The organism is Pseudomonas alliivorans, from assembly GCF_017826695.1.
Taxonomy (GTDB): Bacteria; Pseudomonadota; Gammaproteobacteria; order Pseudomonadales; family Pseudomonadaceae; genus Aquipseudomonas; species Aquipseudomonas alliivorans.
Genome location: NZ_JAFFZW010000003.1, coordinates 57672 through 169992, shown reverse-complemented (window position 1 = coordinate 169992; position 112321 = coordinate 57672). Strand labels below are relative to the sequence as shown.

Below are 112321 nucleotides of genomic sequence, written 5' to 3'. Positions count from 1 at the left end.
CTCATGACGTCGCCAAAGCCAAGGCGCTGTTGGCCAAGGCCGGTTTGAAGGATGGCTTCAAGACCACCCTCTGGACACGTCCGTCCGGGAGTCTGCTGAACCCGAACCCGAGCCTGGGCGCACAAATGCTTCAGGCTGATCTGAAGCAGATCGGCATTGATGCAGAAATCAGGGTCATCGAGTGGGGCGAGCTGATTCGCCGCGCCAAGGCGGGTGAGCACGACCTGCTGTTCATGGGCTGGGCGGGCGACAATGGCGACCCGGATAACTTCCTGACGCCTCAGTTCTCCTGCGCGGCCGTGCAGTCGGGCACCAACTTCGCCCGTTACTGCGACAAGACGCTGGACAAGCTGATCAGCGACGGCAAGTCCATCAGCGATCAGGCCGCACGCAGCAAGCTCTACCACCAGGCACAGACGCAGATCCAGCAACAGGCCCTGTGGATACCCCTCGCCCACCCGACCGCCGCTGCACTGGTGCGCAAGGACGTGACCGGCTATCAGGTCAGCCCGTTCGGCCGGCAGGACTTCTACAAGGTGCAGGTGAAGTAAAGCTCTCAAGCTAATCGTTTGATCGTGCCCATGCTCTGCGTGGGCCACGCTCAACGCGGCATGAACGCCGTTTCCGACGGGAGCCGGCCTGCCGGCGCTGCGGTTTCTGCAGCGCCATATCCGGGACTGCGCTCAAGCTATCGCCGGCAAGCCGCCTCCCACAACGGTGTGAACTATTGCCCATTGGCGCAACGTCAAAGACCGGCATAAACCCGCACGGCGGGAACGAGCGTGTTCGCTACATCAACCCCCGCTCCACCATCGACAGCGGCTCGCCATCACCCACAATCACGTGGTCGAGCACCTGAACATCCACCAGCAACAAGGCTTCCTTGAGACGCCTTGTCAGGTCGATGTCTGACCGACTGGGGTCGGTAATGCCCGAAGGGTGGTTGTGGCACAGGATCAGACTGGCGGCGTTGTGGGCCATGGCGCGCTTCACCACCTGCCGCGGGTGCACGTACGCCGAGTTGATCGTGCCGCGAAACAGCACTTCGAAGGTCATGACCCGATGCTTGTTATCCAGAAACAGGCAGCCAAACACTTCATGCGGCTCATGGCGCAGCAACGCCTTCAGGTAACTGCGAACCTGAAGAGGACTTTCCAGCACCGAATCACGACGCAACGATTCGGCCATGTGCCGACGCGCCATTTCCATGACCGCCTGTAACTGAGCGAACTTTGCAGGTCCCAGCCCCAGTTGCCCGGTGAATTCGTCCAGACTTGCATCCAGTAACGGTCTCAGTCCGCCAAACTGATTCAACAAATGACGGGCCAGGTCTACAGCGCTTTTTCCGGCCACTCCCGTGCGCAAAAAGATCGCCAGCAACTCGGCGTCTGACAGGCTGCCTGCCCCCAGTTCCAGCAAACGTTCCCGTGGGCGTTCGGCCGTGGGCCAACTGCGAATACTCATAGCACTTCCCTGTGGTTGAGCACCTGTTCCGGTGCGGTCGCTGTGCTATCTTAGCCCATCTTTTTTACGCGACGATCTGGCCTGGGGAGGCGTCCTGGCCGTCGCGTCAACACTTGACCAAAAAGGCAGGCCTATGCAGCGGCTGTATCGAAAACGCATCGTTCTGGGCGTCGGCGGCGGCATTGCCGCGTACAAGAGCGCCGAACTGGTTCGCCGGTTGCGCGACCAGGGTGCGGAAGTCCGGGTCGTCATGACCCGGGGCGGAGCCGAGTTCATAACACCCCTGACCATGCAGGCCCTTTCCGGCCACCCCGTGCACCTGGACCTTCTGGACCCTGCCGCTGAAGCGGCGATGGGGCATATCGAGCTGGCCAAATGGGCAGACCTGATCCTCATCGCCCCGGCGACAGCCGACCTGATCGCACGGCTGGCACAGGGCATCGCCAACGACCTGCTGACCACCATTGTGCTTGCGACAGATGCCACCGTGGCCATCGCCCCTGCGATGAACCAGGCCATGTGGCGCGATGCGTCGGTACAGGCCAATACCCGCTTGCTGGAAGACCGTGATTTCCGTGTATTCGGCCCGGCCTCCGGCAGCCAGGCCTGCGGCGACGTGGGCTTCGGGCGTATGCTTGAGCCCAACGATCTGGCGCAGTGCGCGGCCGATTGCTTTCAGCGCCTGAGCCTGACCGGCAAGCATGTGGTGATCACCGCGGGCCCGACTCAGGAAAACATCGATCCGGTGCGCTACATCACCAACCACAGCTCCGGCAAAATGGGGTTCGCCCTCGCTGAAGCGGCTGTGGAAGCGGGCGCGCGCGTCACGCTGATCACCGGCCCCGTGAACCTGCCGACACCGGATCGCGTCTCGCGCATCGACGTAGTCAGTGCCCGCGACATGCTGGCGGCCTGCGAGGCGGCGATTCCCTGCGACCTGTTCATCGCCTCGGCTGCGGTTGCGGATTACCGCCCGGAAGTCATCGCGCCTCACAAACTCAAGAAAGATCCCACAAACGGTGACGGCCTGTTGCTGCAGATGGTCCGCAACCCGGACATTCTGGCCACTATCGCCACCCGCCCGGATCGCCCGTTCAGTGTCGGTTTTGCCGCCGAGACCGAGCATCTTCTCGACTATGCTGCACGCAAGCTCAAGGACAAGAACCTCGACCTGATCGTCGCCAATGACGTGGCCAATCCCAGCATTGGCTTCAACAGTGAAGAGAACGCCTGCAGCGTGATCGACCGAGCGTTGCACGCAACGCTTTTCGCCCAGACCAGCAAGGCCAAGATTGCCCGCCAGCTGATCACTTTTATCGCCGACCGCATGAATCAGGTTTAACTACGAATGCACGCTCTACAAGCCAAGATCCTCGACCCTCGCATTGGCAACGAATTTCCGCTTCCGGCCTATGCCACTGTCGGCTCCGCCGGCCTGGACCTGCGCGCCATGCTCAAGGAGGACACCGTCCTCGAACCGGACCAGACCTTGCTGATCCCCACCGGCCTGTCGATCTACATTGGCGACCCCGGCCTTGCCGCGATGATCCTGCCGCGCTCGGGCCTTGGCCACAAACACGGCATTGTGCTGGGCAATCTGGTGGGTCTGATCGACTCCGATTACCAGGGCGAACTGATGGTGTCCTGCTGGAACCGTGGCCAGACTGCATTCACCATTTCGATTGGCGAGCGTATTGCGCAACTGGTGCTGGTGCCTGTGGTACAGGCGCACTTCGAACTGGTTGAAGAGTTCGATGAAAGCCAGCGTGGCGCAGGCGGTTTCGGGCACTCCGGCAGTCACTGATCGCCTGTTGAACGTCGCACCGGCTCAGGGAATGAAGCGTGGGGAGAGGTCGTTGAAAGGCATTCAGAATAATCCGTCAAAACACCCTGTATCGGCCGCCTACCCGCTGCCCGCCGCGAGCATGCAGTCGCTTTCCCCCGGCCTGATTCCCGCTGCTGCGGGGCTGGTTATCGCGCTGGTCGTCGCATGGCTGGGCGTCTCGAACAGCCCGCAGGAGCAGGACCGTGTCACCCAGGCCTGGGGCAATAGTCAGGCGCAGGCAGTCAACCTGGCCCTCAGGCAGATCAGCGCCGACACCCAGGCGGCTGCCTCCGGCCCGCTTCTGGTCCAGGCCCTGCAAGGCAACGACGCCGCTGCGTTGATCGCGGCGCAGGATCACCTGACGCGCTGGGATGGTCTGGCTGGCGCGCGCCTCAATCCCAAAGGTCTCGCCGACGTGGACCCGAGCGGCGCGCTGCCTGTGACCTATGCCACCCTCGACATGCTGAACAAGGCCGCGCGAGGCGAAACGGTTGCTCCCGAGGCACGCAAGACCGGCGAGCGCTGGCTGATCTACAGCGCAGCACCTGTCCGCTCCGCTCCTGGCCAGCCGGTCAGTGGGACCTTGCTGCTGGCCTTCGATCCGCAACGCCTGATCAACGCGCTGCCGACCATTGAAGAGGGTGCCGGGCGGGTCGTGCTGAGCCAGCAGTTTGGCAACGGGCCGGCACAGATTTTCCTTGAGCGAGGTCAGGCGGACGGCGGCAAACCGCAGACGTTCGACACCGGGTATCCAGGCTGGAAGCTTGAATTTACACCGGGCCCCGCTTCAAAAGGTTCGTCCCCGATTCTGTTTCTGTTACTGGCTGCAATCATCGCCGCAGCAGGCGTAATACTGGGGATGTATAGAAACGAGAGGGCTCTGCAGCGCCTCATTTGCGATGACGCTCGTCAGCTGGATCAGTTGCTTCAAGAACTCTCGAGCGGAAAAGCCGTCAAACCGTTCGGCTTGAGCCTCCCGGCCCTTGGAGGTCTGGCTCAGGCCCTGGCTCGTGTTTCGCTTCGTGGCCAACCCCAGGCATCACCCGCTCTGGTCACGAACAGGGAAACCGGCGCACACATGACGACAGGCAGCGAGTCGACCCCCATCGCTGCTCCCGGCACCGATTGGACGGACCCGCTGTTTCAAGATACCGATATTCTCGATATCGACCTTCTCGACGAAAACCAGGACTTCCTGAGATCGGAGCATCCCATCGCTATGAACAGCCCAGCATCCGTGGCACCCAAACTCCCTGATACCATTTTCCGCGCCTATGACATCCGTGGCGTGGTCGGGGACACCCTCAGCGCTGAGACCGCCTACTGGATCGGCCGCGCCATTGGCTCCGAGAGCCTGGCGCAGAACGAACCCAACGTCAGCGTTGGCCGCGATGGCCGCCTTTCCGGCCCCGAGCTGGTTGAACAACTGATTCAGGGCCTGCACGACAGCGGCTGCCACGTCAGCGATGTCGGCCTGGTGCCGACGCCTGCGCTGTATTACGCAGCCAACGTGCTGGCAGGCAAGACCGGCGTCATGCTGACAGGCAGCCACAACCCGAAGGACTACAACGGCTTCAAGATCGTGATCGCTGGCGACACGCTGGCCAACGAGCAGATCCAGGCACTGCACGAGCGCATCAAGACCAACAACCTGACATCGCAAAAAGGCAGCATCACCAAGGTCAACATCCTCGATCGCTACTTCAAGCAGATCAAGGACGACATCGTCATGGCTCGCAAGCTCAAGGTCGTGGTCGATTGCGGCAATGGCGCTGCAGGCGTCATCGCTCCGCAACTGATCGAAGCGCTGGGCTGTGAAGTGATTTCCCTGTTCGCCGAAGTTGACGGCAACTTCCCGAATCACCACCCGGATCCGGGCAAGCTGGAAAACCTTCAGGACCTGATTGCCAAGGTCAACGAGACCGGCGCCGATCTGGGTCTGGCCTTTGACGGCGACGGCGACCGTGTCGGCGTCGTCACCAACAAGGGCAACGTGGTTTATCCGGATCGCCTGTTGATGCTGTTCGCGCTGGATGTGCTGAAGCGCAATCCGGGTGCCGACATCATTTTCGACGTCAAATGCACACGCCGTCTGACGCCGCTGATCAGCGAACACGGTGGCCGTCCGGTCATGTGGAAAACCGGTCACTCGCTGATCAAGAAGGAAATGAAGAAAAGCGGCGCCCTGCTCGCTGGCGAAATGAGCGGCCATATCTTCTTCAAGGAGCGCTGGTTCGGTTTCGACGACGGCATCTACAGCGCAGCACGCCTGCTGGAAATCCTCAGCCAGGAGTCGACCTCTGCCGAAGACCTGTTCGAGACCTTCCCGAACGACATTTCGACGCCCGAGATCAACATCAAGGTGACGGACGTCACGAAGTTCAGCATCATCGAAGCCCTTGAAAAAGACGCCCAGTGGGGCGACGCCAAACTGACCAGTATCGACGGAGTCCGCGTAGACTATCCGAAAGGCTGGGGCCTGGTTCGCGCGTCCAACACAACGCCTGTTCTGGTGCTGCGCTTCGAAGCCGAAACCGAGGCCGAATTGCAGCGCATCAAGGATGTGTTCCACGCCGAGCTCAAGAAAGTTGCGCCGGACCTCGATCTTCCTTTTTGATTGCTTTCCCTTTTGACTGGAGCCCTGAATGACCCTCGAACGTGATGCCGCCTCTAATGTAGCCAAGGTTCTTTCCGAAGCGCTGCCTTACATTCGCCGCTTTGTCGGCAAGACGCTGGTTATCAAGTACGGCGGCAACGCCATGGAAAGCGAAGAGCTGAAAACCGGCTTCGCTCGCGACATCGTGTTGATGAAAGCAGTGGGCATCAACCCGGTGGTCGTCCATGGCGGAGGGCCTCAGATCGGTGATCTGCTCAAGCGCCTGTCGATCGAAAGCCACTTCATCGATGGCATGCGCGTCACCGACGCCCAGACCATGGACGTTGTGGAAATGGTGCTGGGTGGCCAGGTCAACAAGGACATCGTCAACCTGATCAACCGTCATGGCGGCAGCGCCATCGGCCTGACCGGTAAAGACGCGGAGCTGATTCGTGCGAAGAAGCTGACCGTCACACGCCAGACGCCGGAAATGACCAAGCCTGAAATCATCGACATCGGCCATGTGGGCGAAGTGGTGGGCATCAATACCGACCTGCTCAACATGCTGGTCAAAGGTGATTTCATCCCGGTCATCGCGCCTATCGGCGTGGGCGCGGATGGTGAGTCCTACAACATCAACGCCGACCTGGTCGCAGGCAAGGTTGCCGAGGCCCTCAAGGCCGAGAAACTGATGCTGCTGACCAATATTGCCGGCCTGATGGACAAACAGGGCCAGGTCCTGACCGGCCTGACCACCGAGCAAGTGAATACCTTGATTGCCGACGGCACGATCTACGGCGGCATGCTGCCAAAGATCAAATGTGCACTGGAAGCCGTGCAAGGTGGCGTGACCACTTCACACATCATCGACGGGCGCGTTCCGAATGCCGTGCTGCTGGAAATCTTCACCGACACAGGCGTAGGCACGCTGATCAGTAACCGCAAGCGCTACTGATCACCTCGTCTCAGCGACAAAAAGGCCCCGCCAGCAGACGCTGACGGGGCCTTTGCTTTTCCATGCACCTCAGCGGGTCAGTTGCTGCACACGCAGCCTGTCTGCTGCAAAGTCCGCCTCGGCCTTGGCGCGTGAGGCCTGATAGCCTGCGATGTCGGCCTGCAGCTTTTGCTGTTGGCTGCGCAGGTCATCCAATTGCTCGATGATCGATTGCGGAACCGGACGCCCTGCCCGCTCCTGATCGGCAGCCTGCCCTTGAAGGCTGCGCTGTTGCGTGGCGAGCCCCTGAGCGTTGCCCTGAGCGACGTCGATCAGCGTATCCAGCTCGGCCAGCTTGCGGGTTTTTACCCGGTCCACTTCTTCGACGCTGCCGTACAGGCTGAGGAGTTTCGCGTTGGCCTCGGCCTGAACCCTGGCCACTTCGGCCTGACGAATCTGCTCGGTAGTGGGCGCTGGCGGGATCACCTGCACCACACGACCGCGGGCATTGAGTATTTCATAGCCATTGGCGACGTATTCGGCCGGCACACCCAGGCGGTCGATGACCGTGACACCGCGACTGTCGATGTACCGGTATAGCCGCACCTCGGGAGGCTCGGCAGCCTGCACGGAGGCGGACGCAAGCACAGTGAGCGACAGCCACAGCGTCAATGTGCCTGATTTGCGTACAAGCCTCTGCAATGCGCCTGACGGGCATTGCCTGTGCGCCCGCCGGAACGGCATATCAGATACCGTACTGCGAGCGGTAAGCCTCTACAGCAGGCAGGTGTTGCTTGAGCTGAGAATCATCCGCCAGAAATTCCAGCACCTGATTCAACGAAACGATGCTCACGACTGGAATGCCGAAGTCGCGCTCGACTTCCTGAATCGCCGACAACTCACCATTGCCACGCTCCTGACGGTTCAATGCGATCAGAACACCCGCAGCCCTGGCTTCCTGGGCACTGATGATCTGCATCACTTCACGAATGGCAGTGCCGGCCGTGATCACGTCGTCGATGATCAACACATCACCGGTCAGTGGTGCGCCGACCAGACTGCCGCCTTCGCCGTGCGCCTTGGCCTCCTTGCGGTTGAAACACCAGGGCAGGTCACGGTCATGATGCTCGGCCAGTGCGACAGCCGTAGCGGCCGCCAGCGGAATGCCCTTGTAGGCCGGCCCGAACAGAACATCAAAGGAAATACCGCTTTCGACTACCGCTGCCGCGTAGAAGCGTCCGAGCTGCGCAAGGGCCGACCCGCTGTTGAACAGGCCGGCATTAAAGAAGTAGGGGCTGGTGCGTCCAGACTTGAGCGTGAACTCACCGAAGCGCAGCACGCCGCGATCTATGGCAAAACGAATGAAATCGCGTTGATACGCCTGCATAAAAAAAGCCTCGAAAGCACGGATTTAGCTAATTGGGTAGAGCTCGGGTATCATACACGCACGTGATTTTTGGGGCCATTTATGCGGATCATCAGTGTGAACGTAAATGGCATTCAGGCTGCGGTCGAGCGCGGGTTGCTCAGCTGGCTGCAAGCTCAGAATGCCGACGTCATCTGCTTACAGGACACCCGCGCCTCCACCTTTGAACTGGATGATCCAGCCTTTCAGCTGGATGGTTACTTCCTCTATGCCTGCGAAGCCGAAGTCCCCGCTCAGGGTGGCGTGGCGCTTTATTCGCGGTTGCAACCGAAGGCGGTGATCAGCGGCCTCGGCTTCGAGACAGCCGACCGCTACGGGCGTTACCTGCAAGCCGATTTCGACAAAGTCAGTATTGCAACCCTGCTCTTCCCTTCCGGGATGAACGGGGATGAAGACCTGAATCAGAAATTCAAGCTCATGGACGACTTCGGCAAGTACATGGACAAGCAGCGCCGCAAGCGTCGCGAGTACATTTACTGCGGTTCGCTCTATGTGGCGCAGCAGAAGCTCGACATCAAGAACTGGCGCGACAGCCAGCAATCTCCTGGCTTCCTGGCGCCGGAACGTGCCTGGATGGACGAGATCGTTGGCACCATGGGCTATGTCGATGCCCTGCGTGAAGTCAGTCGTGAAGGCGATCAGTACAGCTGGTGGCCGGACAACGAGCAGGCCGAGATGCTGAATCTGGGCTGGCGCTTCGACTACCAGATCCTGACGCCTGGTCTGCGCCGCTTCGTGCGCAGCGCCCGTCTGCCCCGCCAGCCGCGCTTCTCGCAACACGCGCCGCTGATCGTGGACTACGACTGGACCCTGACGATCTGATTGCCACGCGACACCCGAACACGAAAAAGCCGACTTGATGTCGGCTTTTTGTGCTGCTTGCGATTGTGATTACTTCAGCAGACGCCAAGTGAACGGGTAGCGGTAATCCACCCCTTCGTTGGCCTTCACGCCAGCAATGATCGTCAGCACCAGAGCGCCGAGCCCCACCAGCATGAACAACGCAAAGCCGATGACCACGAGCATCAGAAGGATGCTGACCGTGGCTGCAATCGCAACCGTGATCTGAAAGTTCAGCGCTTCCCTGCCCTGCGCATCGATAAACGGATCACTGTCCTTCTTCATCTGCCAGAGAATCAATGGTCCCAGCAGATTGCCGAACGGAAACATAACTCCCAAGAATGCAGACAAGTGACAGAGCATCGCCCACTGACGGGCGCTTTGAGCCGGTTTCTGCAACGGATGCTGGCTGTCACTCATGGTCATGCTCCAGGGCTATCAGTCGGCCAGTGCGGCGCGCTGCAATTCGAACAATTCGGTCATACCCTTCTGCGCCAGCGCCAGCATTGCGTTCAACTCTTCAGGCTGGAACGGCGCGCCTTCGGCAGTGCCCTGCACTTCGATGAAACCACCTGCGCTGGTCATGACCACGTTCAGGTCGGTCTCGGCAGCGGAGTCTTCCAGATAGTCCAGATCAAGCACTGGCTCGCCCTGATACATGCCGACCGACACCGCAGCAATCATCTGCTTGAGTGGATCGCCGCCTTTCAGACCGCCACGCTTCTTGATCATTTTCAAGGCGTCGGCCAGCGCAACCATCGCGCCGGTGATGGACGCGGTACGTGTGCCACCGTCCGCCTGAATGACATCGCAATCGACGTACAGGGTGACATCGCCCAGCTTGGACATGTCCAGCGCAGCGCGCAGCGAACGGCCGATCAGGCGCTGGATTTCCAGGGTACGACCGCCCTGCTTGCCGCGGCTGGCTTCACGCTGGTTACGCTCGCCAGTGGCACGTGGCAGCATGCCATATTCAGCCGTCAACCAGCCCTGGCCCTGACCTTTCAGGAAGCGCGGCACGCCATTCTCGACGCTGACGGTGCAGATCACCTTGGTGTCACCGAACTCGACCAGCACAGAACCCTCGGCGTGTTTGGTGTAGTTGCGGGTGATGCGGATCGAGCGGAGCTGATCGGCGGCGCGACCACTTGGACGTTTCATCTGGGATACCTGTACTGAGACGGAAAACTGCCGAGCATTATAGAGGCCATCGTCCGGACAGGGCATCTCTTAAAGTCGCCGCCGACCGACCGCCAAGGCTGAAAGGCTCTGAAACGGGGCTTTGAGCCATTATCCGTGCAGGCAAAAAAAGTCTTGCACGGTTTGTCACACTGCCGGATTGGGAGCCTGCGCCGCACTGCGCTACAATCCTGCGCCTTTGCAGCCTGTCGGCTTTCACGACATCCACGGCAGCCGCTCAACGCATGTGCGGACTCGACCGCCCGGACTGAATCAAGAGGTATTCCCATGGTGCACAGCATGACTGCCTTCGCCCGAGTAGAACGGGCCGGTGCCCAGGGCACACTGAGCTGGGAACTGCGCTCGGTCAATCATCGCTACCTTGAACCGCATCTGCGCCTGCCCGAGTCATTCCGGGACCTGGAAGGCGGGATTCGCGAAGCGCTGCGTCAGGGCCTGTCGCGTGGCAAGATCGAATGCACATTACGCTTTGTCGAAGAAACTGCAGGCAAGCCCCTGCAGGTGGATCGCGAGCGCGCCAGCCAGTTGATCGCCGCAGCGGAATCCGTTGCCGGCCTGATCAAGCAGCCCGCCCCGCTCAACCCACTCGAAGTGCTGGCCTGGCCTGGTGTTCTGGTGGCCGACGCCAACGACCCGCAGGCGCTGAACAACGAAGCGCTGATGCTGTTCAACGAAGCACTCACCGAATTGAAGAACGGCCGCGGCCGCGAAGGCGCGGATCTGGCGAAACTTCTCGACGAACGACTGGCCTCCATCACTGAAGAAGTCGTCACCCTGCGCACGCTCGTGCCGCAGATGCTCGCCACCCAGCGTCAGAAAGTTCTGGATCGCTTCGCCGACATGAAGGCCGAGCTGGATCCGCAGCGCCTGGAACAGGAAATGGTCCTGCTGGCGCAGAAAAGCGACGTCGCCGAAGAACTGGATCGCCTGAGCACTCACGTCACCGAAGTACGCCGCGTACTCAAGACCGGCGGCCAGGCGGGTCGCCGCCTGGACTTCCTGATGCAGGAACTGAATCGCGAAGCCAACACACTGGGCTCCAAAGCCTTCGACCCACGCAGCACGCAAGCGGCCGTCAACCTGAAAGTGTTGATCGAGCAGATGCGTGAACAAGTGCAGAATATTGAGTAAGGCTGAACCTGACATGACCCACAAATCCGGCACCCTGTACATCATTTCCGCGCCATCCGGCGCGGGCAAGACCAGCCTGGTCAATGCCCTGATCCAGGCTCAGCCGCAGATCCGCGTTTCGGTGTCGCACACCACCCGCGCCATGCGCCCGGGCGAAGCAGACGGGGTGAACTACCACTTCGTCGACCGCGCAGAATTTACCCGCATGATCGACCATGGCGATTTTCTCGAGCAGGCCGAAGTCTTCGGCAACCTGTACGGCACCTCGCAAAGCCATCTGCAACAGACGCTGGATGAAGGTCATGACCTGATTCTGGAAATCGACTGGCAGGGCGCCCAGCAGGTTCGCGCCAAGATGCCTCACACCCGTTCGATCTTCATCCTGCCGCCAAGCCAGCAGGCACTGCGCCAGCGTCTGACCAACCGTGGCCAGGACAGCGACGAGATCATCGAAAACCGGATGCGTGAGGCCGTCAGCGAGATGAGCCATTACAACGAGTACGAATACATCGTGGTCAACGATGATTTCGCCGGCGCGCTGGAAGACCTGAAGTCCATTTTCCGCGCCAATCGCCTGACCCAGCAGCATCAGCAAGAGCAATACAGCGAGCTTTTTCAGCAATTGCTGGCTTGATCAGGCTGTTTCAACGCGGCAGACTGCAGGTCATATACAGACCGTTTGTGGCATGCCGCTTGCTGCTTGCGGTAGTCCGCTTGTAAACTACCGAGTCCGCTCGCCCATCCGGGCATCGCGCATACGCATTTGCTACGAGGAATACCCATGGCCCGCGTGACCGTTGAAGACTGCCTAGAACACGTCGATAACCGCTTCGAGCTGGTCATGCTCGCTACCAAGCGTTCGCGTCAACTCGCCACCGGCGGCAAAGAGCCGAAGCTGGCGTGGGAAAACGACAAGCCTACCGTTGTGGCCCTGCGTGAAATCGCGGCTGGCCTGATGGATTATGCCGTTATTGCAGAAGCCGAAATCGTTGAAGATGAACCATTGTTCGCAGCGTTCGAGGACGAGTCCAACGAGGCCGTCTAAGCCTATGCCGGGTCGACGTGTTACGGCGCAGGGTAAAAGCCATCGGCAGGGGGTAGCGCCTTGCCGAGCATAGACGCCCTCGCCGACAGACTGTCGGCCTACCTCGGCAAGGACCAGGTCAATCTGGTCCGCCGAGCGTATTTCTACGCCGAACAAGCCCACGATGGCCAGCGCCGTCGAAGCGGCGAAGCCTACGTCACGCACCCTCTCGCGGTGGCGAATATTCTTGCCGACATGCACATGGACCATCAGAGCCTGATGGCGGCGATGCTGCATGACGTGATCGAAGACACCGGGATTGCCAAGGAAGCGCTCAGCGCACAGTTTGGCGAAACCGTGGCCGAACTGGTCGATGGGGTCAGCAAACTGACCCAGATGAACTTCGAGACCAAGGCCGAGGCACAGGCCGAGAACTTTCAGAAAATGGCCATGGCCATGGCCCGCGATATCCGCGTGATTCTGGTCAAGCTCGCCGACCGCCTGCACAACATGCGCACCCTGGAAGTCCTGTCCGGTGAAAAGCGCCGTCGCATCGCGAAAGAAACCCTCGAAATCTACGCCCCCATCGCCAACCGCCTGGGCATGCACAGCGTGCGTATCGAATTCGAGGATCTGGGCTTCAAGGCCATGTACCCGATGCGGTCCTCGCGGATCAATCAGGCGGTCAAGCGCGCCCGTGGCAACCGCAAGGAACTGGTCAACAAAATCGAAGAATCCCTGAGCCATTGCCTTGCCGTCGACGGCATCGAAGGCGATGTCAGCGGACGACAGAAGCACCTGTACGGCATCTACAAGAAGATGCGGGGCAAGCGTCGGGCCTTCAACGAGATCATGGACGTCTACGCGTTCCGCATCATCGTCGACAAGGTCGATACCTGCTATCGCGTGCTGGGCGCTGTGCATAATCTGTACAAACCGTTGCCCGGCCGTTTCAAGGATTACATCGCCATTCCCAAGGCTAACGGCTACCAGTCGCTGCACACCACCCTGTTCGGCATGCACGGCGTGCCCATCGAAATCCAGATCCGCACTCGTGAAATGGAAGAGATGGCCAACAACGGGATCGCCGCGCACTGGCTCTACAAATCCAGCGACGACGAACAACCCAAGGGCACGCATGCTCGCGCCCGCCAATGGGTCAAGGGCGTGCTGGAAATGCAGCAGCGTGCCGGCAACTCGCTGGAATTCATCGAGAGCGTCAAGATCGACCTGTTCCCGGACGAGGTCTACGTCTTCACGCCCAAGGGCCGGATCATGGAGCTGCCCAAAGGCTCCACGGCGGTGGACTTCGCCTATGCGGTTCACACCGATGTCGGCAACAGCTGCATCGCCTGCCGGATCAATCGTCGACTGGCGCCGCTCTCGGAACCGTTGCAGAGCGGTTCGACCGTCGAAATCGTCAGCGCACCCGGCGCGCGCCCCAACCCGGCATGGCTGAACTTCGTTGTCACTGGCAAGGCGCGCACCCACATTCGTCATGCCCTCAAGCTGCAACGCCGCTCCGAATCCATCAGTCTGGGCGAGCGCCTGTTGAACAAGGTCCTCAATGGCTTCGAAAGCAGTCTGGACAAGATTCCTGCCGAGCGCGTGCAACTGGCCTTGAACGAATACCGTGTCGAAGTGCTGGAAGACCTGCTCGAAGACATCGGCCTTGGCAATCGCATGGCTTACGTCGTCGCCCGCCGCCTGTTGGGCGAAGGCGATCAGTTGCCAAGTCCGGAAGGTCCGCTGGCGATTCGCGGCACCGAAGGCCTGGTGCTCAGCTACGCCAAGTGCTGCACGCCGATCCCGGGCGATCCGATTGTGGGTCACCTGTCCGCCGGCAAGGGCATGGTCGTGCACCTGGACAACTGCCGCAACATCAGCGAAATCCGCCACAACCCGGAAAAGTGCATCCAGCTCTCCTGGGCCAAGGATGTGACCGGCGAATTCAATGTCGAGCTGCGCGTCGAGCTGGAACATCAGCGCGGCCTGATCGCCCTGCTGGCCAGCAGCGTCAACGCCGCTGACGGCAACATCGAAAAAATCAGCATGGACGAGCGTGACGGCCGCATCAGCGTGGTCCAGCTCGTGGTCAGTGTGCACGACCGAGTGCACCTGGCCCGCGTGATCAAGAAACTACGCGCACTGACCGGGGTCACACGCATCACCCGGATGCGCTCGTAGGCAATCCCATTTTCAGGAGTTCTTCATGACCAAGACTGTCATCACCAGCGAAAAAGCCCCGGCGGCCATCGGCCCTTACTCGCAGGCGATCAAGGCTGGCAATACCGTCTACATGTCCGGCCAGATCCCTCTGGACCCGAAAACCATGGAACTGGTCGACGGCATCGAAGCCCAGATCACCCAGGTCTTCGAGAACCTGAAGTCCGTTGCCGAAGCGGCTGGCGGCTCGTTCAAGGACATCGTGAAGCTGAACATCTTCCTGACCGACCTGGGCCATTTCGCCAAGGTCAACGAGATCATGGGCACCTACTTTGCGCAGCCTTATCCGGCGCGTGCAGCCATCGGTGTTGCCGCACTGCCGCGTGGCGCGCAGGTCGAGATGGACGCGATTCTCGTCATCGAATAAATCCCCCAGCGGAGCGTTGCTGCGCTCCGCTCTCCCTGAAGGAAGGAATCTGTTATGCGTTCCGCGCTCGCCATTTCACTGCTGGCCGTTGTTCTCGGCGGCTGTTCCAGCATCGCCGACCGCAACCCGGACGGCACCTGGATCAACCAGACCGCCATCGATGCCGCAGTCAAGCAGGGCAACCTGCGTCAGGCGCTGCTCGCCAACGGCCCCAATCTTGAGTGGCAGATCAACTCCAAGACCAATCAGGCGGTGTATTCCAACGGCTTTGAGCTGGGTGAAGGCAAGATCGTCAGCGCCGCCGAAGGCAGACTGCACATCGACTTCTACGGTAATTTCTTCGAAGACCTGAGCGTCAAGGGTGACGAACTGGTTCAGGCCGCCAGCGAATCCGGTCCTGAGCAACACTTCGAAAAACCGAAAAACACCGTACCCGAAGGCGCCCAGCCAGGCAGCAGCTTTGAAAAAGCGCTGTATGCGGCGTACATGGGCGGCAAATGGACCATCGTCGAAGGCGACGGCAAGGGCAGCACCGTGCAGTTCATGCCGGACGGCAGCGTGCAGGGCCTACCGGAAAACGATCGCTTCGCACTCTGCCTGGCTGGCGATTGTGCGGCCATGAGCGGCGAATACGACAGCATGTGGCTGGAGAAGGCCGAGCAAGGCAACCCGTGGATCTTCGCCCGCAAAGGCAAGCAACTGGAGATCTTCCAGGCCGTCAACAACGCAGGTGCCGATCAGATGCCCGAACTGCGTCCGGGTGCTCGCCGCTGGTTGCTTGAGCAGCAGTAAGCCGGTGACTCACCCATAAAAAAGCGCCTTCAAGTGGCGCTTTTTTTTGTTCGGACTTCCTCAGACCTTATCGGCCCCCAGCAAGGCTGCATAGCCGGCCCGATAATCCGGATACATCGGCGCCCAGCCCAACGCCCGTGCCCGCGCATTGCTGCACCGCTTGCTGCCGACCCGCTGCACGCTGACATCGTCGGACCATTCGGTCACGCCCAGATACTCACGAATCCACGACACCACATCAGCCAGTGCAGCCGGGTCGTCGTCCACGCCCAGATAGCAGCTCTCCAGAGCGACGCCACGGTCATCGGCCTCAAGCAAATGCGCCAGCAGACCCGCGGCATCGTCGGCGTGAATGCGATTGGCGTAGACAGGCGGATCGATCCTGACGCTGTGGCCCTGGCGCACACGGTTGGACAGATCTGCACGGCCCGGCCCGTAGATACCGGTCAATCTCACAGCCGTGGCAGGAAGGCCGCTGTTCAGGGCGAGCTGCTCGGCTTCAAGCATGACCGTGCCGGTAAAGCCGACGGGCTCGGTGACGGACGTCTCATCGACCCATTCGCCTTCCTGCTGGCCGTAGACACCGCTGCTGGACACGAAAAACAGACGTTTGGGTCGCTGACCCTGTTCTTCGAGCCAGCCCAGTACATGGCGCAACCCGTTGACATAGGCGTCTCGATAACCGGCCTCGTCGCGTTGCGATGGCGTTGCGCAATACACCACGTAGTCGATCTGGCCAGCCGGCCAGTCAGCGGGTCTCGCGGTCGCGAACAGATCGCCCTGTACCGGCAAGACACCCTCGGGCAGCCCGGAAACCGTGCGCCGCAGCCCATGGACGGACCAGTCACGAGCCAGCAGGCGCGTGGCCAGTCGAGAGCCGATATCGCCGCAACCAGCGATCAAAACGGATGGGGCGGACATTGCATATCTCCACATGACGGTGATCAGACACCGTGTAAGTCATCAGAAAACGTCAAATATTCGAGCCAATATGTAAAAAAGATACAGTATTACTTTTGTTAACAAGAACGATTTGCAATAATGGCAGCCCATTTGTTCCCCTGGAACGCCGAACGTACCGCACGGCGACTGGAACGATCACTTTTTATTCTCCCAGGTCAGGCCAGCATGACACGTATCCAATCAATCGCTTCGCCAACCAAGCTATTCAGCGTGCCTCGCGCATGGCGCGGTATCGCGGCTCTCGTCCTGAGCCTGATGCTCGCACCCGTTGCACTCGCCGACCAGTCGGCACCTGCGACGCCGCCTGCCGCAACGGCCCCGGCCGCGACCAACGCAGCATCAGCGCCGATTCAGGCTGACACCGCAGCGCCTGTGGAGACGCTTGAGCCTGCCGCCGAAGACAATAGCCTGGGTATGTCTCACGACCTGTCGCCATGGGGTATGTATCAGAACGCCGACGTGGTGGTGAAAGCGGTCATGATCGGGCTGGCCATCGCCTCGATCATCACCTGGACCATCTGGATCGCCAAGGGCTTCGAGCTACTGGGTGCCAAGCGCCGCCTGCGCATCGAAATCGCCAACCTGAAGAAGGCCCGCACCCTGTCCGAAGCCGGTGAAACCGCTGCGAAGGAAGGCACGCTGGCCAATCTGCTGGTCCATGACGCGATGGAAGAAATGCGCCTGTCGACCAACAGCCGTGAACGCGAAGGCATCAAGGAACGCGTCAGCTTCCGCCTGGAGCGTCTGGTCGCGGCCTGCGGTCGCAACATGAGTTCCGGCACCGGCGTGCTGGCAACCATCGGCTCCACCGCGCCATTCGTGGGCCTGTTCGGCACGGTATGGGGCATCATGAACAGCTTCATCGGCATCGCCAAGACCCAGACCACCAACCTCGCCGTCGTCGCGCCGGGCATCGCCGAAGCCTTGCTGGCAACCGCGCTGGGTCTGGTTGCCGCGATTCCTGCAGTGGTCATCTATAACGTTTTCGCTCGCTCCATCGCCGGTTACAAGGCCCAGGTCGCCGATGCCTCGGCGCAGGTATTGCTGCTGGTCAGCCGTGACCTGGATCACCAGCCATCTGCCGAACGCAGCCAATCGCCACACATGGTCAAGGTGGGCTGAACCTTGGGCATGCATCTGAAGGAAGGCGACGACGATCTCGCCGAAAACCACGAAATCAACGTCACACCGTTCATCGACGTCATGCTGGTGCTGCTGATCATCTTCATGGTCGCGGCCCCTCTGGCCACGGTAGACATCAAGGTCGATTTGCCTGCGTCTACCGCGACGCCGCAACCCAGGCCCGAAAAGCCAATCTTCCTCAGCGTCAAGACTGACAAGAGCCTGTACCTGGGCGAAGAGAAAGTCTCGCGCGAACAGATCGGCCAGGTGCTGGATGCGCGCACCAAAGGCAAGAAAGACACCACGATCTTCTTCCAGGCCGATAAGGGCGTGGATTACGGCGATCTGATGGACGTCATGAACTCGCTTCGGGGTGCGGGTTACCTGAAAGTCGGTCTGGTAGGCCTTGAGACGGTTGGTAAGAAATGATCACTACGCGCCAAAAACTGACGCGCTATAGCGGTAGTCTGTTGTTGGTGCTGGCCGTACACGCGATTGCGATCATCGTCGCTCTTCGCTGGCCGGCCTCTCAAGCCATCGAACTGCCTCCGGCAGCCATGATGGTCGAGCTGGCGCCTTTGCCGGAACCCGCACCGCCGCCACCGCCTCAGGTCGTTCAGCCGCCTCAGCCGCCCGCACCGGAAGAACAGGTGCAAGTGCCAGAGGTTGTGGAAGCGCCGAAGCCGGAAATCGTCGTGCCCAAGAAGGTGGAAAAGCCCAAGCCGAAACCGCAGCCGCCAAAGCCGCAAAAGAAGCCTGAGCCGCCAAAGCCCGAGGAAAAACCTGCCGAAGACAAACCGGTGGATACGCCGCCGACCACGGCCAAACCCGAAAAATCGGCCGCTCCGACACCGCCGGCACCTGCTGCACCACCGAGCAACGCGTTGCCAAGTTGGCAGGGCGACCTGCTGCGTCACCTGGGGAAATACAAGAAGTACCCTGAAGATGCTCGTCGTCGCGGTATGCAGGGGGTGGCTCGTCTGCGCTTCGTTGTGGATGCGCAGGGCAATGTCTCGTCCTACGAGATTGCCAGCAGCTCGGGCAGTCCGGCACTGGATCGGGCAACCATGGAGATGATCCGTCGTGCGCAGCCTTTGCCGAAGCCGCCTGCGGAAATCCTCAACAACGGCACCATCGAAATCCTCGCACCGTTCGTTTATTCGCTGGATAAACGCTGAATCGCACTTTTGTTACTCAAGAGTGCCTCTGATAACGTGCGTCTATCGATTGCACCCGCTATGCTGGGGCCGCAACTTCATGGACGCACGTTATGACTCTTACAGAATTGCGCTACATCGTTACGCTCGCTCAGGAACAGCACTTCGGTCATGCCGCAGAACGCTGTCATGTCAGCCAGCCTACGCTGTCAGTGGGTGTCAAAAAACTCGAAGACGAACTCGGTGTGCTGATTTTCGAGCGCAGCAAGAGTGCCGTGCGCCTGACGCCGGTCGGCGAAGGCATCGTCGCTCAGGCGCAAAAGGTGCTTGAACAGGCGCAAGGCATTCGCGAGCTGGCCCAGGCCGGCAAGAATCAGCTGACCGCACCGCTGAAAGTCGGCGCCATCTACACCGTCGGTCCGTACCTGTTTCCCCACCTGATTCCGCAACTGCATCGCGTTGCCCCGCAGATGCCGTTGTACATCGAGGAAAACTTCACTCACGTGCTGCGCGACAAGCTGCGCAACGGTGAGCTGGATGCGGTCATCATCGCGCTGCCGTTCAACGAAGCCGACGTACTGACCCTGCCTCTGTATGACGAGCCTTTCTCTGTCCTGATGCCCGCCGACCACCCATGGACTCAGAAAGAGACCATCGACGCTTCGGCCCTGAATGACAAGAGCCTGCTGTTGCTGGGTGAAGGCCACTGCTTCCGCGATCAGGTTCTGGAAGCGTGCCCTACACTGACCAAAGGCAGCGAGGGCGCCAGGCACACCACCGTGGAATCCAGTTCGCTGGAGACCATCCGCCACATGGTCGCGTCAGGACTGGGGATTTCGATCCTGCCGTTGTCGGCAGTCGACAGTCACCACTACGCGCCCGGCGTGATCGAAGTACGCCCGCTGACGCCACCCGTACCATTCCGCACGGTTGCCATCGCCTGGCGTGCAAGCTTCCCAAGGCCCAAGGCTATCGAGATTCTCGCTGACTCCGTGCGCCTGTGTTCAGTGGCACGCCCCAAGACAGAAGCGAGCTAGGCAGGAAGAAAATGAGCGAGCTTTCCAAAGTCTCGGTCACCGCGCTCAAGGGCGTCGGCGAGGCCATGGCTGAAAAGCTGGCAAAGGTCGGTCTGGAAAACCTGCAGGATGTGCTGTTTCATCTGCCGTTGCGTTATCAGGATCGGACTCGCGTCGTGCCTATCGGCGCGCTGCGGCCAGGCCAGGACGCAGTGATCGAAGGGATCGTCAGCGGCGCCGATGTCGTGATGGGCAAACGTCGCAGCCTGCTGGTGCGTCTGGGCGACGGCACGGGGGTCGTCAGCCTTCGCTTCTATCACTTCAGCAATGCCCAGAAAGAAGGCATGAAACGCGGCACCCACCTGCGCTGTTTCGGCGAAGCACGCCCTGGCGCGTCCGGCCTTGAAATCTATCATCCCGAATACCGTGCGATAACGGGCGACGAGCCTGCGCCTGTCGAACAGACCCTGACGCCGATCTATCCCTCGACCGAAGGCCTGACGCAACAGCGTCTGCGCCAGCTCTGTCAGCAGAGCCTGGCGATGCTAGGCCCCAAAAGCCTGCCGGACTGGCTGCCGGAGGAGCTGGCCCGCGATTATCAACTGGCCCCGCTGGACGATGCGATTCGCTACCTGCATCACCCGCCAGCCGACGCCGATGTCGACGAACTGGCGTTGGGGCATCACTGGGCCCAGCATCGTCTGGCGTTCGAGGAACTGCTGACTCACCAGCTCTCCCAACAAAGGCTGCGCGAAAGCCTGCGCTCGCAACGCGCCCCGGCCCTGCCGTTGGCAAAGAAACTGCCAAAGCAGTTTCTTGCCAACCTCGGCTTTCCGCCCACCGGCGCGCAGCAGCGGGTCGGTAAGGAAGTGGCCTACGACCTCAGTCAGCCCGAACCCATGCTGCGTCTGATTCAAGGCGACGTTGGCTCGGGCAAGACCGTCGTCGCGGCGCTCGCGGCCTTGCAGGCGCTGGAAGCCGGTTATCAGGTGGCACTGATGGCACCGACCGAGATTCTCGCCGAGCAGCACTACATCAACTTTCAGCGCTGGCTTGAACCGCTGGGCATCGGTGTGGCGTGGCTGGCGGGCAAGCTCAAGGGCAAAGCCCGTGTGACCTCGCTTGAACAGATCGCCAGCGGCACACCCATGGTGGTCGGCACGCACGCGCTGTTTCAGGACGAAGTGCAGTTCAAGAACCTGGCGCTGGTCATCATCGATGAGCAACACCGCTTCGGCGTTCAGCAGCGTCTGGCGCTGCGCAAGAAAGGCGTGGGCGGCCTGATGTGTCCTCACCAGTTGATCATGACGGCCACACCGATTCCCCGCACACTGGCCATGAGTGCCTATGCAGACCTGGACACGTCCATTCTCGACGAGCTGCCACCAGGCCGCACACCGGTCAACACCGTGCTGGTCGCCGACAGCCGCCGGATGGAAGTGATCGAGCGGGTGCGGTCCGCCTGTGCGGAGGGGCGGCAGGCCTATTGGGTATGCACGCTGATCGAAGAGTCGGAAGAGCTGACCTGCAAGGCTGCCGAAACGTCGTTCGAAGAATTGAGCAGCGCGCTGGGCGAGTTGCGTGTCGGGCTTATCCACGGGCGCATGAAGCCTGTCGAGAAAGCCGCGATCATGGCCGAGTTCAAACAGGGCGCCTTGCAATTGCTGGTGGCGACCACGGTGATCGAGGTGGGCGTCGATGTACCCAATTCCAGTCTGATGATCATCGAGAACCCCGAGCGCCTGGGACTTGCCCAGCTTCACCAGCTACGGGGTCGAGTCGGTCGGGGCAGCGCTGTCAGCCACTGCGTGCTGCTTTACCATCCGCCGCTGTCGCAAATCGGTCGCCAGCGACTGGCGATCATGCGCGAAACCAACGACGGTTTTGTGATCGCCGAAAAGGATCTGGAGCTGCGCGGCCCAGGCGAGATGCTTGGAACCCGACAAACGGGCCTGCTGCAATTCAAGGTCGCCGACCTGATGCGCGACGCCGATCTGCTACCCGCCGTTCGCGACGCAGCCCAAGCCCTGCTTGAGCGCTGGCCCCAGCATGTGAGTCCGTTACTGGAACGCTGGCTGCGTCATGGCCAGCAGTATGGCCAGGTGTGATGCAGGCTACGCTTTGGAAACCGCATGCGACCCAAATTGAATAAGGTGGTTATACTTCGGCCACTGTAGGAATTTGGACAAAGACCATGACAGAAGTTGCTCACGTCGATGATTCGCATCACGCCCCGTCGGTTATCCGGCAGTTGCTTGAAAAATTGGCGATCAGCTACAACGAAGTCGTCGATGACAAAAACCTGCAACCGGCGCGGAAAGTTCAGGCCGTCCTGGTTGAAGACGCCGTAGGCGCTCTTCTTATCCTGTTTCCGCAAAGTCAGCTGTTGGACCTCAGCCGGATTACCGAGCTGACGGGTCGACAATTGACCGCCGTCCCACACGAGCGGCTGTTGCGTATGCTGGCCAAACACAGCCTGCATGTGCTGCCGGGCCTGCCCGCGCTCACCAGTTCCCCCTGCCTTTACGATGAGCGCCTGCTGCAGGAGCCCTCACTGTTGGTCGGTTCGGGCGAACCGGGTGTGTTACTGGAAATCAACAGCGAAGACTTCAAGGGTATGCTCAGCAAAGCCAGCGCCGCCGTTTTCGGGCAGCCTGTCAGCGCGATTCATCCCAACCTTGATCGTCCTGACGATGACCGGAAAGAAATCACCACAGCCATGACTCACTTCACGGCGCGCCGCATCCAGCAACGCCTGGAAGCGACACTGGAAATTCCGCCGCTGGCAGGCACTGCGCAGAAGATCATCAAGCTGCGGGTCGATCCCGATGCGACCATTGACGACATCACCGGCGTGGTCGAAACCGACCCTGCGCTGGCGGCACAGGTCGTCAGCTGGGCTGCGTCGCCTTACTACGCCTCGACCGGCAGGATTCGCTCGGTGGAAGACGCCATTGTGCGCGTGCTGGGTTTCGATCTGGTGATCAACCTGGCACTGGGCCTCGCGCTGGGCAAAACCCTGAGCCTGCCCAAGGATCAACCGCAGCAGACCACCCCTTACTGGCAGCAGTCGATCTACACCGCAGCCGTGATCGAAGGTCTGACCCGCGCCATCCCGCGCGCCAAACGACCTGAAGGCGGCCTGACGTATCTGGCCGGTCTGCTGCACAATTTCGGCTACTTGCTGCTCGCTCACGTGTTTCCGCCGCATTTCACGCTGATCTGCCGTCAGTTGGAAGTGAACCCGCACCTGCACCACAGCTACATCGAGCACCATCTGCTCGGTATCAGCCGTGAGCAAATCGGTGCCTGGCTGATGCGCTATTGGGACATGCCGGACGAACTCGCCACTGCGCTGCGCTTCCAGCATGATCCGCATTACGCGGGCGAGCATCACGCCTACGCCAACCTGGTGTTTCTGGCCGTGCGCCTGCTGCGCGCCAACGGCATCGGCGCAGGCCCGCAGCAAGAGATTCCGGACGAATTGTTCGAGCGTCTTGGCCTGACCCGCGAAAAAGCCAACGAGTCCGTCAAGAAGGTGCTGGAAGCCGAAGTGCTGCTGCGCGAACTGGCGTCTCAGTTCAGCCAGTAAGCCCACACTGATCGTGCCCATCGCTTCGCGTGGGCATGCATCCCGTGACGCTCCGCGTCACATTCGAGAGCGGACGCGACGCGTCCTCGGCGGCGTTACCACGCAGCGCGTGGGAACGGGCGGCGAGCAACACGAACTCAATCCGACTCTCCCTCCCGCCTCGGCAAGTGCTCGTCCAGGTGCAGCCACGGCAATCGGTTTTCGATGAAGATGTGCCGCGCCGGCGCCGCCAGTTCCGGGTGATCGAGCGTGGCGATGACCACGTCGATCTCCTGCGGGCTGTTGCGGGTGAACAACGCTGCGTGAGCTCCGCAGTTGCCGCAGAAGTAGCGAATGCAGGTCGGGCCCGAGTCGTAGGTCGCCGGGCTGCCCGCCAGCCACTGGAAGGACGTCAGCGGTACCGTGATCCAGGTCATGACCGTCCCGCCGGACGTTCGCCTGCAAATGGAGCAGTGACAATGGGCGATGTCCTGCAGGGGCGCATCGAACTGGTAACGCAGGTTGCCGCAATGGCAGCCGCCGCTGTGAATCTGGCTCATGAGCGCATCTCCCTGTTGTGCGTCGATAAGCGTGTCGCCATAAAGTGAGCGCTAACATTTAATAATGTGACCACAAACACGGATTGAAAGGTCGGTGAAAGCTTGCGCAATTAGCATCGCCTCACTTCCGGCATAAAGACCGGCCAGCCTGGGTGTCGCTCCACGCGTTCCCTGGCCCAATTAACAACAATAATGGTGATTGCAATGCTTGCTGACTTTCCGATCCGTACCCTTCTTGCGCCCCCTCTCCACGTACCGCTCCTACTGAGCTGACTCGTTCGTTTCCATCGTTCTGTAGCCGTATTACGTCTGGAGTATTCCCATGCTGACTTTCCTTGGCTTTGCCATGGTCATTGCGTTCATGTACCTGATCATGAGCAAGCGTCTGACCGCGCTGATCGCCTTGATTCTGGTCCCGATCATCTTTGCCCTGTTCGGCGGCTTCGCGTCGCAGATCGGCCCGATGATGCTGGCCGGTATTACCAAGCTGGCGCCGACCGGCGTGATGCTGATGTTCGCCATTCTGTACTTCGCGCTGATGATCGACTCCGGCCTGTTCGACCCGGCCGTGCGCAAGATCCTGAAAATGGTGAAAGGCGACCCGATGCGCATCTCGGTCGGTACCGCTGTGCTGGCACTGGTGGTCTCGCTGGACGGTGACGGTGCAACCACCTACATGATCTGCGTTGCCGCCATGCTGCCGCTGTACAGCCGCGTCGGCATGAGCCCGCGGATCATGGCAGGCCTGATCATTCTGGCCGGTGGCGTGATGAACATGACCCCGTGGGGCGGCCCGACCGCTCGTGCGGCCAGCGCCCTGCATGTGGATGCATCGGACATTTTCGTCCCGATGATTCCTGCAATGCTGGCTGGCGTGGTGGCGATCCTGGCGATTGCCTACTTCTACGGCAAACGTGAGCGCGCCCGTCTGGGTGAACTGCACCTGAAAGGCGACGAAGTCGATCACAGTGAAATCAGTGTTTCGCAGTTCCCGGATGCCCGTCGCCCGAAACTGATCTGGTTCAACGGCGGCCTGACGCTGGTATTGATGGTCGCCCTGATCATGGGTCTGCTGCCGCTGCCGGTGCTGTTCATGATTGCGTTCAGTATCGCCATGATCATCAACTACCCGAACCTGCAGGATCAGAAGGATCGCGTTTCGGCTCACGCCGGCAGCGTCCTGGCCGTGGTCGGCCTGATCTTCGCTGCGGGTATCTTCACCGGCATTCTGTCGGGCACCGGCATGGTCGATGCCATGTCCAAAAGCCTGCTGGCTGTTATCCCGGACGCACTGGGCCCGTACCTGGCGGTCATCACTGCGCTGGTGAGCATGCCGTTCACCTTCTTCATGTCCAACGATGCGTTCTACTACGGCGTCCTGCCAGTGCTGTCGGAAGCCGCTGCCCACTACGGCATCAGCCCGGTGGAAATGGCTCGTGCCTCCATCGTCGGCCAGCCGGTTCACCTGCTCAGCCCGCTGGTGCCTTCGACTTACCTGCTGGTGGCACTGGCCGGTATCGAGTTCGGCGACCACCAGCGTTTCACCCTGAAGTGGGCGATCCTGGTGTGCATGTGCATTCTGGTTGCAGCGCTGGCCATGGGGATTTTCCCGCTCTACAGCAGTCTATAACCTCAGACTGTCATCGGCCCGCCATCGACCCGACGGTTGATGGCGGGCTTTTTCATTTTGAGAACCCCCATGGAATGGCTGACCAACCCCGAGATCTGGGCTGCATTTTTTACCCTCACTGCCCTGGAAATCGTTCTGGGCATCGACAACATCATCATGATTTCCATCCTCGTCGGGCACATGCCCGAGGCGATGCAGCCACGCACCCGGATCGTCGGGCTGGCGCTGGCGATGGTGACGCGGATCCTGCTGTTGCTCTCCATCACCTGGGTCATGCGCCTGACCAGCGATCTGTTTTCGGTGATGGGCAAAGGCTTTTCCGGGCGTGATCTGATTCTGTTTTTTGGCGGACTGTTTCTGCTCTGGAAAAGCTCGCAGGAGATCTATCACGGGCTGGAAGGTGAAGAAGAGGGCGCACAGCCCAAAAGCGGCAACGGGCAGTTCTTCTACACGATCATTCAGATCGCCATCCTCGACATCGTTTTCTCACTGGACTCGGTCATCACCGCCGTAGGCATGGTGTCCGATATCCCGGTCATGATTGCGGCCATCGTCACGGCAGTACTGGTCATGATGCTGTGCTCCGGCACCATCAGCGACTTCATCAACCGGCATCCGTCGTTGAAGATGCTCGCACTGTCCTTTCTGATCCTGGTCGGCACCGTCCTGATCGCGGACGCGTTCGACGTGCACATGCCCAAGGGCTATGTGTATTTCGCGATGGCGTTTTCGCTGGTGGTGGAGACCATCAACATCAGAATGCGTATGGCACGGGCAGTAAAGAAGTGATGCCGCTGGGTACGGGATGCCTGATCGTCATGAACGACCAGTAAGGATGTGATTTATGACACTTTTATTTCAATGAAACCAAGCCTGTGCGATGCTGGCGCCAAGGCCCAAGGCCGACTAAAGCTTAGTAGAGCGTTACAAAACACTTCCCCGCTCGCTACACGCTGCACCTTTCAATCCAATGCCTGTATGGGCAAACCTCAGGGGCTATCAGTATGCTGACCCTGCTCGATTTGCTATCCGCCGTAGCCCTGCTGATCTGGGGCACGCACATCGTGCGCACTGGCATCCTTCGTGTTTATGGCGCGCAATTGCGGCGCGTACTCAGCCAGAACATGTCCAAACGCCCGCTGGCCTTCATCGCCGGTATTCTTGTGACCGCCATGGTGCAGAGCAGCAATGCCACGGCAATGCTGGTGACCTCGTTCGTGGGCCAGGGTCTGATGACGCTGACACCCGCGCTGGTCATCATGCTCGGTGCCGATGTGGGTACCGCGCTGATGTCGCGGGTGCTGACCTTCGATCTATCCTGGCTGTCGCCGCTGCTGATTTTCCTCGGCGTGGTGTTCTTTCTATCGCGCAAGCAGACCCGGGCGGGGCAACTCGGTCGCGTCGGTATCGGCCTGGGCCTGATCGTGCTGGCGCTGCAATTGATTGTCGAGGCGGCCGCCCCGATCACTCAGGCAGCCGGCGTGAAGGTGTTGTTCGCTTCATTGACGGGCGATCTGCTGCTGGATGCGCTGGTCGGTGCGATGTTTGCCCTGATCTCGTACTCAAGCCTCGCGGCCGTGCTGCTGACCGCCACCCTGGCGGGCGCAGAAATCATCGGGTTGCCCGTGGCCATCGGTCTGGTGATCGGTGCCAACATCGGCAGCGGCCTGCTGGCGTTCCTGAGCACCAGCATGCAGAACGTGGCAGGTCGACAGGTTGCACTGGGCAGTCTGCTGTACAAGCTGCTGGGCCTGCTGCTGATCATTCCGGTGCTTGATCCCCTGGTCGCCTGGATCGACACGCTGGGCTTCAGCCCTCAGGAACTGGTCATTGGCTTCCACCTGATCTACAACACCGCGCGCTGCCTGATCATGCTGCCCACCGTCGGCCCGATGGCACGCCTGTGCACCGCATTGCTGCCACAGCAGAACGAAGTCGGCGGCCTGGCCAAACCGCGCCATCTGGACCTTACGGCACTGGCAACACCCAGCCTGGCGCTGGCCAATGCCGTACGTGAAACCCTGCGCATGGGTGATCTGATCGAAAGCATGCTTGGCTCGATGCTGGCCGTGCTGCGCGGGACACAGACTGCCGTCACGCAGGAAGTGCGGCGTCTCAACGATGATGTGGAAGCGCTCTACAACGCGATCAAGCTTTATCTGGCACAGATGCCGCGTGAAGAGCTGGGCGAGCACGACAATCGTCGCTGGGCAGAGATCATCGAGCTGACAATCAACCTGGAGCTGGCCGCCGGTCTGATCGAGCGCATGCTGCGCAAGATCCAGCAGCAGAAGACCTCGCAGCGTCGCTCGTTCTCGGAAGTCGGGCTGGAAGAACTGGCCGACCTGCATATCCAGCTGCAGTCGAACCTGCGTCTGGGGCTGTCGGTATTTCTCAGCGGTGACGAAGAAAGCGCTCGCCAACTGTTGCGTGAAAAACGTCGTTTTCGGGCGCAGGAACGGCGCCTGGCGCATGCTCATGTCAGTCGTTTGCAGCGTAAAGTCGTGCAAAGCATCGAGACCAGCTCATTGCACCTGGAGCTGATCGCCGACATGAAGCGCCTCAATTCACTGTTCTGCAGCAGCGCCTACGCGGTACTGGAAACATCCGATACCGGCGCGCTTGCCAGCGAGACCGCGGTGGAACAATCGTTATGAACGTAAGGGGAGTGTCGAAGTCTGTTAAACATACCGGCCCGCAAGGAAAGCTGCTTTATGCGTTGCCTGCTGTTCGCATGTCTGTTTCTCGTCACACTCCCTTCGTTCGCCCTTGACCGCCTCAAGGTCGAGGGCTATCTGCTGCCCAATGGTCTGCAAGTTCTTCTGAAACCCGGCTACGAAAAGGGCCACGTTGCTATCCGTCTGGTGGTAGGCATCGGCTTCGACGACTTTCAGTGCCAGGACAAGGAACTGCCGCACCTGCTGGAACACCTGCTGTTCAGCGGTATCGACGACACTGGCGAAGGTGGTCTTGAAGAGCGCATGCAGGCGCTCGGTGGCGAGTGGAATGCCTTCACCAGCAACACCGACACAACCTTCGTGCTCGAAGCGCCCGCTCGCAATCAGCGCAAGGTGCTGGACCTTTTGCTGGACGTCATGACCAAGACCGAACTGACCCAGGATCGGCTGGACAACGTGAAACGCATCGTCGAGCGTGAGGACGGCGGGCATTTCTCCCACTTGCAACGCCTGCTTGACCATCGAGGTTCAAGCCGCGGAGCCAGCAGCCAACTGGCAACAGAGCTGGGGCTCAAATGCGCTGAACGTCCCGAAGTGGACAATATCGGGCTGGAACACATCGAAGACGTTTTCTCCAACTGGTACGCGCCCAACAACATGACGCTGATCGTCGTCGGCGATCTCGACAAGCTACTGCCTGCCTACCTTGAACGTACGTACGGCAAGCTGGCCCCGACCGATCCTATCGATCACCCGCCACTGGCCGAGAGCAACGGTTCTGCCGAGCCGCGGCGCGAACTGGAACGTGGTGGACTGGGGGATAACGCCAGGCTGCATCTGTTCTACACCGAACCCGAACTCGACGATCAGCACGATGAGACCTGGGATCTGGTCAAGGCCTACCTGGACTGGTCGCTCTACACCGAACTGCGCCTCAAGCACGGCCTGTCCTACGGCCCTTCGGCAGAGCGCGAAGTGTTCGGCGACGTTGGTTTTCTCAGTCTGAATGCCGACGTCGAACGCGAAGACGCCGATGAAGCCGAGCGGGAAATGCGTGCGCTGGTCGAGCGGCTGCAGAAGGAAGGCATGCAGGCTGAAACCTTTGCGCGCCTGCAGGACGCCGCCGTCGCGCGTCAGGCGTGGGCCGTTCAGGGTAACAGCGCGCTGGCTGATTATTACTGGGGCGCGATCAACGATTATGAGGACGGACGCTTTGTCGATCCTGCCAAACGCATCAAAGCCGTGAGCCTGGAAACCGCCAATCGAGCCATGCGCCAGTTGTTGGCCCAACCGGGCTATATGCGCATCGAAAAACCGCTGCTCAGCTACGACGGCCTGTACTGGGTGATGGCTGCATTGCTGGGCCTGATCGTTCTCCTGCTGGCGCTCTGGCGCTGGCGGGCGCGGCGCAAATAAGCGCTGAACCGGTGCACTGCACCTCTTTCCACAGGGACCCGCGCTGCATTGTTATGCTGCGCGGGTTTTTGATCGCTTTGAACCGAGTGAACCGCCCAGATGCCTGACCTGAACCGCTTTGTGACACCCGTGCTCAACCTGATGCAACGCTATCCGGGGCTTATTGCGGCTTTTGGTTTCGTCTCCGGTATAGCCAGTTTCATTCTGGTGGATCGTCAGGAAGGTCTGGCCACTTGGATTGCAGTGGTCATGCTGATCAGCTGGCTGTGGCTGATGGTCGAGAACACCATGGTCGGGATGCTCAACAAGGCGATCGGTCGAGAGATTCCCCAGGGACTGCTGCGTTACGGCACGCAGATGATCCACCAGGAAAGCCTGTTCTTTGTCCTGCCATTCTTTTTCATCACCACGACATGGAACAGCGGTCAGGCCGTGTTCACGGCCCTGCTTGGCGCCGCAGGGCTGATTTCGATCATCGATCCGCTGTACTACAAATGGCTCGCGCCACGCCGCTGGCTGTTCATGGCCCTCCACACCCTGACGCTGTTCGCGGCGCTGCTCACGGCGCTGCCCATCATCGTGCACCTGACCACCGCCGAGAGTTACAAACTGGCGCTGGGCGTCGCGATGCTGCTGTCGTTTCCAAGCCTGGCGTCGAGCTTCCCGCTGACCAACTGGCGCAATGCGTTGATGGTTATCACGATGATCGTTGTGGCGGGCGGCGCTGGCTGGCTGCTGCGCTCCTGGGTACCGCCTGCGACCCTGTGGCTGACCGAAGTGGCCGTCAGTCCTGACTTCGATAACAAAAACCGCACGCCCGGTGACAGCATCCGCCAGATCAGCGCCAGTCAACTGCGCAGCGGCGGCCTGTATGCGTACACCGCGATCAACGCGCCACGGGGTCTTGAGGAGCGCATTTATCACGTGTGGCGACATAACGGTAAAGAGATGGACCGGATCGCCCTGGACATCCATGGCGGACGCAAGGAGGGCTACCGCGCCTGGACCCACAAGCAGAACTTCCCGCAGGACGTGGTCGGGCGCTGGCAGGTGAGGGTGCTCACAGAAGACGGCCAGATGATCGGTGTGCTGCGGTTCAACGTAACCGAAGCCGACGAGCCTGCCGTCAAACGTCCGACAGGCAGGATCATCAAACTCAAGCCGGGTGGCGATACGGGCGAAGAGGCCGCACCGGAATCGACACCTGAAAAGTCGGAACCCGCTCAGCCGGAACAGGAGGCGCCAGCGACTGAAGCGGCGCCAGAGACGCCCGCTCGATAATCCGTCAGGTGGCGGTGGCGCCGAAGAACCAGTAGCAGACGAAGATGGCCGCCACCACACCTGCGAACTCGGCGAACAGCGCACAACCCACGGCATGACGGGCGCGCTGAATGCCGACCGCGCCGAAGTACACCGCCAGCACGTAGAACGTGGTTTCGGTACTGCCCTGAATCGTCGCAGCGGCGAGCGCGGCGAAACTGTCCACACCCTGGGTCTGCATGGTCTCGATCAGCAAGGCCCGCGCGGCACTGCCGGAGAAGGGTTTGACCATCGCCGTCGGCAGCGCATCGACGAAGCGGGTGTCCCAGCCCAGCCACTCGACCATGTGTCTGATGCCTTCCAGACCGAAGTCCAGCGCACCTGAGGCACGCAACACGCCGACGGCGCAAAGCATTGCCACCAAATATGGAAGCAGGCTTTTGGCGACGTCGAAGCCTTCCTTCGCGCCTTCGACAAAGGCCTCATACACCTGCACCTTGCGCAACGAGCCGATGATCAGAAACATCATAATCAGGCCAAACAGCGTGAGATTACCCAAAATGGATGAAAGACCTGCCAGCGCAGTGGCCGACAGTGTCGCCAGGAAGGCCATGAAACCACCGAGCAACAGCGCACCGGGAATCAGATAGGCCAGCACCACCGGATCCCACAGACGCAGGCGCTGCATGAAGGCAACCGACAGCAGACCAACAAACGTGGAGGCGCTGGTGGCCAGCAGGATCGGCAGGAACACCAGCGTAGGGTCGGCAGCCCCTTGCTGGGCGCGGTACATGAAGATCGTCACCGGCAGCAGGGTCAGGGACGAGGCGTTCAATACCAGAAACAGAATCTGCGCGTTGCTGGCGGTGTCCTTGCTGGGGTTGAGCTCCTGCAAGGAACGCATGGCCTTGAGGCCGATGGGCGTGGCGGCGTTATCCAGCCCGAGCGCATTGGCAGCGAAATTGAGGGTAATCAGACCCAGCGCAGGATGGCCGGGCGGCACTTCCGGCATCAGCCGCAGAAACAAAGGCCCGAGCACTTTTGCCAGCCAGTCAACGATCCCGGCCTTCTCGGCAATGCGCAGAAAGCCCAGCCAGAGGGTGAGGGTGCCGAACAACAGCACCATGACCTCCACCGACAGCTTGGCCATGGCAAAGATGCTTTCGACCATCGCCGCAAAGATGCCTGCATTGCCGCCAACCAGCCACTGCGCCATCGCGGAAATCGCCGCCACGACAAAAAAACCGAGCCACAGGCCATTGAGCATTGAATAAGTCCCTCACAAGATGCGGGGGATGATAACGGCGGGGTGGACCGGAGGGAAATCGGAGGTTGTATCCATCGCGCTGCGCGTCACATTCACGCGCGGACACGGGGCCTTCCGGGCGGCGTTACCACGCAACGCATGGGAACGACCATCAAACATCGGTAGAAACACAAAACCCCGGAAATCCGGGGTTTTGTGTTGTGCGGCTCAGCAATCACTCGACAGCAGGGTTGCCCAGCGGGACCGGTTCCTTGCTGCGCCAGTGCGGCAGGGAATTCCAGTAGGCCTGCCCCTTGGCGTCGTCGTACATGCCTTCCCAGCGCGAGATGACCAGCACGGCCAGGGCGTTGCCGATCACGTTCAGAGCGGTGCGCGCCATGTCCATGATGCGGTCGACACCGGCGATGAACGCCAGGCCTTCCAGCGGAATGCCTGCGCTGCCCAGCGTGGCAAGCAGCACCACGAAGGACACGCCTGGCACGCCGGCAATCCCCTTGGACGTCACCATCAGGGTCAGGACCAGCATCAGTTGCGCACCAATCGAAAGGTCGATGCCGTAAAGCTGCGCAATGAAGATTGCCGCGATGCTCTGATACAGCGTCGAGCCGTCGAGGTTGAAGGAGTAGCCAGTCGGCACCACGAAGCTGCAGATCGCTTTTGGCGCGCCGTAGGCTTCCATCTTCTGGATGACACGTGGCAATACGGTCTCGGAGCTGGCAGTGGAGTAGGCCAGGATCAACTCATCCTTGAAGATGCGCATCAGCTTGATGACCGAGAAGCCGAAGGCGCGGGCGATCAGACCCAGTACCACGAAGGCGAAGAAGGCGATGGCCACGTAAACCAGAATCACCAGTTTGGCCAGCGGCAGCAGCGACGCAAAACCGAAGTTGGCGACGGTCACAGCGATCAGTGCGAAAACGCCGACCGGCGCGTAGTTCATGATCATGTGGGTGACCTTGAACATGGTTTCCGACACGCCCTGGAACATCTTGACCAGTGGATCACGCACATCAGCCTGCAGGCTGGAAAGACCCAGACCGAACAGTACCGAGAAGAAAATAATCGGCAGCATTTCGCCACGCGCCATGGCAGCAAAAATGTTGGATGGAATCAGATTGAGGATCGTCGCGATGAACGCGTGATCGTGCTGAACCTCGGCGGTGGTCTGCTGATATTTGGAGATATCGACCGTGCCCAGCGTACTCATGTCGATGCCGGTGCCGGGGTGGAAGACGTTGGCCAGGACCAGGCCCACCAGAATCGCGATGGTTGTGACCACCTCGAAATAAATAATGGTCTTGAGGCCGATACGTCCCAGCTTCTTGGCATCGCCTACGCCTGCAATGCCCACGACGAGCGAGGCGACGACGATAGGGATGACGATCATCTTGATCAGGCGAATGAAGATATCGCCCGCTGGCTGCAGGATATTGGTGATCCACCAGGCCTTCTCGGCGCTGAAGTGATTGAGCAGTGCGCCAACAGCGATACCCAGCGCCAGACCGATCAGGATCTGCCAGGCCAGACTCAGCTTTGCCTTCTTCATATTATTACCCTTGTTGAAAGTGGCTTGGGCAACTCCAAAACCGACACGCTGAAAAGGGCTTTTTCCTCAGCCTTTTCAAGGGGCGGATACCTTTGGACTGTCCACAGAAGGTCACCGCAGTCGAGCATCCCGGCTCTGTAGCAGGCGAAAAAAGTCGCAACTATTCCCACGACATGGAGCCACGTCTAATGCCGTAAACGACTACCTCATGCGAAATCGGCATACAAAAACGACAAAAAGGATTGATTTACGACATGGTGGATGCCGCTATTCGGCGCAAAGGTGGCTAAAACGTCGCCTACGTTGTAAAGAGGGTCGAACCATCGGGAAGGGCGTTTTGCGGGGCTGGAACGATGTTGTTACAGATTTAACAGATATACGGTTGTCCAGGATTGAACTAAACCGGAAATACGTAAAGCGCCGCACGAGTGAAGCAGCTCCCGCTCGAAGAAATCGATGCATGGAACCTTCCACTGTGCGGCCGCTTGCCTGACCCGGCCCTGAAAGGAGGTACTCCCTGTACCCCTAGGTCGCGCCGATTATCTCAATCAACACAACCCGGCCCCCTGGTCATGCGCGTACCTTCCTCAGGTCGCGCAATAAGGAAGAGCCATCAAGCTCTTCCCCTCTGGATCAATACCAGTTTGGATCCTTGCGCAATTGCTCATTGAGCAGTTGCTGCATGCCCTCGTCAGGCTTGCCCAGATACCGGTAGGTGGCATGACGCGTTGGCGACTTGTCCGCTGGCAGACCGGCGGGCACCTCGACCAACATTGCGTACGCATCTTCCTTATCGAGACTGAAAGCCACGATCAGGCGCTTGCTCTTGCACGTATCGGCGGTCTCGCAGAGCGGACCCACCAGATACGGATCACCATCCTCGGTCACTGCCGTCATCTGCTCGGAAGTGCCAGAAAGATTGATCACCCAGTCGGGCAGCCGTTCTTCCTTCTTCACAACCTTCGCCCAGGTCTGGCGGTATTCGGGTGCTGAAGACAGCAACTCGTTTACACGCGCCTGACCGTCATTGGCGGCCATCACCACAGCACTACCGCCCATCAACAGGGCGGCAGCCAGCGTACGGAGCGACGTATGCATCGTTAGCCTCGACCGCGACGACCGAAGAAGAACGAAACTACGAACATCACCAGGAAGACGACGAACAGGATCTTGGCGATGCCTGTAGCGGTGCCGGCGATACCACCGAAGCCAAGTACTGCGGCGACAATGGCGATGATCAGAAACGTGATAGCCCAACTCAACATGGTGATACTCCTTTTTTACAGCTGTTTGAATGTAATGGGTGCAGTCATTTCAGGTCGGGTCAGAAGACCCATTTTTGCTGTGGCGCTACGTCATTCGAAGAGATCACACCCTCTACAGGGCGCAGGCTCAGCGCAGCGTCCTGAGCGGCCGGAGCACTGACGCTCCGGTAAGAAACACTGCTGTGAATGATTTGCTGTCTGGTCTCAGTCGCTTCGTTGGCCTGAGACCAACGCTGGAACTGCTGAATGGCAATGAGGGTGACGAGCAGAGCAAGAAGCAGAAACAGGCCTTGCTGTACGTGCAGAGGGGATATACGCAACTGTGCGATACGCTGGCTGTTCATCCGCAAACTCCCTCCGCCCTTGGGCATTCGATCAATCGTATGGGTCGATGTGCCGACCTTCGTTGAAAGGGATATTGCAGACTGCATGCCAGTTTTTTGAATCAAAATAAATTCAATAGAATCAACAACTTAAAAGATTATCGAAAGAGGGTCTGCGAGCAAGCTGCACGATTGCACCTTCGCAATCGTGCGTTCTGCACGAAGCGCAGCGACTGCTGCGCCGCTGATTATCAACCTGCGCTACGCGCCATGACTTTCAAGGCATCGGCGTTTACGCCTTTCACGCCTCGAATGTTGCGTGCAATCTCAACCGCGAGTTCCTTTTCGGCGAAGTTGGCAACCACGCCGTTGAGCGTTACCAGACCGTCCTTGGTATCGACCTTGATGTTCAGGCCGTCGAGGTTGCGGCTGTAGATGAGGCTGGATTTCACCTTGCTGGTGACCCAGGCATCGCTCAGTTGCTCGACAGGGTTGAGGTTCTGGGGCTGGGTCTTGGCTGCAATGGAATCCGCCGCACTCAGACTGATGAGGTTATTGACGCTGACCACGCCATCCGTATTGCTGGCGAGGCTGCCTGCAAGCTCCTTGGCTTCCGGGCTCTGCGCGCGCCCCTTGAGCGTGACCACACCATCCTTGCTGTCCACGTCGATGTTCAAGGCCTCGGTCACGCTGCTCCACAGCAGCTTGGACTTCACGGTTGCCACCAGTGTGGCGTCTTCGAAGCGCTGAGCCATGTTGGCTTTGGTGCCGGGCTCACTGGCAACGGCTGCGTCGATTTCCAGCTGGTTATCAACCTTGTCGATACCTTTGATGTCCAGCGCAATACGCTCGGCCAGTTCGCGGTCGACTTCATTCTCGACCTTGCCCTTGAGCGTCGCAGTGCCTTGCGCCACATCCACATCGATCTTGAAAGGGCTCAGGTGTTTGTTCAACGCAAAAGCGGTCCAGATCGAACCTTCCTGGCGCGCTTCAGCCAACTGGGTGGGCAGGTCGCCTTGAGCCTGCGCGAGCAATGGGCCGCTGCCCAGAACCGCAGCGGTCGCCGTAATCAACGCGATCTTTTTCAGTGAGTGCATGGCGTTCTCCTTCTGAGGTTGGCGTTTGGTCTTTGAACAGACGGTTTTAGCGACATAAACACGGATTAATCAGCCTGTTCGCCATTAAATGAACAGACCGCTAGCATGCATGCGGCAGAATCAATCAGAATTGACCATGCAACTTGCCCGATGATTCCGAGACTAACCAAGACAATTCACTAAGGAGCGTAGGAAAAATGGAAGCAGCCACTGAGAATCAGGGCCGTATTCTGCTTGTGGACGATGAGTCCGCCATCCTCCGCACTTTCCGGTACTGTCTGGAAGACGAAGGCTACAGTGTCGCCACTGCCAACAGCGCAGCGCAGGCGGACACGTTGATGCAACGCCAGGTATTCGACCTGTGCTTTCTCGATTTGCGCCTGGGCGAAGACAATGGCCTGGACGTGCTGGCACAGATGCGGGTTCAGGCTCCGTGGATGCGCGTGGTCATTGTGACTGCCCATTCGGCGGTGGACACAGCGGTCGATGCCATTCAGGCCGGTGCAGCCGATTACCTGGTCAAACCCTGCAGTCCTGACCAGTTACGACTGGCGACCGCCAAACAGTTGGAGGTCCGGCAGTTATCGGCCCGGCTGGAAGCGCTGGAAGGGGAGATTCGCAAACCCAAGGACGGCCTGGATTCCCACAGCCCTTCGATGATGGCGATTCTGGAAACAGCCCGTCAGGTGGCCGTGACCGACGCCAACATTCTGATCCTGGGCGAATCAGGTACCGGTAAGGGTGAACTGGCACGCGCGATTCACGGCTGGAGCAAGCGAGCCAAGAAGTCCTGCGTGACCATCAACTGCCCGTCGCTCACTGCCGAGCTGATGGAGAGCGAATTGTTCGGTCACAGCCGCGGGGCCTTTACCGGCGCCAGTGAAAGCACGCTTGGCCGCGTTAACCAGGCGGATGGCGGTACGCTGTTTCTTGACGAGATCGGCGATTTTCCGTTGACGTTGCAACCCAAGTTGCTGCGATTCATTCAGGACAAGGAATACGAACGCGTCGGCGACCCAGTCACTCGTCGTGCCGACGTGCGCATCCTTGCCGCCACCAACCTGAACCTGGAAGACATGGTACGCAGCGGCCGTTTCCGTGAAGACCTGCTCTACCGCTTGAACGTCATTACCCTGCATCTGCCCGCCTTGCGCGAGCGCAGCGAGGACATCCTGACCCTGGCCGACCGTTTTCTGGCCCGCTTCGTCAAGGAATACGCGCGCCCGGCACGCGGCTTCAGCGAAGAGGCGCGGGCGGCACTGCTCAATTACCGTTGGCCAGGCAACATTCGCGAACTGCGCAACGTCATTGAACGAGCCAGCATCATCTGTCCGCAGGAGCGGGTTGAAATCAGCCATCTGGGCATGGCAGAACAGCCTGCCAACAACGCGCCTCGCGTTGGTGCGGCGTTGAGCCTGGACGAGCTGGAAAAAGCCCACATCGGCGCCGTACTGGCGACCAGCGACACACTTGATCAAGCAGCGAAGACATTGGGTATCGATGCCTCGACGCTGTATCGAAAACGCAAACAATACAACCTGTGATTGAGCGCATATGAAACTGGCCATGAAGTTGCGCACTCGACTGTTCCTGAGTATTTCGGCCCTCATCACCGTGGCTCTGCTGGGGTTGTTGCTGGGTCTGGTCAGCGTCATGCAGATGGCCAGGACTCAGGAATCGCTGATCCAGCACAACTTCGCCATTCTCGATACCGGGCTGAAACTGCGGCAAAATCTGGGCGACCAGTTGGCATTGATGACTGGCTCGCGGCATGACGACGCTGAACTGGAGAAAGCCCAGGAAGCGTTCAAGAGTCTGTTGGATCAAAGCGCGGCCAGTGACAACCGACCGACGACCGTGGGCACATTCGAAAGGACCCGGGACGACTATCAGCGGTTCATCGATGACTGGAAACGCCTGGGCGACGACCCGCGTGGCATACGCGGCAACCCCGAGCTCAGCGCCAGCTTCGACAGATTGCGCAACGGCCTGCTGGCGATTCATCGGCAAGCGCTGGAAAGCATCAGCAATGCCGAGATCAACTCACGGGAACGCGCGCTCTGGATAGCGGGCCTTCTGGGGCTGGTCGGGCTGGCTGTGCTCTGCATCGGTTTCGTGACGGCACACGGCATCGCCCGGCGTTTCGGCGCGCCCATCGAAGCACTGGCCAAGGCCGCCGATAACATCGGGCAGGGCAACTATGAGGTCACGCTGCCGATCTCTTCGGCGGCTGAAATGAATCTGCTGACCCGACGCTTCGGCATCATGGCCGAGGCGTTGCGTCAACATCAGGCGACTAATGTCGATGAGCTGCTGGCCGGCCAGCAACGCTTGCAGGCGGTACTGGACAGCATCGATGACGGCCTGCTGATGATCGACCGGCAGGGCCGTCTCGAACACCTGAACCCCGTGGCTCAGCGTCAGCTTGGTTGGGACGAGAGTCGACTGGGACAAGGGCTTGGTGAAGCCTTGGGCCATCCCGAGCTGGACGGGCAGCTGCACCTGATTCTGCGCGGCGGCAGTCTGGAACGCGCCCCGGAAGACCTCGCCATCGAGATCGACAGCGAATCGCGCCTGCTGACCTACAGCATGACGCCGGTGAGCCACACCAAAGGACATATCCTTGGCGCGGTGATGGTGCTGCACGACGTTACCGAGCAACGCGCCTTCGAGCGCGTGCGCAGTGAGTTCGTGCTGCGCGCCTCGCACGAGCTGCGTACGCCGGTCACGGGCATGCACATGGCGTTTGGTCTGCTGCAGGAAAGGCTGCATTTCGCGCCCGAATCCCGTGAAGCGGATCTGCTCAATACGGTCACCGAAGAAATGCAGCGCCTGATGCAACTGATCAACGACCTGCTCAACTTCTCGCGCTACCAGAACGGCCTGCAGAAACTCAAACTGGCGCCTTGTTCCATCGAAACGCTGCTGGAAGAGGCCAAGGCACGGTTTGAAGAGCAGGCCCAGGAGCAGGGCATCGTGCTGATGCTGGATATTCATGAAACGCTGCCGCGCTTGCATGCCGACCAGGCCCAGCTGGAGCGGGTGCTGGATAACCTGCTCGACAACGCCCTGCGTCACACGCCGGAAAACGGCCTGATCCGCCTGCAGGCCAGACGTCATGGCGAGCGTGCGGTCATCAGTGTGGAAGACAACGGCGAAGGCATTGCCTACGGCCAGCAGGCAAGGATCTTCGAGCCCTTCGTGCAGGTCGGACGCAAGAAAGGCGGCGCCGGGCTCGGGTTGGCATTGTGCAAGGAAATCGTCCAGCTGCATGGCGGACGAATGGGGGTTTATTCCAGACCGGGGCAGGTCACACAGTTTTACATGGCGCTGCCGCTTTAACGGCAAAGGCCACACACCGCCTGACACCGCGATGTCCTGAACCAGCCCTCCCACAATCCGGTGTTCGCTGTACGATCACGCCAGGTTGAAAAGCCTCACGCCACATCATTCCTGCGCCTTGTCGCGCTGCGACGGCCGCCTGTCACTCGTTCGACAAATCTGGCAGCGGTCAGTGGCCGGGCGAACAGCCAGCCCTGACCGAAGATCACGCCCTCACTCTTGAGCAATGCAGCCTGGGATTCGAACTCGATGCCCTCGGCGATCACCTTGAGCTGCAGGGCATGGGCCATGCGGATGATGTGCGGCGCAACACCGCTGCTGGCCGCATCGTAGCCCAGCGCGTCGATGAATGCCTTGTCGATCTTCAGGCCATCCACCGGTAATGTCTGCAAATAGGCCAGACTGCAATAACCGGTGCCAAAGTCATCGATCAGCACCTGATGACCGCGATCACGCAACGTCTGTAAATGATTGCGCGCCACCACGACATCGATCAGACCCCGCTCCGTGACCTCGAACGCTATCTGCCTTGCCGACACCTTGTGCAGCGCCAGCAGCCGCGCGGTGATCCGACCGATGCGGGCCGACATGACATCGCAGGCTGACAGATTGACCGAGATGTACAGCTGCGGATTGGCACGCAACAAAGGCCCCAATTGCTCCAGGGTCTGTTGCAGAACGAAATCGGTGATCTGGCGGATCTGACCGGTATTTTCTGCCAGCGGAATGAACAGGTCCGGGCTGGTCAACGTGCCGTCCGGCCGATGCCACCGCACCAGCGCCTCGGCACCGACGCACTGTCGCGTACCCAGATTGAAAATCGGCTGATAAAGCACCTTCAACTCGGCTCGGCGCAACGCCCCCGTTAGCTCGGCGCCCAGCGATTTGCGCTGACGGAGCATTTGAAACGTCAGCACCCCTACGCACAACGACACCAGCAGGCTAGCCGGAACCAGCAGCCACCACGCGCCGGTCATATCGCCGAGCAGACCGTTACGCGGCGTGATCAGGACCAGTTGGTACTCGGGACTCTGGGTCGCCATGCGGTAGATCAATTGCGTTTCAGTGATGATCAACGGTTCGCTGCCACCTGTATCCCAACCTGGAACAGGCCAGATCTGTGCGGGACCGAGTACCGGTATTGCGCGGGTTGCGTTATCCAGCACCACAAGCAGGCTGCGGCCCGGAGGGAGGTCGACCACGTCGGTCAGATGACCACGGGAGGTGGACACCCGAAAATCGCCACGGCCCATCACCAGCGCCGCCAGATTGTCGTCCGGCTGCGCCGAGGTGTTCAGCCAGTAGTCATACGTGGGGCCGCGAATGTCGGGTGTTCTGGTTTCGGCCAGCAGTCTTTTTCGTGGCCAGCTCGAGCAGGATCGGGCATCACCGACATAGGCGGCTTCATAGATGAAGCGGTTGCTGGAAATGACCTCTCGCAGACGTCCCAGCATCTCCGGACTGCAGCGCCGCAACGGTTGATGCTCAAGCTGATCCAGCCCCGACCGCAACTGGCTGAAAAGCTGTTCGAGCCTGACCAGAAAGCGCTCACCCTGAGCGTTCATCTGCTGACTCTCGGTCTGTCGCGCCTGCTGCAAGACCAGCGCAAGACTACCGGTCAACATCATGGTCGCGCTCAGCAAGGCTGCAAGCAATGCCAGCAGCCAGGGGCGGGAAAGAGTCGTTCGAAGACGTGTTGACGCAATCAGCATCGATGGATACTCAGAGAGAGTACCCATCAGTTATAGCAATAAGCGCAGAGTTGGCCCGTCGAAAAGCGGGCCGCAGTTGCACTCACCTCGTGGCGTTGAGCACCTGCAGGATAGCGGCGCTCTGCGCATCTGGCTCGCCGTCGAAACGCTCGGGCCGGTAATGCATCTGGAAAGCGGCCAGAACCTGTCGTGTAGCGGTGTCCAGCTCACCGGTCTGAGGGGTCGTGTAACCCAGGCGTGCCAGTTGCTGCTGAAACCAGCCGATCGCTGGCAAATTGTTCATCATCAATGCCTGACGCTGTGCCACCTGCCGTTCGTCGGGCCATACGCCAAGGCCGTCTGCGGCCAGACGCTTCCAGGGAAACAACGGACCCGGATCCATCTTGCGCGACGGCGCGATGTCACTGTGTCCGATGATGTGTTTCGGCTCGATTCTGTTGCGTTTGACGATGTCCTTGAGCAGCACCTTGATCGACTGGTACTGCGCCTCGGTGTACGGATACCACAGACGGCCTGTCGGCGTTTCGGTGTAGCCGGGATTGACGATCTCGATCCCGATGGAACTGGAGTTCAGCCAGGTGCGGCCATCCCACTCGCTCTCGCCTGCATGCCAGGCGCGGGCGCTTTCATCGACCAGTTTGTAGATGGTTGCAGACGAATCATCGCCAATCAGGTAATGGCTGCTGACCTCGCCATGGGTCAGCAATTGCAGGGACCGCTCAAGGGAAGCAGAGGTGTAATGCATGACAACGTACTGGATACGTCCGTCAAAGTTTGCCGAGGGGTGACTGGTGTCCAGTCTGGGACCGCTGGAGCACGCGGTCAGGGCAAGCAGGAGAAAAGCAGCTAGGTACAACTTCATGGGTTCAAACTACGTCCGCGATTAATGCAACATCATAACAAAAGGCGCGCGGATAGCTCATGCGTCGTGAGAGCTGCTCATCCGGGCCAAAGTGTCAGCCCTGTTCGACCTTGTTCCGGCCATTTTCCTTGGCCCGGTACAGCGCCTGATCGGCGCGCTTGAGGGCTACCTCACTGCGCTCACCCGAGCGAAAGGCGGTCACGCCCATGGACACCGTGATGGTCACGCGCTCGCCCTTGAAATGAAACGGGCAGAGTTCGACCGTTTCCCGCAGTTCGTCCAGCAACTGCAGGCCTGTGGTCACGGGCGTGGCTGGCATCAGGACCACAAACTCCTCGCCGCCGAAACGTGCCAGGAAATCACCCGGGCGCAGACGTTTTTTCAGAACACCGGCGACGATCTTCAAGACCTTGTCGCCCGCCAGATGTCCGTAGCCGTCATTGATCCGCTTGAAGTGGTCCAGATCCAGAATGCCGACCAGCAGACTGTCCTTGTGTTGTTGCCAGAGGATCGTTTCCTGTTCGAGCCGCTCGGCCCAGGCCGCACGGTTGGCAAGCCCTGTGAGCGGGTCGATCAAAGCCTTCTGGCGCTGTTCTTCAAGGTTGGTGCGAAAGCCCAGCGCCTCCTGCTCCATGCTTGCCACGCGGGCGGCAAGACTTTGCAGGCGGGACGCGACTTCCTGCTCGCGCGCATCACGTTTGCGCTGGTAATCGTCCATGGTGCTGAGCAGGCCTTCCAGACGATTGTCCAGCACCAGCTTGAGGCTGGGCAGGTCGGAGGCGTCCTGAACACTGCTTTGCAAGCCGCCTACCTGTTCGCGCAATTGCTCGTTGAGATCGCGAACCGAAGACTCGCCCTGCGCATGGTCCTCGCTGGCCGCCTGCAGATGGCTCTGGAAGGACTCGAGCCGCTCGTTCAGTTGCTTGAGGTAGATACCGAATTCCTGCTGGCCACCGTTGTTGATCGCCAGCATCAGCACGGCCAGATCATCCAGGATAGGCAACAGCTCGTACCAGTTCAGGCCATGCCTGAGCCGCAACTGCATGGCCTCGACCTGCGGCCGGTAGTGCTCGGACAGGGTCAGGTCGGCAAGCAGCCCCAGCAGGGTTTCTTCGATGTGTGCGGCAACCGAGCTGTAACTCGGTTCGGGCGCCGAGGGCAGGGCGTAGCCATCGTCTTCAGCCGAATCATCGGCATCGCTGTCAGCATCATCTTCCGGGATCACCTGCCCGATGACTGACACGGGTATCTGCTGGAAAGGCACGCTGGGCGTCGGCGTCAGCATGGCCTCGATGTCACTGTCGAGTATGGGCTCGGGCTCGACGATCGTCGGGGCGGATGATGGATCCATCGGTGGAAGAACCGGCTCGGCAACCTGCCCGATTACAGGCTCTTCAACGTCAGGCACAGGCACTGGCGGCTCGGAAGGAATATCCGCAACAGGTTCAGGCGCGGCAGCAACTGCTGACGCAACGGGTACGACAACGACGGTTTCCGACGGCTCGACTGAACGATCAACAGGCGTGCCGGGCTCCGGATCTTCGTGCGCGTACTGTTCTGTGTGGGAAGCGTCGCGCTCATGGTCTGAAGAAGACGGCACTTCTGCGGGCGTTGAGGTATCAGGGTGGGCCTCGCCATGCTCGTCCCGCGAGCCGAACAGACGTTCCAGCAGACCGGGGCGGTGGCCTTCCTCAGGCTTCTCCAGCTGGGTCAGTGCCTTGCCTTGCAGGCTGCTCAGCTCACTGAGCAATAAAGGCAATTCGCGAGCCTGAGAGGCGCGTTCTTCCAGGTCCTTGGCAAAACGCTTGAGCGGCTTGCGCACGTCGCGTGGCAACGGCAGGGCTTGCAGTTGCGTTACCAGCGCGGCCAGGGCGGAGCTGATCTGACCGACCCGCACCTCGCGCCGGTGCTCGGAGTCCAGCACGGCTTTTTCAAGACGTGGAATCAAGGCCGAAAGGCCCGCATCCATGTCGTCCTTGCGCACGATTTCGCGCATTTCCTTCATGCATTCGTCGACAGCCTTGTCAGAGCCTTCTGCCGCAAGACTGCTTCGCACCAGACCTCGCCGCAACAGGTCGAGCCGCGCATCCCAGCGCTTTTCAAGCTTGTCCTGTTGTTCGATTCCCTTGAGGTACTTCTCTCTCCAACGCTCCGCGTCGTCGCTCATGCAAGGCTTCCACCAGAGGGCACAGGCAGCGAGTCCCCACACAGTGAAGCAGGCAGGCGAATCTCGACAGCAACCGGCAGGTGATCGGAAATAGGTTGAGCCAGCACCTGGACGCGCTCGAGTGTCAGGGTCGGGCTGAGCAAAATATGATCAAGGCAGCGTTGTGGCCGCCAGCTGGGGAAGGTCGCTTCGATCTGCGGGGCCAACAAGCCCAGATCCCGCAATGGCGAATGCTCCAGCAGATCATTGGCATGGGTGTTCATGTCGCCCATCAGGACCTGATGACGATAGCCGCCGATCAGTTCGCGAATGTAGGCGAGTTGACGCGTGCGGGTACGGGTCCCGAGCGCGAGGTGCATCATGACCACCACCAGCGCATCGTCGCCTTCACCGAAACGCACCAGAATCGCCCCACGCCCTGCCGGGCCGGGCAACGGGTGATCTTCGATCTTGGCCGGGCGCAGACGGCTCAACACGCCATTGCTGTGTTGAGCGAAACGGCCGAGGTTGCGATTGAGTTGCTGATACCAGTAGGGGAAAGCACCCAGCTGGGCAAGGTGCTCCACCTGATTGACGAAGCCGGAGCGCATGCTGCCGCCGTCGACTTCCTGCAGGGCAACCAGGTCGAAGTCGTGAAGCAGCTCACCGATCTTCTTGAGGTTGCCCGCCCGACCTACGTGCGGCAGCAAGTGCTGCCAGCTGCGGGTCAGGTAATGCCGGTAGCGCTCGGTGCTGATACCGACCTGAATATTGAAACTGAGCAACCGCAGCCTGCCGTCTTCCGGCAGACCACTTTTGCTCAGATGATGTTCGTTGACCCGCGGATCATGCAGGCCAACGACTCGTTTTGTGCCCTCGCCCCAGCGGCCCATGACCGGCGCTTACTTCGCCGCCTGGTTGGCCGCCCGCTCTTTGGCGATCAACTGGTCGGCCACCTGCAGAGTGGCTTCCGGGCCACCGGAGGTGCCCAGATCGAAGCGATACTTGCCATTGACGATCATCGTTGGAACGCCGGTGACTTCGTACTTCTTGGCCAGTTCCTTGTATTGCGCGATCTTGCCTTTCACAGCGAAGGAATCGAACGTGCTCAGGAATTTCTCTTTGTCGACACCTTGAGTGGCGACGAAGTCAGCCATGTCGTTCTTGTCGGTCAGGCGCTTGCCGCCTTTCTGGATCGCATCGAATACAGCAGCGTGAACCTTGTGCTCTACCCCCAGCGTGTCCAGGGTGATGAACAGTTGGCCGTGGGCATCCCAAGGGCCGCCGAACATGGCAGGAATACGGACAAAATTCACGTCGGACGGCAGTTTTTCAATCCATGGATTGATGACCGGCTCGAACGCGTAGCAATGCGGGCAGCCATACCAGAAGAGCTCCACGACTTCGATCTTGCCTGGTACTGCAACAGGCACAGCGCTGCTCAGCTCGACGTATTGCTTGCCTGCCTGGGCAGGCTCGGCAGCTTGAGCGGACATACCAAAAAGACTGGCGGTAACCAGTGCGGCGCTGATGATCAGATTACGCATGCTTTACTCCTGGGCAGATTGAATCGCCTTCAAGCGACGGTGTTTTCGACCGGTCGTGAAAGCATGAGTTCGTTAGTGTAACGCTGGCGACCACAAAAAAGGGCAGCCGTAGTGGCCCTTTTTGCAGATGCCATGAAGCCTGTCACGGCAGACGAGGGCCTGAAACCTGCTCGGCTCAGTGCAAGCCCTGAATATAGTGCGCCAGCGCCTCAATGTCCTTGGTGCTCAGTTTGGCAGCAATGGTGCGCATGACCAGGGTGTCGCCATCATTGGTCCGATCACCTTCACGAAATGCCGTCAGCTGCTTCCTGATGTAATCGGCATGTTGGCCGCCAAGATGAGGGAAACCTGCCTGGGCGTTGCCGGTGCCATCCGGCGAATGACAGCCGGTGCAGGCGGGCAGGCCCTGAGCCAGCCTGCCGCCTCGGAACAACGCTTCGCCCTGCGCGACCAGATCCGGGGACGCAGCGCCGACACTGCCTTTCTGACGTGCGTAATAAGCGGAGATATCCGCAAGGTCCTGCTCGGTGAGGTTGTTCAGCATGCCGGTCATTTCCACGACCACGCGCGTGCCATCCTTGATCTCGCGCAGTTGCTTGAGCAGATAGCGCTCACCCTGACCAGCCAGTTTGGGGAAGTTGGGTGCCAGGCTGTTGCCATCGGGGCCATGGCAGGCGCCACATACAGCGATCTTTGCCTGTCCGGCGGAGGCGTCACCGACAGGATCGGCAGCCTGGGCCTGGAAAGAGGCGCAGATGCCCAGCGCCAACAGCAGACTCACGAATAATGTGTTCATCAGGTCATCCGGTCAGCCAAGGGGGGTGAAAAGTCGGGTAGCCCGTGACTTGCGTATCCAGAAGGATAGTCGGCAAATCCTGGCCATTGCTGTCCTTTCACGCTCCACACAGCGCAGCGGCATCGCCTTTGACCCTGCAACAACTGCCCTTAAGCCCGATGACTCAGCAAAAACCTTTCAGGTTGAAAGCGGACTGCGTTCTAATGCGCATATTGATTTCGCTTAACTGTGCCCGCTCCCTCCGGGAGACGAAAGCACACACAAAATTTGCGGCATTATATACTCGCGCTACCCAAACGGAAACGACACCCTTGCCGCACGCCTTGCAGGCAGGGCCCTCACCGGAAATCACATGCAGCTCAAGAACCCCATCCTCGGTCTGTGCCAACAGGCCACCTTCATGCTCAGCGCCGCCAAGGTCGACCAGTGCCCCGACGACGAGGGATTTGAAGTGGCTTTCGCCGGTCGTTCCAACGCCGGCAAGTCCAGCGCGCTGAACACCCTGACCCACGCCAGTCTGGCACGCACCTCCAAGACGCCGGGGCGTACCCAGTTGCTGAACTTCTTCGGCCTGGACGAGGATCGCCGTCTGGTCGACCTGCCGGGTTACGGCTACGCCAAAGTGCCCATCCCGCTCAAGCAGCACTGGCAGCGCCACCTGGAAGCCTATCTGGGCAGCCGCGAAAGCCTGAAGGGCCTGATTCTGATGATGGACATCCGTCATCCAATGACCGATTTCGACCTGCTGATGCTGGACTGGGCAGTGGCGAGCAAGATGCCGATGCACATTCTGCTGACCAAGGCCGACAAGCTGACTTACGGCGCAGCCAAGAACACGCTGCTCAAGGTTCAGTCGGAAATCCGCAAGGGCTGGGGTGAAGCCGTCACCATTCAGCTGTTCTCGGCCCCCAAGCGCATGGGCCTGGAAGAAGCCTACACCGTGCTGGCCGACTGGATGGAGCTGGAAGACAAGGCACCCGCCGAGTAAACAGTGGGCAAAAAAAACCCCGGACTTCGAATGGGGAGGGGGAAGTTCCGGGGTTCAAGGTCCAGACCTTAGGGTGGGGTCCGGATATCTGCCAACACTTAACACAACATAGGAGCGCGATCAGCTTTTCAGCCAATCGCCACGTCTGACTCCTGTCTGGATGGTTAAGTTCCAGCGATGAAGAAAAGTTCATATTTCCTACAACATTTGGCGAACTTGATGACAAGTTCGCCACTATGCCCGTCAGTGCGCCTCGTCCCAGTTGCTGCCCACACCCACTTCAACCAGCAACGGAACCGCCAGTTCAGCCGCGCCGCTCATGTGCGGACGGATCTGTTCGCTGATCTGATCGACCAGATCTTCGCGTACTTCCAGCACCAGTTCGTCGTGCACCTGAAGGATGACCCGCGCATCCAGGCCTGACTCATCCAGCCAGCCATTCACAGCCACCATCGCTTTCTTGATGATGTCGGCTGCGGTGCCTTGCATGGGCGCGTTGATCGCCATACGTTCCGCGCCCTTGCGCAGTGACTGGTTCTTGGCATTGATGTCAGGCAGGTACAGGCGACGCCCGAAGATGGTCTCGACGAAGCCCTGCTCAGCCGCCTGAGCCCGGGTGCGCTCCATGTAATCGAGCACACCGGGGTAGCGCGCGAAGTAGCGATCCACGTAAGCCTGCGACTGCTTGCGGTCCACGCCGATCTGCTTGGCCAGACCAAAGGCGCTCATACCGTAAATGAGCCCGAAGTTAATCGCCTTGGCGCTGCGGCGCATGTCATTGGTGACGTTTTCCAGTTCCACGCCAAAGACTTCCGCGGCCGTCGCACGGTGCACGTCCAGGTCGTTGCGGAAAGCGTGCAACAAGCCTTCGTCCTGCGCCAGGTGCGCCATGATCCGCAGTTCGATCTGCGAATAGTCGGCCGCCAGCAGCTTGTAGCCTTTCGGCGCCACGAACGCCTGACGGATACGACGACCTTCAGCGGTCCGAATAGGGATGTTCTGCAGGTTTGGATCACTGGACGACAGACGCCCGGTCACCGCCACGGCCTGATGGTAGGAGGTGTGGACCCGGCCGGTGCGCGGGTTGATCTGCTCAGGCAGGCGGTCGGTGTAGGTGCTCTTGAGCTTGCTCATGGAGCGGTACTGCATCAGAACCTTGGGAAGCGGGAAATCCTGCTCGGCCAGTTCGGCGAGCACGGCTTCAGCGGTCGACGGCTGGCCGGTCGCGGTCTTGCTGATGATTGGCATGCCAAGCTTTTCGTAGAGGATCACGCCCAGTTGCTTGGGTGAGCCCAGATTGAACTCTTCACCGGCGATGGCGAAGGCTTCACGCTCCAGCGCGGTCATCTTGTCGCCCAGCTCCACGCTCTGAATGCCCAGCAGGTTGGCGTCGACAAACGCACCTTGGCGTTCGATGCGCGCCAGCACCGGTACCAGCGGCATCTCGATGTCGTTCAGCACCGGTTGCAGGGTCGGAATCGCAGCCAGTCGGGCTTCGAAGACTTCGTGCAAGCGCAGGGTCAGGTCAGCTTCTTCGGCGGCATACAGGCCAGCCTGCTCCAGAGCAATCTGATCAAAGGTCAGCTGCTTGGCGCCTTTGCCGGCGATGTCCTGAAAGTTGATCGGAGTGTGCGTCAAGTACTTGGCCACCAGACTGTCACGATCGTGGCGAGTGGCAGTGGAGTCCAGCACGTAGGATTCGAGGATCGTGTCGAACCTGACCCCCTGCAGGTCAATGCCTTGGCTCTGATCGCCACCCAACGCGCAGTTGGCAAGCAGGTTAATGGCGAACTTGGCGTGCTGACCGACCTTGATCCTGTTCGGGTCTTCAAGCAGCGGCTTGAGGGCCTTGAGCACGGTGTCGCGGTCCAGTTGCTGGGGGACGCCCATGTAGGAATGGGTCAGCGGGATGTAGGCCGCCTCGTGGGTCTGGATGGCGAACGACAGGCCGACCAGTTGCGCACGCTGCGCGTCGGTGCCATTGCTCTGAGTGACGATGGCGAACAGCGGCGCAGCCTCGAGTTTTTTCAACCAGGCATCGAATTGCGCCTGCTCGAGGATCACCTCGTACGCAGCCTCTTTGATCACTACAGGCGCATCTTCGACCACCAGCTCCTGGCCGGCACGTTTGGCGTCGCGTTGCAGGTCCTCGATCCAGCTCTTGAATTCAAGCTCGGCGTACAACTCCATCAGCGCATCGCGATCGGGTTCGCCGCAGTGCAACTGGTCCAGCTCGATGTCCAGCGGCACATCGATCTTGATGGTCGCCAGTTCATAGGACAGAAACGCCATCTCCCGATGCTCTTCAAGCTTGGCAGCGAGCGTCTTGGCGCCACGGATCGGCAGACCTGCCACCGCGTCAAGGTTGCCGTACAGTTCTTTGAGGCCACCGCCGACGCCAACCAGCAGACCGACGGCCGTTTTCTCGCCCACGCCGGGAACGCCGGGAATGTTGTCAACCTTGTCGCCCATCAGCGCGAGGAAATCGATGATGTGCTCAGGACCGACACCGAATTTCTCTTTGACGCCAGCGACGTCCAGCACACTGCCGGTCATGGTGTTGACCAGTGTAATGTGGCCATCGACCAGCTGCGCCATGTCCTTGTCGCCGGTGGAGATGATCACCGGACGATCGGCTGCCGCGCTGCTGCGCGCCAGGGTACCGATCACGTCGTCCGCCTCTACGCCTTCGACGCACAACAGCGGGTAGCCCAGGCCTTTGACACACGCGTGCAGCAGATCGACCTGCACGCGCAGGTCATCCGGCATGCTGGGACGATTGGCCTTGTATTCGGCGTACAGAGTGTCGCGAAAAGTGCCGCCCTTGGCATCGAACACCACCGCAAACGGGCTTTCCGGGTATTGCCGACGCAGGCTCTTGAGCATGTTCAGCACGCCTTTGACGGCGCCGGTCGGCAACCCTTTGGACGTGGCCAGTGGAGGCAGTGCGTGAAAGGCACGGTAGAGATAAGAAGAACCGTCCACCAGGACGAGGGGTGCTTGGCTCATGAGCAGAATCAACCTTTTCGGCGGGTCCGGCGCTAGAATGCGAGGACCATTGACGACAAAGGGACAAGGTTATCATGCGCAAGACAAATCGACTGTTGTTGACCGGCCTGTTGGCAATCTGTCCTTTGTTCGCAATGGGCGCTGAAGATTCGCCCTCGGCGGCTCCGGACGTCACGATCCGCACCGATGGCGACAAGACCATTCAGGAGTACCGCCAGAACGGCTTCCTGTATGCGGTGAAGATCACGCCCAAGCATGGCAAACCCTATTTTCTGGTGCGCGCCGATGGTACAAGCCCCAACTTCATCCGTTCGGACCAACCGGACATGCTGATCCCGCAGTGGGAAATATTCAGCTGGTAACACCTTACATTCACTTATTGCTGGCAGTCCTGATATGTCCGTCTTTACCCCACTGGCTCGGCCCGAGCTGGAAACATTCCTCGCCCCCTACGGGCTCGGCCGTCTGCACGACTTTCAAGGCATTGCCGCCGGTAGCGAAAACACCAACTACTTCATCAGCATGGAGCAGGGCGAGTTCGTTCTGACGCTGGTCGAGCGTGGTCCTGTGCAGGAAATGCCGTTCTTCATCGAGTTGCTGGATGTGCTGCACGACGCCGATCTGCCGGTGCCCTACGCCTTGCGTACCACTGACGGCCAGGCATTGCGCGAGCTGGCGGGCAAACCGGCGCTGCTGCAGCCGCGCCTGCCGGGCAAGCACATCAGCCAGCCGAACACGCAGCATTGCGCACAGATCGGTGATCTGCTGGCCAACCTTCATCTGGCGACACGCGAGCACGTGCTGGAACGCAAGACCGATCGCGGCCTGGACTGGATGCTGAGCGAGGGTCGCAATTTTCTGTCGCATCTGGGTGATGCGCAGAACGCCTTGCTGGATCAGTCGCTGCAGGAAATCGAAGACCTCAAGCCGCAGATTCTGGCGCTGCCACGGGCCAATCTGCATGCAGACATGTTTCGCGACAATGTCTTGTTCGAAGGCACGCACCTGACCGGACTCATCGATTTCTACAACGCCTGTTCGGGGCCGATGCTCTACGACCTGGCCATTGCGCTGAACGACTGGTGCTCCCGTGAGGACGGCCAGATCGACCCGGTTCGCGCCCGCGCCATGCTGGGCGCCTACGCGGCCCTGCGGCCGTTCAATGCGGCTGAAGCAAAACTCTGGTCAACCATGCTGCGCGTTGGCTGTGTACGCTTCTGGCTGTCACGCCTGATCGCGGCAGAAACCTTTGCCGGACAGGACGTACTGATTCACGACCCCGCAGAGTTCGAACAGCGCCTGGCACAGCGTCAGGAAACGCATATACCGCTGCCGTTCGCGCTTTAAACGATCGTCAACTGCGGGAGGCGGCTTGCTTTTTCTGAAGCGACACACCGGTGACTGAGCGGACGCCATCGCCGGCAAGCCGCCTCCCACAGGGTATGCGTTCAGTCAGGCACTTTCGTTTGGGCCCGTTTTGCGCCGTGTCAGAACGCGGAGCACTCAGCGCTATACACAACCTGACTGTAGCCAACACGGTCTGTGGGAGGCGGCTTGCCGGCGAGGGTTTTTCTGAAGCGACGCACCGGTGACTGAACGGACGCCATCGCCGGTAAGCCGCCTGCCACAGGGTATGCGTTCAGAGCGCGAAGCGTAGGCGTGATCAGTGGCTGTTCAAATCCCCGACAGACACCCACTCAGATCGTCCGCCAGTTTCTGCACGACCTGCTCGTAACCCTGTGCGGTCGCTGGCGTGTAGCCGCCCAGCGCATCCAGCTCGGCCAGTTTGACCGGCAGGCCCGCGCTCAGGGTTTCCGCCAGGCGCGGCCGCAGCGGAGGTTCGCTGAACACGCACGTCTTGCCGGCTTCTTTCAAGCGCTCACGCATCGCCGCCACATGCTGGGCACCGGGCTGGATTTCGGCAGCGATGGCGAATACGCCAGTGTGCTTGAGGCCGTACGCTTCTTCGAAATAATCAAACGCTTCGTGGAACACGAAAAACGGTTTGCCCGTGACCGCGCTCATCTGCTTCTTGATGCCGCTGTCCAGCGTATCCAGCCGCTTGGCGAACGCCTCGGCATTACTTGTGTAACGCGCCGCGTTGGCCGGGTCCGCGACACCAAGGTCCGACGCCATCTTTGCGGCGATCACCCGAGCGTTTACGGTCGATAACCACAGGTGCGAGTCGAGACTGCCGGGCATGTGATCGTGGTCGTGCTCATCCGCGCCATGTCCATGGTCGTCATGATCATCGTGCGAGGCGTTGTCCGCACCGAAGTGGCGCAAATGCATGCCGGGCAAGGTCTGCACGGCAACAGACGGAAGGCTGCGTCCCTCAAGAACACGTGGCAGGAAGGTTTCCATGCCCGGGCCGATCCAGTAGAGCAACTGCACATCCCTGACGCGCCGTACGTCGGATGGCCGCAGCGCATAGTTATGGGGCGATGCGCCCGGCGGCAACAACACCTCAGGCGTACCGACACCCTCCTGCACAGCCGCGGCAATCAGCTGCAGCGGCTTGATGCTGGTCAGGACCCTGACCTCGGCCTGGGCGGAAGAGACGGCCAGCAGACTGGCCCACAAAATGACGCAAAGGTTAAGAAAACGGCGCACGTAAAACACTCATATCGGGCGGGAACAGGTAACATAATAACGTCTCTGGCAAATATCGTCGCTGCTCATGCCCAATACTCCCCTGGCTAGTCGCCCTCATGATCACTCCCACTGCGTGCATTCGGCTCTCGCCGAAGCCGATGCGCTGTGCGCCAGACAAGGTCTGCGCCTGACCGCGTTGCGCCGTCGCGTGCTGGAACTGGTCTGGCAAAGTCACAAGCCGCTGGGTGCCTACGACATCCTCGCGGTCCTGAGCGAAGAAGATGGCCGTCGCGCGGCACCGCCGACGGTTTACCGCGCCCTGGATTTTCTGCTGGAAAACGGTCTGGTCCATCGCATCGCGTCCCTTAACGCCTTCACCGGCTGCAACCACCCGACGCACGCGCATCAGGGTCAGTTCCTGATTTGCCGCGAGTGCCATGCCGCCATCGAACTCCAGCATCCGTCCATCAGTAATGCCGTGGTCAGTGCTGCGGTTGAAGTCGGTTTCGAGGTCGAAGGTCAGACGGTCGAAATCGTCGGGATCTGCGCCGGCTGCAAGGCCGCCTGATGAGTGATGCACTGATTCGCCTGGAACAGGTGGCCGTCACGCTGTCCGGGCAAAACGTGCTGGATAACATTCAGCTGAGCGTCAAACCCGGCGAGATCGTGACGCTGATCGGCCCCAACGGCGCAGGCAAGACCACGCTGGTACGTGCCGTGCTGGGCTTGCTCAAGCCTGACTCGGGCAGCGTGTGGCGCAAACCGAAGCTGCGCATCGGTTACATGCCGCAGAAACTGCATGTCGACCAGACCCTGCCGCTGTCCGTGTTGCGCTTCCTGCGTCTGGTTCCCGGCGTAGACCGTGCGGCTGCCATGACCGCGCTGGAAGAAGTCGGCGCCGAAAAAGTCATCGACAGCCCGCTTCAGGGGATCTCCGGCGGTGAGATGCAACGCGTTCTGCTGGCGCGTGCTCTGTTACGCAAACCGGAGCTCCTGGTGCTCGACGAGCCGGTGCAGGGTGTTGATGTGGCCGGACAGGCCGAGCTGTACAGCCTGATCACCCGCCTGCGCGACCGTCATCAGTGCGGCGTGCTGATGGTGTCCCACGATCTGCATCTGGTGATGAGCACGACCGATCAGGTGGTGTGCCTGAACCGCCACGTCTGCTGCTCGGGGCATCCTGAACAGGTCAGCCACGACCCGGCGTTCGTCGAGCTGTTCGGCAAGAACGCACAGAGTCTGGCGATTTATCACCACCATCACGACCACGCCCACGATCTGCATGGCGAAGTCGTGAGCGATGCTTCGAATGCGACAGCGCATTCCCACACTCATGTTCATGGAGACAGCTGCAAGCATGGCTGATTTTCTACTGTATGCCTTGCTCGCAGGCGTTGCTCTGGCCGTGGTTGCAGGCCCGCTGGGGTCATTCGTGGTCTGGCGGCGCATGGCGTACTTCGGTGACACCCTGTCCCATGCCGCCTTGCTGGGCGTGGCGCTGGGCTTTCTGCTGGATGTCAGTCCGACCATCGCGGTGACCTGCGGCTGCCTGTTGCTGGCGGTGCTGCTGGTCACGCTGCAACAGCGTCAGCCGCTGGCCTCGGACACCCTGCTGGGCATTCTCGCGCCGAGTACCCTGTCCCTCGGACTGGTGGTGCTGAGCTTCATGCATGAAGTGCGCATTGACCTGATGGCGTATCTGTTCGGCGATCTTCTGGCGATCAGCCCGACCGATCTGGCCTGGATTCTGGGTGGCAGCGCCTTGGTGCTGGTAATGATCGTGGCCCTGTGGCGACCCTTGCTGGCCGTGACCGTGCACGAAGAACTGGCGAAGGTCGAGGGGCTTCCCGTGGCTGCCCTGCGTATGGCGCTGATGCTATTGATCGCGGTAGTGATTGCCGTGGCGATGAAAATCGTCGGTGTTTTGTTGATCACGTCACTGCTGATCATCCCGGCAGCTGCGGCACAACGTCACGCGCGTTCGCCGGAGCAGATGGCACTCGGCGCGAGCCTGCTGGGCGTGACGGCAGTGTGTATTGGGCTATCGTTATCGTGGTTCAAGGACACCCCGGCCGGACCGTCTATAGTGGTATCCGCTGCGGCGTTGTTCTTGCTCAGCTTTGTTCTCCCCAAGCGAGCGGTGTAGACTTGCTCGTTTTTTGCGCAAACTAGAGAATCGCAGGAATGAAGCCGCTCGCCCCACGCCATCTGCTGCTGATCGCCTTTTCCATCCTGTTGGGTGCCTGTCAGAGTGCGCCCACGGTCGAGACGCCCGCGGCCGAAGCTCAGCCGAGCGGGTTCGCACAGCTCGATCAAAGCATCACCAGCAATGAGCTGGCGACAGCCGAAGATCAGCTCGCGGCCTTGCAGGCAGCGGCGCCCACCGACATTCGCCTGGAGGCTTTCCAGCGTCGATTGGCAGAAGCCTATTTAAGTCGCAGCCAGATCGGCCTGCAGAAAGGTGACATGAATGCCGCCGCGAACGCCCTGAGCCGTGCCCGTGCACTGATGCCCAAGGCACCGGCACTCACCAGCGGCGTGAATGGCGCTATCGCGCACGCCCGCAAGGCTGAGCTGGAAAAGGCAGAAGCTGAATTGCGCGAAGCCGAAGCGCGTCGCGTGGCGAAACTGATCGATCCATCGGCCATGAGCACCACCATCGACCTGAAAATCGGCGACATGCCGAAACTGCGTCGGCAGCTGGATGACATAGCGGCGGATACCGTAGCGTTCAATTGTGACGTGCTTCTGGTCGTGCCGCGCACCGACGATTACCCGTGGTTGGCGACATTGCTGACCAAGCGTGTGGTGAAGATCAATCCGGACTTCGAACTGGACATGAGCCGCCAGATCAATCGCAAGGAACAGGCCTACATCGTTCTGAAGCCAGCCAGGTCCTGATCCGACGTTCATCACTGAACCTGACCGTGCCAATGCGCCGCGTTGGCAGGCAACCCGTAACGCCTTGCGTCATATTCGAAAGCAGACGCTGACCGTCCCGGGAGGCATTCCCACGCAAAGCGTGGGAATGCTCATCAGACCGCTAGATCCTCAAGCCGGAACAGCCTTGGCTTTCGGCTCACGCGCCCAGACACGGTGCTGTGCAATGGCGTCGAAGAACGCTTCGAACGAAGCGCTATCCGATACGCACAGCAGGCCGGCGTCTTCATCCAGATGCAGCAGCTTCAACAACTCTTTGGCCTCTCCAGACAGCGAGATGGCCTTGAGGTGCTTGTAGGCTTCCAGGATGAAGTGCAGCGCCACACCGTCGGTGCTCAACGCTTTCACCGAATCGGCACCACCCGGCACGAACACCGCGTCGAACGCTACCGATGGCAGACCTTCGGCTGAAGCATCGACGGGCAGGCTCTTGCCATCGGCCGTCTTGACCGGAGCAGAGGTCGGGCCGAGTACCTTGGCATGGGCGCCTTTGGCTTCCAGTGCCGCCTTCATCGCATCGACCGCTTTGCCGTCAACGCCGTTGGCAACCAGAATCGCCACTTTGCGCGAAGCGATATCACCGGACAGCAGATTGTCCTGGCTCAGTGCCGGAGACTCTTTCAACGAAGTCTTGCGCACATCGACAGTGCCTTTGGTAGGCGCTGGCAGACCCAGGTTCGCCGCGACGCGGCTGGCGAGTTCCAGATCGATGTTGGCCAGAATCTCGTTGACCTGACGGGCACGGATGTACTCGCGCTCGACCTTGCCCAACTCGAAGCTGTAGGCCGCGATGATGTGCTCTTTCTCGTGGTGGCTCATGCTGTTGAAGAACAGCGTGGCCTGGGAGAAGTGATCGCCGAACGACTCGCTGCGCTCACGAACCTTGTGCGCTTCGACACGCTCGGGATAGGTCTCGAAACCGCCATCGACGGCCGCCGCTGGAGTTTCTTTCGGCCAGCCGCCATCGATCGAGTTCGGCTCGTAGGAAGCGCGGCCCTTGTCGATGGTGGTGCGATGCTGCGCGTCACGCTGGCCGTTATGGTTCGGCGAAACTGGACGGTTGATCGGGATCTCGTGGAAGTTCGGCCCACCCAAACGGCTGATTTGCGTATCGGTGTAGGAGAACAGACGACCTTGCAGCAGCGGATCGTTGGAGAAGTCGATGCCTGGCACCACGTGGCCCGGGCAGAACGCGACCTGTTCGGTCTCGGCAAAGTAGTTGTCCGGATTACGGTTGAGCACCATCTTGCCCAGCGGCGTGACCGGCACCAGTTCCTCGGGAATGATCTTGGTCGGGTCCAGCAGGTCGAAGTCGAACTTATGCTCGTCTTCTTCGGACACGATCTGTACGCCCAGCTCCCACTCGGGATAGTCGCCCATCTCGATGGATTCCCACAGGTCGCGGCGGTGGAAGTCGGTGTCTTTACCGGCCAGCTTCTGGGCTTCATCCCAGACCAGCGAGCAGACGCCGTACTTCGGCTTCCAGTGGAATTTCACGAAGCTGGATTTGCCTTCGGTGTTGATCATGCGGAAGGTGTGGATACCGAAGCCCTGCATGGTGCGCAGGCTTTTCGGAATGGCACGGTCAGACATCGTCCACAGCACCATGTGCGCGGATTCAGGAACCAGCGAGACGAAGTCCCAGAACGTGTCGTGAGCCGACCCGCCGGTAGGGATTTCGTTGTGCGGCTCAGGCTTCACGGCATGCACAAAGTCCGGGAACTTGATGGCATCCTGAATGAAGAAGATCGGCATGTTGTTGCCGACCAGGTCGAAGTTGCCTTCTTCGGTGTAGAACTTGACCGCAAAGCCGCGCACGTCACGCACGGTATCGCCCGAGCCGCGTGGGCCCTGTACGGTTGAGAAACGCACGAACACCGGGGTCTTGTGGCCCGGATCACGCAGGAAACCTGCCTTGCTCAGCGCGCCATGGTTTTCATACGTCTGGAAATAGCCATGCGCCGCCGTGCCACGGGCGTGGACGATACGCTCCGGGATGCGCTCATGGTCAAAGTGCGTGATCTTTTCACGCATGATGAAATCTTCGAGCAGCGATGGACCGCGGCTGCCCACTTTGAGGGTGTTCTGGTTGTCGGCAATCTTCACACCCTGATTGGTGCGCAGCGCCTGTTGAGTAGCGTCGGAACGAAACTGCTCGAGGCTGTCCAGCTTGGCGTTGGTGTTGCCACGATCCAGTGTGTCGGTGCCGGCCAATTCGCTCTTGGACGTTTCGGTCACCGGTGTTTTCTCGTTAGCCATCAGAAAAACTCCTCATTTTCGACCCAATCATAGAGTTGGGTTCGCTGAATACGACTCCCTGGGCGTTCGCCGGAAATCACGGTATCCATGAAGTGACCGGGTTGAAAAACAGCCGTTCCGTTTATTTTTTGATCGTTGGCACCAGCGGTCATGTTATGTCCGTCTGGCAGGTCATCCTGCAAATAAATGCTAAGCACGGCGGGCCGGACAGGCTAAAATGCGCGCCCGGCTCAATCCGGCCGAGGTAACGAAGCAAGCAGGCACTGCCCGCTGCGCTGATTTTTTAACGCGCCCCCACAAGGTTCGCTCCGTGATCGAGTTTCATAACGTCCACAAAACCTATCGGGTGGCAGGCAAGGAAATTCCGGCCCTGCACCCCACCAGCCTGCGCGTCGAAGACGGCCAGGTCTTCGGCCTTATCGGTCATTCCGGTGCCGGCAAAAGCACGCTGCTGCGCCTGATCAACCGCCTGGAAACGCCCAGCGGCGGACAGATCGTGGTTGACGGTGAAGACGTCACTGCGCTGGACGCCAATGGCCTGCGTGGTTTTCGTCAGCAGGTCGGGATGATCTTCCAGCACTTCAATCTGCTGGCATCCAAGACCGTGGCCGACAACGTCGCCATGCCGCTGACCCTGGCCGGCGACATGCCGCGCAGCCAGATCGACCAGCGCGTTGCCGAGTTGCTGGAGCGGGTTGGACTGTCCGATCACGCGAAAAAATACCCGGCGCAATTGTCGGGTGGCCAGAAGCAGCGCGTCGGCATTGCCCGCGCCCTCGCCACCAAACCGAAGATTCTGCTGTGCGACGAAGCCACCAGCGCGCTGGACCCGCAGACCACGGCGTCGGTCCTGCAACTGCTGGCCGAGATCAACCGCGAACTGAAGCTGACTATCGTGCTGATTACCCACGAGATGGACGTGATTCGTCGTGTCTGCGATCAGGTCGCCGTCATGGACGCTGGCGTGATTGTCGAGCAGGGCAAGGTGGCCGATGTGTTTCTGCATCCGCAGCACCCGACCACCAAACGCTTCGTGCAGGAAGACGAGCAGATCGATGAGAACGAGCAACGCGACGACTTCGCCCACGTTCAGGGCCGTATCGTGCGCCTGACCTTTCAAGGCGAAGCGACTTATGCACCGCTGCTGGGCACCGTGGCGCGGGAAACCGGCGTCGATTACAGCATCCTGGCCGGTCGCATCGACCGCATCAAGGACACACCCTACGGGCAACTGACGCTGGCCATTACCGGCGGCGACATGGACGCTGCCTTCGCGCGCTTCACCGCTGCCGATGTCCACATGGAGGTGCTGCGCTGATGGACGCCTTTCTGAACCTGTTCTCCAACGTCGACTGGTACGAAATCTGGGTCGCTACCGGCGATACCCTGATCATGCTGAGTGTTTCGCTGGGCTTCACCATCCTGCTCGGTCTGCCGCTGGGCGTGTTGATGTTCCTGACCTCGCCACGCCAGTTGCTGGAACACAAACAGCTGTACGCCACGGTCGGCCTGATCGTGAACATGCTGCGTGCCTTGCCGTTCATCATCCTGCTGATCGTGATGATGCCGCTGACCGAGATCATCACCGGTACGTCGCTGGGTATTCTGGGCACGTTGCCGCCTTTGATTGCAGGCGCCACGCCGTTCTTTGCGCGGCTGGTGGAAACCGCCCTGCGTGAAGTCGACCGCGGCATCATCGAAGCCACTCAGGCCATGGGTGCCACCACCCGGCAGATCATCCTCAAGGCGCTGCTGCCCGAGGCGCGGCCTGGCATTTTTGCGGCGATCACGGTCACCGCGATTGCACTGGTGTCGTTTACCGCCATGGCCGGTGCGGTAGGTGCAGGCGGGTTGGGCGATCTGGCTATTCGTTATGGATACCAACGTTTTCAGAACGATGTGATGTTCGTGACGGTCGTATTGTTGCTGGTGCTGGTGCAGATTCTGCAAACCGTCGGCGACAGACTGGTCGCACACTTCACACACCGTTGATCGAATCAGTTGGCATCGGCCTGCCGAAGGCGGGCCTCAAAGGAGTTTGTTGCATGAGAAAGCTATTGGCCGTATTTGCCGCCGTAACCGCACTGTCCGCGCAGGCCAACGAAACCCTGACCGTCGCAGCCTCGGCCGTGCCCCACGCCGAGATCCTGGAGTTCGTCAAACCGGCCTTGGCCAAAGAAGGCGTGGACCTGAACATCAAGGTCTTCAACGACTACATTCAGCCGAACGTGCAGGTTTCGCAGAAGCGCATGGACGCCAACTTCTTCCAGCACCAGCCATACCTGGATGAGTTCAACAAGGGCAAGGGCACCGATCTGGTGGCCGTGACCAAGGTTCACGTTGAGCCGTTCGGTGCTTACTCCGACAAGTTCAAGAAGCTGGATGAGCTGCCAAACGGTGCCAACGTCGCGCTGCCCAACGACGCCACCAACGAAGGTCGTGCGCTGTTGCTGCTGGCCAAGGCCGGTCTGATCACCCTGAAGGACCCGACCAGCATTCTGTCCAAGCCTTCGGATGTGGTGAACAACCCGAAAGACCTGAAATTCCGCGAACTGGAAGCCGCCACGCTGCCTCGCGTGCTGACGCAGGTCGATCTGGCACTGATAAACACCAACTACGCGCTGAGTGCCAAGCTTGATCCGACCAAGGACGCGCTGATCATCGAAGGTGCCGAGTCGCCTTACGCCAACATTCTGGTTGCCCGCCCGGACAACAAAGACTCGGACGCGATGAAGAAACTGGCAGCCGCGCTGACCAGCCCGGAAGTCAAAACCTTCCTGGCCGAGAAGTACAAAGGCGCTGTGGTTCCGGCGTTTTGATCGGCACAACCCCCTGACCGCTGTATGTGAACGAACTGCATGCCAACGAACAGTGGAAGACAACGCAGCCTTTTCGGGGCTGCGCTGTCTTGCAGCGGACACGGGATGTCTTCCTGAACCGACCTATCGGTGACTGAACTGACGCCATCGCCAGCAAGCTGCCTCCAACAGCGTCTGCGCTCAGTCAGACACCACGCCTCAATCCCGCTCCAGTAACACCGGCAACTGCGCCACCAGCTTTTGCGCGTTAAGCGGCGAGCGGATGAAGCCGCGCTGTCTGCCGTCCGGGCCGATCAGAGCCAGATTACCGCTGTGATCGACGGTGTAACCCGGCTTGCTGGTGTCTGCCGGAATGAACGGAATGCTCAGTGCGCTGGCCAGTTTCTGAATGTCCGCCACAGGCGCGGTCAGGCCGATGTAGCGAGGGTCGAAGTAGCCCAGGTACTGCTTGAGCTGCTGCGGCGTGTCGCGATCGGGGTCGACGCTGACCAGCACCACGCGCATGTTGTCCACGGTCTCCTGCGGCAGCTTCGTTCTGATGTCACGCAGCTGTGCCAGCGTAGTGGGGCAGATGTCCGGGCAATAGGTATAGCCGAAGAACACCAGCGTCCATTTACCCTTGAACTCGTCCACGGCCACCGGTGCGCCGTTCTGATCGCTCATGCTCAACGAAGGCAGGCTGCGGCTCTGCGGCAGCAGGATGACGCCTGCGTCGATCAACGCCGTCTGGTCTCCAGGGCCCTTGCCGGACAGCACGCGGTTGATGGTCAGGCCCATGATCAGGGCCACGACAGCGACAAGGATAAAGACGGTTTTCTGGGTTCGGGTCATGGCATCAACGGTAAGTAATGATCGGCGAGCAGCGCGATGAACAGCAGGAACAGGTACCACACAGAGTACTTGAACGTGTCGATCGCCGCGTGCGGTCGAGTGCCACGGTACAGCACCCAGCTCCATTGCAGGAAACGCAACCCCAGCGCGAGCGCGCAGAGCAGGTACAGCAGGCCGCTCATGTGAATCACGTACGGCAGCAGACTGACCGCCAGCAGGATGCAGGTGTACAGCACGATATGCAGCTTGGTGTAGGGCTCGCCGTGAGTCACCGGCAGCATCGGGATGGCGACACTGGCGTATTCGGCCTTGCGGTGAATGGCCAGTGCCCAGAAGTGCGGCGGCGTCCACGCGAAGATGATCAACATCAACAGCAAGGGTTCGGCGCTGACCTGACCGGTCACCGCTACCCAGCCCAACAACGGCGGCGCGGCCCCGGCCAGACCGCCGATGACGATATTCTGCGGCGTGGCACGCTTGAGAAAGCCGGTGTAGACCACCGCGTAACCCAGCAGCGATGCCAGCGTCAGCCAGGCGGTCAGGGCGTTGATGAAAATGAACAGCAGCGCCTGACCTGACAGCGCCAGCAGCAGCGCGAAGCTCAGTGCCGCGGCAGGCGGAACGCGTCCCTGAGCCATCGGCCGACGATGCGTGCGTGCCATCTGTGCGTCGATGCGCCGGTCCATCACATGATTCACGACAGCCGCGCCTGCCGCGCACAGTCCGATGCCCAGATTGCCGATGATCAGCGTCGTCCATGGCACCCCCGTGTCAGTGGCCAGAAACATGCCGATCATGGACGTGATCAGCATCAACAGGACCACCTTGGGTTTGGTCAGCTCAAGGTAGTCCTGCCACAGGCTGTACAGCGAACGCTGGCGGGTCAGTAACGTCATCTCAACGCATCTCTCGATGTCAGGCTCGGGCGGGCGATTTGTGCAAACGCGCCATGCTGGAGACGCGGCAATGGCGCTGCAATGCGGTAGTTGATCAAGGTCATGCACAGCATCAGAGCCGCCCCGCCCGCACTGTGTGCCACCGCAAGGATCAGTGGCAGGTGCAGCAGCACGTTGCCCAGCCCGAACAGCAGTTGCCCCCCGAGTGCCGACACCAGCAGCAGCGCCAGCCGCGTCAGACCGACCCGCCTGAGCTGCCAGGCCAGCGCGAGCAGGGTCAGCGAGACGAGCACCGCGCCCATCCGGTGCGTGAGGTGAATGGCTGTACGCGCCTCACTGTCGAGATGGCCACCCTGATAATTGGGGCCGATGTGCTGGGTCAGATGAAACGCGTTGCTGAAGTCGGCCTCCGGCCACCAGCGGCCCTGACAGGTAGGCAGATCCGTGCAGGCCATCGCGGCGTAATTGGCGCTTACCCAGCCACCCAGCGCGATCTGCAAGGCCACGAGGATCAGCCCGAGCACTGCCAGCGCTCTCAGGCGCGCAGGCACCCGAGGCAGAGCAGGGCGGGCGCCTCTCAGGCGCAGGCTCAGCAGGAATGACAGACTCAACGTTGCGACGCCGCCCAGCAGATGAACGGCGACCACCTGCGGCCAGAGCTGCAGCGTAACGGTCCACATGCCGAACGCCGCCTGCGCGGCCACGATGCCCAGCAGTCCCGCTGCCAGCCCGAACGGATGCCCCGCCAGATGCCGATGCCGCCAGGCCTGCGCCGCCAGCAGCAGAATAAGCAGCGTCAGACCACCGGCGAAGTAACGGTGGGTCATCTCGCTCCAGCCCTTGTCCGCCTCCACTGGCGTGTCCGGAAAATTAAGCTGCGCATGCTCAAGTTGCTGCTCGGTACCAGGCACACCGATGAAGCCGTAACAGCCCGGCCAGTCTGGGCATCCCAGCCCTGCGTGGGTCAGGCGCGTGTAGGCACCGAGCGTCACGACCACCAGTGCAAGTACGGTAGCCAGTAACGCGAGACGAAATCCGGGGCGGGTCATGACCACCTCCCTTCAGCCGATGTTCGAGAGTTTCAGCAGACGGCGCAGGTCTTCGAGCAGGTCCTTGCCGTTGATCCCTGCGTCGTAGCGCAACACGAGATTGCCGTGCGGATCGATGATCCACAGGTAAGGCGCCTGCAAATCAGGCGCGAGCGTGCCGTAACGCGAAAGGTCCAGCGGATAACGCAGCAGGCGTGGGTATTCCCGGTTCAGCTTTTCAGCGTATTCGATGTCCAGCGGCTGAGCCCCGGCCAGCGCATGACTGGCGCGAGCTGCGTCCCGCCCCAGCCCTGTCTGCACCTGCCGCGCCAAATACACCAGCTGCTGACACGTCGTCTCGCAACGTCCGGGTACGCTGACCAGCAGTTGCCAGCGTCGCTCCCCGGCCGAGACACCCAGGTCCATGCGGCTCTGGCCATTACCGATCAGGTAACCGTGATAACTGCGGCTCTCGGGTACCCAGAATCCGAAGACGTACATGCACGTGGCCAGCACCATGGGCGCAAAGGCAATCATCATCACCAACAGCAATTGCAGACGTCCTTTGCGCCGACGCTGCGCATCAGACATGCCGATGGGGTTCATGGCAGCTCCCATGCCCGTCCTCCTGCGCGGTTCGGCCGAGCACCCGGCCTTGGTGCAGATAAAGGCCTAACAGCGCGGCCGCCAGCGCGAACCACTGCACGGCATAGCCCACGTGCTTTTCAGGGCTGATCGCAACCACCGGCCAGTCGACCCGATAGGCCGCCGGTCCCGGTTCAAGTCTCAGCTCACCGGAATACCCTTCACGCCCCAGCTCGCTCCACAGCTGATCGGCAAAGACCGCGTTTACAAGCCTTGGCCAGGAGCCTTGTGGCGCATCAGGTTCAAGCTGAAAGGGGGCACGCTCAGGCACGTAGACCCACGCATTGAGCTCCAGCACTTGATTGGGCGTATTGACGACCGGCGCCGTGCGTCGATCCCGCCAGAAAAGCCAGCCGCGATTGACCAGTAGCCAGAGCCCACTGGCGTGATCCATGAAGGGCTGCAGCAACTCGACGCCCGCGCGGCCATCGCGAATGCTGTTGTCCAGTAGCACGTTATGGGCTGAATCGAAGTGGCCGCGAATATGCACACGACGCCAGGCGGCATCCTCGGCATATAACAGCTCGCCGATGCTGACGGGAGCGGCGGCGCGGCGTTCGGTGTACTGGCTGAGCATCGACCGCTTCTGTTCGCCGCGCTCCAATTGCCAGAACCCCAGAGAAATCAGGCACGGTAGCAGCAGCAACACAATCAGCGTCGGCCACAGCCCCGGTGTGAAGCGCTTCATCACAGCCTCCGGTTCGGCACTGCGGCCGGACCTATACTCCACTGCATCATCGCGATTGCTCCTGGAGTCCTCTCATGCTCAAAGCAGCGATTGTTCTAATGCTGGCTGCCACCATAGCCAGCCTGTTCAGCGGGCTGTTCTTTCTGGTCAAGGACGACAATCACTCGACCCGTCTGCTCAAGGCTCTCGCGCTGCGGGTCATCCTCGCCGGGCTGACCCTGATCCTGATCACCTGGGGGTTCTACAGCGGGCAGTTACCCTCACCCTGAATGACGAACGATGATCGAGCCCAGCCTCCGCGTCGGCAGGCAGCCCGTGGGAAGGATCAGAAACCGCGTTCTAAATCACGTACACGAACACAAACAGCCCGACCCATACCACGTCCACGAAATGCCAGTACCAGCTTGCCGCTTCGAAACCGAATTGATGCTCGGCGTCGAAATGGCCGCGCAGGATGCGGATCAGCATCACCAGCAGAATGAGCGTGCCCATCGTGACGTGAGCACCGTGAAACCCGGTCAGCAGGAAGAAGGTCGCGCCGTAGATGCCGGAGCCCAGAGTCAGCCCCAGCTCCTGATAGGCATGGATGTACTCTTCGACCTGAAAGAACAGAAAGGTACAGCCCAGCAGGATGGTCAGCGCCAGCCAGCGCTTCAGCGTGGAGCGGTGTCCTCTCTTCAGCGCATGATGGGCAAAGGTTATCGTCACGCTGGAGCTGACCAGCAGCACGGTATTGAGCAATGGCAGTTTCCAGGGATCAACGATACCGCTGGGCGCCGGGTAGAGTTTAGGATCCGGCGTGTCGAGCATCGGCCAGTTGTATTCGAAGTTCGGCCAGAGCATGTTCGAAATTCCGTTCGCCCCGTCGCCGCCCAGCCAGGGGCCGGCCCAGATGCGCACGTAGAACAGGACGAAGAAGAACCCCAGAAAGAAGCTCACCTCGGAGAAGATGAACCAGGCCATGCCCCAGCGAAACGAGCGGTCCATCTGCGCGCTGTACAGACCTGCTCGACTTTCCTTCACCACTGCGCTGAACCAGCCGTACATCATGTACGCCACCAGCAGCGCGCCGATAAAGAAAATCAGCGGACCATTGGAATCGGGCCGCTCGGCTTTCATGTCATTGAACCAGGTGCCGAGCCCGAACATCGTGATCAACAGCGCTACGGTGGCAATGATCGGCCATCTGCTCTGGGCCGGAACGTAGTAATGCTCGGGGGGCGTTGCCATTTCAGTCTCCTTTGACCACAACTCTTTCGAGCCTCTTGGCCACTGGAACAGCAGGCGTGCGGCGCTCGGTGATGTCGAACAGCGTGTAAGCCAGCGTCAGGCTCCTCACCTCTTCGGGCAGGTCGCGATCAACGATGAAACGCACCGGCATCTCGATGCGCTCGCCCGGCTGCAGCACTTGCTGGGTGAAGCAAAAGCACTCGGTCTTGTGAAAGTAGGCAGCGGCCTGACCCGGCGAAATGCTCGGCACGGCCTGGGCCGTCATCGGTTTGTCGGTCGGGTTCTGCGCCACGAAAATCATCTCGTTGATCGCGCCCGGATGGACCTCTATCTGGTCATTGCGGGGATAGAACGCCCAGACCATCCCGGCCGAATTGGACGACAGGAACTGCACCTTCACCTGACGCGTTTCGTCGACGATTTGCGTGCCCTGATACTGGTCGCCGGTCTTGCCATTGATACCGAAGGCCTTGCACATCACGTCGTACAGCGGCACCAGCGCGAAACCGAAGGCGAACATGACCAAGGCCATCAGCAGCAGGCGGGTGATGAGTCGTTTGAGAGGCAAGGTCTGGTTCATGCGCAACTCACTTCACTTCCGGCGGTGTACTGAAGGTGTGATACGGCGCAGGCGAGGGCACGCTCCACTCCAGCCCTTCGGCACCGTCCCAGGGTTTGGCCGGTGCCGGTGCGCCGCCCCGGATGGTTTTGATCACGATAAACAGAAACAGTAGCTGGGTTGCGCCAAACGTGAAGGCGCCAACCGACGAGAGCATGTTGAAATTGGCGAACTGCAGGTTGTAATCGGGGATCCGCCGCGGCATGCCGGCCAGACCGACGAAATGCATGGGGAAGAACGCCAGGTTCATGCCCACGAAAGACAGCCAGAAATGCAGCTTCGCCAGGGTTTCGTCGTACATGTGCCCGGTCCATTTCGGCAGCCAGTAGTACGCCGACGCAAAGATCCCGAAGATGGCTCCCGGCACCAGTACGTAATGAAAATGCGCAACCACGAAGTAGGTGTCCTGATACTGAAAATCCGCAGGCGCAATCGACAGCATCAAGCCGGAAAACCCGCCGATGCTGAACAGAATGACGAACGCCACGGCAAACAGCATTGGCGCTTCAAACGTCAGCGACCCTTTCCACATGGTGCTGACCCAGTTGAACACCTTCACCCCGGTCGGTACGGCGATCAGCATGGTGGCGTACATAAAGAACAGCTCGCCCACCAACGGTACGCCGACCACGAACATGTGATGCGCCCAGACGATGAACGACAGAAACGCGATGGCCGCAACCGCATAGACCATCGAGGTGTAGCCGAACAGCGGCTTGCGCGAGAACGCCGGGATGATCGAACTGACTGCGCCGAAGGCAGGCAGGATCATGATGTACACCTCGGGATGACCGAAGAACCAGAACACATGCTGAAACAGCACCGGATCACCGCCGCCTGCCGCGTTGAAGAAGCTGGTCCCGAAATGAATATCCAGCAGCATCATGGTCACGCATCCGGCCAGCACCGGCATCACGGCGATCAACAGAAAGGCGGTGATCAGCCAGGTCCAGACGAACAGCGGCATTTTCATCAGCGTCATGCCGGGCGCGCGCAGATTGAGGATGGTCGCCACCACATTGATCGCGCCCATGATCGAACTGATACCCATCATATGAATGGCAAAAATGAAGAAAGTCACGCTTTCGGGTGCATAGGTCGTCGAAAGCGGGGCGTAGAAGGTCCAGCCGAAATTGGGTCCGCCGCCGGGCATGAACAGCGTAGAAACCAACAGCAGGAATGCCGCGGGCAACAGCCAGAAGCTGAAGTTGTTCATGCGCGGGAGGGCCATGTCCGGCGCACCGATCATTAAGGGGATCATCCAGTTGGCCAGTCCGACGAAGGCAGGCATCACTGCGCCGAACACCATGATCAGGCCGTGCATGGTCGTCATCTGGTTGAAGAATTCGGGCGCGACGATCTGCAGGCCGGGCTGGAAAAGCTCGGCGCGAATCACCATGGCGAACGAACCGCCCAGCAGAAACATAGTGAAACTGAACCACAGGTACATCGTGCCGATGTCCTTGTGATTGGTGGTCAGCACCCAACGCATCAGGCCCTTGGCGGGGCCAGGGGCATGCGCATGGCCGACGTGGCCATGGTCGTCAATCACTGCACTCATGTCGGCCTCCGGTGGCGAAGGATGTGCTCAGTGGACATCGCATCTGTGGGAGGCGGCTTGCCGGCGATGCAGTCGCGGGCAAGCCTCCTCCCACAGTCTCTTCACTGCGAAACAGCATTCCATTCATGGCTGCACCTGCTTGAGCGTCAACACTTCCCTGGGCGTGACCATGTCGCCCGTGTTATTGCCCCAGGCATTTCGCTCATAGGTCACGACAGCTGCAATGTCGACCTCTGACAGCTGTTTGCCGAACGCAGCCATGGCTGTGCCCGGCTTGCCGTTGACGACGATGTTCAGGTGATCGGCGATCGGGCCGGTGGCGATCTTCGAGCCTTTGAGGGCTGGAAACATCGGCGGCAGCCCTTGGCCTTCTGGCTGGTGACAGGCCGCGCAAACGGTGTGATAGACCTTATCGCCCTGAGCAATGAGCTCTTCGCGGGTCCAGTCCTTGCTGGTCAGTTCCTTGAGCCGTGCAGCTTCCTGTTTGCGCCCGGCGAGCCAGTTTTCATAGTCGGCGGGCGAGCGGGCATCGACCACAATGGGCATGAAGCCGTGGTCCTTGCCACACAGTTCGGTGCATTGGCCTCGATAGATGCCGGGCTTCTCGATCCGTGTCCAGGCTTCGTGTATGAACCCGGGGACCGCGTCACGCTTGACCGCAAACGCAGGCACCCACCAGGAGTGGATTACGTCGGCACCGGTGACCAGAAAGCGGATCTTCTCGCCGACAGGCAGCACCAGAGGCTGATCCACCTCCAGCAGATAGTGCTCGCCCTTGTCGTCGCGGTTGTGGATCTGGTGGGTCGTGGTGGCGAGGTTGCTGAAGAATTCGACGTCCTGCCCCAGGTATTTGTAATGCCATTTCCATTGATAACCGGTGATCTGGATATCGACGTCCGACTCGCTGGCGTCGTACATGCTGATCAACGTGCGGGTCGCCGGAATCGCCATGGCGACCAGTATCAGGAACGGAACCACGGTCCAGAGAATCTCGACCGTGGTGTTTTCATGGAAATGCGCGGCTTTCTGACCGGAGGAACGACGATGCGCGACAATCGACCAGAGCATGGCGCCAAACACCACGACCCCTATCACCACACAGATCCAGAAAATGGTCATGTGCAGATCGAAAACGGCGCCGCTGACCACTGACGCGCCGGGTGACATGTTGGTCGTCCAGTCTGCATGTGTCTGCTCGAACGCGGACCACAGCAGCAGGCCCATCCAGACCCTTGGATGCCGCATTTCGGGTTCCCCCACACACTCTTGTTCTACGCGGATCGGGCCGCGGGCAAGGCAGTGGGCTACCGACTGCAGGACCATGACCAGGGGTCACAAGCCGACTTCCTCAGACGTCGAGTATAGACACGGCGGGAGAAACGCAACGCAGCGCCGGATGAGTGCAACGTGGCAAACAGCGAACGTATTTACCGGTCGAACCCCGGCAACCGCTTCAAAAAAGAGTTTTTAGAGCAAAAACATATAAATGTGAATTAGTTATGACAAAAACGTCTGAGCTATATAGTTAATCAAGCTAACGTATGACTTTGATCAATAACACCCACCTGGTTATATGCTTTCAGGAGCCCATACCGTCATGAACACGGCCGCATTGCGCGAGCAGATCCAACGAGCACACCAGCACGAGGCCGAGACAGGCCAGTTGCTGCAACAGCTGAAAACTCAGCTTCCGCACCTTCATCCTGCCATCCACCTGCCCGAAGTTGACGCACAGGGAGCACTGACGCGTTTTGTCAGTGCTTATATAGACCTGGTCCCCGACCTACTGGAAGCCGCACACGAAGTGGCAATCGAGGCGGGCATCGAAGGACAGATAAAACCGGTGCTCAAGATTGCCGAGCACTTCTTCACTGCACCCCCTGAAATCATGCAAGGCCATGAAGGACTCGACAGCCTGCTGGATGAGGCTTATCTGGCGCATCGGCTGGTCGAGGAAGTAAATGATCTCTACATCAAGCATTTCGGCCAGCCGCTGATTCCATCCAACACGACAGTTGCCAGCGTGATCGCCCACCAGTTGATCGGCGAACAGTTTGCCAACCAGTTGGACGAGGCTGTCCACCATGCCGTCGATCAGTTGCTTGATGATGAGGATTTCGCGCTGGACTCGGTCGAGGCCTATCGCGAGAAATTGAGCAGTCCCGACACCGAAGCCGCCTGGAAGCGCTGGCCTAGCCTGTCACGTCAATTGGGTATCGGTCTGGAACTGGAACGTTCCGCGGGCTGATTCGCCACCGAATTCATGTCTTCGCCGCAAAGGAAGGAGCCGAATGACGCTCCGCTGCTACGCGAAGACCCATCCGGCTCCCTGATGCAGATCAACCTGTACGCCGATCAACAGCAGACTTGATCAGGCAGCGCCTGAGCCAATCCCCGTGTTGGTGTACACCCTACCTTCGAGTCGACGCTTCAAGCCCCGGGGTTCGATCACCAGCTTGGTTCCGTGAGCGGCATTGGCACGCCCCCAGTCTTCAAGCAGCTCCAGACAGGAGTGGTCGATATAGGACAGGTTGTTCAGTGGCACATGCAAGGTGCTGCCGACCGGAACGGTGCCCAGCACCTGAGTCAACGCAGGCACTTTGAGGAACGTCGCCGCACCGACCAGACGCAGCTCGTACTCGCTCTTGCCCGGCAGCTCGACCAGATTGATCTTCAGTCGCGAAGCCTTGAGCGCCAGCTTGACCAGTGTCAGACCGAAGCCCACCAGAACACCGGTCAACAGGTCGGTGAAGATGATCGCGCCAGCGGTTGCGGCGTACGTGAACATCGGCATGCGACCATAGCGCCCCAGCCCCTTGAACGTTTTCAGATCGACCAGCTTCAGACCGGTATACACCAGCACACCTGCAAGACTGGCGACCGGAATGCTCTGCAGTACGCTGGACAGCAGCAGGACGAACGCCAGCAGCCAGAGGCCGTGGAAAATCGTCGAGAAGCGTGTTGTCGCACCGGCCTGAACGTTGGCCGAACTGCGCACGATCACACCTGTCATTGGCAACGCGCCCAACAGACCGCAGAGCATGTTACCCACGCCCTGGGCACTCAGCTCCTTGTCGAAGTCCGAACGCACACCGCTGTGCATGCGGTCGACCGCTGCGGCAGAGAGCAGCGTTTCGGCACTGGCGATAAAGGCCACAGCGATTGCCGCGATCAGGATCGCAGGGTCGGCCAGGTTCATCAGGTCGGCAGGGCGCAGCCAGTCGATGGCATCGGAGAGGTTTTCAGGCACCTGCACACGCTTGACGTCCAGCGCCATGAACAGACTGACGGCGGTCGCAATACCGACGCCCAGCAGGGCGCCTGGAACAAAGCGCAGCGACGCGGGACGAATTTTTTCCCAGCCCCACATGATCAGGATTGTACCCAGGCCCAGCATACCCGCCTGCATGCCCGCTCCCGGCCCGATGGCCTGGACCAGCGTTGCCGGGAAACCGATCAGGTTATCCAGCCCGGAAGGTTTCGGCCCGCTGTCGAACATGACATGGGCCTGTGACAGCACGATCAGAATGCCGATACCGGCGAGCATTCCGTAAACGACGGCAGGTGCCGTGACACGGAACCAGCAGCCGAGCTTGAATCGACCGGCCAGCAATTGAAGCAGACCGGCCAGCAGGAGAATCGGCCCCAACATCGCCATTCCGTGCTCGCGTACGACTTCGAAGACCAGGACGGCGAGGCCTGCGGCAGGACCGCTGACCTGCAAAGGCGAGCCGGCCAGCCAGCCCACAACAAGACCACCAACGATGCCCGTGATCAAACCCTTGGCAGGTGGCATGCCAGACGCGATTGCGATGCCCATGCACAAGGGCAGGGCCACCAGGAACACCACCACGGAAGCAAGCAGCTCCCGTGGTAAAACGGATTTCAATGCTGTAGCACCCATGACACTTCTCCGGGATTCTTCAGACGAGGCAAAGCTGGCGGCGCGCTCCATGCGCAGCCGCCACCAGCTAAAGAAGGGTGTGCCGTCAGCCGTGACTGTTGTCAGTCAGCTGAAAAGCGTGCTTTCGGGGAAGCCATCGGTGTCGGGCCCGAGCCGTCGAGCGGCACGAAGCGATCACTTTCAGCGTCATAAGCCAGGATTTCACTGGTTTCGATGCTGTAGACCCAGCCGTGAATGAACAGCTGACCGCTGGCCATCTTGGCTGCAACCGAAGGGTGCGTGCGCAAGTGCTGCAACTGGGAAATCACGTTTTCCTGAGTCAGGACCTGCATGGTTTCCAGCTCGCCACTGCAGCTGCAATTCTGTTCGACGACGGTACGGGCAACCTCTGCGTGGCGCAGCCAGGCTTTTACCGTTGGCATCTTGTCCAGACTGTCGGGGTTGAGTACCGCTCGCATGGCACCGCAGTCAGAGTGACCGCAGACGATGATGTGTTGCACGCCCAGCGCAACGACCGCATATTCCAGAGCCGTGGATACACCACCGTTCATCTGGCCGTACGGCGGAACGACGTTGCCGACGTTACGCGTCACGAAAAGGTCGCCCGGCGAGCTCTGAGTGATCAGCTCGGGAACGATGCGCGAATCCGCGCAGGTAATGAACATGGCTCGCGGCGATTGCGCGGTAGCCAGTTTCTTGAAAAGCTCTTCCTGTTGTGGGAAGACTTCCTTACGAAAATGTACGAAGCCATCGACGATGTGTTTCAACGCTACGTCGGCGCTATCCGAGTGGCTATGTGTGCTGGCCGACGTAGCCGACGGCTGTTTATCCATGTCTCTCATGTCTTCATCCTCTCTGACGGATTGATGTGGATTCTTCATGCGTGCTTAACCAGAGCCGGATGTGATCCCTGTTGTTTGGCCTCACGAACAAATCCTTTGAACGCTACCGCTGGTGTCACTCCGAGTTACAGACTAAACGCCCAAGCTTAAGTGAAACTGAATGCGACCGCTCTGGAATGCGGGTTTGCACGATAGTCCCAAATTCGTTACAGCAATGACATCTGGCCGCCCGGAGGGCAAAACGCATCGCAATCCAGAACCAAGCTTTCACGTCTGTTCAGTCCCAGGCGTTTGACCGCCATGGTGTAGCGTTGAGCAAGCAGGTCTGCAAATGGACCTTCACCACGCATGCGAGTGCCGAACTGGCTGTCGTAAAGCGCACCGCCCCGGCTCTGGCGGATCAGACTCAGCACATGATCGGCGCGCTGGGGATAGTGCGTCTTTAGCCATTCGTCGAACAATGGCGCCACTTCAAGGGGCAGGCGCAGCATCACATAACTTGCACTCAGCGCACCGGCCGCCTTGGCCTCGTTCAGCATTGCTTCCAGTTCACTGTCGTTGATCATCGGAATCATCGGCGCACAGAGCACACCCACCGGCACCCCGGCCTGACGCAACACCTTGATCGCCCTCAGCCGCGCCCTGGGTGCTGCCGCCCTGGGCTCAAGAATGCGCTTGAGCTCGTCGTCCAGCGTCGTCAGGCTGATGAACACCGATACCAACCGCAGCCTGGCCATTTCCGCCAGCAGATCCAGGTCACGCAGAATCAGCGAACCCTTGGTGATGATGCTCACCGGGTGACGATAGCGCAGTAATACCTCCAGCGTGGCGCGGGTGATCCTGTGTTCGCGCTCAATGGGCTGATAAGGATCGGTATTGGCACCCAGCGTGATCGGCGCGCAGCGATAGCCGGGTTTCGACAGCTGTTGTTCCAGCAACGCGGCCGCGTTGGTCTTGGCGATCAGCTTCGTCTCGAAATCCAGCCCCGGCGACATGTCCCAGTACGCGTGGCTGGGCCTGGCGAAGCAGTAGATGCAGCCGTGTTCACACCCTCGATAGGGATTGATCGAGCGATCAAATGGAATATCCGGCGAGGTATTGCGGGTGATGATGCTCTTGGCGGTCTCGAACGTGACCGTGGTGCCCTGAGTCATCGGGACTTCCTGATACCAGCCATCGTCCTCGGCAACGGAACGGCTGGGCGCGAAACGGTTATGCGGATTACTGGCGGTGCCGCGCCCGCGCAGGGGAAGGGAGTTGGACATCTGACATGACCCGAATACTGTTTATACATACAGTAAACTAAAATCACAGAATACCCGACCGGTATGACCCGAAAACCTCGGTCTGCTGACCAGCGGTAAGACCGCCCTGTACGTTCGCCCACCTGTCATTTCTGTCAGTAGACGACTTTATCGACCAGGCATAGCTTGATCGAATGCCAGATCGGTTGACCCTGGCAACGTGCCTGACGAAGAGGTGGGTATGGCCAAATACGTGGTTCGGTTGTCAGCAGACGATTTGAATAAAAAGAAGTACCCCGAAATTTCTGCCGAATTGTACGAAAACAAAATCCTCATCAGCTCTGTTTTACTCACGCTGGACACCCGTCAGGAGTGCGAACTCGACATCAGGGGTGATGAAGACATAGCCGAAATACTGATTGAGCTTGCTCGCTCATTCAAAGAAAAAATCGTTGAGTTGTCGGAAGGATAGAGCGCGCTCGTCAGAAGTGCCGTGATACCGCTCCAGACGAAATCAAGAAACAGGAGATCAAGGAAATGGCTACCTATGAGGTCAGATTGTCTATTGCCGAAATTGAGGGCGATGACACCCCTGAAGTAATCGTAGAGTTCTGGAACAGCGAGCTTCCCAATCGAAAGCCAGACCAGAAGGGCGACACCGAATTTACCGCGTTCGTGACAGCCCCGGCAAAAGGGGCACCTTATGACACGGTTAAAAGTAAGGCGGACGTCGATGGCAATCAAAAAACCGACGCTGCAGACGACGAGATATTGCTTGAACTGGTCAATGCCTTCATGAAAATGGATCTTTCCATAAAAAGCTGAGCATCGAGCTCCAGAGCATCAGGGCTTTGAAAAAGCCCTGATGCATCCTGTAATCGAGGCCGGTCAGCTCGGATCTACCGGCTTCTTCAACTTCGGATTCGGAAAGAACTGCACGCCCTGCACCTTCGGATCGGCGGGCTTGACCGCCACCTTGTTGACCCGAGTGCCCAACTCTTTCGGCACCGAAAGCCCTTGCTCGTTGAGCGTATCGCTGTAGCCGCAGTTCACGCACTCACGGTGCGGAACCTCGTCCTCGCTCCACATCATCAACTTGTCCGGCTCGCTGCACGCGGGGCAGACCGCACCGGCGATGAAGCGTTTTTTGGTAACGACCGCAGGTGTATCGGTCATGCTGCCGCGTCCTCACTCAAACCACTGTGGCGCAAGAGTGCGTCAATCGACGGCTCGCGTCCGCGGAAGTCGACGAACAGCACCATTGGTGCCTGCGAACCGCCACGGGCCAGAATCGCTTCGCGGAAGGCGCGACCGGTTTCGGCATTGAGCACGCCGTCTTCCTCGAACTTCGAAAACGCATCAGCCGAAAGCACTTCAGCCCACTTGTAGCTGTAGTAACCCGCTGCGTAGCCGCCCGCGAAGATATGCGCGAAGCTGTTGGGAAAGCGGTTGTAGGCGGGCGGGCGCATGACCGATACTTCGTCGCGAATACCTTCCAGTACCTGCAGCACACCGCGGCCATCTCCATGAGTGGCGTGCAGTTCGAAGTCGAACAGCGAGAACTCCAACTGACGGACCATCATCAGGCCGGAATGGAAGTTACGTGCAGCGAGCATCTTCTCCAGCAAGTCCTGCGGCAGCGGTGCGCCGGTTTCGTAGTGACCGGAGATGAGCGCCAGGCCTTCCGGCTCCCAACACCAGTTTTCCATGAACTGGCTTGGCAGCTCGACCGCGTCCCATGCCACGCCATTGATGCCGGATACACCGGCGTGATCAATGCGGGTCAGCAGGTGATGCAGACCGTGGCCGAACTCGTGGAACAGCGTGGTGACTTCGTCATGGGTCAGCAAGGCAGGCTTGCCGCCGACGGCCGGGGTGAAGTTGCAGACCAGATTGGCAACCGGGCTCTGCAGAGTGCCTTCAGCGGTGCGACGACGGTCGCGGGCGCCGTCCATCCAGGCACCGCCACGCTTGTTGGCGCGGGCGTACAGGTCGAAGAAGAAGCGGCCGACGTGCTGACCGTTTTCCTTGATTTCGAACAGACGAACGTCCGGGTGCCAGGTGTCGAAGCCTTTCTGCTCGGCGATTTCGATGCCGTACAGACGCTGAACGATAGCGAACAGGCCGCTCAGCACCTTGTCGATCGGGAAATAGACGCGCAGGGCTTCCTGGGAAACGCTGTAGCGCTGCTCACGCAATTTTTCGCTGTAAAATCCGCTGTCCCAGCTTTGCAGATCCGGACAGCCCTGTTCGGCGGCGTACGCCTTGAGCTCTTCCAGATCCTGTACGGCAAACGGCTTGCTGCGCTTGGCCAGATCGCGCAGGAAACTCAGCACCTGATCGCTGGACTCGGCCATTTTGGTCGCCAGGCTCAGTTCCGCGAAGTTTGCGTAACCCAGAAGCTGGGCCAGTTCCTGACGCAGGTCGAGGATCTGCTCCATGACCGGGCCGTTGTCGTTCTTGCCAGCATTCGGGCCTTGATCGGAGGCGCGAGTGCAGTAGGCCGCATAGAGTTCTTCACGCAGGGCGCGGTCTTCGGCGTAGGTCATCACCGCGTAGTAGCTCGGGAATTCCAGGGTGATCAGGTAGCCGTCCAGCCCCTTGGCCTTGGCGGCCGCAGCCATCTGCTGCCTGGCCGAGTCGGTCAGGCCGGCGAGAGCGGATTCATCGGCGACCAGCTTGGTCCAGGCCTGAGTGGCGTCCAGCAACTGGTTGGAGAACTGGCTGCCCAGTTCCGACAGCTTGCTCTGCACCTCGGCATATCGTTTCTGCTGCTCGGGCGGCAGGTCGATACCGGACAGGCGGAAATCACGCAGCGACTGTTCCAGAATGGTCTTCTGGCCAACGTCGAAATTCGCTGCTTCCGGACTATTGGCCAGCGCCTCATAAGCCTGGAACAGCTCGCGGTTCTGACCCATCTCCGTGGAGTAGGCGCTCAATGCAGGCAGGCAAGACTCATAGGCTTCGCGCAGTTCGGCGCTGTTGCACACGGCATTCAAATGGCTGACCGGGCTCCAGGCGGCGCCGAGACGATCATTCAGCTCGTCCATGGTCAGTACCAGTCCGGCCCAGGTCGGTGTCGATCCCTGTTTGGCGAGAATGTCGGCAATTGCAGCGCGGTTATCCGCCAGAATCTGTTCGATGGCAGGTTTGACATGCTCGGCACGGATCGCCGAGAAGGGTGGCAGGTCGTACGATTGCAGAAGCGGGTTGTTCGCGCTCACGGTTTTGCACCTTGGCTGGAAGAAACACTCCTGCATCTTAATTACAATCGACGCCGACCGCAGCATCGAAACCCGCTTCACTCACCTATCACTGCCAAAGAAGGAGCCTATCGTGGCCATTCGCAAGTTTCAGGACCACACACCATCCCTCGGCGAACGGGCCTTCGTCGACCATTCGGCGGTGGTGATCGGCGATGTGGAAATCGGTGCCGACAGCTCCATCTGGCCACTGACCGTGGTGCGCGGCGACATGCACCGCATCCGCATCGGTGCCCGTACCAGCGTGCAGGATGGCAGCGTGCTGCACATCACTCATGCGGGACCGTTCAACCCCGACGGGTTTCCGCTGCTGATCGGTGATGAAGTGACCATCGGCCACAAAGCCATGCTGCATGGCTGCACCATCGGTAACCGTATCCTGATCGGCATGGGCTCGACCATCATGGACGGTGCAGTGGTGGAAGATCAGGTGATCATCGGCGCGGGAAGCCTGGTGCCGCCGGGCAAGGTGCTGGAAAGCGGCTTCCTGTATGTCGGCCGCCCGGTCAAACAGGTGCGGGCGCTGACCGAAAAGGAAATCGCATTCTTTCCTTACAGCGCGACCAACTACGTGAAACTCAAGGATCAGCACCTGGCAGAAGGCTTTGACCAGCCATGCTGAAGCATGTGCAGTTCGAGGCGCCCATGCATTACCAGAACATTCTTTTCGACCTCGATGGCACGTTGACCGACCCGCGTCTGGGCATCACCCGCTCGATCCAGTTCGCGCTGGCCCGGCTGGGTATCGACGAGCCGGATATCACTAAACTGGAACATTTCATCGGTCCGCCGTTGTTGCAGGCATTCATGCAGTTCTACGACATGGACGAAGCGCGCGCGTGGAAAGCCGTCGGCTTCTACCGCGAGCGCTTCCGTGTGACAGGGCTGTATGAAAACGAAGTGTTCGACGGCATTGCCGAACTGCTTGAAACGCTGGGTCAGCAGGGCAGACGTCTCTATATCGCCACATCCAAGCCTTGGGAGTTCGCCCGGGAAATCGCCCGGCATTTCGATTTTGCCAGGCACTTCATCGTGATTTACGGCAGCGAACTGGACGGCACCCGAACTGACAAGGTCGAACTCATCGCCCACCTGCTCGCCGAAGAAAAACTCGACCCGGCGCACACCCTGATGATCGGCGACCGCAAACACGACCTTATCGGCGGCATCCGCAATGGGCTGGGCGTTGCGGCGGTGGGTTACGGGTTCGGCAGCCATGAAGAGCTGACGGCGGAAAATCCCACGTATCACTTTGCGACAGTGGCCGAGTTGCATCGAGCTTTTGTGGGCAAGCCTTGATGTGACGCAACTCAACGGACTGTGTGAGGCGGCTTGTCGGCAAGACGTTTTCTGAAGCGATATATCAGTAACTGAACGGGCACCATCGCCGGCAAGCCGCCTCCCGCAGGGTATGCATTCAGTCAGGCACTTTCGTTTCGGCTCTGGTGCGCGCTCACGGCATCAATCGCTGCAACGCCGCCTTGCGTGATTCAGCAGGCAAGCCACCGAGCTTCTCCACTGCCTGGAAGAACGCTTCCCAGTCGCCATTCACGTGTTTGAATAACGCTTCGAACGCAGGTACCCATTGATCATAAAGCCCGAAGGGCAGCAGTTTGGCGTTGTTCATCGGGCTGTTGATCCAGCCGTCGAAGCGTTTGTCGCCGCCCCATTGCCCGTCGCGCAGTTGTCGATAGTCGCGGCGCAAGCGTTCGAACTCGGCGGCCTTGCGTTCACGCATTACATCAGGCGTCAACGGCTGGCGGTAAAGGGTTTTCAGACGCTCGCGTGTGTCGAGCACCAACTGGATGAACTGATCGCGTCGCCTGGACTGCGAGACACTCTCCGGTGGCAGGCCACGGGCTTCTCTCCACTGACGCGTGCCTTCCTGCTCGACGAAGCTGGCGTACGATTCGTTGAATTCCGTGTCGTTTTTCACATAGAAGCGCTGATGCGCCAGTTCATGAAAAATCAGCGTGGCCAGTCGCTCGTCGCCCCAGCCCAGCATCGTGCTCAGGATAGGGTCATTGAACCAGCCCAATGTCGAATAGGCTTCTACGCCACTGAGGTACACGTCCTTGCCTGCCTGACGCTGCAACGCGGCTTCACCGCGAGCACCTCCAGGGCTGTAATAGCCACGGTAGGCCACGCAACCGGCAATCGGAAAACAGTGCGTAACGGGATCGAGGGAGAACTCGTCAGTGGCGAACACGTTCCATACCACGTAAGGACGGCCCAGATCGGCATACAGACGGTAACTCTTGTTGTCCGGCAGATGCAGGTGTTGGCTGGCAAAGGCGCGGGCCTTTTGCGACAGGGCCAGGTGAGCACGAAGCGTTGGATTGCGACCGGGATCGGCGATGATATCGTCCACCGGTTCGCGGGCCTGCAAGAGTTGCCACTGCCCCTGCGCCAACTGACCGTAATAGGCCACGCTGGAACAGCCACCGAGCAACAAAACCGCCAGTACCGGCAAAACCTGCCAAAGGCGTAAAACAATGAGTCGTGGCATACACAGCCTTCAAATCGGAACACAGTGCTGTTATGCAGGACAGACAAGACCGACGCAACTAACATCGCCGCCGGTTCAGAAACGGAGCACAGCATGCGCGTCATGACACTGATTCTTGCCCTCACCACCCTTGCCGGGTGCGCCGGTCCATTACCTGTCGTTGACCCGAACATGGCGTGGGTCGATCTGCGCACCATCACCGGCAAAGTGGTGATGGCCGACAAGCTCGACGGCAAGAACACGTATGACGGTCGTTACTTTCAGGTCACGCCTGGCAGCCATTCGCTGCAGGTGCGTTACGACTATGAATACCGATACGGCAGCCTGGGTCTGATGGGCGACGACTACACCGAGATCACCTGTTTCGTGGAGATCGATTACGCGCATTTCGCTGCGGGGCAGCGCTATGTGCTTGAGGTGAGGTCACTGACCAACGATGTCGATGCGTGGCTATATGACGCTGACCGCAAGGTGGTCGCAGAGGAAGGGAATGTTCACTGCATCTGATCAGCGATCATTGCGCTGATAGATGATTTTCTTTGTGCCGTTCTCACAGCTGCCCACGACCATGTTCGGGTCCTGAACCTCGTCATTGGTGACGATTTCCAGTGTGTAGGACGTGACATTGTTCGCCTGGATCCGCGCCTCGATTTCGTCCTTGAGTTCATCACAGGACTTCGGGGCTGCTACAGCATTTACAGCCAGCAGTGTACAGGCCACTGCCAAAGCAAAACGTTTCATGCCTGACCCTCATTGACGACACACAGCCAACCGAAAAACCATAGGTGGGAAGCGGCTTGCCGACGAATCAATAGCCTGACCAATCCGGCAACAGCTGGATTGACGCTATCGTCGGCCAGCCACCTCACATGAAATCCGAACGACCGGATCAGCTCAACAGGGTAGCGTCGAGCGTGATGTTGGCGTTCAGCACCTTGGACACCGGGCAGCCTTCTTTGGCTTTGGTGGTCAGTTCGTCGAACTCTTTCTGGGTGATGTTCGGCACTTTGGCCTTCAGGATCAACTTCACAGCCGTGATCGCGAATCCACCCTCGACCTGATCCAGAGACACTTCGGCGTTCGTGTCGATGCTATCGGCAGTGAAGCCTGCATCACCCAGAATCATCGACAGCGCCATCGAGAAGCAGCCAGCATGCGCCGCGCCGATCAGTTCTTCCGGGTTGGTGCCTTTGCCGCCTTCGAAGCGGGCCTTGAAGCCATACGGATGCTCGCGCAGTGCTGCGGTTTCAGTCGAGATGCTGCCGATGCCGGTTTTCAGATCACCGGCCCAGTGTGCCGATGCTTTCTTGACGATGCTCATGGTCGCTCCTTGAAGGAATGGATTGAGTCTTTTGCAAGTGACAAGATTCTGAGGATAGACGGCACTGGAAAGTTCAAACTGACTAAAGACCTAGTATTTAAGTAGGTTTTTTCCGGTTCATCTATTGAAACACCAGCCTTGTGCCCGCACTGTTGTTTCATCGTGGGCAGCTCCTTGAGCCGACCCAACACAATTCGAGGAGCTACCCCGGCCTATGAAACGTCTGGCAGATGTAAAAATTTCCACCCTGGATCTGGTGCCCGTGCGCCACGACAAAGGCCCCGCCGATTCCCTGCGCAACTCGCTGAATCTGGCGCAACACGTCGAGAAACTGGGCTACAACCGCTTCTGGGTTGCCGAACACCACAACATGGACGGCATCGCCAGTTCGGCAACTTCGGTGCTGCTGGCGTATCTGGCAGGCGGCACGTCGACCATCCGGGTCGGCGCAGGCGGGATCATGCTGCCCAACCATGCGCCACTGGTGGTCGCAGAACAATTCGGCACCCTGGCCAGCCTGTATCCGGACCGGATCGATCTGGGTCTTGGCCGTGCGCCAGGCTCCGATCAGATGACTGCCCGTGCGCTGCGTCGCGAGCGTTCCGGCAGTGCCGATGACTTCCCGGATGACGTGACCGAATTGATGGAATACCTGGGGCCGCGTACAGCTGATCAAAAAGTGATCGCTGTGCCGGGTTCGGGTACTCAGGTGCCGATCTGGCTGCTGGGCTCAAGTCTGTTCAGCGCGCAGCTGGCGGGCATGCGTGGCTTGCCGTACGCCTTCGCTTCGCACTTTGCGCCGCGTTACATGCATGAAGCGATTCGCGTCTATCGCAACCACTTCCAGCCCTCGGCGGTGCTCGACAAGCCTTACGTGATGCTGGGCGTGCCGCTGTCGGCCGCAGAGACTGACGAAAAGGCCGAATATCTGGCGACATCGGTGTATCAGCGCATTCTGGCGCTGATGCGTGGCCACAGCCTGATGCAGCGCCCGCCCGTGGAGTCCATGGATGGCCTGTGGCTGCCTCATGAACGCGAAGCGGTGGCGAGCTTTCTGGGGCTGGCGATGGTCGGCGGGCCGGACAAGATCCGCGCCAAGCTGGATGTGCTGCTTGAACAGACCGACGCCGATGAACTGATCTTCACCTGCGACATGTACGAGCATGAAGACCGTCTGCGGTCCTACGAGATTCTGGCGCAGGTCGCACGCGGCTAAGCACCTTGCTGCACAGAAACGGAAAAGCCCGCGCCACCCGCTGAATAATTGTTCAGCGTGTGGAACGGGCTTTTTTACAGCGTGAACACGGGGTCGAGCAACGGGCTGGATTTACATCGAGCCGGCCTGACTATCAACCGCGCTTGTAAACGATTTCCTTGGCGCCACCTTCGCAGGTGCCAACCACTTGCTGATCAGCGGCACTGCCTTTCTCGACCACTTCAAGCGTGTAGGAAGAAACGCCCTTGGCCTGAAGCTTGGCGTCGATTTCGCTTTTCAGTTCGTCACACGGCTTGCCTGCCGCCAGGGCGGTGCCCGCGATGCTCAACAAACATGCTGCCAACAAAATCTTTTTCATGGGTATCCCCTCTCGTCCGGCCAAATAAAGACGCCATCGGAACAGGCGCCCATTAAATCCCTACGCCCACATGTGAGCCATGATGGCTCATGTAAGTGTGTAGCGCAGGTTATGGCAATCGGCCAGCCGAAAGGTTCAGGGACGATCAGCTACGTTCGATGCGAAAGCCCACTTTCAAAGTGACCTGGTAGTGGCCGACTTTGTTGTTATCGACAATGTGGCCACGGGTTTCAGTCACTTCGAACCACTCAAGGTTCTTGATGCTCTTGCTGGCTTCAGCCAACGCGTTCTGGATGGCGTCTTCGACTGTGGTGGTGGACGATCCGACGATTTCGACTTTCTTGTACGTGTGATGATCACTCATGGCAGTTCTCCTGAAGGTCTGGGAACACGTCGTTAAAACCAACGCTCCAGACTTCTGTCAGGAAAAAGCGGGTAAAAGTTCAGACTTTGCAAAATGGCATCGCACTTTCCAATACGCCCGCAGTCGGAATCATCACACGCCCACTCATCATTGCAGGAGAAACACCATGGCTAGTAATTCACTTCGCAAGGCCTCGTTGCAGAGTATGGAAGCGGAGATCGAGAGCCTCTTGAAGTCTCTTGAAGGTCTGAAAGCCGACGCCACTGACGAGTCGCGCAAGACCCTGAAAAATCTCAAGGCCAATGCTGAAAGTGCTCTGAGCCATTCGCGCAGCCTGCTCAGCGATGTCTACGAAGACGTCAAAGAGAAAACCCGCGAAAATGCGCTGGCCACTCGTGACTATGCTCAGGAACACCCTTGGACCACCGCTGGCGTCGCTGTCGGTGCCCTCGGCCTGCTGGCAGCCTACCTGCTGTGCAAGCGCGGCAACTGATCAGATTCTGATCGGGTCTTCAGACCGCAGCAGCTCATTTTTCAGCCATTGAGCCAACTGCTGCGCACGGCCATCGGCCACACGTCTGGGTACCCACAACGCCAGTTGCGCCGGGGTTTCACTGAAGCCCCATGGCGCAACCAGGCGTCCGGCCCTGAGGTCATCGACCACCAGCGGCTCCGGCGCGATTGCGATTCCAAGGCCTGCCACGGCCGCCTCCAGCAAATAATACAAATGCTCGAAACCCTGTCCGAACCGCAATGATTGCGGATCGATTCCGTTGTGCTGCGCCCAGCTTGGCCAAGCCTGCGGTCGAGAGGTGGTCTGTAGCAGGGATTCTTCCAGCAGTGCCTTCGCGGGCGCATTTCGCAGGCTGTCGAAGCGCGCGAAGCGTGGGCTCAGCACAGGGCCGATTCGCTCGCTGGCCAGCTCGAACACCTGCATGTCGGCAGGCCAGGGCGGTTCGGCGAACACCAGCAAGGCGTCAAGACCGGGACGACGCGGGTCCAGATCGCCTTCACCTGCCGACAGGTGCAGGCGCAGATCCGGCAACTCGGCATTCAAACGACTGAGGCGCGGAATGAACCAGCGCGCCAGCAGGCTCCCGGAACACCCCAGCACGAACGGTGCATCGGCGCTGCCCTGGCTCAGTTCAGCACACACATTGCGCAACCGATCAAATGCTTCACCACTGGCATCACGCAGCCGGATGCCTGCATCTGTGAGTTTCAGGCCGCGTCCATCCTTGCTGAACAGATTGACGCCCAGGTGCTCCTCGAGCAGCTTCAACTGACGGCTGACGGCGCCGTGCGTAACGTGCAGTTGCTCGGCCGCCTGACTGACACTGCCCAGGCGGGCGGTGCTTTCAAAGGCGCGCAAAGCATTCAACGGTGGAAGATCGCGGCTCATGATCTGTGAGTTTTCCTGACAGGTTGTGGCGATCTTATCGGTTTTCATCCGGGCGTGCGCTGGTTAAAGTGGACTCATTGCCAGACCGGCTCATCTCATTCGTTTGATATACCCACTGGAGCACTTCATGACCCAGACCAATTTGCGCAACGGCCCCGACGCCAACGGCCTGTTCGGCTCCTTCGGCGGCCGCTACGTCGCTGAAACCCTGATGCCGCTGGTTCTCGACCTGAACCGCGAGTACGAAGCCGCCAAGGCCGACCCTGAATTCATCAAAGAGATGGCGTACTTCCAGCGCGATTACGTGGGTCGTCCAAATCCACTGTATTTCGCCGAACGCCTGACCGAGTTCTGCGGCGGTGCGAAGATCTATTTCAAGCGCGAAGAGCTGAATCACACCGGCGCGCACAAGATCAACAACTGCATCGGCCAGGTGCTGCTGGCCAAGCGCATGGGCAAGAAACGCCTGATCGCCGAGACCGGTGCAGGCATGCACGGCGTTGCCACGGCGACCGTTGCTGCACGTTTCGGTCTGCCTTGCGTGATCTACATGGGTGCTACCGACATCGAGCGCCAGCAGGCCAACGTGTTCCGCATGCGGCTGCTAGGCGCCGAAATCGTCCCGGTCACTTCCGGCACCGGCACCCTGAAAGATGCCATGAACGAGGCCCTGCGTGATTGGGTCACCAACGTTGAAGACACCTTCTACCTGATTGGCACCGTGGCTGGCCCACACCCGTATCCGGCAATGGTGCGTGATTTCCAGGCCATCATCGGCAAGGAAACCAAAGAGCAGATGCTGGAGAAGGAAGGGCGTCTGCCTGACAGTCTGGTCGCCTGCGTCGGCGGCGGTTCCAACGCGATGGGCCTGTTCCATCCGTTCCTGGATGACGCCAGCGTGGAAATCATCGGCGTGGAAGCGGGCGGTCATGGCGTCGAGACCGACAAGCACGCGGCCAGCCTCAACGGCGGTGTTCCGGGCGTGCTGCACGGCAACCGCACCTACCTGCTGCAGGACAAGGACGGGCAGATCACCGATGCCCACTCGATTTCCGCAGGCCTGGACTATCCGGGTATCGGCCCGGAGCACGCGTTCCTGCATGAAGTGAAGCGCGTCGAATACGTGAGCATCACCGATGAAGAAGCCCTGGACGCTTTCCATCAGTGCTGCCTGCTCGAAGGCATTATCCCGGCGCTGGAAACTGCCCACGCCCTGGCTGAAGCCATGAAGCGCGCCACCAACCTGCGCGACGACCACCTGATGGTCGTGTGCCTGTCCGGACGCGGCGACAAAGACATGCAGACTGTCATGAACCACATGGCCGCTGCCGAAAAGACTCAGGAGATGCTGGTATGAGCCGCCTTGAACAACGTTTTGCCCAGCTGAAAACCGAAGGTCGTGCGGCTCTGGTTACTTTCGTCACCGCAGGCGACCCCGGCTATGACACCTCGCTGAAAATCCTGAAAGGCCTGCCGGCTGCCGGTGCAGACGTGATCGAACTGGGCATGCCGTTCACCGATCCGATGGCCGACGGCGTTGCCATTCAGTTGGCAACCCTGCGTGCGCTGGATGCGGGTCAGACCCTGCCGAAAACCCTGCAAATGGTTCGTGAATTTCGTGTCGAAGACCAGACCACGCCTATCGTGCTGATGGGTTACTACAACCCGATTCACCGTTTTGGCGTCGAAGCGTTCGTGGCTGAAGCCAGGGAAGCGGGCGTCGATGGCCTGATCATCGTCGACCTGCCGCCTGAACACGACGCAGAACTGGCGACACCGGCACAGGCTTCCGGTATCGACTTCATTCGTCTGACCACGCCAACCACAGACGATGCGCGTCTGCCACGCGTACTGGAGCGCAGTTCCGGCTTCGTTTACTACGTGTCGGTCGCAGGTGTGACGGGTGCGGGTTCGGCGACCACCGAACACGTTACCGAGGCCATCGCGCGCCTGCGTCGTCACACCGACCTGCCGATCAGCGTCGGGTTTGGTATTCGTACGCCAGAGCAGGCCGCTGCCATTGCACGTCTGGCCGATGGCGTGGTGGTGGGTTCGGCGCTGGTCGACAAGATCGCCACTGCCGAGTCGCCGGAGCATGCGGTGGATGGCGTGCTGACCTTGTGCGCCGCATTGGCCGAGGGCGTACGTAACGCCCGCGTCAGCTGAGGGTAAAGATTCCGATACAGAGGAATCAAAGCGCCAGCAGCGGTTCTACATAGCAAGACACAAGGGGTTCATGACCAGGTCATGAACCCCTTTTTGCTGCACAGCGTGGAGCCGAGGAGCATCCCATGAAACTGCCAAACCGCATCATCACCGGCCTGGGTATCCTGATGATCAGCGCCAGTCCGCTGCTCCAGGCCGCACCGCCCGATCAGCGTGGCAACGGCCCGGACGACAATCGCGGCGGCCACCAGCAAGGCCCGCGCGACAACGACGGCCCCGGCAATCGCGGCAATGGCAAAGGCCCGGGGCCAGCCAGTCACGACAATCGTCGCGGCCCGCCACAGGACTTCGGGCCGGTGCGTGAGACCTTCCAGCAACACCGTGACGTTATTGGCCGTGGTCAGCCGCTGCCTCCCGGCATTCATATCGCCAAAGGCCGACCATTGCCGCCAGGCTACGGCAAACGCCTGGACCCTCGCTCGCTGCAATTGCTGCCGCATTACGACGGGTATGAATGGCGTCGACTGGGCACCGATGTCGTGCTGATCGCCGTCGGCTCGGGAATTGTCTATGCGATTCTGGACGGTGTACTGAACTGACCCGGCAACTTCGCGGACAAGTGCGCCTCCCAAGCCGAGCACACCAGATGGGAGTGGACTTGTCCACGAAGAAGCCAGGACATCCGATCCAGATACAGCGCTTGGAACAAAGTCTTCGCGGACACGTCCGCATCCCACGCAGGGCGCGCATTTCAACGTGGGAAAGACACTACGCAGTCTTTTGATGCAGCCCGGCCAGAAACGCCATCAGGGCACCCGAGACGAACGCCGGGTTTTCCAGATTGGCGATATGCCCGGCCTCTGGTACCAGCACATAAGGACAGCCAATCAGGCGGGCCATCTCGCGGGTTTCCGTTGGCGGCCTCGGAATGTCGGCGTCGCCGCACATGATCAATGTGGTATCGGCATCCAGCTGATGCAGGAGCCCAAGCCGGTCCTCGCGTCCGAAAATGATACGTCCGACCGGCACCACGATCTGGCGCAGTTGCTCCGAGCTCATGCTGGCCAGTGCGGTTCTCAGTCCCTGGCACACGGGCGACTGCGGGTCGATGCCGGGGCGGAAGAAGATCGGCACCACCACGTCCAGCAGTTGTTCGGAAAAGCTGCCTGCAGCTTCCACTTTGTCGAGCAGGGAGAAGTAGTAGGCTTTCATGGCCTCTGATTCACTGCCCAGATAGGTGTCCATCAGCACCAGACCGTTGATGCGCTCGGGCGCGGAAAGCGCAGCGATTGCGCCCCACATGCCGCCGACCGACAAACCGATAATGGTGCAGCGCCTGATGTTCAAGTGGTCGAGCAATGCCAGCGCGTGGCGGGCGAAATCGCTCAGGTTCCCGGTGCCGTCAGGAAACGCACCGGATTCACCATGCCCCCATAGGTCAGGCACGATCACACGATAATGACTGGCCAGAAGGTCAATCTGCGCGCTCCACATGTTCCGGTCCCAGAGATAGCTGTGCCCGAGTAAAAGAACCGGCCCGCTGCCTTGGTCAGAGTAGTGAAGCTTCTTGCCTTCGATGATTAGATCCGGCATCTCTCATGATCCTCTGTCTTGGTCTCTCAGCATTCAGCGCAGGCCGGAAGCGTGGCCTGCAACTGCCCCTGATGCCTGATACACAGGCAAATGAATGATCACTTTTCGCTGATCTGCACTTCAACGGACCGAGCGGTCACGTTTTTTGGCGGGGCCATGTTACACCGCAGATTTTGGCTGACGGTCGACATAGCATCATGGGGAGAAAGACCCGGTGCCGGGCTTGTCAGTCGTCGAAAACGCTCAGGTCCAGGGGCCGCACCGCGCCCATCCAGATGGCATGCTCGGTATGATCGAGTCGCTCATTGCCTGTCAGCGGATGGGTGAACACCACCAGACCGTTGCGGTTAAGCGCCAGCCAGAGCATCAGGTCGGCCAGCTGCGCATGTCCGAACGCCAACTGACAGCTCCAGTCCGGGTGCGGGCCGACGCGTTTCTGATGAACCCGTCCCATCTTCACGGCAAACTTGTCAGCGGCTTCTTCACACAGGGCACGCGCCTGCTCGAGCGTGTTTGCATCGAAATAAACGTGGGCGTGATAATCCTGAATACCCGCCATGAGCGTCCTCCTTAACCTGAAAATAATCCGATCACACCGCAATGAAAGGCAACGGCCTGCCCGTCAGAGAAACACCGCTCAGCGCCTGCTCGCGGGTCAACCAGTCGACGAACTGCTGGACGATCTGCACACGGCGTTTGCGCTGTGGCAGCACCACGTAGTACCCGTAACCGGACACCGCCGAAGCCGCGACAGGACGACACAGCAGGCCCTGCTCGAGTAGATCGTCGATCAGATGCCGCCAGCCGATGGCCACGCCCTGGCCGCCAATCGCAGCCTGGATCAGCAGCGTGTAGTTGTCGAAACGCAATTGTCCTGGTGCCGGTGACTGGGGTATGTCCAGCGCCCGAAATACGCCGCCCCAATCGAACCAGTTGTTGTTGCTTTCACCGCGCAAGTGCAGCAACGGAAACTCACGCAAGGCGTCGTTGGGCAAAGGCAGTGCTCGACCTGCAATCAACTGTGGGCTGCATACTGGAAATACTTCCTCGCTGAACAGCCAATGACTTTCGCCCTGCTTGAAGCGCCCATCGCCGAACAGCACAGCGACGTCGATATCCGGGCGCAGCATGCTATGGGTACGCTCGCTGGTCACCAGGCTGACGTCCACGTCCGGATTGACCTTGTGAAAACGGTGCAGTCTGGGCATCAGCCAGTAGGATGCAAAAGCAAAATCCGTGGCGACCTGAAGCACCTCATGCTGCCCCTGGTCAGTGATCGCCACCAGACCGCTCTCGATGGACTGCATGCCAGTCTGTACATGACTGAACAGGACCTCGCCCGCTTCGGTCAGCTCGATGCCCCGATAGATGCGATCAAACAGTCGCGTCGCCAGTTGTTCTTCCAGACGCTTGATCTGCTGGCTGACCGCAGGCTGCGTGGTGCCCAGTTCGATGGCGGCTGCCGTGAAGCTGCGCAACCGGGCCGCCGCTTCGAACGAGCGCAACAGATCCAGCGACAGATAACCGAGCAATTTATACATAAGCTGAGCTTATCCTAGACATCTCTTCATATGGGCTTTACCACAGCTACTGTGGCCTTCATTCTCGTTACCGGCACTTTCGCATAACTCTTCACTATGGGATGCAGCGATTACATGAAGCGCAAAAATATTCTGTTCATCATGGCCGATCAAATGGCCGCGCCGATGTTGCCGTTCTACGCCCCCTCGCCGATTCTGATGCCGAACCTGTCCCGCCTCGCCGCTCAAGGCGTGGTGTTCGATTCGGCGTATTGCAACAGCCCGCTGTGTGCACCCTCGCGGTTTACGCTGGTCAGCGGCCAGTTACCCAGCAAGATCGGCGCGTACGACAACGCTGCCGATTTCCCGGCTGACGTTCCGACCTACGCTCACTACCTGCGGGCTCAGGGCTACAAGACGGCACTGGCCGGCAAGATGCATTTCTGCGGACCGGATCAGTTGCACGGCTACGAAGAACGCCTCACCAGCGACATCTACCCGGCGGATTACGGCTGGGCCGTGAACTGGGACGAGCCGGACGTACGCCCGAGCTGGTATCACAACATGTCGTCAGTGCTGCAGGCCGGGCCCTGCGTACGCACCAATCAGCTGGATTTCGATGAAGAAGTCGTCTTCAAGGCGCAGCAGTACCTTTATGACCACGTGCGCGAGGACGGCGATGCGCCGTTTTGCCTGACGGTCTCGATGACCCACCCCCACGACCCGTATACCATCACCCGACCGTTCTGGGACCTATACGACGACGTCGAGATACCGATGCCGCCGCTGCACGCCAATCAGAGCGCGCTGGATCCGCATTCGAAACGCCTGCTCAAGGTCTATGACCTGTGGGACAAACCCATGCCGGCGCACAAGATCCGCGATGCGCGACGCGCCTACTTCGGCGCCTGCAGCTACATTGATATGAACGTCGGCAAATTGATGCAGACGCTTTCCGAGGTAGGGCTGGCCGAAGACACCATCGTGGTGTTCTCCGGCGATCACGGCGACATGCTGGGCGAGAAGGGCCTCTGGTACAAAATGCACTGGTTCGAGATGGCCGCGCGCGTGCCGTTGGTGGTGTACGCGCCTGGCCAGTTCAAGCCACATCGCGTGAAAGCCTCAGTGTCCACCGCCGACCTGTTACCGACCTTCGTCGATCTGGCCGACGGCAAGCTCGACAAAGGGTTGCCGCTGGACGGTCGCTCCCTGCTGCCGCACCTGAAAGGCAAGGCCGGTCACGATGAAGTCTTTGGCGAATACATGGCCGAAGGCACGACCAGCCCGTTGATGATGATCCGTCGCGGCGCCTACAAATTCATCTATTCGGAGCAGGATCCCTGCCTGCTGTTCGATGTGAAGAATGATCCGGAGGAACTGGAGGACCTGAGCCAGTCACCTGACTATCAGCAACTGTTCAACGACTTCCTGGCCGAAGCACGGGCCAGATGGGACATACCGGCGATACACCATCAGGTGCTCGCCAGCCAGCGCAGGCGGCGCTTCGTCGCCAAATCGCTGGCAACCGGCAAGCTGAAGAGTTGGGATCACCAGCCACTGGTCGACGCCAGTCAGCAATACATGCGCAACCACATTGATCTGGACGATCTGGAGCGCAAGGCACGTTATCCGCAACCCTGACCCTGCCCACACCAAGAAAATCAAAAGGGGTACACCGATGAGAAAGCTATTCACCACACTGGCGGTCAGTGTCATGACGTTGGGGAGCGTTGCGGTCCACGCCGCAGATGCCAGTTGCAGCACCGTCCGGATGGCAGACCCGGGCTGGAGCGACATCGCCGCCACGAACGCAATCACCAGCGTTGTGCTTGAAGGCCTCGGTTACAAGACCAGGATCGACACGCTCGCGGTGCCGATTGCCTATGGTGGTCTGAAAGACGGACAACTGGACGTTTTTCTGGGCAACTGGATGCCGGCGCAGCAGGGCTTCCACGACAAATTCGTGGCCACCGGTGACGTCACCCAGTTGGCGAAAAACCTGGAAGGCACCGAATTTACCCTGGCCGTGCCCGACTACGTCTGGGATGCAGGCGTACACACCTTCGCCGACCTGAACACATTCGCCGACAAGTTCAGCAAGAAGATTTACGGCATCGGCTCCGGCGCGCCCGCCAACCTGTCGCTTCAGGAAATCATCAAGAAGAACGAGTTCGATCTGGGCGGCTGGAAGCTGGTGGAATCCAGCGAGCAGGCAATGCTCGCCGAGGTCAATCGTAACGTGAAGCGCAAATCGTTCGTGGTGTTTCTGGGCTGGACCCCGCACCCGATGAATGTGCAGATCAAGGGCATGCATTACCTCAAGGGTGGCGAAAAATACTTCGGAGACACCGGCTCTGTCTTTACACTGACCCGCAAAGGCTACGCCGAAGCCTGCCCGAACGTGGGCAAACTCCTGACCAATCTGAGCTTCACGCTGGACATGGAAAACACCATCATGGCCGATGTGGTGAACAAGAAGGTCAGCAACACCGAAGCTGCCAAGGCGTGGATCAAGGCCAACCCGGCGGTATTGGATAAATGGCTGGATGGGGTGAAAACCATCGACGACAAGGAAGCGCTGGCGGCGGTGAAGGCGAAGCTTTGAACACACGTTTGCGCCGCCCTGCAACACAGGTAGCGACGGATTAAGTTTTCCTCACATTTCTTCAGCGCGCGCGGGTACGTGCTAAATACGGGCGTCGCTGCATCCCGTGGACACTCGTGGGCCGTGCAGCACCTACCGGCTGAACTGGAGAATGCTGATGAAAAAATTACTGATGTCGCTTCCGCTGGCTTTGGTCCTGAGTACGACTTTCGCCTCGGCAGCGGGCTGGCCACCGGAGACTGGGGCCAAAGTGGTGGGCAATGCACTGGAAGTCCCGACCAAGCTGGAGGCGACCGACGTTTCTCTGGAGAAGATGCTCAATGACGGCGCAAAAGTGGTGTCTTCCTACGTGGCGCAGGACGGCCCGGTGGTGACGGTGCTCAACAAGAAACACTATGCCATCTGCATGCTCAAAGGTGCCGGCATGGGGTCGGACCAGAACGTCGCAACGTCGAAGTGTTATGTAATGAATTAGGTTGAAGCACTTGCTACCCGCCCACGCTGTATCAGACGCAAGACGTGTCAGCGACGAGGCGCTGACACGCGATAGAAAGGCAGGGGCCGAAGTGCAACGCTCGCGGACGAGTCCGCTCCCACACTAACGCCTGCGTTTATTCAGGCAGAATTAACAACATGCACAGGGCATGTACACGATCAGGTCGAGCCACAGGCGTGTAATCTGGCAGCAATTCACCAATCATGAGGGACCGATGCGCTGGCTCAACCGCCATAAATTCCTGCCTTTTCTGGCCTGGCTTCCTCAGCAGACCCGCGCCAGCGTCGGGCGTGATGCGTTAGTGGGGTTGAGCGGCGCCATTCTGGCCCTGCCGCAATCCATCGCCTACGCGCTGATCGCCGGGTTGCCTCCCGAGTACGGCCTGTATGCCGCGATCGTTCCAGTGATCATCGCCTGCCTGTGGGGCTCTTCCTGGCATCTGATCTGCGGCCCGACCGCCGCCATCTCCATCGTGCTGTATGCCAGCGTCAGCCCGCTTGCGGTTCCGGCGAGTCAGGATTACATCACCCTGATCCTGCTACTGACGTTCATTGCCGGGGTCTTCCAGCTCCTGCTCGGCATGGTGCGCTTTGGTGCGCTGGTGAATTTCGTCTCGCACTCGGTGGTGATCGGATTCACGCTGGGGGCTGCTGTCGTGATCGCGTTGGGGCAAATACCCAACTTGATGGGCATCAATCTGCCCAGCCAGACCACAGCCCTCGACAGCCTGACCGCATTGCTTGAGCACCGGGGCGAGGTCGACACGCTGTCGCTCGCGCTGGGTCTGGTGACCCTCACGCTGGGCATTGTCCTGAAATTGCTGATGCCGCGCTGGCCCACGCTATTGATCGCGTTGGTCGCGAGCAGCCTGCTGGTCTGGTTATGGCCTGCGATGTTCGGCCACGTCAGGCTGGTCAGCGCCTTTGCCGGAAGCCTGCCACCCTTCGCCCCTCTGCCGCTGGATGCCGAGCTGATCCTCAAACTGCTGCCGACGGCCGTAGCCGTCGGCATGCTCGGGCTGGTCAACAGCCTGTCGATTGCACGCTCGCTGTCGACGCGTTCGCAACAGATGCTCAACGCCAACCAGGAAGTCCGGGCGCAAGGCCTGTCGAACATGATCGGGCCGCTGTTCTCCGGCTATCTGTCGGCAGGCTCGTTCACGCGTGCTGCGCTCAACTACGAAGCCGGTGCCCGCTCGCCACTGGCTGGGGTTTTTTCGGCTTTGTGGGTCGCATTGTTTGCGGTTGCCGGGGCCTCGGTAATCGCCCACATACCGATCCCCAGCATGGCGGCGTCCATTCTGCTGATCTGTTGGGGGCTTATTGATCGTCGTGGTATTACGGCGTTGTTCCGGGTCAGCCGCTCGGAGTTCTTCGTGATGGCGCTGACCTGCCTGGCCACCTTGCTGCTGGAGCTGCAGACGGCTATTTACGCAGGCGTGCTGGCTTCGCTGTTCTTTTACCTCAAACGCACCTCGCAGCCCCGCGTGCAGCAGTTGCGTGAAGGCGACGAGGACATCCTGCGCGTCGGCGGCTCGATCTTCTTCGGCGCCAGCCACTACCTGCAAACCCGCCTGCAACGCACCCAGGGCCAGCGTGTAGTGATCGAGGCGCAACAGATCAACTTCATTGATTACTCAGGCGTCGAAATGCTGCATCAGGAAGCGCGCCGCCTGGCCAGACAGGGCAGGGCGCTGGTGCTGCGCCATGCGAGACCGCAGGTGATCGAGGAACTGCACAAGCTCGAAGGCGCCGATCAATGCCCGATTGTGTTTGAGGATTGAGGTCAATCGAAAGCGTTCTGGGCTGCGTCAGCCGGCCAACTGCCCGCGCAGTTCGGCAAGCACCGGCGCTGAGTCAGGACGGACGCCGCGCCACAGCAGAAAAGCTTCGGCAGCCTGCTCGACGAGCATGCCCAGGCCATCGACCGACTGCGCAGCACCCTGCTCAGTGGCCCAGCGGCAGAACGCCGTAGGCTCCTTGCCATACATCATGTCGTAGCAGAAGGTCTTGCCCGGCTCGATCAGGCTGGGCGAGATCGGCGGCAGTTCACCGGCAAGGCTCGCGGAGGTGGCGTTGATGATCACGTCCACCGACTCCTGAAGCCAGTCGAAACTGCTGGCAAATACAGGGCCGAGGTCCGCAAATTCCTGAGCCAGTTTTTCAGCTTTTTCCACCGTTCGATTGGCAATCACCAGCGCCAGCGGCTGTTGTGCAAGCAGCGGTTCCAGCGCACCGCGAACGGCTCCGCCCGCCCCCAGCAACAGAATGCGCTGCCCGCGTAGACTGACGCGACAATTGATGGTCAGGTCGCGCACCAGGCCAGCGCCATCGGTGTTGTCACCCAACACAGAACCGTCGTCGAGCCTGCTCAAGGTGTTGACCGCACCTGCCCGCCGGGCCCGTTCGGTCAGGCTGTCGGCAAGCCGAAAGGCTTCTTCCTTGAACGGCACTGTGACGTTGGCGCCACGCCCTTGCAGGAAAAACGCACGAGCGAACGCAGTGAAATCGTCCAGCGGGGCCAGCGACGCCTGATAATCCAGCGCCTGCCCGGTCTGCCCGGCGAACAGACGATGAATCAATGGCGACTTGCTGTGGCCGATGGGGTTACCGAAGACGACGTACTGGTCCATTGTGGTTCCTGTTGATGTATTGCAGCGCCTGCAGCGCTCGGTCTCGCAAACGACGTTCAGCCCACTGAAGAAAAGCTCCCACGACTCCCGGTGGGTGCCTGGAGACGTGGTGAAGCCTTCCACGGGCTTGACTGCACAGTGCAATCATTCCTCAGCCAGCCAGTCCCTATCCGTCAGGAAGTACTCGGTCAGGCGAGCCTCTTCACTGCCGGGCGCAGCCTTCCAGTCGTAGCCCCAGCGCACTTGCGGCGGCAACGACATCAGGATCGATTCGGTACGGCCACCCGATTGCAAACCGAACAACGTGCCGCGGTCATACACCAGATTGAATTCCACATAGCGCCCGCGGCGGAATTCCTGAAATTCGCGTTGCTGAACGGTGTAGGCGTTGGCCTTGCGGCGGCGCACGATTGGCAGATAAGCGTTGATGAACGCATCGCCAATCGCCCGGATGAACGCAAAGCTGGTCTCGAAATCCCACTGGTTTACATCATCGAAAAACAGACCGCCGATCCCGCGCGGTTCATCGCGATGCTTGAGGTGGAAGTAGCTGTCGCACCAGGCCTTGTAGCGTGGATAGACGTCATCGCCAAACGGCGCACAGGCCCGCTCGGCAACCCGGTGCCAGTGGATGCAGTCTTCTTCGACGCCGTAGTAGGGCGTCAGATCGAAACCGCCACCGAACCACCAGACCGGCTCCTCGCCTTCTTTCTCGGCGATGAAAAACCGTACATTGGCGTGGGACGTCGGCACATGCGGGTTATGCGGATGGATGACCAGCGACACACCCAGCGCTTCGAAACCACGTCCGGCCAGTTCGGGACGATGCGCACTGGCGGAAGGAGGCAGGTTGCTGCCGAAGACGTGAGAGAAATTCACGCCGCCTTTCTCGATGACCGCGCCATTCTCGATCACGCGCGTACGGCCACCACCGCCTGCCGGACGAGTCCAGGCGTCTTCGACGAAGTGCGCGTTGCCATCTTCCTGCTCAAGCGCAGTACAGATGCGATCCTGCAGGTCGAGCAGGTAAGCCTTCACGGCCTCGGTACGGGTACTCATGGCGATCCCTTACGGCTGACTTCAAACGGCTGAGCCCACGGAACACAAGCGGCGCAGGCAAATTGGCGCGTAGCATACCATCGGCAGGCGGGTGTGGCAGTTGACGAGGGTCGGGGGAAGGAGTTGGATAGACGTTTTGCAGTCTGTTTAATCATGGAGAGAACAATGACAAAGCGTATCCAGTTCAGCACTGTCGGAGGACCCGAGGTACTTGAATACATCGACTTCGAGCCCGAAGCGCTTGGTCCGCAGGAAGTGCTTGTACGCAACAAGGCCATCGGCCTGAACTTCATTGATACCTACTACCGCAGTGGTCTGTACCCGGCACCCGAATTGCCGTCCGGCCTGGGCACCGAAGGGGCAGGCGTGGTCGAGGCCGTGGGCGCTGAAGTGACGCGCTTTGCAATCGGTGACCGGGTTGCCTACGGAACGGGTCCGCTCGGCAGTTACAGCGATGTTCATGCGTTGCCGGAAGCCAATCTGGTGAAGCTGCCTGACGCGATCAGCTTCGAGCAGGCCGCCGCCGTGATACTCAAGGGACTGACCGTTCAATACCTGCTACGCCAGACGTATCAGGTCAAACCGGGCGAGATCATCCTGTTTCATGCTGCCGCTGGCGGCGTAGGTTCGCTGGCCTGCCAATGGGCCAAGGCGTTGGGCGCAAAACTGATCGGCACGGTCAGCACGCCGGAGAAAGCGGCGCACGCTAAAGCGCTGGGCGCCTGGGAAACCATTGATTACAGCCATGAAGATGTCGCCAAGCGAGTGCTGGAGCTGACCGACGGCCGCAAATGCCCGGTGGTCTACGACGGTGTCGGCAAGGATACCTGGCTCACGTCGCTGGATTGCGTTGCGCCGCGCGGTCTGATGGTGAGTTTCGGCAATGCCTCCGGGGCGGTCTCCGGGGTGAACCTGGGCATCCTCTCGCAGAAGGGCTCGCTTTACGTCACGCGCCCGACGCTGGGGAGCTACGCCAATAACGCGCAAAACCTGCAGACCATGGCCGACGAGCTGTTCGACATGCTCGCCAGCGGCAAACTGAAGGTTGGCGAGATCAAGCAGTACGCGCTTGCCGACGCAGCACAGGCACACATTGAGCTGTCTGCCCGTCGCACCACGGGATCGACCATTCTGATCCCGTGAAGCGTGCCGTCGTTCGCGTTCGGCTCAGCCCGCGCGAACGACCTGCGCGGTTGCAATATCGCGAATCACGCTAGGGTTTCGGCGACCGCCCAGGCTGCCACCGAGCACCAGATCGATCTGGCCACGGAAATACTGCTCGACGCGCAGCCGCGACCTGGCAGCAGGCCGGCCCGCAGGGTTGGCGGATGTCGAGATCAACGGACCGACCAGCGCGCACAGTTCACGCACCGTCGGGTGATCTGTTACGCGCAGGGCGACAGTCTCGTGAATCCCGGTAATCCACTCCGGCAGCAGATTCTGATGGGGGACCAGCCAGGTGTTTGGGCCGGGCCAGGTGCTGGCCATGCGGTCCAGCCACAGCTCGGGAAAGTCCTCGAACAGGAAGTCGAACTGGCGAATGTTGTCGGCGATCAGAATCAGTCCTTTTTCCACAGGACGTGACTTGATTGCCAGCAGGCGATAGACCGCCTCTTCGTCCCATGGGTCGCACCCCAGCCCCCAGACTGCCTCGGTCGGGTAGGCGATGACCGCTCCGGCTCGAATATCACGAGCGGCTTGTTGCACACGCCAACTGCTGACCATTGTAGTCTCTCCACGAAATCCTGGCGGCAGTTTAACCTCAGGGGGCTCTGGCGAACCATCGTCCGGCTTCACTGCTGATCCTTCCGTCGAGTTCAAGCTCGGTGAGTGCCGCGAGCACCCTGGGTAACGGCCAGCCGATTGAGACCGACAAGCCCTCGCTGGTGTGGGGTGCGGCGTGAAGCAAGTCGAGCAACGGGTGATCGCAGGCAGAGACTGAAGCAGAGCCGGCGTTATCGGGGGCAGTCATGTGCCAGTGTTGCAAGCCTTCCAGAATGTGATCGACCGTTTCGACCAGTGTTGCGCCATCACGAATCAACTGGTGACAGCCCTTGGCACCTGGGTGGTGGATCGAGCCCGGTATCGCATACACCTCGCGCCCGTGCTCCGCTGCAAGACGTGCCGTGATCAGCGAACCGCTGGCGACGCTGGCCTCAACCACCAGCACACCAAGGGACAAGCCGCTGATGATTCGATTGCGCCGCGGAAAGTTGCTGGGCTGCGCTTCGGCGTCCAGAGGGAACTCGGAAATCACAGCGCCGCCCTGCGCGGCCATCTGCGCGGCGAGTGTCCGATGCTGCTGTGGATAAAGTTTTTCGAGTCCCGTGCCCAGGACGCCGATGGTAAGGCCGCCGACATCCAGTGCGCCCTGATGTGCAGCACCGTCGATACCGCGTGCCAGACCGCTGGTGATCACAAAACCGGCACCGGCCAGGCTTCGGGCGAACGCTGCGGCAGTGTCCAGTCCAGGTCTGGATGCACGTCGGCTGCCGACCATCCCCAACTGCGGTCGATCAAGAATCGAAGGGTCACCGGCGATGAACAGCAGGGGCGGCGGATCAGCGATCTGCGCCAGCAAGGCAGGGTAGCCAGGGTCGTCCCACATCAGTAAATGCTGGCCGGAACGCTCCAGCCAGGCCAGTGCAGCGCTTGCACCATCGCGTACCGACGGGTCGCGGCGAGCCTCGGCGCTGACCGTTGGAAGACCCAGCGCCCGCCATGCGCTGGCAGGTGCGGAGAGTGCCGCTGAAGCGCTGCCGAAGGCATCAATCAATAGGGAGAAGCGTTTCAGGCCGACTTCCGGCAAACGATGCAAGCGAAGACGCGCTTCCAGCTCCGAGGGCGACGGAACGGCTTTTTCGAACAGCGGCATGAGATCGTCCTTGATCAATTGTGCACGTCAAGCAGTGCACAAACCTGTGGATAACTCTGTTGACAACAATTTGATAAGTGAGCGCGCCTCAGGAAAAATCCGTATCAAAACTGCAACATGGCGCTATGGGTTACGGACCTTGTCCATAATGGCCAAAGATCGATTGGCGTGCAGGACCAAGGCGTAACTAAGCTTGTCGTAGGTGCGGAACACCATCAGCAGTCCCGACCGCTCGTCCGGGATCTTCACCGACTCGCCGGTGACCCGGTCGCGCACTCTTTCGCCGGTCTTGTAGATTGCCAACACGTTGCCTTCGGTCAGGCCGTCGCGCCGTCCTCTGTTCAGCGTGACCACGTCCATGACACCAATCTGAGTCACACCGCGTGGCACATCCAGAATCAATCCTTCCACCGGCGTCTGAGGAGCGCTGGGCATGAAGGTCGAATTGATCGCCCGCTCTTCACTGGCGAACAGACGGTCACCCAGCCTTACTTCCTGAGTCGAGCGCTGAAGCATCAGGGTGGATACGTCGCCCTCGGTGGCCACGACTTCACCGCCCCCGATGTCGTCGGCATTGATGCCCAGCACCTCGTCAGTGTCGGGATCGGTGTAAACCTTGCCCTGACGGAAAATGCCATAAACGGTATGAGCCGGATCCAGCGCGCCGCGCGCATAGACCCGATCGCCACTGCCGCTGAGCACGCGCTCGGCGTTACCGGCAACGATGTAAGGCGCCTGCTGGAACTGCTCGACGTTATCGATGATCCGGTTGCTGATCAGAAACGCATTGATGGCGCCCAGCGGGATACTGGGGATCGCCTCGACCATCGGCGTGCTGCGCACACGCGGTGACAATTTGATCGTGCCTCGGGACTCGCCGCGGTTCAACGTCACGCGTGGCTGGCCATCGACGTAGGAGAGCGAAAGCGTGTCGCCCGGGTAGATCAGATCGGGATCGCGTACCTGCGGGTTGGCGCGCCATATCTCGCGCCACTTCCACGGTTCACGCAAAAACTTGCCGGAAATATCCCAGAGGGTGTCGCCTGTGGCGACGGTATAAGTCTGCGGATGGCCTTCCCTGAGCTGCACTTGCGCCTGGACAAGACCGCTGGCGGTCAACAGCAGCAAGGCGAGTAGTGATTTCCTCATGCGGTGAATCCCTTTATCATGTTGCCTCGCGTGAACAATAGAGTCCCATCATGGGCTGCCCGCTTTGACGTCCGAGCCCGCAGCCGACATTGACTTTACCTTAACAGTGCAGCTCTTACGTATATGGCTATTTTAAACATCCTCGAATTTCCCGATTCGCGCCTGCGCACCATCGCCAAACCTGTGGCGATAGTAGACGACGGCATTCGCCAGTTGGTCGACGACATGTTTGAAACCATGTACGAAGCGCCTGGCATCGGGCTGGCAGCGACCCAGGTCAACGTCCACAAACGTGTGGTGGTGATGGACCTGAGTGAAGATCGCAGCGAGCCGCGCGTGTTCATCAACCCTGAAATCGAAACGCTGACCGATGAAATGGATCAGTATCAGGAAGGCTGCCTGTCGGTGCCCGGTTTCTACGAGAACGTCGACCGCCCGCAAAAAGTCCGCATCAAGGCGCTGGGCCGCGACGGCGAGCCTTACGAGCTGGTGGCCGAAGGTCTGTTGGCGATCTGCATTCAGCATGAGTGCGATCACCTGAACGGTAAGCTGTTCGTCGACTACCTCTCCAACCTCAAGCGTGACCGGATCAAGAAGAAGCTGGAAAAGCAGCACAAGCTCAACGCCTGATCCGTCATCACCCAAAAGGCCTGTCGAAGGCCTTTTTCTTTTTTCAGAACGAGAAGTCCATGACTGAGCCACTGCGCATCGTCTTCGCCGGCACTCCGGAATTCGCCGCCGAACACCTCAAGGCCCTGCTCGACAGCCCTTATCAGATCGTTGCGGTCTACACCCAGCCTGATCGCCCGGCCGGTCGTGGACAAAAACTGATGCCCAGCCCGGTCAAGCAGCTGGCGCTCGAGCATAACGTGCCTGTCATGCAGCCGCCGACGCTGCGAGCACCCGAAGCCCAGGCAGAACTGGCGGCGTTGAAGCCGGACCTGATGGTCGTGGTCGCCTACGGCCTGATCCTGCCGCAGGTGGTGCTGGATATTCCGCGTCTGGGCTGCATCAACAGCCACGCCTCTCTGCTGCCACGCTGGCGCGGCGCCGCACCCATTCAGCGCGCCGTTCAGGCGGGTGACGCCGAAAGTGGCGTGACGGTGATGCGCATGGAGGCCGGTCTCGACACAGGCCCCATGCTGCTCAAGGCTGTGACCCCGATTACTGCGCAGGACACCGGTGGCACGCTTCATGATCGTCTGGCTGAGCTCGGCCCGCCCGCAGTGTTGCAAGCCATTGCTGGCCTGGCAGACGGCTCGCTGATCGGCGAGGTTCAGGACGACAGCCAGGCCAACTACGCCCACAAATTGAACAAGGACGAAGCGCGCATCGACTGGACGCGTCCGGCCGATGAGCTGGAGCGCCTGGTGCGTGCGTTCAATCCATGGCCGATCTGTCACAGCACGTTGAACACCGAAGCATTGAAAGTTCTGGCCGCCGATCTGGTCGAAGGGCAGGGCGCGCCGGGCACGATTCTGAGTGCCAGCAAGGAGGGTCTGATCGTCGCCTGCGGCGAGAACGCCCTGCGCCTGACTCGCCTGCAACTGCCGGGAGGCAAGCCACTGAGCTTCACTGACCTGTTCAACAGCCGCCGCGAGAAATTCGCCGTCGGCACGGTGCTGGGCCAATGAACCCGCGTCTGGCCGCGGCCAAAGCCTTGGCCGCTGTTCTCAGCGGCAAGGCATCGCTGAACAGTTCACTGCCCACGCAACTGGACAAGGTCGAGCTGCGTGATCGCGGCCTGACTCAGGACCTGGCATTCGGCACCGCGCGCTGGCAGCCACGCTTGTCGGCCCTCGCAGCCAAACTGCTGCAAAAGCCGTTCAAGGCCGCCGATGCCGACGTCGAAGCCTTGCTGCTGGTGGGTCTGTATCAGTTGTTCTACAGCCGCATGCCTGCTCACGCCGCGATTGGCGAAACCGTGGGCTGTGCCGACAAGCTGAAAAAATCCTGGGCGAAGGGTTTGCTCAACGCCGTATTGCGCAATGCACAGCGCGAAGGCGAAGCACTGCTGATCGAGCTGGAACATGACCCGGTCGTGCGCACGGCTCATCCGCGCTGGCTGCAGAAAGCCCTGAAGGCCGCATGGCCTGAACACTGGGAAGCAATCTGCGCCGCCAACAATGCTCATCCGCCGATGATCCTGCGGGTCAATCGTCGTCACCACAGCCGCGATCAATACCTTGAATTGTTGAAGGCTGCAGGTATTGAAGCCAGCGCCTGCGCGTTCAGTCAGGACGCCATCGTGCTCGCCGAGCCCTGCGACGTACGCTCGCTGCCCGGTTTTGCCGAAGGCTGGATCAGTGTCCAGGACGAAGCCGCGCAACTGGCCGCTGACCTGATGGAGCTTGCCCCCGGCCAACGCGTGCTGGACGCCTGCTGCGCACCGGGCGGCAAGACCTGCCATCTTCTGGAAGTACAGCCGCAACTGAAGGGCGTGGTGGCCGTGGATCTGGAAGCCAAGCGTCTGGTGCGTGTTCGCGAGAATCTCGACCGCCTCGGCCTGGATGCCGAACTGATCGCCGCCGATGCCCGGGAAACCGCGCAATGGTGGGACGGCAAGCCATTCCAGCGCATCCTGCTCGATGCCCCGTGTTCGGCAACCGGCGTGATCCGTCGCCATCCGGACATCAAGCTGACGCGTCAGCCAGACGACATCATCGCGCTCGCCACGCTGCAAGGTGAGCTGCTCGACGCCCTGTGGCCTACGCTTGAGGTGGGCGGCATGCTGATCTACGCCACGTGCTCGACACTGCCGACGGAAAATACCGAAGTGGTCGAAGCCTTTCTGGCCCGCACTTCCGGGGCAAGGGAGCTGGATATCGCCAGCGAAGCGGGTATCAAACAGCCACATGGCCGCCAGTTGCTGGCGCAGCAAGGCGGCCACGATGGTTTCTACTACGCCAAACTGATCAAGATCGCCGCGGCGCGGGCTTGAGGATGCAACGGGCAACAGTGCCCAGGAATTTCCACGGAGTGAACGGTTGAAAATCATCATCCTGGGTGCAGGTCAGGTCGGTGGCACACTGGCCGAGCATTTGGCAGGCGAAGCCAACGACATCACCGTGGTCGACACGGACGGTGATCGGTTGCGCAACCTGGGCGACCGGCTGGACATCCGGACCGTGCAGGGAAAAGGCTCCTACCCGGCTGTACTGCGCCAGGCCGGTGCCGACGACGCCGACATGCTGGTCGCCGTGACCAGCAGCGATGAAGCCAACATGATCGCCTGTCAGGTCGCGTACACGCTGTTTCACACGCCGACCAAAATTGCGCGGGTGCGTGAAGCCGCTTACCTGACACGCTCGGAGCTGTTCGACAACAGCGCTATTCCAGTGGACGTGCTGATCAGCCCGGAGCAGGTGGTCACCAATTACATCAAGCGCCTGATCGAATACCCCGGTGCTCTGCAAGTGATCGACTTTGCCGAGGGTAAGGCTCAGCTGGTCGCGGTCAAGGCGTACTACGGCGGGCCGCTGGTGGGCCAGCAACTGCGCCAGCTCAAGGCGCACATGCCCAATGTTGAAACCCGCGTCGCCGCGATTTTCCGTCGCGACCGCCCCATCCTGCCTCAGGGCGATACCGTGATCGAAGCCGACGACGAAGTCTTCTTCGTGGCCGCCAAGGCTGACATTCGCGCGGTGATGGGCGAAATGCGGCGCCTGGACGAAAGCTACAAACGCATCGTGATCGCCGGCGGCGGCAACATCGGCGAGCGCCTGGCGGAGGCCATCGAGAGCCGCTACCAGGTCAAGATCATCGAGATGAACCCGGCACGCTGCCGTTACCTCTCGGAGAACCTGGACAACACGGTCGTGCTGCAGGGCAGTTCCTCGGATCGCGACCTGCTGATCGAAGAAAACATCGGCAATACCGACCTGTTCCTGGCCCTGACCAATGATGACGAAGCCAACATCATGTCCTCGCTGCTCGCCAAACGGCTGGGCGCACGCAAAGTGATGACCCTGATCAATAACTCGGCGTATGTGGATCTGGTGCAGGGCGGGGAAATCGATGTCGCGGTCAGTCCGCAACTGGCGACCATCGGAACCTTGCTGGCCCACGTGCGACGCGGCGACATCGTCAGTGTCCACTCTCTACGCCGGGGTGCAGCCGAAGCCATCGAGATCGTGGCACATGGCGACTCGAAATCCAGCAAGGTCATCGGCCGCGCCATCAAGGACATCAATCTGCCGACCGGCACCATGATTGGCGCGATCATCCGCAACGAAGAAGTCTTCATCGCCCACGACATCACCGTGATCGAATCCGGCGATCAGGTGATCATGTTCCTTGTGGATAAAAAGTACATCCGCGACGTAGAGCGGCTGTTCCAGGTGGGTTTGAGCTTTTTCTGAACAGGCCGATAGTTCGCTGCACATGCTGTCGGGACGCTACGCGTCCCGACAGGTCTGATCCCGCAAGTCTGCGAGGTTGAAGCGCCAGATCAGTACCAGCGCTTCTCACCCTCAGGACGCTTCTTGAAGCGCTTCATGGTCCACATGTACTGGCTCGGGTAAGCGCGTACATACTTCTCGACCACTTTGCTCATCGCCGCTGCCGAGGTTTCGGTGTCAGTGCTGTACATCGCTTCAGGGGCCGCTTCCAGTACAACCTTGTAACCCGAACCGTCCGGCAGGCGCATGGCGTGCAGGAAGACGCCGACTGCCTTGCCGCCTGCCAGCATGTTGGGCACGAACTTGCTGGTCAGTGCCATGGTGCCGCAGAAGGGCACAAAGATGCCGGCGGATTCCGCCGGCTCAGGGTCTGCGGGAATGCCCACCGAACCGCCTTTGCGGACTTCCTTGATGACGCTGAGGATGCCTTCCTTGGTAGACGCTGCTACGCGGTTGCCCAGTTGTACCCGTTGCTTGCGCAGCAGGTCATCCACGGCCTTCAACTTCGGCGGACGGTAGAAAATGATCGGCTTGCACTGGCTGCAATAGAAATGGTTGAGCACTTCCCAGTTGCCCAGGTGGCTGGTGATACCGACCACGCCCTTGCCGGACGCCAGCGCATCCTTGAGCACGTCGAGCCCTTCGACTTCACGCACCAGATTGATCGATTTCTGTGCAGGCCAGATCCATGCACAAGCGCTTTCGGTCAACGTCTTGCCAATGTCCATGAGGCTTCTGCCCACCAGCTTTTCAAGCTCGGGCTCGCTCAGCTCGGGGAAACACTTGGACAGATTGATCCGCGCCACTTCGCGCGAACGGTTGGGAAGTTTCCACATCAGCCAGCCGATGGCGGTGCCGACCCACTGCACGGCACGCCAGGGCAGGAGGGCAAACAGGCGTAACGCCCCGACCATCATGGCGCCTTTGAACTTTTCCACAGATCACTCCCGGATTCTTGAGGCAGGCATTGTACCGTCAGCGGCTCAGGATCGCGTACCGATCACAGTCAACGGTGTGGTCCATGACCATTCCGCTGGCCTGCATGTAGGCATAACAGATGGTCGGACCGACGAACGTGAAGCCGGCTTTCTTCAGTGCCTTGCTCATCGCTTCGGCTTCAGCGGTGATGGCAGGCACTTCGCTGCGATCCTTGAAATGGTTGACCTTCGGCTGACCACCGACAAACGACCAGAGCAGATCCACCGGTTCCTTCAGCGCCAGCCAGGCCCTGGCGTTGGTGCGCACGGCCCTGAGCTTGAGCCGGTTGCGGATGATGGTTGGATCGAGCATCAGCGCATCGATCTCAGCATCGGTCAGTTGCGCCAGACGCTCGGCATCGAAACCGAACAGCACCTCTCGATATCGGGCGCGTCGTTTGAGAATCGTGATCCAGGAAAGGCCGGCCTGGAACCCTTCGAGCAAAAGCAACTCGAAGAGCTTCTGCGCGTCGCGCAGCGGCACGCCCCACTCCTGATCGTGATAAGCGATGTAAAGGGGGTCTTCGTTGCACCAAAAGCAGCGTGTCATAGGGCTCCCAAGGGTGGACGTGCAGCCGAATCGGGTATACTCCCGCTCTTTGAATCGCAGCCCAGCACAGGTGAAATTTGTGAGCCAGCCTACGCCAGCCGTGCGTACCTTCCAAGACTTGATCCTCGCCCTCCAGCAATACTGGGCAGAACAAGGTTGTGTGGTACTTCAGCCCTACGATATGGAAGTAGGCGCCGGCACTTTCCACACCGCCACGTTTCTGCGCGCCGTAGGCCCGGAAACCTGGAACGCCGCCTACGTACAGCCAAGCCGTCGTCCTACAGATGGCCGCTATGGCGAGAACCCCAACCGCCTGCAGCACTACTATCAGTTTCAGGTGATCCTGAAGCCGAACCCGGACAACTTTCAGGAACTGTACCTGGGCTCGCTCAAGCACATCGGCCTCGATCCGCTGGTGCACGACGTGCGCTTCGTCGAAGACAACTGGGAATCGCCGACGCTGGGCGCCTGGGGTCTGGGCTGGGAAATCTGGCTCAACGGCATGGAAGTGTCGCAGTTCACCTACTTCCAGCAGGTCGGCGGGCTGGAATGCTATCCGGTCACCGGCGAAATCACCTACGGCCTGGAGCGTCTGGCCATGTACCAGCAGGGCGTGGACTCGGTCTACGACCTAGTCTGGGCCGACGGTCCGTTCGGCAAAGTGACTTACGGCGATGTGTTCCATCAGAACGAGGTGGAGCAATCGACCTATAACTTCGAGCACGCCAACGTCGACAAACTGTTCGAGCTGTTCGATTTCTACGAAAGCGAAGCGGCCCGCCTGATCGAACTCGAGCTGCCGTTGCCAGGTTACGAAATGGTCCTCAAGGCCTCGCACACCTTCAACCTGCTGGATGCCCGTCGCGCCATCTCCGTGACCGCGCGTCAGCAATACATTCTGCGCGTGCGCACACTGGCTCGCTCGGTGGCTCAGGCTTATCTGCAAGCTCGCGCCAGACTCGGTTTCCCGATGGCGCCACCCGATCTGCGCGACGAAGTGTTGGCTAAGCTGGAGGCTGCACAATGAGTGCTCAAGATTTTCTGGTCGAACTGGGCACCGAAGAGCTGCCACCCAAGACCCTGAGTTCACTGGCCGACGCGTTTCTGGCCGGTATCGAGAAGGGCCTGCAGAGCGCCGGCCTGACTTACAGCGCCAAACAGGTCTACGCCGCACCGCGTCGTCTGGCGGTGCTGATCACCGAGCTGTCCACGCAGCAACCGGATCGTGCCGTCAATCTGGATGGCCCGCCACGTCAGGCCGCGTTCGATGCCGACGGCAATCCGACTCAGGCCGCCCTGGGCTTCGCCAAGAAGTGCGGCGTTGACCTGAGCGAAATCGATCAGAGCGGCCCGAAGCTGCGTTACAGCCAGAACATCGTCGGCAAGCCGACCGTGTCGCTGCTGCCTACCATCGTCGAAGACTCGCTGAACGACCTGCCGATTGCCAAGCGCATGCGCTGGGGTGCTCGCAAGGAAGAGTTCGTGCGCCCGACCCAGTGGCTGGTGATGCTGTTCGGCGATCAGGTTGTCGATTGCACAATCCTGGCTCAGACCTCGGGCCGTCATTCCCGTGGTCACCGCTTCCACCATCCGGAAGATGTGCGTATCTCCTCGCCTGCCGGCTACCTGAGCGACCTGCGTGCCGCCAACGTACTGGCTGACTTCAACGAGCGTCGCCAGATCATCAGCAAGCGCGTCGAAGAGCTGGCCACCCAACAGGAAGGCACCGCCATCGTGCCGCCAAGCCTGCTGGACGAAGTCACCGGTCTGGTCGAATGGCCAGTGCCGCTGGTGTGCTCGTTCGAGGAACGTTTCCTCGAGGTGCCTCAGGAAGCGCTGATCACCACCATGCAGGACAACCAGAAGTATTTCTGCCTGCTGGATGCCGACGGCAAGCTGTTGCCACGTTTCATCACGGTCGCAAACATCGAAAGCAAGGACCCGGCGCAGATCATCGCCGGTAACGAGAAGGTGGTTCGCCCACGCCTGACCGACGCTGAGTTCTTCTTCAAGCAGGATAAGAAGCAGAAGCTGGAGACCTTCAACGAGCGCCTGAAGAACGTTGTGTTCCAGGCTCAGCTGGGCAGTGTCTACGACAAGGCCGAGCGCGTTTCGAAACTGGCCGCCTACATCGCGCCACGCATCGGCGGCGACGCTCAGCGCGCAGCGCGTGCGGGCCTGCTGTCCAAGTGCGACCTGTCGACCGAGATGGTTGGCGAGTTCCCCGAGATGCAGGGCGTGGCAGGCTACTACTACGCCAAGGCCGACGGCGAAGCCGAAGATGTAGCTCTGGCGCTGAACGAGCAGTACATGCCTCGTGGCGCAGGTGCTGAACTGCCGACCACCCTGACCGGTGCGGCGGTTGCCATCGCAGACAAGCTCGACACACTGGTGGGCATCTTCGGTATCGGCATGCTGCCCACCGGCAGCAAGGACCCCTATGCACTGCGTCGCGCAGCGCTGGGTATCCTGCGCATTCTGATCGAGAAGAAGCTGGACCTGGACCTGATCGAAACGGTGAAATTCGCAGTCACTCAGTTCGGTGCCAAGGTCAAGCCGGCCGGTCTGCCAGAGCAGGTGCTGGAGTTCATCTTCGACCGTCTGCGTGCGCGTTACGAAGACGAAGGTGTCGAAGTAGCCGTGTACCTGTCGGTCCGTGCGCTGCAGCCAGGTTCTGCGCTGGACTTCGATCAGCGTGTGCAGGCCGTTCAGGCATTCCGCAAGCTGCCACAGGCAGCCGCACTGGCAGCGGTGAACAAGCGCGTATCGAACCTGCTGAGCAAGGCCGAGGGCAACATTGCCCAAACCGTCGAGCCCAAGTACTTCGACAACGCCAACGAGTTCTCGCTGTACTCCGCGATCCAGCAAGCCGACCACGCTGTACAGCCCATGGCCGCCGAGCGCCAGTACAGCGAATCGCTGGCGCGTCTGGCCAGTCTGCGTGAGCCGGTCGATGCGTTCTTCGAAGCGGTGATGGTCAACGCCGAAGATGCCAACGTGCGTGCCAACCGCTATGCACTGCTGGCCCGCCTGCGTGGCCTGTTCCTCGGCGTTGCCGATATCTCGCTGCTGGGCTGACAAGGGGTCGATGTTGAAACTGCTGATACTGGATCGGGACGGAGTGATCAACCATGACTCCGACGCTTACATAAAGTCGGTGGAGGAGTGGACTCCCATTCCCGGCTCGATCCAGGCGATCGCAGCGCTGAGCAAGGCCGGCTGGACGGTGGCCATCGCCACCAACCAGTCCGGCATTGCCAGAGGTTATTACGATCTGGCCACTCTGGACGCCATGCACGCGCGACTGCGCGAGCTTGTGACAGAGCAGGGTGGCGAGGTTGGTTTGATCGTCTACTGCCCGCATGGGCCAGACGAAGGCTGCGACTGCCGCAAGCCCCGGCCCGGCATGTTGCAGACCATCGCCCGACATTACGCAGTCGACCTGAAGGGTCTATGGTTTGTGGGCGACAGCAAAGGTGACCTGCAGGCGGCTTTGGCCGTCGATTGTCAGCCTGTTCTGGTAAAGACCGGCAAAGGTCAGAAGACCCTGGCTGGCGACGTGCCGACCGGCACCCTTGTTTTTGACGATCTGGCGGCGGTTGCCGCAGAGCTTATCCACACTAGTGTTTCGCTGAATACTCCCTAAGTTCGGCTTGAAGCGCTCAAGGAGCGGGCACCTGCCCGTACGGTAAACGTAACTATGTCGATCATGCAGGCAATCAGGACTTTCTTCTTCTACCTGTTGCTGGGCACCAGCTCGCTGCTGTGGTGCACGTTGAGCTTTTTCATCGCGCCATTCATGCCATTCAAGGCTCGTTATCGATTCATCAACGTCTACTGGTGCCGCTGCGCCATTTGGCTGACCCGTGTGTTCCTCGACATCAAGGTCGAAGTCACCGGCGCCGAGAACGTTCCGAAGACACCTTGCGTGATCATCTCCAACCATCAGAGCACGTGGGAAACCTTCTTCCTGTCGGCGTACTTCGAGCCAATGAGCCAGGTGCTCAAGCGCGAGCTGCTCTACGTCCCGTTCTTTGGCTGGGCCATGGCCATGCTTCGTCCTATCGCGATTGATCGTGATAACCCCAAGGCTGCGCTCAAGGCGATCGCCAAAAAGGGCGACGAACTGCTCAAGGATGGAATCTGGGTTTTGATCTTCCCGGAAGGCACCCGAGTGCCGTATGGCCAGGTGGGTAAGTTTTCCCGCGGCGGTACGGCCCTGGCGGTCAACGCCGATCTGCCGGTGCTGCCGATAGCCCATAACGCAGGCAAGTACTGGCCGAGAGACGGCTGGGCGAAAAAGCCCGGCACGATTCAGGTCGTGATCGGCGAACCGATGTACGCCGAAGGCACAGGACCCCGTGCCATCGCCGCACTGAATGAGCGCGTTCAGACGTGGAACGAGGACACTCAGCGTGCACTGGGCTCGCCGGCTGCACCGGTAGCGAGCGGCGAAAAAGTCCCGGCCTGATTTTGTGGATAACCTGTGTACGCTTTTTCGATAAGCGCTGAAAAACGTACGTAACCTATTGATAGCTTTATTTATTTCTTAAAGCCATTAACAAGCCAAAAACGTGCATAAGTTTTGGTGATACAAAAAAACCGACCCGTTTGAGGTCGGTTTTTTATTGCATTTCAAATGACGATTTTCATAGAAACCAGACACC

At 60.0% G+C, this 112321-nt stretch carries 113 protein-coding genes (1 of these 113 running past the window's edge); 60 read left to right on the top strand and 53 right to left on the bottom strand.

The annotated features are described in order from the left end of the window. On the top strand, positions 1–551 hold the 3' end of the coding sequence (locus JTJ32_RS09890; protein WP_210041908.1) for an ABC transporter substrate-binding protein. Its footprint begins 1036 nt before the window's first position; 551 of the gene's 1587 nt are visible here — the last part of the coding sequence; the start codon falls outside the window, past its left edge; its stop codon occupies positions 549–551. A gap of 238 nt (positions 552–789) precedes the next feature. On the opposite strand, the gene radC is transcribed toward JTJ32_RS09890, so the two are convergent. Next, positions 790–1464 carry a RadC family protein gene (gene radC / locus JTJ32_RS09885; protein WP_099230880.1) on the bottom strand — a complete coding sequence of 225 codons (675 nt, stop codon included), beginning with the start codon at positions 1462–1464 and terminating at the stop codon, positions 790–792. Between the two features lie 133 nt (positions 1465–1597). Between radC and coaBC the strand changes: the two genes are divergently transcribed. Genes coaBC through argB form a run of 4 tightly spaced genes read left to right on the top strand, consistent with a single transcriptional unit; the run spans position 1598 to position 6840 of the window. After that, positions 1598–2806, top strand: coding sequence for a bifunctional phosphopantothenoylcysteine decarboxylase/phosphopantothenate--cysteine ligase CoaBC (coaBC, locus tag JTJ32_RS09880; protein ID WP_099230882.1), 1209 nt, complete (start codon positions 1598–1600; stop codon positions 2804–2806). Between the two features lie 6 nt (positions 2807–2812). Then, positions 2813–3268: a dUTP diphosphatase gene (gene dut / locus JTJ32_RS09875; RefSeq protein WP_210041907.1), complete on the top strand. Its 456-nt coding sequence runs from the start codon at positions 2813–2815 to the stop codon at positions 3266–3268. Positions 3269–3320: 52 nt separating this feature from the next. Continuing rightward, a complete protein-coding gene (locus JTJ32_RS26585) occupies positions 3321–5906 on the top strand; it encodes a phosphomannomutase/phosphoglucomutase (protein ID WP_328823966.1) in 2586 nt (861 codons plus the stop codon). 28 nt (positions 5907–5934) lie between these two features. Next, the gene (gene argB, locus JTJ32_RS09865; protein WP_083185034.1) at positions 5935–6840 is read left to right on the top strand and encodes an acetylglutamate kinase; all 906 of its coding nucleotides are present in this window, start codon (positions 5935–5937) and stop codon (positions 6838–6840) included. Between the two features lie 69 nt (positions 6841–6909). Here argB and JTJ32_RS09860 read toward each other — a convergent pair whose 3' ends face one another. Beyond that, complete coding sequence (locus tag JTJ32_RS09860) at positions 6910–7491, bottom strand: DUF4124 domain-containing protein (RefSeq protein WP_210041905.1); 582 nt, start codon at positions 7489–7491, stop codon at positions 6910–6912. Positions 7492–7564: 73 nt separating this feature from the next. Continuing rightward, positions 7565–8206 carry an orotate phosphoribosyltransferase gene (pyrE, locus tag JTJ32_RS09855; RefSeq protein ID WP_210041903.1) on the bottom strand — a complete coding sequence of 214 codons (642 nt, stop codon included), beginning with the start codon at positions 8204–8206 and terminating at the stop codon, positions 7565–7567. A gap of 81 nt (positions 8207–8287) precedes the next feature. Between pyrE and JTJ32_RS09850 the strand changes: the two genes are divergently transcribed. Further along, positions 8288–9067 carry a catabolite repression control protein Crc gene (locus JTJ32_RS09850; protein ID WP_002551505.1) on the top strand — a complete coding sequence of 260 codons (780 nt, stop codon included), beginning with the start codon at positions 8288–8290 and terminating at the stop codon, positions 9065–9067. 69 nt (positions 9068–9136) lie between these two features. Here the strand turns inward: JTJ32_RS09850 and JTJ32_RS09845 are convergent, their stop codons facing one another. Together JTJ32_RS09845 and rph are read right to left on the bottom strand one after the other, a co-directional pair. Further along, entirely contained in the window at positions 9137–9505 is a 369-nt protein-coding gene (locus JTJ32_RS09845) for a DUF4870 domain-containing protein (protein WP_099230888.1), read from the bottom strand. A gap of 18 nt (positions 9506–9523) precedes the next feature. Beyond that, positions 9524–10246: a ribonuclease PH gene (gene rph, locus JTJ32_RS09840; RefSeq protein WP_058416131.1), complete on the bottom strand. Its 723-nt coding sequence runs from the start codon at positions 10244–10246 to the stop codon at positions 9524–9526. A 306-nt stretch (positions 10247–10552) separates the two neighbouring features. Between rph and JTJ32_RS09835 the strand changes: the two genes are divergently transcribed. The 6 genes from JTJ32_RS09835 (at position 10553) to JTJ32_RS09810 (ending at position 15825) form a co-directional block, all read left to right on the top strand. Beyond that, positions 10553–11416: a YicC/YloC family endoribonuclease gene (locus tag JTJ32_RS09835; RefSeq protein WP_210041902.1), complete on the top strand. Its 864-nt coding sequence runs from the start codon at positions 10553–10555 to the stop codon at positions 11414–11416. Positions 11417–11429: 13 nt separating this feature from the next. Next, positions 11430–12050 (top strand): guanylate kinase, encoded by a 621-nt coding sequence (gmk, locus tag JTJ32_RS09830; RefSeq protein ID WP_099230892.1) that lies wholly within the window; start codon positions 11430–11432, stop codon positions 12048–12050. Positions 12051–12197: 147 nt separating this feature from the next. Beyond that, positions 12198–12461 carry a DNA-directed RNA polymerase subunit omega gene (rpoZ, locus tag JTJ32_RS09825; protein WP_004887180.1) on the top strand — a complete coding sequence of 88 codons (264 nt, stop codon included), beginning with the start codon at positions 12198–12200 and terminating at the stop codon, positions 12459–12461. 60 nt (positions 12462–12521) lie between these two features. Next, entirely contained in the window at positions 12522–14627 is a 2106-nt protein-coding gene (gene spoT, locus JTJ32_RS09820; protein ID WP_004887181.1) for a bifunctional GTP diphosphokinase/guanosine-3',5'-bis pyrophosphate 3'-pyrophosphohydrolase, read from the top strand. A gap of 25 nt (positions 14628–14652) precedes the next feature. Continuing rightward, positions 14653–15033 carry a RidA family protein gene (locus JTJ32_RS09815; protein ID WP_004887183.1) on the top strand — a complete coding sequence of 127 codons (381 nt, stop codon included), beginning with the start codon at positions 14653–14655 and terminating at the stop codon, positions 15031–15033. A gap of 54 nt (positions 15034–15087) precedes the next feature. Beyond that, a complete protein-coding gene (locus JTJ32_RS09810; RefSeq protein ID WP_099230894.1) occupies positions 15088–15825 on the top strand; it encodes a hypothetical protein in 738 nt (245 codons plus the stop codon). 60 nt (positions 15826–15885) lie between these two features. Here JTJ32_RS09810 and JTJ32_RS09805 read toward each other — a convergent pair whose 3' ends face one another. Next, entirely contained in the window at positions 15886–16746 is an 861-nt protein-coding gene (locus JTJ32_RS09805; RefSeq protein WP_210041901.1) for an SDR family oxidoreductase, read from the bottom strand. Between the two features lie 207 nt (positions 16747–16953). Between JTJ32_RS09805 and exbB the strand changes: the two genes are divergently transcribed. The 6 genes from exbB (at position 16954) to JTJ32_RS09775 (ending at position 23675) form a co-directional block, all read left to right on the top strand. Next, entirely contained in the window at positions 16954–17910 is a 957-nt protein-coding gene (gene exbB / locus JTJ32_RS09800; RefSeq protein ID WP_184322408.1) for a tonB-system energizer ExbB, read from the top strand. A gap of 3 nt (positions 17911–17913) precedes the next feature. Continuing rightward, entirely contained in the window at positions 17914–18339 is a 426-nt protein-coding gene (gene exbD / locus JTJ32_RS09795; RefSeq protein ID WP_057408104.1) for a TonB system transport protein ExbD, read from the top strand. Then, positions 18336–19088 (top strand): energy transducer TonB, encoded by a 753-nt coding sequence (locus JTJ32_RS09790; protein WP_099230900.1) that lies wholly within the window; start codon positions 18336–18338, stop codon positions 19086–19088. Before exbD ends, JTJ32_RS09790 begins: the two co-directional genes overlap by 4 nt. Before the next feature lie 92 nt (positions 19089–19180). Next, entirely contained in the window at positions 19181–20104 is a 924-nt protein-coding gene (locus JTJ32_RS09785) for a hydrogen peroxide-inducible genes activator (RefSeq protein WP_004887197.1), read from the top strand. An 11-nt stretch (positions 20105–20115) separates the two neighbouring features. After that, positions 20116–22191: an ATP-dependent DNA helicase RecG gene (recG, locus tag JTJ32_RS09780; RefSeq protein WP_210041900.1), complete on the top strand. Its 2076-nt coding sequence runs from the start codon at positions 20116–20118 to the stop codon at positions 22189–22191. A gap of 86 nt (positions 22192–22277) precedes the next feature. Next, positions 22278–23675 carry an aminoacyl-tRNA deacylase and HDOD domain-containing protein gene (locus JTJ32_RS09775; RefSeq protein WP_099230904.1) on the top strand — a complete coding sequence of 466 codons (1398 nt, stop codon included), beginning with the start codon at positions 22278–22280 and terminating at the stop codon, positions 23673–23675. 137 nt (positions 23676–23812) lie between these two features. Here JTJ32_RS09775 and JTJ32_RS09770 read toward each other — a convergent pair whose 3' ends face one another. Continuing rightward, positions 23813–24214, bottom strand: coding sequence for a GFA family protein (locus JTJ32_RS09770; protein WP_210041899.1), 402 nt, complete (start codon positions 24212–24214; stop codon positions 23813–23815). A 322-nt stretch (positions 24215–24536) separates the two neighbouring features. Here JTJ32_RS09770 and JTJ32_RS09765 point away from each other — a divergent pair, with 322 nt between their 5' ends. The 5 genes from JTJ32_RS09765 to JTJ32_RS09745 all read left to right on the top strand — a co-directional run bounded on the left by JTJ32_RS09765 (position 24537) and on the right by JTJ32_RS09745 (position 31219). Beyond that, on the top strand, positions 24537–25844 hold the full coding sequence (locus JTJ32_RS09765; protein ID WP_099230908.1) for a CitMHS family transporter: 1308 nt from the start codon (positions 24537–24539) through the stop codon (positions 25842–25844). Positions 25845–25913: 69 nt separating this feature from the next. Beyond that, positions 25914–26633 carry a TerC family protein gene (locus JTJ32_RS09760; RefSeq protein ID WP_210041898.1) on the top strand — a complete coding sequence of 240 codons (720 nt, stop codon included), beginning with the start codon at positions 25914–25916 and terminating at the stop codon, positions 26631–26633. 215 nt (positions 26634–26848) lie between these two features. Next, positions 26849–28501, top strand: a complete 1653-nt coding sequence (locus JTJ32_RS09755) for a Na/Pi cotransporter family protein (protein WP_058430465.1) — start codon at positions 26849–26851, stop codon at positions 28499–28501. Between the two features lie 57 nt (positions 28502–28558). Further along, positions 28559–29938 carry a M16 family metallopeptidase gene (locus JTJ32_RS09750; protein WP_210041897.1) on the top strand — a complete coding sequence of 460 codons (1380 nt, stop codon included), beginning with the start codon at positions 28559–28561 and terminating at the stop codon, positions 29936–29938. Between the two features lie 99 nt (positions 29939–30037). Continuing rightward, complete coding sequence (locus JTJ32_RS09745) at positions 30038–31219, top strand: DUF5924 family protein (protein ID WP_184322412.1); 1182 nt, start codon at positions 30038–30040, stop codon at positions 31217–31219. A 4-nt stretch (positions 31220–31223) separates the two neighbouring features. Here the strand turns inward: JTJ32_RS09745 and JTJ32_RS09740 are convergent, their stop codons facing one another. The 6 genes from JTJ32_RS09740 to JTJ32_RS09715 form a co-directional block, all read right to left on the bottom strand. Beyond that, positions 31224–32465: a nucleoside recognition domain-containing protein gene (locus JTJ32_RS09740; RefSeq protein WP_099230916.1), complete on the bottom strand. Its 1242-nt coding sequence runs from the start codon at positions 32463–32465 to the stop codon at positions 31224–31226. 214 nt (positions 32466–32679) lie between these two features. Beyond that, a complete protein-coding gene (gene gltP / locus JTJ32_RS09735; RefSeq protein ID WP_184322413.1) occupies positions 32680–34011 on the bottom strand; it encodes a glutamate/aspartate:proton symporter GltP in 1332 nt (443 codons plus the stop codon). Between the two features lie 633 nt (positions 34012–34644). After that, the gene (locus JTJ32_RS09730; protein ID WP_099230921.1) at positions 34645–35109 is read right to left on the bottom strand and encodes an inhibitor of vertebrate lysozyme family protein; all 465 of its coding nucleotides are present in this window, start codon (positions 35107–35109) and stop codon (positions 34645–34647) included. 2 nt (positions 35110–35111) lie between these two features. Further along, positions 35112–35276 (bottom strand): DUF1328 domain-containing protein, encoded by a 165-nt coding sequence (locus JTJ32_RS09725; protein WP_002555679.1) that lies wholly within the window; start codon positions 35274–35276, stop codon positions 35112–35114. Between the two features lie 59 nt (positions 35277–35335). After that, positions 35336–35620, bottom strand: a complete 285-nt coding sequence (locus JTJ32_RS09720) for a hypothetical protein (RefSeq protein WP_099230923.1) — start codon at positions 35618–35620, stop codon at positions 35336–35338. Positions 35621–35850: 230 nt separating this feature from the next. Further along, positions 35851–36696 carry a BON domain-containing protein gene (locus JTJ32_RS09715; protein ID WP_099230925.1) on the bottom strand — a complete coding sequence of 282 codons (846 nt, stop codon included), beginning with the start codon at positions 36694–36696 and terminating at the stop codon, positions 35851–35853. 197 nt (positions 36697–36893) lie between these two features. Between JTJ32_RS09715 and algB the strand changes: the two genes are divergently transcribed. Together algB and JTJ32_RS09705 are read left to right on the top strand one after the other, a co-directional pair. Then, complete coding sequence (gene algB, locus JTJ32_RS09710; protein ID WP_025996454.1) at positions 36894–38240, top strand: sigma-54-dependent response regulator transcription factor AlgB; 1347 nt, start codon at positions 36894–36896, stop codon at positions 38238–38240. A 10-nt stretch (positions 38241–38250) separates the two neighbouring features. Continuing rightward, the gene (locus tag JTJ32_RS09705) at positions 38251–40038 is read left to right on the top strand and encodes a KinB sensor domain-containing domain (RefSeq protein ID WP_184322415.1); all 1788 of its coding nucleotides are present in this window, start codon (positions 38251–38253) and stop codon (positions 40036–40038) included. A 95-nt stretch (positions 40039–40133) separates the two neighbouring features. On the opposite strand, the gene JTJ32_RS09700 is transcribed toward JTJ32_RS09705, so the two are convergent. The 6 genes from JTJ32_RS09700 to JTJ32_RS09675 form a co-directional block, all read right to left on the bottom strand. After that, positions 40134–41750, bottom strand: coding sequence for an EAL domain-containing protein (locus JTJ32_RS09700; RefSeq protein WP_210041896.1), 1617 nt, complete (start codon positions 41748–41750; stop codon positions 40134–40136). Between the two features lie 82 nt (positions 41751–41832). Continuing rightward, positions 41833–42612 carry an N-acetylmuramoyl-L-alanine amidase gene (locus JTJ32_RS09695; protein ID WP_210041895.1) on the bottom strand — a complete coding sequence of 260 codons (780 nt, stop codon included), beginning with the start codon at positions 42610–42612 and terminating at the stop codon, positions 41833–41835. Between the two features lie 94 nt (positions 42613–42706). After that, complete coding sequence (locus tag JTJ32_RS09690; RefSeq protein ID WP_210041894.1) at positions 42707–44779, bottom strand: GGDEF domain-containing protein; 2073 nt, start codon at positions 44777–44779, stop codon at positions 42707–42709. Further along, complete coding sequence (locus tag JTJ32_RS09685; protein WP_099230937.1) at positions 44776–45651, bottom strand: endonuclease/exonuclease/phosphatase family protein; 876 nt, start codon at positions 45649–45651, stop codon at positions 44776–44778. The genes JTJ32_RS09690 and JTJ32_RS09685 overlap by 4 nt, the downstream gene beginning before the upstream one ends. Positions 45652–45660: 9 nt before the next feature. Continuing rightward, entirely contained in the window at positions 45661–46305 is a 645-nt protein-coding gene (locus tag JTJ32_RS09680) for a thiol:disulfide interchange protein DsbA/DsbL (RefSeq protein ID WP_210041893.1), read from the bottom strand. 175 nt (positions 46306–46480) lie between these two features. Continuing rightward, positions 46481–47101, bottom strand: coding sequence for a c-type cytochrome (locus JTJ32_RS09675; RefSeq protein WP_184322419.1), 621 nt, complete (start codon positions 47099–47101; stop codon positions 46481–46483). A gap of 352 nt (positions 47102–47453) precedes the next feature. Here JTJ32_RS09675 and yihA point away from each other — a divergent pair, with 352 nt between their 5' ends. Next, positions 47454–48089: a ribosome biogenesis GTP-binding protein YihA/YsxC gene (gene yihA / locus JTJ32_RS09670; RefSeq protein WP_073170442.1), complete on the top strand. Its 636-nt coding sequence runs from the start codon at positions 47454–47456 to the stop codon at positions 48087–48089. 243 nt (positions 48090–48332) lie between these two features. On the opposite strand, the gene polA is transcribed toward yihA, so the two are convergent. Continuing rightward, positions 48333–51098: a DNA polymerase I gene (gene polA / locus JTJ32_RS09665; protein WP_210041892.1), complete on the bottom strand. Its 2766-nt coding sequence runs from the start codon at positions 51096–51098 to the stop codon at positions 48333–48335. Between the two features lie 74 nt (positions 51099–51172). On the opposite strand from polA, the gene JTJ32_RS09660 reads away from it, so the two are divergent. Further along, positions 51173–51460: a DUF2782 domain-containing protein gene (locus JTJ32_RS09660; protein ID WP_099230944.1), complete on the top strand. Its 288-nt coding sequence runs from the start codon at positions 51173–51175 to the stop codon at positions 51458–51460. Between the two features lie 34 nt (positions 51461–51494). Then, positions 51495–52445 carry a homoserine kinase gene (locus tag JTJ32_RS09655; protein WP_099230946.1) on the top strand — a complete coding sequence of 317 codons (951 nt, stop codon included), beginning with the start codon at positions 51495–51497 and terminating at the stop codon, positions 52443–52445. Between the two features lie 327 nt (positions 52446–52772). Here the strand turns inward: JTJ32_RS09655 and JTJ32_RS09650 are convergent, their stop codons facing one another. Further along, entirely contained in the window at positions 52773–53711 is a 939-nt protein-coding gene (locus JTJ32_RS09650; protein ID WP_099230948.1) for a zinc ABC transporter substrate-binding protein ZnuA, read from the bottom strand. Between the two features lie 67 nt (positions 53712–53778). Here JTJ32_RS09650 and JTJ32_RS09645 point away from each other — a divergent pair, with 67 nt between their 5' ends. From JTJ32_RS09645 to JTJ32_RS09630, 4 genes are read left to right on the top strand one after another with little or no spacing between them, the layout of a single operon-like run. Further along, positions 53779–54261 (top strand): Fur family transcriptional regulator, encoded by a 483-nt coding sequence (locus JTJ32_RS09645; RefSeq protein ID WP_099230950.1) that lies wholly within the window; start codon positions 53779–53781, stop codon positions 54259–54261. After that, the gene (znuC, locus tag JTJ32_RS09640; RefSeq protein WP_184322423.1) at positions 54261–55058 is read left to right on the top strand and encodes a zinc ABC transporter ATP-binding protein ZnuC; all 798 of its coding nucleotides are present in this window, start codon (positions 54261–54263) and stop codon (positions 55056–55058) included. Before JTJ32_RS09645 ends, znuC begins: the two co-directional genes overlap by 1 nt. Further along, positions 55051–55839, top strand: a complete 789-nt coding sequence (gene znuB, locus JTJ32_RS09635) for a zinc ABC transporter permease subunit ZnuB (RefSeq protein WP_184322424.1) — start codon at positions 55051–55053, stop codon at positions 55837–55839. The genes znuC and znuB overlap by 8 nt, the downstream gene beginning before the upstream one ends. A gap of 38 nt (positions 55840–55877) precedes the next feature. Beyond that, positions 55878–56594 (top strand): PA5502 family lipoprotein, encoded by a 717-nt coding sequence (locus tag JTJ32_RS09630; protein WP_184322425.1) that lies wholly within the window; start codon positions 55878–55880, stop codon positions 56592–56594. A gap of 150 nt (positions 56595–56744) precedes the next feature. Here the strand turns inward: JTJ32_RS09630 and katE are convergent, their stop codons facing one another. Together katE and JTJ32_RS09620 are read right to left on the bottom strand one after the other, a co-directional pair. After that, complete coding sequence (katE, locus tag JTJ32_RS09625) at positions 56745–58892, bottom strand: catalase HPII (RefSeq protein ID WP_184322426.1); 2148 nt, start codon at positions 58890–58892, stop codon at positions 56745–56747. Beyond that, positions 58892–59044, bottom strand: a complete 153-nt coding sequence (locus JTJ32_RS09620) for a hypothetical protein (RefSeq protein WP_184322427.1) — start codon at positions 59042–59044, stop codon at positions 58892–58894. Before JTJ32_RS09620 ends, katE begins: the two co-directional genes overlap by 1 nt. Positions 59045–59202: 158 nt before the next feature. On the opposite strand from JTJ32_RS09620, the gene JTJ32_RS09615 reads away from it, so the two are divergent. From JTJ32_RS09615 to JTJ32_RS09605, 3 genes are read left to right on the top strand one after another with little or no spacing between them, the layout of a single operon-like run. Then, positions 59203–60210, top strand: a complete 1008-nt coding sequence (locus tag JTJ32_RS09615) for a methionine ABC transporter ATP-binding protein (RefSeq protein ID WP_099231277.1) — start codon at positions 59203–59205, stop codon at positions 60208–60210. Next, positions 60210–60884: a methionine ABC transporter permease gene (locus tag JTJ32_RS09610; RefSeq protein WP_004882526.1), complete on the top strand. Its 675-nt coding sequence runs from the start codon at positions 60210–60212 to the stop codon at positions 60882–60884. The genes JTJ32_RS09615 and JTJ32_RS09610 overlap by 1 nt, the downstream gene beginning before the upstream one ends. Positions 60885–60937: 53 nt before the next feature. After that, positions 60938–61711 (top strand): MetQ/NlpA family ABC transporter substrate-binding protein, encoded by a 774-nt coding sequence (locus JTJ32_RS09605; protein ID WP_210041891.1) that lies wholly within the window; start codon positions 60938–60940, stop codon positions 61709–61711. 198 nt (positions 61712–61909) lie between these two features. Here JTJ32_RS09605 and JTJ32_RS09600 read toward each other — a convergent pair whose 3' ends face one another. The 5 genes from JTJ32_RS09600 to JTJ32_RS09580 are packed head-to-tail and all read right to left on the bottom strand — an operon-like array spanning position 61910 to position 65799. Further along, a complete protein-coding gene (locus JTJ32_RS09600) occupies positions 61910–62542 on the bottom strand; it encodes an SCO family protein (protein WP_210041890.1) in 633 nt (210 codons plus the stop codon). Further along, positions 62539–63438 (bottom strand): heme o synthase, encoded by a 900-nt coding sequence (gene cyoE, locus JTJ32_RS09595; RefSeq protein WP_210041889.1) that lies wholly within the window; start codon positions 63436–63438, stop codon positions 62539–62541. Before cyoE ends, JTJ32_RS09600 begins: the two co-directional genes overlap by 4 nt. After that, positions 63435–64487, bottom strand: coding sequence for a COX15/CtaA family protein (locus JTJ32_RS09590; protein WP_210041888.1), 1053 nt, complete (start codon positions 64485–64487; stop codon positions 63435–63437). The genes cyoE and JTJ32_RS09590 overlap by 4 nt, the downstream gene beginning before the upstream one ends. A 12-nt stretch (positions 64488–64499) precedes the next feature. Beyond that, positions 64500–65084 carry a PA_0111/PP_0108 family redox-active disulfide protein gene (locus JTJ32_RS09585; protein WP_210041886.1) on the bottom strand — a complete coding sequence of 195 codons (585 nt, stop codon included), beginning with the start codon at positions 65082–65084 and terminating at the stop codon, positions 64500–64502. Continuing rightward, positions 65050–65799 carry an SURF1 family protein gene (locus JTJ32_RS09580; protein ID WP_210041885.1) on the bottom strand — a complete coding sequence of 250 codons (750 nt, stop codon included), beginning with the start codon at positions 65797–65799 and terminating at the stop codon, positions 65050–65052. Before JTJ32_RS09580 ends, JTJ32_RS09585 begins: the two co-directional genes overlap by 35 nt. 74 nt (positions 65800–65873) lie before the next feature. Between JTJ32_RS09580 and JTJ32_RS09575 the strand changes: the two genes are divergently transcribed. Beyond that, positions 65874–66068: a twin transmembrane helix small protein gene (locus tag JTJ32_RS09575; RefSeq protein WP_099230971.1), complete on the top strand. Its 195-nt coding sequence runs from the start codon at positions 65874–65876 to the stop codon at positions 66066–66068. Positions 66069–66138: 70 nt separating this feature from the next. Here the strand turns inward: JTJ32_RS09575 and JTJ32_RS09570 are convergent, their stop codons facing one another. The 4 genes from JTJ32_RS09570 to coxB all read right to left on the bottom strand — a co-directional run bounded on the left by JTJ32_RS09570 (position 66139) and on the right by coxB (position 70454). Next, entirely contained in the window at positions 66139–67029 is an 891-nt protein-coding gene (locus tag JTJ32_RS09570; RefSeq protein WP_210041884.1) for a cytochrome c oxidase subunit 3, read from the bottom strand. A 1-nt stretch (position 67030) separates the two neighbouring features. Continuing rightward, positions 67031–67609: a cytochrome c oxidase assembly protein gene (locus JTJ32_RS09565; protein ID WP_099230975.1), complete on the bottom strand. Its 579-nt coding sequence runs from the start codon at positions 67607–67609 to the stop codon at positions 67031–67033. A 7-nt stretch (positions 67610–67616) separates the two neighbouring features. Next, positions 67617–69209 (bottom strand): cytochrome c oxidase subunit I, encoded by a 1593-nt coding sequence (gene ctaD / locus JTJ32_RS09560; RefSeq protein ID WP_184322433.1) that lies wholly within the window; start codon positions 69207–69209, stop codon positions 67617–67619. 123 nt (positions 69210–69332) lie between these two features. Further along, on the bottom strand, positions 69333–70454 hold the full coding sequence (coxB, locus tag JTJ32_RS09555; protein ID WP_099230979.1) for a cytochrome c oxidase subunit II: 1122 nt from the start codon (positions 70452–70454) through the stop codon (positions 69333–69335). A gap of 352 nt (positions 70455–70806) precedes the next feature. Between coxB and JTJ32_RS09550 the strand changes: the two genes are divergently transcribed. After that, positions 70807–71457 carry a hypothetical protein gene (locus JTJ32_RS09550; protein WP_099230981.1) on the top strand — a complete coding sequence of 217 codons (651 nt, stop codon included), beginning with the start codon at positions 70807–70809 and terminating at the stop codon, positions 71455–71457. Positions 71458–71580: 123 nt separating this feature from the next. On the opposite strand, the gene JTJ32_RS09545 is transcribed toward JTJ32_RS09550, so the two are convergent. The 3 genes from JTJ32_RS09545 to JTJ32_RS09535 all read right to left on the bottom strand — a co-directional run bounded on the left by JTJ32_RS09545 (position 71581) and on the right by JTJ32_RS09535 (position 75220). Further along, positions 71581–73113: a SulP family inorganic anion transporter gene (locus JTJ32_RS09545; RefSeq protein WP_184322434.1), complete on the bottom strand. Its 1533-nt coding sequence runs from the start codon at positions 73111–73113 to the stop codon at positions 71581–71583. A 101-nt stretch (positions 73114–73214) separates the two neighbouring features. Then, positions 73215–73955, bottom strand: a complete 741-nt coding sequence (locus tag JTJ32_RS09540) for a carbonic anhydrase (RefSeq protein ID WP_004882512.1) — start codon at positions 73953–73955, stop codon at positions 73215–73217. Between the two features lie 206 nt (positions 73956–74161). Next, on the bottom strand, positions 74162–75220 hold the full coding sequence (locus JTJ32_RS09535; RefSeq protein ID WP_210041883.1) for a PA0069 family radical SAM protein: 1059 nt from the start codon (positions 75218–75220) through the stop codon (positions 74162–74164). Positions 75221–75440: 220 nt separating this feature from the next. Between JTJ32_RS09535 and JTJ32_RS09530 the strand changes: the two genes are divergently transcribed. Then, entirely contained in the window at positions 75441–75671 is a 231-nt protein-coding gene (locus tag JTJ32_RS09530) for a hypothetical protein (protein ID WP_083181094.1), read from the top strand. 65 nt (positions 75672–75736) lie between these two features. Then, positions 75737–76024 (top strand): hypothetical protein, encoded by a 288-nt coding sequence (locus JTJ32_RS09525; RefSeq protein WP_210041882.1) that lies wholly within the window; start codon positions 75737–75739, stop codon positions 76022–76024. A gap of 63 nt (positions 76025–76087) precedes the next feature. Here JTJ32_RS09525 and JTJ32_RS09520 read toward each other — a convergent pair whose 3' ends face one another. Both JTJ32_RS09520 and prlC read right to left on the bottom strand, forming a co-directional pair. Continuing rightward, positions 76088–76375, bottom strand: coding sequence for a YheV family putative zinc ribbon protein (locus tag JTJ32_RS09520; RefSeq protein ID WP_099230989.1), 288 nt, complete (start codon positions 76373–76375; stop codon positions 76088–76090). After that, positions 76372–78459 (bottom strand): oligopeptidase A, encoded by a 2088-nt coding sequence (prlC, locus tag JTJ32_RS09515; RefSeq protein ID WP_184322437.1) that lies wholly within the window; start codon positions 78457–78459, stop codon positions 76372–76374. The genes JTJ32_RS09520 and prlC overlap by 4 nt, the downstream gene beginning before the upstream one ends. A gap of 76 nt (positions 78460–78535) precedes the next feature. Here prlC and JTJ32_RS09510 point away from each other — a divergent pair, with 76 nt between their 5' ends. Together JTJ32_RS09510 and JTJ32_RS09505 are read left to right on the top strand one after the other, a co-directional pair. Further along, positions 78536–79084, top strand: a complete 549-nt coding sequence (locus tag JTJ32_RS09510; RefSeq protein WP_210041880.1) for a gamma carbonic anhydrase family protein — start codon at positions 78536–78538, stop codon at positions 79082–79084. Positions 79085–79107: 23 nt separating this feature from the next. Continuing rightward, positions 79108–79761 carry an HAD family hydrolase gene (locus tag JTJ32_RS09505; RefSeq protein WP_210042200.1) on the top strand — a complete coding sequence of 218 codons (654 nt, stop codon included), beginning with the start codon at positions 79108–79110 and terminating at the stop codon, positions 79759–79761. A 154-nt stretch (positions 79762–79915) separates the two neighbouring features. Here the strand turns inward: JTJ32_RS09505 and JTJ32_RS09500 are convergent, their stop codons facing one another. Then, positions 79916–80971, bottom strand: coding sequence for an aminopeptidase (locus JTJ32_RS09500; RefSeq protein WP_210041878.1), 1056 nt, complete (start codon positions 80969–80971; stop codon positions 79916–79918). Positions 80972–81064: 93 nt separating this feature from the next. On the opposite strand from JTJ32_RS09500, the gene JTJ32_RS09495 reads away from it, so the two are divergent. Beyond that, a complete protein-coding gene (locus JTJ32_RS09495) occupies positions 81065–81478 on the top strand; it encodes a PA0061/PA0062 family lipoprotein (protein ID WP_210041876.1) in 414 nt (137 codons plus the stop codon). Here the strand turns inward: JTJ32_RS09495 and JTJ32_RS09490 are convergent, their stop codons facing one another. Beyond that, positions 81479–81712, bottom strand: a complete 234-nt coding sequence (locus tag JTJ32_RS09490; protein WP_099231006.1) for a DUF1161 domain-containing protein — start codon at positions 81710–81712, stop codon at positions 81479–81481. Between the two features lie 148 nt (positions 81713–81860). Further along, complete coding sequence (locus JTJ32_RS09485) at positions 81861–82292, bottom strand: OsmC family protein (RefSeq protein ID WP_099231008.1); 432 nt, start codon at positions 82290–82292, stop codon at positions 81861–81863. A gap of 214 nt (positions 82293–82506) precedes the next feature. On the opposite strand from JTJ32_RS09485, the gene JTJ32_RS09480 reads away from it, so the two are divergent. Further along, positions 82507–83508, top strand: coding sequence for an LLM class flavin-dependent oxidoreductase (locus tag JTJ32_RS09480; protein WP_099231010.1), 1002 nt, complete (start codon positions 82507–82509; stop codon positions 83506–83508). A gap of 133 nt (positions 83509–83641) precedes the next feature. Here the strand turns inward: JTJ32_RS09480 and JTJ32_RS09475 are convergent, their stop codons facing one another. Beyond that, entirely contained in the window at positions 83642–83866 is a 225-nt protein-coding gene (locus JTJ32_RS09475; RefSeq protein WP_099231012.1) for a DUF1161 domain-containing protein, read from the bottom strand. A 145-nt stretch (positions 83867–84011) separates the two neighbouring features. Continuing rightward, complete coding sequence (locus JTJ32_RS09470) at positions 84012–84230, bottom strand: dodecin (protein ID WP_004882494.1); 219 nt, start codon at positions 84228–84230, stop codon at positions 84012–84014. Between the two features lie 166 nt (positions 84231–84396). Between JTJ32_RS09470 and JTJ32_RS09465 the strand changes: the two genes are divergently transcribed. Continuing rightward, complete coding sequence (locus tag JTJ32_RS09465) at positions 84397–84723, top strand: ElaB/YgaM/YqjD family protein (protein WP_099231014.1); 327 nt, start codon at positions 84397–84399, stop codon at positions 84721–84723. Here the strand turns inward: JTJ32_RS09465 and JTJ32_RS09460 are convergent, their stop codons facing one another. Next, a complete protein-coding gene (locus JTJ32_RS09460) occupies positions 84724–85680 on the bottom strand; it encodes a LysR family transcriptional regulator (RefSeq protein ID WP_099231016.1) in 957 nt (318 codons plus the stop codon). 79 nt (positions 85681–85759) lie between these two features. On the opposite strand from JTJ32_RS09460, the gene trpB reads away from it, so the two are divergent. The 3 genes from trpB to JTJ32_RS09445 all read left to right on the top strand — a co-directional run bounded on the left by trpB (position 85760) and on the right by JTJ32_RS09445 (position 88397). After that, positions 85760–86989 (top strand): tryptophan synthase subunit beta, encoded by a 1230-nt coding sequence (trpB, locus tag JTJ32_RS09455; RefSeq protein ID WP_099231018.1) that lies wholly within the window; start codon positions 85760–85762, stop codon positions 86987–86989. Next, on the top strand, positions 86986–87798 hold the full coding sequence (trpA, locus tag JTJ32_RS09450) for a tryptophan synthase subunit alpha (RefSeq protein ID WP_099231020.1): 813 nt from the start codon (positions 86986–86988) through the stop codon (positions 87796–87798). Before trpB ends, trpA begins: the two co-directional genes overlap by 4 nt. 125 nt (positions 87799–87923) lie before the next feature. Further along, entirely contained in the window at positions 87924–88397 is a 474-nt protein-coding gene (locus JTJ32_RS09445) for an anti-virulence regulator CigR family protein (RefSeq protein ID WP_099231022.1), read from the top strand. 169 nt (positions 88398–88566) lie between these two features. On the opposite strand, the gene JTJ32_RS09440 is transcribed toward JTJ32_RS09445, so the two are convergent. The 3 genes from JTJ32_RS09440 to JTJ32_RS09430 all read right to left on the bottom strand — a co-directional run bounded on the left by JTJ32_RS09440 (position 88567) and on the right by JTJ32_RS09430 (position 90932). Next, the gene (locus JTJ32_RS09440; protein ID WP_099231024.1) at positions 88567–89391 is read right to left on the bottom strand and encodes an alpha/beta fold hydrolase; all 825 of its coding nucleotides are present in this window, start codon (positions 89389–89391) and stop codon (positions 88567–88569) included. Between the two features lie 226 nt (positions 89392–89617). After that, positions 89618–89950, bottom strand: a complete 333-nt coding sequence (locus JTJ32_RS09435; RefSeq protein ID WP_210041875.1) for a DOPA 4,5-dioxygenase family protein — start codon at positions 89948–89950, stop codon at positions 89618–89620. Positions 89951–89981: 31 nt separating this feature from the next. Then, positions 89982–90932 (bottom strand): choline sulfate utilization transcriptional regulator, encoded by a 951-nt coding sequence (locus JTJ32_RS09430; protein WP_210041874.1) that lies wholly within the window; start codon positions 90930–90932, stop codon positions 89982–89984. A 114-nt stretch (positions 90933–91046) separates the two neighbouring features. Here JTJ32_RS09430 and betC point away from each other — a divergent pair, with 114 nt between their 5' ends. From betC to JTJ32_RS09410, 4 genes are all read left to right on the top strand, one after another. Continuing rightward, positions 91047–92552: a choline-sulfatase gene (betC, locus tag JTJ32_RS09425; protein WP_099231042.1), complete on the top strand. Its 1506-nt coding sequence runs from the start codon at positions 91047–91049 to the stop codon at positions 92550–92552. Between the two features lie 37 nt (positions 92553–92589). Beyond that, positions 92590–93516: a choline ABC transporter substrate-binding protein gene (locus tag JTJ32_RS09420; protein ID WP_210041873.1), complete on the top strand. Its 927-nt coding sequence runs from the start codon at positions 92590–92592 to the stop codon at positions 93514–93516. A gap of 157 nt (positions 93517–93673) precedes the next feature. Beyond that, the gene (locus JTJ32_RS09415) at positions 93674–93991 is read left to right on the top strand and encodes a hypothetical protein (RefSeq protein WP_099231046.1); all 318 of its coding nucleotides are present in this window, start codon (positions 93674–93676) and stop codon (positions 93989–93991) included. Positions 93992–94226: 235 nt separating this feature from the next. Further along, positions 94227–95795, top strand: a complete 1569-nt coding sequence (locus JTJ32_RS09410) for a SulP family inorganic anion transporter (RefSeq protein WP_210041872.1) — start codon at positions 94227–94229, stop codon at positions 95793–95795. Between the two features lie 27 nt (positions 95796–95822). On the opposite strand, the gene aroE is transcribed toward JTJ32_RS09410, so the two are convergent. Next, the gene (gene aroE / locus JTJ32_RS09405; RefSeq protein WP_210041871.1) at positions 95823–96644 is read right to left on the bottom strand and encodes a shikimate dehydrogenase; all 822 of its coding nucleotides are present in this window, start codon (positions 96642–96644) and stop codon (positions 95823–95825) included. 144 nt (positions 96645–96788) lie between these two features. Beyond that, positions 96789–97703, bottom strand: a complete 915-nt coding sequence (gene hemF / locus JTJ32_RS09400) for an oxygen-dependent coproporphyrinogen oxidase (protein WP_099231052.1) — start codon at positions 97701–97703, stop codon at positions 96789–96791. A 165-nt stretch (positions 97704–97868) separates the two neighbouring features. On the opposite strand from hemF, the gene JTJ32_RS09395 reads away from it, so the two are divergent. After that, positions 97869–98846, top strand: coding sequence for an NADPH:quinone reductase (locus JTJ32_RS09395; protein ID WP_210041870.1), 978 nt, complete (start codon positions 97869–97871; stop codon positions 98844–98846). A gap of 24 nt (positions 98847–98870) precedes the next feature. Here the strand turns inward: JTJ32_RS09395 and JTJ32_RS09390 are convergent, their stop codons facing one another. The 3 genes from JTJ32_RS09390 to JTJ32_RS09380 all read right to left on the bottom strand — a co-directional run bounded on the left by JTJ32_RS09390 (position 98871) and on the right by JTJ32_RS09380 (position 101727). Next, positions 98871–99428 carry an L-threonylcarbamoyladenylate synthase type 1 TsaC gene (locus JTJ32_RS09390; RefSeq protein WP_099231054.1) on the bottom strand — a complete coding sequence of 186 codons (558 nt, stop codon included), beginning with the start codon at positions 99426–99428 and terminating at the stop codon, positions 98871–98873. Between the two features lie 37 nt (positions 99429–99465). Beyond that, positions 99466–100578 carry a DNA-processing protein DprA gene (dprA, locus tag JTJ32_RS09385; protein WP_210041869.1) on the bottom strand — a complete coding sequence of 371 codons (1113 nt, stop codon included), beginning with the start codon at positions 100576–100578 and terminating at the stop codon, positions 99466–99468. A gap of 123 nt (positions 100579–100701) precedes the next feature. Then, positions 100702–101727 (bottom strand): LysM peptidoglycan-binding domain-containing protein, encoded by a 1026-nt coding sequence (locus JTJ32_RS09380; RefSeq protein WP_210041868.1) that lies wholly within the window; start codon positions 101725–101727, stop codon positions 100702–100704. Between the two features lie 123 nt (positions 101728–101850). On the opposite strand from JTJ32_RS09380, the gene def reads away from it, so the two are divergent. The 4 genes from def to trkA are packed head-to-tail and all read left to right on the top strand — an operon-like array spanning position 101851 to position 106088. Further along, positions 101851–102357 carry a peptide deformylase gene (gene def / locus JTJ32_RS09375; protein WP_210041867.1) on the top strand — a complete coding sequence of 169 codons (507 nt, stop codon included), beginning with the start codon at positions 101851–101853 and terminating at the stop codon, positions 102355–102357. Between the two features lie 59 nt (positions 102358–102416). Then, positions 102417–103361 carry a methionyl-tRNA formyltransferase gene (fmt, locus tag JTJ32_RS09370; protein ID WP_210041866.1) on the top strand — a complete coding sequence of 315 codons (945 nt, stop codon included), beginning with the start codon at positions 102417–102419 and terminating at the stop codon, positions 103359–103361. Further along, entirely contained in the window at positions 103358–104668 is a 1311-nt protein-coding gene (gene rsmB / locus JTJ32_RS09365) for a 16S rRNA (cytosine(967)-C(5))-methyltransferase RsmB (RefSeq protein WP_210041864.1), read from the top strand. The genes fmt and rsmB overlap by 4 nt, the downstream gene beginning before the upstream one ends. Positions 104669–104714: 46 nt before the next feature. Continuing rightward, positions 104715–106088 carry a Trk system potassium transporter TrkA gene (gene trkA, locus JTJ32_RS09360; protein ID WP_210041863.1) on the top strand — a complete coding sequence of 458 codons (1374 nt, stop codon included), beginning with the start codon at positions 104715–104717 and terminating at the stop codon, positions 106086–106088. An 89-nt stretch (positions 106089–106177) separates the two neighbouring features. On the opposite strand, the gene JTJ32_RS09355 is transcribed toward trkA, so the two are convergent. Beyond that, positions 106178–107065: a lysophospholipid acyltransferase gene (locus tag JTJ32_RS09355; protein WP_099231068.1), complete on the bottom strand. Its 888-nt coding sequence runs from the start codon at positions 107063–107065 to the stop codon at positions 106178–106180. A 37-nt stretch (positions 107066–107102) separates the two neighbouring features. Further along, the gene (locus JTJ32_RS09350) at positions 107103–107654 is read right to left on the bottom strand and encodes a DNA-3-methyladenine glycosylase I (protein ID WP_099231070.1); all 552 of its coding nucleotides are present in this window, start codon (positions 107652–107654) and stop codon (positions 107103–107105) included. A 79-nt stretch (positions 107655–107733) separates the two neighbouring features. Between JTJ32_RS09350 and glyQ the strand changes: the two genes are divergently transcribed. Genes glyQ through JTJ32_RS09330 form a run of 4 tightly spaced genes read left to right on the top strand, consistent with a single transcriptional unit; the run spans position 107734 to position 112125 of the window. Next, positions 107734–108681 (top strand): glycine--tRNA ligase subunit alpha, encoded by a 948-nt coding sequence (gene glyQ / locus JTJ32_RS09345; protein WP_002551326.1) that lies wholly within the window; start codon positions 107734–107736, stop codon positions 108679–108681. Next, on the top strand, positions 108678–110732 hold the full coding sequence (glyS, locus tag JTJ32_RS09340) for a glycine--tRNA ligase subunit beta (RefSeq protein WP_184322448.1): 2055 nt from the start codon (positions 108678–108680) through the stop codon (positions 110730–110732). Before glyQ ends, glyS begins: the two co-directional genes overlap by 4 nt. Positions 110733–110742: 10 nt before the next feature. After that, entirely contained in the window at positions 110743–111300 is a 558-nt protein-coding gene (gene gmhB, locus JTJ32_RS09335; protein ID WP_210041862.1) for a D-glycero-beta-D-manno-heptose 1,7-bisphosphate 7-phosphatase, read from the top strand. A 54-nt stretch (positions 111301–111354) separates the two neighbouring features. Further along, a complete protein-coding gene (locus JTJ32_RS09330; protein ID WP_210041861.1) occupies positions 111355–112125 on the top strand; it encodes a lysophospholipid acyltransferase family protein in 771 nt (256 codons plus the stop codon). Positions 112126–112321: the final 196 nt, after the last annotated feature.

Coding starts and splice junctions, on each gene's coding strand:
- JTJ32_RS09790 (WP_099230900.1), top strand. CDS start 18,336: ATGATCACTACGCGCCAAAAACTGACGCGCTATAGCGGTAGTCTGTTG.
- JTJ32_RS09585 (WP_210041886.1), bottom strand. CDS start 65,084: ATGGGAGCTGCCATGAACCCCATCGGCATGTCTGATGCGCAGCGTCGG.
- JTJ32_RS09630 (WP_184322425.1), top strand. CDS start 55,878: ATGAAGCCGCTCGCCCCACGCCATCTGCTGCTGATCGCCTTTTCCATC.
- JTJ32_RS09750 (WP_210041897.1), top strand. CDS start 28,559: ATGCGTTGCCTGCTGTTCGCATGTCTGTTTCTCGTCACACTCCCTTCG.
- JTJ32_RS09655 (WP_099230946.1), top strand. CDS start 51,495: ATGTCCGTCTTTACCCCACTGGCTCGGCCCGAGCTGGAAACATTCCTC.
- glyS (WP_184322448.1), top strand. CDS start 108,678: ATGAGTGCTCAAGATTTTCTGGTCGAACTGGGCACCGAAGAGCTGCCA.
- gmk (WP_099230892.1), top strand. CDS start 11,430: ATGACCCACAAATCCGGCACCCTGTACATCATTTCCGCGCCATCCGGC.
- JTJ32_RS09435 (WP_210041875.1), bottom strand. CDS start 89,950: ATGGCGGGTATTCAGGATTATCACGCCCACGTTTATTTCGATGCAAAC.
- JTJ32_RS09415 (WP_099231046.1), top strand. CDS start 93,674: ATGAAAAAATTACTGATGTCGCTTCCGCTGGCTTTGGTCCTGAGTACG.
- JTJ32_RS09580 (WP_210041885.1), bottom strand. CDS start 65,799: ATGAAGCGCTTCACACCGGGGCTGTGGCCGACGCTGATTGTGTTGCTG.
- JTJ32_RS09525 (WP_210041882.1), top strand. CDS start 75,737: ATGGCTACCTATGAGGTCAGATTGTCTATTGCCGAAATTGAGGGCGAT.
- JTJ32_RS09395 (WP_210041870.1), top strand. CDS start 97,869: ATGACAAAGCGTATCCAGTTCAGCACTGTCGGAGGACCCGAGGTACTT.
- JTJ32_RS09810 (WP_099230894.1), top strand. CDS start 15,088: ATGCGTTCCGCGCTCGCCATTTCACTGCTGGCCGTTGTTCTCGGCGGC.
- JTJ32_RS09620 (WP_184322427.1), bottom strand. CDS start 59,044: ATGACCGCTGGTGCCAACGATCAAAAAATAAACGGAACGGCTGTTTTT.
- JTJ32_RS09835 (WP_210041902.1), top strand. CDS start 10,553: ATGGTGCACAGCATGACTGCCTTCGCCCGAGTAGAACGGGCCGGTGCC.
- JTJ32_RS09350 (WP_099231070.1), bottom strand. CDS start 107,654: ATGACACGCTGCTTTTGGTGCAACGAAGACCCCCTTTACATCGCTTAT.
- JTJ32_RS09845 (WP_099230888.1), bottom strand. CDS start 9,505: ATGAGTGACAGCCAGCATCCGTTGCAGAAACCGGCTCAAAGCGCCCGT.
- ctaD (WP_184322433.1), bottom strand. CDS start 69,209: ATGAGTGCAGTGATTGACGACCATGGCCACGTCGGCCATGCGCATGCC.
- exbB (WP_184322408.1), top strand. CDS start 16,954: ATGACACGTATCCAATCAATCGCTTCGCCAACCAAGCTATTCAGCGTG.
- JTJ32_RS09575 (WP_099230971.1), top strand. CDS start 65,874: ATGCTCAAAGCAGCGATTGTTCTAATGCTGGCTGCCACCATAGCCAGC.
- katE (WP_184322426.1), bottom strand. CDS start 58,892: ATGGCTAACGAGAAAACACCGGTGACCGAAACGTCCAAGAGCGAATTG.
- znuB (WP_184322424.1), top strand. CDS start 55,051: ATGGCTGATTTTCTACTGTATGCCTTGCTCGCAGGCGTTGCTCTGGCC.
- JTJ32_RS09610 (WP_004882526.1), top strand. CDS start 60,210: ATGGACGCCTTTCTGAACCTGTTCTCCAACGTCGACTGGTACGAAATC.
- JTJ32_RS09570 (WP_210041884.1), bottom strand. CDS start 67,029: ATGGCAACGCCCCCCGAGCATTACTACGTTCCGGCCCAGAGCAGATGG.
- JTJ32_RS09420 (WP_210041873.1), top strand. CDS start 92,590: ATGAGAAAGCTATTCACCACACTGGCGGTCAGTGTCATGACGTTGGGG.
- JTJ32_RS09445 (WP_099231022.1), top strand. CDS start 87,924: ATGAAACTGCCAAACCGCATCATCACCGGCCTGGGTATCCTGATGATC.
- JTJ32_RS09690 (WP_210041894.1), bottom strand. CDS start 44,779: ATGAGCGACGACGCGGAGCGTTGGAGAGAGAAGTACCTCAAGGGAATC.
- trpB (WP_099231018.1), top strand. CDS start 85,760: ATGACCCAGACCAATTTGCGCAACGGCCCCGACGCCAACGGCCTGTTC.
- cyoE (WP_210041889.1), bottom strand. CDS start 63,438: ATGACGTTACTGACCCGCCAGCGTTCGCTGTACAGCCTGTGGCAGGAC.
- JTJ32_RS09785 (WP_004887197.1), top strand. CDS start 19,181: ATGACTCTTACAGAATTGCGCTACATCGTTACGCTCGCTCAGGAACAG.
- JTJ32_RS09740 (WP_099230916.1), bottom strand. CDS start 32,465: ATGCTCAATGGCCTGTGGCTCGGTTTTTTTGTCGTGGCGGCGATTTCC.
- rph (WP_058416131.1), bottom strand. CDS start 10,246: ATGAAACGTCCAAGTGGTCGCGCCGCCGATCAGCTCCGCTCGATCCGC.
- JTJ32_RS09500 (WP_210041878.1), bottom strand. CDS start 80,971: ATGCCACGACTCATTGTTTTACGCCTTTGGCAGGTTTTGCCGGTACTG.
- JTJ32_RS09805 (WP_210041901.1), bottom strand. CDS start 16,746: ATGTCCGCCCCATCCGTTTTGATCGCTGGTTGCGGCGATATCGGCTCT.
- argB (WP_083185034.1), top strand. CDS start 5,935: ATGACCCTCGAACGTGATGCCGCCTCTAATGTAGCCAAGGTTCTTTCC.
- JTJ32_RS09755 (WP_058430465.1), top strand. CDS start 26,849: ATGCTGACCCTGCTCGATTTGCTATCCGCCGTAGCCCTGCTGATCTGG.
- JTJ32_RS09775 (WP_099230904.1), top strand. CDS start 22,278: ATGACAGAAGTTGCTCACGTCGATGATTCGCATCACGCCCCGTCGGTT.
- JTJ32_RS09675 (WP_184322419.1), bottom strand. CDS start 47,101: ATGAACACATTATTCGTGAGTCTGCTGTTGGCGCTGGGCATCTGCGCC.
- JTJ32_RS09760 (WP_210041898.1), top strand. CDS start 25,914: ATGGAATGGCTGACCAACCCCGAGATCTGGGCTGCATTTTTTACCCTC.
- JTJ32_RS09460 (WP_099231016.1), bottom strand. CDS start 85,680: ATGAAAACCGATAAGATCGCCACAACCTGTCAGGAAAACTCACAGATC.
- JTJ32_RS09705 (WP_184322415.1), top strand. CDS start 38,251: ATGAAACTGGCCATGAAGTTGCGCACTCGACTGTTCCTGAGTATTTCG.
- JTJ32_RS09695 (WP_210041895.1), bottom strand. CDS start 42,612: ATGAAGTTGTACCTAGCTGCTTTTCTCCTGCTTGCCCTGACCGCGTGC.
- znuC (WP_184322423.1), top strand. CDS start 54,261: ATGAGTGATGCACTGATTCGCCTGGAACAGGTGGCCGTCACGCTGTCC.
- JTJ32_RS09505 (WP_210042200.1), top strand. CDS start 79,108: ATGCATTACCAGAACATTCTTTTCGACCTCGATGGCACGTTGACCGAC.
- JTJ32_RS09685 (WP_099230937.1), bottom strand. CDS start 45,651: ATGGGCCGCTGGGGCGAGGGCACAAAACGAGTCGTTGGCCTGCATGAT.
- rsmB (WP_210041864.1), top strand. CDS start 103,358: ATGAACCCGCGTCTGGCCGCGGCCAAAGCCTTGGCCGCTGTTCTCAGC.
- JTJ32_RS09485 (WP_099231008.1), bottom strand. CDS start 82,292: ATGAGCATCGTCAAGAAAGCATCGGCACACTGGGCCGGTGATCTGAAA.
- JTJ32_RS09815 (WP_004887183.1), top strand. CDS start 14,653: ATGACCAAGACTGTCATCACCAGCGAAAAAGCCCCGGCGGCCATCGGC.
- JTJ32_RS09715 (WP_099230925.1), bottom strand. CDS start 36,696: ATGCACTCACTGAAAAAGATCGCGTTGATTACGGCGACCGCTGCGGTT.
- JTJ32_RS09520 (WP_099230989.1), bottom strand. CDS start 76,375: ATGACCGATACACCTGCGGTCGTTACCAAAAAACGCTTCATCGCCGGT.
- JTJ32_RS09390 (WP_099231054.1), bottom strand. CDS start 99,428: ATGGTCAGCAGTTGGCGTGTGCAACAAGCCGCTCGTGATATTCGAGCC.
- algB (WP_025996454.1), top strand. CDS start 36,894: ATGGAAGCAGCCACTGAGAATCAGGGCCGTATTCTGCTTGTGGACGAT.
- JTJ32_RS09765 (WP_099230908.1), top strand. CDS start 24,537: ATGCTGACTTTCCTTGGCTTTGCCATGGTCATTGCGTTCATGTACCTG.
- JTJ32_RS09470 (WP_004882494.1), bottom strand. CDS start 84,230: ATGAGTGATCATCACACGTACAAGAAAGTCGAAATCGTCGGATCGTCC.
- JTJ32_RS09530 (WP_083181094.1), top strand. CDS start 75,441: ATGGCCAAATACGTGGTTCGGTTGTCAGCAGACGATTTGAATAAAAAG.
- gmhB (WP_210041862.1), top strand. CDS start 110,743: ATGTTGAAACTGCTGATACTGGATCGGGACGGAGTGATCAACCATGAC.
- pyrE (WP_210041903.1), bottom strand. CDS start 8,206: ATGCAGGCGTATCAACGCGATTTCATTCGTTTTGCCATAGATCGCGGC.
- aroE (WP_210041871.1), bottom strand. CDS start 96,644: ATGGACCAGTACGTCGTCTTCGGTAACCCCATCGGCCACAGCAAGTCG.
- JTJ32_RS09430 (WP_210041874.1), bottom strand. CDS start 90,932: ATGTATAAATTGCTCGGTTATCTGTCGCTGGATCTGTTGCGCTCGTTC.
- JTJ32_RS09330 (WP_210041861.1), top strand. CDS start 111,355: ATGTCGATCATGCAGGCAATCAGGACTTTCTTCTTCTACCTGTTGCTG.
- polA (WP_210041892.1), bottom strand. CDS start 51,098: ATGAGCCAAGCACCCCTCGTCCTGGTGGACGGTTCTTCTTATCTCTAC.
- JTJ32_RS09605 (WP_210041891.1), top strand. CDS start 60,938: ATGAGAAAGCTATTGGCCGTATTTGCCGCCGTAACCGCACTGTCCGCG.
- dut (WP_210041907.1), top strand. CDS start 2,813: ATGCACGCTCTACAAGCCAAGATCCTCGACCCTCGCATTGGCAACGAA.
- JTJ32_RS09590 (WP_210041888.1), bottom strand. CDS start 64,487: ATGACCCGCCCCGGATTTCGTCTCGCGTTACTGGCTACCGTACTTGCA.
- JTJ32_RS09410 (WP_210041872.1), top strand. CDS start 94,227: ATGCGCTGGCTCAACCGCCATAAATTCCTGCCTTTTCTGGCCTGGCTT.
- gltP (WP_184322413.1), bottom strand. CDS start 34,011: ATGAAGAAGGCAAAGCTGAGTCTGGCCTGGCAGATCCTGATCGGTCTG.
- JTJ32_RS09495 (WP_210041876.1), top strand. CDS start 81,065: ATGCGCGTCATGACACTGATTCTTGCCCTCACCACCCTTGCCGGGTGC.
- trpA (WP_099231020.1), top strand. CDS start 86,986: ATGAGCCGCCTTGAACAACGTTTTGCCCAGCTGAAAACCGAAGGTCGT.
- JTJ32_RS09770 (WP_210041899.1), bottom strand. CDS start 24,214: ATGAGCCAGATTCACAGCGGCGGCTGCCATTGCGGCAACCTGCGTTAC.
- yihA (WP_073170442.1), top strand. CDS start 47,454: ATGCAGCTCAAGAACCCCATCCTCGGTCTGTGCCAACAGGCCACCTTC.
- rpoZ (WP_004887180.1), top strand. CDS start 12,198: ATGGCCCGCGTGACCGTTGAAGACTGCCTAGAACACGTCGATAACCGC.
- JTJ32_RS09720 (WP_099230923.1), bottom strand. CDS start 35,620: ATGAACAGCCAGCGTATCGCACAGTTGCGTATATCCCCTCTGCACGTA.
- coxB (WP_099230979.1), bottom strand. CDS start 70,454: ATGCGGCATCCAAGGGTCTGGATGGGCCTGCTGCTGTGGTCCGCGTTC.
- betC (WP_099231042.1), top strand. CDS start 91,047: ATGAAGCGCAAAAATATTCTGTTCATCATGGCCGATCAAATGGCCGCG.
- JTJ32_RS09540 (WP_004882512.1), bottom strand. CDS start 73,955: ATGAGAGACATGGATAAACAGCCGTCGGCTACGTCGGCCAGCACACAT.
- JTJ32_RS09565 (WP_099230975.1), bottom strand. CDS start 67,609: ATGAACCAGACCTTGCCTCTCAAACGACTCATCACCCGCCTGCTGCTG.
- hemF (WP_099231052.1), bottom strand. CDS start 97,703: ATGAGTACCCGTACCGAGGCCGTGAAGGCTTACCTGCTCGACCTGCAG.
- JTJ32_RS09645 (WP_099230950.1), top strand. CDS start 53,779: ATGCCCAATACTCCCCTGGCTAGTCGCCCTCATGATCACTCCCACTGC.
- JTJ32_RS09600 (WP_210041890.1), bottom strand. CDS start 62,542: ATGACCCGAACCCAGAAAACCGTCTTTATCCTTGTCGCTGTCGTGGCC.
- JTJ32_RS09700 (WP_210041896.1), bottom strand. CDS start 41,750: ATGCTGATTGCGTCAACACGTCTTCGAACGACTCTTTCCCGCCCCTGG.
- dprA (WP_210041869.1), bottom strand. CDS start 100,578: ATGCCGCTGTTCGAAAAAGCCGTTCCGTCGCCCTCGGAGCTGGAAGCG.
- prlC (WP_184322437.1), bottom strand. CDS start 78,459: ATGCAGGAGTGTTTCTTCCAGCCAAGGTGCAAAACCGTGAGCGCGAAC.
- JTJ32_RS09440 (WP_099231024.1), bottom strand. CDS start 89,391: ATGCCGGATCTAATCATCGAAGGCAAGAAGCTTCACTACTCTGACCAA.
- JTJ32_RS09535 (WP_210041883.1), bottom strand. CDS start 75,220: ATGTCCAACTCCCTTCCCCTGCGCGGGCGCGGCACCGCCAGTAATCCG.
- JTJ32_RS09380 (WP_210041868.1), bottom strand. CDS start 101,727: ATGAGGAAATCACTACTCGCCTTGCTGCTGTTGACCGCCAGCGGTCTT.
- JTJ32_RS09730 (WP_099230921.1), bottom strand. CDS start 35,109: ATGCATACGTCGCTCCGTACGCTGGCTGCCGCCCTGTTGATGGGCGGT.
- JTJ32_RS09850 (WP_002551505.1), top strand. CDS start 8,288: ATGCGGATCATCAGTGTGAACGTAAATGGCATTCAGGCTGCGGTCGAG.
- JTJ32_RS09465 (WP_099231014.1), top strand. CDS start 84,397: ATGGCTAGTAATTCACTTCGCAAGGCCTCGTTGCAGAGTATGGAAGCG.
- coaBC (WP_099230882.1), top strand. CDS start 1,598: ATGCAGCGGCTGTATCGAAAACGCATCGTTCTGGGCGTCGGCGGCGGC.
- JTJ32_RS09545 (WP_184322434.1), bottom strand. CDS start 73,113: ATGGGTGCTACAGCATTGAAATCCGTTTTACCACGGGAGCTGCTTGCT.
- recG (WP_210041900.1), top strand. CDS start 20,116: ATGAGCGAGCTTTCCAAAGTCTCGGTCACCGCGCTCAAGGGCGTCGGC.
- JTJ32_RS09550 (WP_099230981.1), top strand. CDS start 70,807: ATGAACACGGCCGCATTGCGCGAGCAGATCCAACGAGCACACCAGCAC.
- def (WP_210041867.1), top strand. CDS start 101,851: ATGGCTATTTTAAACATCCTCGAATTTCCCGATTCGCGCCTGCGCACC.
- JTJ32_RS09475 (WP_099231012.1), bottom strand. CDS start 83,866: ATGAAAAAGATTTTGTTGGCAGCATGTTTGTTGAGCATCGCGGGCACC.
- fmt (WP_210041866.1), top strand. CDS start 102,417: ATGACTGAGCCACTGCGCATCGTCTTCGCCGGCACTCCGGAATTCGCC.
- JTJ32_RS09480 (WP_099231010.1), top strand. CDS start 82,507: ATGAAACGTCTGGCAGATGTAAAAATTTCCACCCTGGATCTGGTGCCC.
- JTJ32_RS09490 (WP_099231006.1), bottom strand. CDS start 81,712: ATGAAACGTTTTGCTTTGGCAGTGGCCTGTACACTGCTGGCTGTAAAT.
- JTJ32_RS09725 (WP_002555679.1), bottom strand. CDS start 35,276: ATGTTGAGTTGGGCTATCACGTTTCTGATCATCGCCATTGTCGCCGCA.
- JTJ32_RS09680 (WP_210041893.1), bottom strand. CDS start 46,305: ATGCGTAATCTGATCATCAGCGCCGCACTGGTTACCGCCAGTCTTTTT.
- JTJ32_RS09660 (WP_099230944.1), top strand. CDS start 51,173: ATGCGCAAGACAAATCGACTGTTGTTGACCGGCCTGTTGGCAATCTGT.
- radC (WP_099230880.1), bottom strand. CDS start 1,464: ATGAGTATTCGCAGTTGGCCCACGGCCGAACGCCCACGGGAACGTTTG.
- JTJ32_RS09745 (WP_184322412.1), top strand. CDS start 30,038: ATGCCTGACCTGAACCGCTTTGTGACACCCGTGCTCAACCTGATGCAA.